This is a genomic window from Nocardia sp. NPDC046763, assembly GCF_040645495.1.
Classification (GTDB): Bacteria; Actinomycetota; Actinomycetes; order Mycobacteriales; family Mycobacteriaceae; genus Nocardia.
In genome coordinates, this window is record NZ_JBEYYI010000012.1 from 170,358 (window position 1) to 254,473 (window position 84,116).

An 84,116-nucleotide genomic window follows, 5' to 3' on the forward strand; every position below is an offset into this window, starting at 1 on the left:
CTGCGCGGACGACCTGTGCCAGATGGTCGCCGACGGCACCTGGCCCGCGCTCGAGGACCGCACCGGCGCGCACTCCAGCCCCCGCGCGGGCGACGGTTTCATCCGCCTCGACACCGAGGGCACGGTCGTCTACGCCAGCCCCAATGCCCTGTCGGCCTATCACCGCATGGGTTTGCAGAACGACCTGGTCGGCCAGGATCTGGCGCTGACCACCCGCTCGCTGATCACCGATCCGTTCGACGCGCAGGAAGTGGTCGGCGACATCCAGGCGGCCCTGGCCGGAAAGGCCGGGCGCCGAATGGAAGTCGAGGCGCGCGGCGCGACCGTGCTGCTGCGCACCCTGGTGCTGCGCCCGCACGGGGAGCTCGCCGGGGCCGCGGTGCTGGTCCGTGATGTCACCGAGGTGAAGCGGCGCGACCGCGCGCTGCTGTCCAAGGACGCGACGATTCGCGAGATCCACCATCGGGTGAAGAACAACCTCCAGACGGTGGCGGCGCTGTTGCGACTGCAGGCCCGACGCACCGAGAACGAGGAGGCCCGCTTGGCGCTGACCGAATCGGTCCGCCGGGTCACCTCGATCGCCTCGGTGCACGAAATGCTGTCCATGTCGGTTGACGAAGAGGTCGATCTGGACGAGGTGGTGGACCGACTGCTGCCGATAATGGCCGATGTGGCGACGGTCCACACCGCCCGCATCAAGGTGCGTCGCGCCGGATCGCTCGGCGTCTTCTCCGCCGAACGGGCGACGCCGCTGGTCATGGTGCTGACCGAGCTGGTGCAGAACGCCATCGAGCACGCCTTCGACGCCGGCGAGAACGGTACTGTCACAATCCGTTCCGAGCGTTCGGCCCGCTGGCTCGACGTCATCATCAGCGACGACGGCCGCGGCCTGCCCGACGGATTCAGCCTGGAAGCCTCCGACCGGCTGGGCCTGCAAATCGTCCGCACACTGGTGACGGCGGAATTGGGCGGGTCCATCGGACTTCATCCCGGCGCCGATGTCGGCACCGACGCGGTCCTGCGAGTTCCCCTCGGCCGTCGCTCCGCCCGCTGAAAGATATTGCGCGGCGGACAAGTTCGGGCGTAGTGAAAAATCTGCGCCCGAACTTTCGTTCGAAGAGGCAATCCCGTTGAACGGGAATTCCTCTCGTGATCAGAATTGGGCAGGGGCTTTGGGAGTGGAGCCCTCGAGGTGCTTCCGGGGGTTCGGGGCGGAGCCCCGAGAGTCGGGAGACTTGGCCGGCCCCTATACACACTGAAGCCCGGCACCTGAATTGGTGCCGGGCCGAATTGCGATGCGGCCGCGAGGCTGGGGTCGGCCGTAACGCCTGTCGCCTAGCTGGTTAGACGACGGTGCGGGTACGCGTCCGCGCGTTGCGGCGCTTCAGCGCGCGACGCTCGTCTTCGCTCATACCACCCCACACGCCGGCATCCTGGCCCGACTTCAGGGCCCAGGAAAGGCAGTCAGCGGTGACGGGGCAGCGAGCGCAGACCAGCTTGGCATCGGCAATCTGCGCGAGCGCCGGACCACTGTTTCCCACCGGGAAGAACAGCTCGGGGTCCTCGTCGCGACAGATGGCCTTGTGGCGCCAGTCCATTCCTCTGCTCCTTTGCTAGGGCGCGCACGGCGCTGCCCCTTGGGTTTGTGGTCCGTTCACTTGTGCGACTCGAATGTTTCCGCACGGTTGCTTGTGAATGCTTTCACGAACACCGTAGATGTCAATAGATACCCGGTGCACCGTGGGGAAGCTCACGCTGTAAGACCCCTACATGGGGATCCGCCGTGTCATTTGTACTCGGTTGGGCCAGCTTTCGCAGCGCAACCGCGATGTTTCTCACGCGTGTCGAACCGGCTAGGGCTTCGGCGCGACCACATCGAGGATATCCGGGACGGCTGTGAAATTCACCATGTTGCGGCGTCCGATGAAGTCGCCATCGATTTGCAAGCCGATCGGTTCGGTCGCGGTAACGGTCACGGCCGGAACGTCGTCATCGCGAAACAATGTGCGGCCCTTGGGATCTCCATGGGCTGCCAGCAACTGACGGGCGACCATCAGGGTGGGCAGAACACCCATAGTTCGCATGGCAAACACCCCGAGACCCGATTCGAATGCGGTTCCCGGGTTGGTGACCACGGGCGTGTTGTCGAGATAAGTCCAAGGACTGGCATTGGTCACGAATGCGTAATGCACGTCCGTGACCGGTTCGTGACCTGGAATGTCGAGACGCACTTGCGGGGCATGTCGTTTGGCGCGGAAGAACTGCCGGACCGTGGTGCGCAGATAGCGAGCGGGCGTGGCGGCTTTGCCATTCGCGCGCTTGGCGTCGATGGCCTCGCACACATCCGCGTCGAGTCCGACTCCCGCGCTGAAGAGGAACCAGCGATCGTCGGCGACGCCGAGCCCGATGCGGCGGTCCGCGTCGTCGGCCACCAGATCGATGAGCTGATTGGTGGCGGTCACCGGATCCTGTTCGATGCCGAGCGAGCGCGCGAACACATTCGCCGAGCCGCCCGGGATGACGCCGAGCCGCGGCACCCACTCCCGCTGCGGCTCACCCGGCAGCGGGAGGAATCCGTTGACGGTCTCGTTCACCGTGCCGTCCCCGCCGTGCACCACGATCAGGTCCATCCGGGTGTCGGCGGCCCAGCGCGCCAGCTCGGCGGCGTGCCCCCGGTGCTCGGTGTGGTGAACGGTCAGCTGGGTGCGGCTTTCGAGTGCGTGAGCAAGCAGATCGCGAGTAGACCGAGTGGTCGAAGTGGCATTCGGGTTCACGATAAGCAAGGTCCGCACGGTGCCTATTTTGCCTCCGCTCCGCTCCGGCGGGTTCGCGGCCCCGAAGTCTCGTTCTTCCCTCCTCCGCTCCTCCGCTTCGCGCCCCCGCCTCGAGGCGGAGATCTATCGAGCCGCAGCCGGGCCGCGAACCTTGAAGTGCCAGTTCCGAACTGGTTTCGGCCGTACGGGTGCACTGCGCAACGACGCTCGGTCGTAGGCTGGGCGGGTGGCTGAGCAGAACAACGGCGAGAACAAGCCCGCGGGCGAGAGCGACGCGGTGCCGGCGACGGTGCGCGTGGCGGGCGCGCTCGTAGCGCTCGAGGGCGCGCTGGGCCTGGTCGCGATGGTCGTCCTGATCATCGTCGGCGTGAACGGGTCGGCGCAGAGCCCCAAGAACAGCTATCTCACCGCCGGGTACGCGGCCATCCTGGGTGGCGCGGTGCTGGCCGCGGGGATCGGGCTGATGCGCGGGAAGCGGTGGGGGCGGGCCATCGCCACGCTGACCCAGCTGTTGCTGCTGGGTGTCGCGTACTACATGTTCACCTCGGACCGGCTCGAGTTCGGGGCGCCGCTGGGATTGCTGGCGCTGGGTGCGCTGGGTGCGCTGTTCGCTCCGGCCTCGAATCGGTGGATGGCCGCGGGCTACGGCTCCGTCGAGGAGTAGTCGTAGTCCCTTGCGCAGAGTCGCCGTATTAGTTGCTCAGTGGCCCGTGAGCGAGTTTTCGGACGCTCGCCCACCTCTCGGGTGAGCGAGCGCTTTCCAGCGATCCTGCGGCGAATTCGGACGCCGCGGCGAATTCAGTCGTCGGCGTGCGTCGCCAGGCGGGCCAGGGCCGCGCCGCGCAGACGGTAGCCGGTCCACTCGTGCTGGTGCTCGGCCCCGATGGATTCGTAGAAGTCGATGCTCGGGGTGTTCCAGGTGAGCACCGACCAGTCGACGCGGGCGTACCCCTGCTCGACGGCCTCGCGGGCCAGTGTCGCGAGCAGGCTCTTGCCCAGCCCGCGGCCGCGGACCTCCGGCTTGACGTAGAGATCCTCCAGATAGACCCCGTGCACGCCCTTCCAGGTGGAGTAGTTCAGGAACCAGATGGCACAGCCCACCACGCCCTGATCACTCTCGGCCACATGGGCGTACAGCGCGGGCTGTGGCCCGAACAGGGCGATCTCGAGCTGGGCCGCGGTGAGGGTGCACTCGTCGGCGGCCTTCTCGTACTCGGCCAGATCGTGAACGAGTTGCACGAGCGCCGGGATGTCGGCGGGGGTGGCGCGGCGAATCATTCGGCGGCCCCTTCCTACGGGTTGAGCGGCGGAACCAGATTGTGCGCGAGCACGGTTCGAGCCTGGTGATCGTGTCCCAGCACCGTAACCGCGGCGGTGGACAGGAAGAACCGGCGGCCTTCGATCACCTCGAACTCGGCCCAGCGGGCGATGAGCGCGCGGGAGAAGTGACCGTGGCCGACCAGCACCACATCGCGGGTGGCGAGCTCGGGGATGATGGTGGCAAGCACGTGGTCGGCGCGCTTGCGGACGTGCTCGGCGGTCTCGCCCTCGGGGGGCTCGCCGGTCCAGATGGTCCAGCCGGGGGACATCCGCTGGATCTCGGGCGTGGTGAGGCCCTCGTATTCGCCGTAGTCCCACTCCACCAGGTCGTCGTCGACGATGACGCCGGGGAGCCCGGCCAGCGCCGCGGTGCGCAGCGCGCGCTGCCGGGGGCTGCACAGCACCAGCGGATTCCGCAATTCCATGTCGTACAGCAGTTTTCCGGCGGCCCGGGCCTGGGCCTCGCCGATCTCGGTGAGGGGCACATCGGTGCGTCCGGTGTGGCGGCGCGCGGCCGACCAGGCCGTCTCCCCGTGTCGCAGCACTACCAACCGGAATTCGTCACCACTCATGAATTCGATCATGCTCCACCGCCTCCCCGAATACATAGCGGGCGGCAGAGAGCCGTCGGAATCGGGCACCCGGCGGTTGGGAGCCGAGCCGATTCCGGATGTACCCGGAGAGTTACCCGGAGCCTTGCGAAATCAGTTGTCGCGACGGCACGCCGAGGGCGGCCGGGGTCAAGATGCCGCGCCGACGCCGTACACCTGGGTGCCCCGGCGCTCCAGGAAGACGCTGCCCGAGACGCTCAGCGTGATGGGCTCGTTGTGGTAGTCGCTGCGCTGCAACGGGATTCGCGAGACCTGCGCGCCGGTGGCGGGATCCAGGATGGCCAGGCCGTCCGGGACCGGGGCCACCAGCTGGCCGGCCATCAGCGCCGGGGTGCCGAGCACGTGCTGGGCGCCCCACTGGGGGTCGAGGGTGGTGGGGTTGAGGGCGATCAGGCTGTCGCCGGTGAAGACGAAGAAACCGGTGGACAGGCGCGCCACCATGGCGGTGTCCGTGAAGGCCGGAACCTGGTGGGTGGCAAGCAGATTGCCGCTGACGTCATAGATGGTCAGCACCGGCGGGGTGGTCGGGGTGGCGGGGAGGTAGAGCGCGGTCCGGGTGTCGGACACCGCGATCACGCGCGCCCCGTCCACCGCGCCGCCGGGCTCGTTGAGCACGTGCGTGCTGTACTCCTCCGGCACCGTGCCGTCCTTGGGCGCGGGATTGAGGATGGACAGCCGGTCGGCGGAATCCTTGGGGCAGCGTTCCAGCACCGCCACCCGGCTGGGCGCCGAGCCCGCCGAGAGCAGGCGGCAGTCGGTGCGCGGCTGGGTGTGCGGATTCACCGGGGCGTCCACATAGCCGTACTCGAGGGTGCGGACCAGATCCGAGCGCCACATCTCCAGGCGGTCGTCGCCCAGCGCGAGTACATAGGTGCCGTCCGGGGCCAGGGTGATCTGCTTGTCCATGTAGCTGGACCGCGCCGCCACCCGGGTCCCGGTCTCGGAGTTGAGCAGGGTGGTCTGACTGCAGCCGCGCTGATCCCGGTAGGTGGCGATGACCGTCCCGAACTGGACCTCCACCGCGCACAACGGCATGTCCCGCTGGTACTTCCAGACCTCGTCGCCGGTGCGGGCATCCCGCCCGGTGACGGTGCCGTCGTCGGCGGTGACGGCCACCGCGCCCACCGTCAGCGAGCGCATGGCCGCGCCGTCCGGTGCGTGCCACAGCTCCTTGACCTGCGCGGGCACCGAGTCGGCCGCCGGTGGTGGGGTGAGGGTGTGGTTCGCGGACTGCGCGTGGGTGCCGCGCACATCGCTGGTCAGCACCACGACCGCTGCCGCGATCGCCACCAGAGCGGCGATCGCGACAGCGGTGAGAATATCGGCGCGCGTCCGCCGCTCGGGTGCGAGCACGACAGCGAGAGTAGCCGATCCGCGAGGCTAGGCCGAGGCCGCGACCGCGGTGTCGGTCACCACCACGGTGGCCTCGGCCTCCACGTCGGCCTTCTTCCGCCGGGTCCGCCGCACCGGAGCCGACGCCGCGGCCTCATCGGAACCGCTGGCCGCAGCACCCGACTCGACCGCCTCGACCTCCGCCTTGACGGCCTTGCGGACCCGCTTGCGCGGCGCGGCCTTCGGCGCCTCGGTACCGTCCGCCGCCTCCGCGACCACCTCGGCCGCACCGTTGGCGTCCACGGTCGCCGCGGCCGCCTTGCGAGTCCGCTTGCGCGGCGCGGCCTTCGGCGCGTCCGCAGCGTCCGCCGCTTCGACCGTGGCCTCCGCGGCGCCATTGGCGTCCACGGTCGCGGCCGCGGCCTTGCGAGTCCGCTTGCGCGGCGCCCGCAGCGCGGGCTCGGCCGAGTCACCGTCGGTGGCAGCCGATTCCACCACGACGGCGGAACCGTCTGCGCCGGCGTCGGATTCGGCCACGGCGACCTTGGTGCGGCGGGTGCGCTTGCGGGGCGCGTCCGCTTCGGCGGTCACGGGAGCCGCCGCCTCGGTCTCGGCGACGACGGCCGACTCCGTGGCGACCGGGACCTCGACGGCAGTGACCGTGGCCTCGGCGGCTGCTTTGGTCCGGCGGGTGCGCTTGCGGGGCGCGTCGGCCACGACCGCGTCGGTGACCGGCTCGACCGTCGTGGTGGCCACGCTCGCCTCGACCGGCGCGGGCGTCTCGGCGACCGCGGCTACCGGGACGATGTCGGCGGCGGCCTCGGTGACGATGTCGGCGGCGGCCTCCGGGACGATGTCCGCGGCGGCCTCGGTCGCGCCGGTGCTCTCGGCGGAATCCTTGCCGCGGCGGGTGCGCTTGCGTCCCCGTCGGGCGCCGTCTCCGGCATCCTCGGCGACGACGTCGGCAACCTCGGCGGGGCCGTCGGTGTCGACTTCGGTCTCGACCGTGGTCGCGACGATGGCGTCGGCCGGGGTGTTGCCGCCCTTGCCGCGACGGCGACGGCGACGACGGCGGCCGGTCTTCTCCGGATCACCGGCGGCCGAATCGGCCTCGGCGGCAGGGGCTTCGGTGGTCACCACGGCCGCCTCGCCCTCGACGGGCCGGCCGCCGCGGGTACGACGGCGGTTGCGGTCGCGGGTGCCTCGGCGTTCGCGCTCCACCACGACGGCGTCCTCGTCGCGCTCGGGCTTGCGCTTGCGGACGACGCCGGTGACGCCCTCCGGGATGCCGAGCTCCGCGTAGAGGTGGGGGGAGCGGGAGTAGGTCTCCGCCGGTTCCGGGATGCCGAGGTCGAGGGCCTTGTCGATGAGGGCCCAGCGGTTCAGCTCGTCCCAGTCGACCAGGGTGACCGCGACGCCGGTGCGGCCCGCGCGGCCGGTGCGGCCGATGCGGTGCACGTAGGTCTTCTCGTCCTCCGGGCACTGGTAGTTGACGACGTGGGTGACGTCGTCGATGTCGATGCCGCGGGCGGCCACATCGGTGGCGACCAGCACGTCGATCTTGCCCTCGCGGAACCTCTTGAGCGCCTTCTCGCGCGCGATCTGCCCCAGATCGCCGTGCACCGCGCCGACGGCGAAGCCGCGCTCCGCCAGATCGTCGGCGACCTTCTGTGCGGTCCGCTTGGTGCGTGCGAAAATCATTGTCGCGCCACGGGTTTCGGCCTGCAGAATGCGGGCGACCAGCTCGCTCTTGTCCAGCGCGTGGGCCCGGTAGACCAGCTGCGTGATCCGGTCGTGCACCGCGGAATCGTGTGGCTCCTCGGCGCGGATGTGGGTGGGCCGGTTCAGGAAGGCGCGGGCCAGGGTGATGATCGGGCCGGGCATGGTGGCCGAGAACAGCATGGTCTGCCGCTGCTCGGGGACCATGTTCAGGATCCGCTCGATATCGGGCAGGAAGCCCAGGTCCAGCATTTCGTCGGCCTCGTCGAGGACCAGCACCTGCACCTTGCCCAGGATCAGATGCTGCTGCTCGGCCAGATCCAGCAGGCGGCCCGGGGTGCCGACGACGACGTCGACGCCGGCGCGCAGCGCCTCGATCTGCGACTCGTACGGGCGGCCGCCGTAGATGGAGGTGACCCGGACGGCCTTGCCGTTGCCGTCCTTCAGATACTTGCTCGCGTTCTCCAGGTCCTCGGTGACCTGGATGCACAGCTCGCGGGTCGGCACGATGATGAGGGCGCGCGGGGTGCCGTCGAGTTCCTTGGTGCCGGAGTCGCCGGTGGCGATGCGGTGCAGCAGCGGCACACCGAAGCCGAAGGTCTTACCCATACCGGTGCGGGCCTGGCCGATGAGATCCTCACCGGCCAGCGCTAGCGGCAGGGTGAGTTCCTGAATGGCGAAAGTTCGTTCGATGCCGATGTCGGCGAGGGCCCGGACGATTTCCGGGTGCACGCCCAATTCGGCGAAAGAGGGAGCGAGGTGGGTGTCGTCGAGTTCCGCGGTCAGCAGCGTGTCCGCCACACCCGGTTCCTGCTCTACGGTGATCTTGCTCAGGTTCTTGCCTTTCCTCGTTTATCGCGTCTCGCGCGCACGAGGCGTGGGGCGGACCCGGTCGGTCCGCGACGACCACTTGATCCGTTCTCGCCGCTGCGGGATGCCTCTCCGGTGGATGGGCGTCGACCTGGCGCGGCGGTGCAGTGCTGCGGATCGGAGTGCGCGCACATTTTCCATGGACTACGGGTATGAATTCCGCGTCCGCGGAGATTGTAGCGTGATACGGCCTTCACCCTGATTTCCGCCACCGCTAATGTGTGGCGCTATTGCGCTGGTTGGCGTGCTTATCGGTAGTGAGAGGCGGCCTGATCCGGGGTTTCGCATTGCCGTTAATGATTGTGGCGCACCATAATTCGTCCGGGGACAATCGTGTCGGCCACCGCCTGGGCAGTTGAGTTGCTCACATAGGTGATACACCGTGTACCACTATCTGCGAAGGTGGTGGCGTGAGCTTGGTAGACACCGTGAGCACCGCCGCCCGCAACATGTGGTCGCTGACCTTCGGCGACGGCATCGAGGCCCCCGAACCCACCCCGTCGACGGTGCTGTCCGACGCGCCGCACCGCGAACTGCGCCGCTACGACGGCGCGGGCCCCGACGATCCGGCCGTGCTGCTGGTCCCGCCGCTGGCCGCCCCCGCCTTCTGCTTCGACCTGCGCCCCGATCAGAGCCTGGCCCGGTTCCTGCTGGAATCCGGCCGCGCGCCCTACCTGGTCGACTACGGCGACATCACCTTCGAGGACCGGCGCATGGGCTTCGAGACCTGGATCGACGACATCCTGCCCGAGGCCATCCGCGAGGTGTCCGCCGATCGCGGCGGACGTCCGGTGGATCTGGTGGGCTGGTCCATCGGCGGCGTCCTGGCCCTGCTGACCGCCGCGGCCGATCAGGCGCTGCCCATCCGGTCCATCACGGCCGTCGGCGCGCCGCTGAGCTACGACCACATGATCGGTGCGCGCGAACTGCGCACCCTGGCACGCATCGACGGCGGCCGCACCGCGACCGCGGCCATTCGCGTCGCCGGTGGGGTCTCGGCGCAGCTGACCCGGATCGCCTATCGCGCCACCGCCTGGGATCGGGAACTCAAGCGGCCGTTCTTCATTGCGAGCAATCTCGCGGACACCGCGACCCTGGCCCGGATGGAGACCATCGATCGGTTCCAGAATTCGCTGCCCGGCTATCCGGGGCGTTTCTACAACCAGTTGTGGGGCCGTTTCATCCTCAACAACGACATCGGCAAGGGCGTGGTGCACCTGGGCGAGCGGCGGATCGCGCTGGCCGACATCACCCAGCCGGTGCTGCTCGTCGGCGGACCGAGCGACGTGATCACGGCGGCCGCCGCCGTGGAGCACGGGACGACGACGCTGACCGGCTCGCCGGAGGTGCGGTACGAGACCGCACCCGGCTCTCATCTCGGCATTCTCATCGCCCGTGACACCACGTGGACGTATCTGGACAAGTTCCTGCGCGACCAGCCCTGACGGGCCGCTGCCTCGGACGGATGGGCCGACGGTAGCCCCGAATCGCCGGTTCGATCATGAATTGCGTTGTGTTGCAAGGCATTACGAGCATGTCGGGGGTGCGCCCCGGGTGTCGTCGCCGATGGGTGAATGCGCGTCGTTTTCGGCCGCTAGGGTGGGGTCCCATGGGAGCAAACTCGTCCACTGCGCTCGGCGCTACCTCGGAGTCTTCCGACGGCCGTATTTCTTCGTCTTCCGACGGCCGCATCTCCGCCGAACATCCTGGAGCCACCGACCTCTTCGCGGTCCTCGCCTACGGTGAGATCTCCGCCTTCTACCGACTGGCCGAAGAGGCCAAGCTGTCGCCCACGCTGCGCGGCCGGGTGGCCGTCGCCAAGATGGCCGGCAACGAGATGGAACACTTCAAGACCCTGGAGCGGGCGCTGGCCGACCGCGGCGTCGACATCTTCGACGCCATGGCCCCGTTCGTGCGCGCCCTGGACGCCTATCACGCCTCCACCGACCCCTCCACCTGGCTGGAGTCGATGGTCAAGTTCTACGTCGGCGACGGCATCGCCGCCGACTTCTACACCGAGATCGCCGGCGCCCTGGCTCCCGAGGTCGCCGACGTGGTGCGCGATGTGCTGGCCGAGACCAGCCACTCCGAGTTCGTCATCGAGGAGGTGCGCACCGCGGTCGCCCAGAACCGGTCCGAGCGGGACCGGCTGGCGCTGTGGGGCCGCCGCCTGCTGGGCGAGGCCATCACCCAGGCGCAGTACGTGATGGCGCAGCGCGACGGGCTCACCGACCTGGTGCTCACCGCCACGGGCGATCTGAACGGCATCGCAACGCTGTTCGAGCACATGCAGAACAGTCACGCCGAGCGCATGCGCGTACTCGGCCTGAGCTGACGCTCCCGTTTCTCCCCGCCGTCTGCGCTGTTCCCTGGCAGTGCCGTGGGTGCTGTTCGCTGACAGCGCAGGCGGTCGCGGCCGGACGCTGTCCCGGCTGCGCTAGCGTGATCAGGACAGCACAGGACTCTAGGTTCGGAGGTTGGCCGTGGAGGTCAAGATCGGCATTTCGGATAGCCCGCGTGAGCTCGTCATCATCAGCTCGCAGACCCCCGCCGAAGTCGAGGCGGCCGTCACCGGCGCGCTCCAGGGTGAGGGTGGCGTCGTCACGCTGACCGACGAGAAGGGCCGCAAGTTCCTGATCCAGGCCTCGAAGGTCGCCTATGTCGAGATCGGCACCCCCTCTTCGGGTCGCGTCGGCTTCGCGGCCGTCTAGCCGAACTCTCGGGGACTTCCTGAAACCCCTAGTGACGTAAAAGAATTGCCCCGCCGAGCAGCTCGGCGGGGCAATTCTTTTGTTGTCGTCGGGGATTCAGGGGATTGCTCCCGAATCCTTTGAGAGATGAGAGAACTTTTCTCTCAATCCATCGGGTGCAGGGGCACGTGCTTCAGGCCGCCCCAGCACAATGCGACGGTGGTGTCGACCGCGTCGTCCTTGCTGATCGGCCGGTCCGCCTCGAGCCAGTAGCGCGCGCTCAGCTGGCTGGCGCCGACCAGGCCGACGGCGAGCACACGGGCGCGGTAGGGCTCCAGGCCGGAGTCGTGGGCGACCAGGTCGAAGACCGCGTCCACGCACGCCTCGGTGGCCTGCTCGACGCGGCGCTGCACCTGCGGCTCATTGGTCAGATCGGATTCGAAAACCAGTCGGAAGCCCTGGGTTTCGTGATCGACGAAGTCGAAGTAGGCCTGCACGGCGGCGCGCACGCGCTGCTTGTTGTCGGTGGTGGAGCGCAGCGCCTGGCGCACGCTCGACACCAGGGCGTCGACGTAGTTCTGCAGGACGGCCAGATACAGTTCGAGCTTGCTCGAGAAGTGCTGGTAGAGCACCGGTTTGCTGACGCCGGCGCACTGCGAGATCTCATCCATGCCCGAGGCGTGATAGCCGCGTAGCACGAAGACCTCGCTGGCGGCCGCGAGTAGCTGCGCCCGGCGCGCCTCGCGGGGCAGGCGGGTGCCGCGCTTGCTTGCCGCCATGGCCTCAGATGACGTGCGGTGCGACGTCATCCGGTCCACGAGGTCAGTCATTGCCTTTTCTCCCAGTTGATTCCCGGTGGGAAGGATGTCACCGGTATCCCACGAACGATACTCGCTCATGGGGCCCGTGCCGATCCAGGTTCCGAATTTTGGTGTGCTGGTTGTTGCCGATCAGCACCGGTGATGGTCGAGTGGGACTCGCATCGATTATGCGAGGCCGATCACAACTGTGTAGCACATGTTCCGATTTGTGAGCTCTGCCGCATTAGCGTGAGATATCTCGCAGCAATAGCACCGCCCGGCCACGGCCCTTCCGTGCGTGGGGGCGGGCTGTGAGAGTCTGTCAGTCGTGACCGACCATGGGGGCAGCAGTTCCGGCGGGCCTGATTCGCGCCGCCCCGTGGGGGCCGGTGTGCCGAAGGCCGCCGGAAACAAGCGCCGAAGAAGACCCAGCGGGCCCATCTACGATCCGCTCGGTTTGTACACCGGCTCCAGCGCATCGCAGACCGGCCCCTCGATATCTTCCGGGCTCATCACACGGCCCGATCCCGTACCCGATCCGAGTCAGCCCGCCGGTGATCGCCTGCCGCTGCCGCACCAGCCGCTGCGCGCCCGCTGGGATCCCACCGCCCCGCCCGCCGACGCCCGCAACCGGCAGCGCCCCGACCGCGAGACCAAGAAGCAGAGTCCGCTGGGCCGCTTCGTGAGCACCTACGGCTGGCGTGCCTACGCCCTGCCCGTACTGCTCGTCATCACCGTCCTGGTCGCGGTGGACGCCCTGCGCCACACCGGCGACGCCAGCACCGGACTCCCCGGCTTCGGCCGCCTCAGCGAGCACACCGACAAGCCCAGCGGCATCATCGGCGGCGCACCCAAGGGCGACGGCAGGTACGCCGCCGATCTGCCCACCGGCGCAGTCCCGCCCGGCGGGCCCTACACCGACACCGGTACCGGCAACTGGCACCTGGTGCCCGGCAATACCGCGCAGGTCGGCACCGGTTCCCAGCACGTGTTCACCTACACCGTGGAGATCGAGGACGGCGTGGACACCGCCAGCCTCGGCGGTGATCCGGCCATCGGCCAGATGGTCGACGCCACCCTCGCGAATCCCAAGTCCTGGACCCATGATCCGCGTTTCGGCTTCCGGCGCGTGGACACCGGCACTCCGGATTTCCGCATCTCGCTGACCTCCCGCGACACCACCCGCAAGTCCTGCGGTTTCGAGATCCCGGTCGACTCCTCCTGCTACAACGCAGATCTGGGCCGCGTGGTGCTCTCGGAGGTGCGCTGGGTGCGCGGGGCGCTGGCCTTCGAGGGCGATGTCGGCTCCTACCGGCAGTACCAGATCAATCATGAAGTGGGACATGCCATCGGCTACCACGAGCACCAGCCGTGCGAGGTCGACGGCGGGCTGGCGCCGGTCATGATGCAGCAGACCTTCGGGACCAGGAACAACGACATCGCGAAGCTCGATCCCGCAGGTGTGGTGCCGATGGACGGCAAGACCTGCCGCTTCAACCCGTGGCCCTACCCGCGGGCCTGAGCGCCCTCCACCGCGGCGGCGGGCACGGATTCCGTTGCGGCCGAAGGCTGGTGCCTGGCGACGCCCAGGCCCGCCAGGGCGCCCAGGGCCGCCGCGGCGGCCGCGGTGAGCAGTGCCGCGCGGAAGCCGTGCTGGACGGCCGTCGTCGAGGTGTAGCCGCCGGCGACGGTGAAAACCGCTGAGGTGACCGCGATTCCGAAGCTGCCGCCGAGCTGGCGCAGGGCGTTGTAGATCCCCGACGCGGTGCCGATGGACTCCGGTCCGACCGAGCTGATCGCCGCGTTCTGCACGGCGGGCATGGCGGCCGAGATGCCGATACCGGTCAGCAGCATCGGCCCGATCAGCGCCGGATATCCGGCCCCGGCCCCGGCGGCCAGGGCTATCCAGAGCAGGCCGATCCCCGCGAGCAGCAGTCCGGCCACGATCAACCGGCGTTCGCCGATCCGGCTCATGCGCGCGCCCGCCAGCGGGGCGACCACGAAAAGCGTTGCGGTCCAGGGCAGCAGGCGCAGCCCGGAGCCGAGCGGGCTGTTGTGCAGCCCGGCCTGCAGGTACTGGGCGAAGAAGAACGCGGTGCCGAAGAGCGCGGCGGTCATCAGGAGCCCCGCCAGGTTGGGGGCGCCGAAGCCGGGGCGGGTGAACAGCCGCATGGGCACCATGGGCTGTGGGGTGCGCAGCTCCCAGCCGACGAAGGCCGCCAGCAGGGCACCGCCGCCGAGCAGTGCGCCCAGGATCTCGGCGCTGGTCCAGCCGACCGCATTGCCGCGAACCAGTCCGAGCACCAGCCCGAGTACGCCGAGCCCGGACAGCAGGACGCCGACGGTGTCGACCTGTGCGGCGGGCCCGGTGCTTTCCGCGACCCAGCGGCGGACGGCCGGAATCAGCGCCGCGCCGATGGGCACATTGAGCCAGAAGATCCACTGCCAGGTCAGGCCCTGCACCACGGCCCCGCCGACGACGGGTCCGCCCAGGATGGCCAGCCCGGTGATCCCGGCGAAGATGCCCATGGCCCGTCCGCGCTGGGCGGGCGGGAAGGCCACCCCGAGCAGGGCGAAGGCGGCCGGCATGATCATGGCCGCGCCGACGCCCTGCACCGTGCGGGCGGCGATCAGCGCGCTGATGCCGGTGGCCAGTGCGCAGGCGGCCGAGGAGAGGGTGAACAGCGTGAGCCCCGCGATGAGCAGGCGGCGGCGGCCGATGCGGTCGCCGATCACCGCGGCGGTCAGCAGGAACACCGCGAGTGCGAGCGTGTACGAGTTGAAGGTCCAGCCGAGCGCCTCGAGGGACGCGCCGAGCTGGACCCGGATGGTGTTGAGCGCGGTGGTGACGACGAGTGCGTCGAGCCCCACCATGAGTGACGCCACCGAGGTGAGGGCGAGCGTCCAGCGCTGGTGAGTGGTCATGGGGGAGTGACCTTTCGGGTCGGTTCGAATGTCACCGGTACGTACTCACCGGCTCGCGAAAACTCATCGGCCGCTGGTCGGCGGCCGATGGCTCGACGGCTCGGCGACGCCGTGCTAGCAATGTGGGATGACCGCCACCGTCGACGACGTGGTCGCCGTCGCCGATTCGCACCGCTCCGAACTGCTCGCCTACTGCTACCGGATGACCGGCTCGCTGCACGATGCCGAGGATCTGGTGCAGGAGATCCTGGTGCGCGCCTGGCGGTCGGCGGATTCCTATGACCCGCAACGGGCTTCGCTGCGCACCTGGCTGTACCGGATCGCCACCAATGTCTGCCTCACCGCGTTGAAGAGCGCGCAGCGGCGGGCGCTGCCGGTCGATCTGGCGCAGCCGAATCCGATGGTGGGGGCGGAGCGTCTCGATCCTTCGCCCGAACTGCCCTGGCTGGAGCCGTTCCCGGACGCGCTGCTCGGGGATGGCGATCCGGCCGCGGTGGTGGCGGCCCGGGAGAGCGTGCGGCTGGCGTTCGTGGCCGCGCTGCAACACCTTCCGCCATTGCAGCGCGCGGTGCTGATCCTGCGGGACGTGCTGGCGCTGCGGGCGGCCGAGGTGGCCGGGCTGCTCGACACCAGCACCGCCGCAGTCAACAGCGCCCTGCAGCGGGCGCATGCGCAGCTGTCCGGCGTCCAGGCCGGTCCCGCCGAGCTCGGCGACGACGAGCAGCGCGAGCTGCTGAAGCGCTATGTGCAGGCGTTCGAGGCCATGGACATCGACGCCCTCAAGCGCATCCTGCGCGACGACGCCATGCTCCAGATGCCGCCGTTCCTGGCTTGGTTCCAGGGCCGCGACGCCGTCACCGCCTTTCTGGGCCGGGTCTTCGCCCGCGGCGAGGCCTTCCGCCTGCTACCCACTCGCGCCAACAACCGCCCTGCCCTGGCCGCCTATGTCGAGCGCGGCGGCGTGTTCGAGGCCGCCAACCTCCACGTCCTCACCCTCGATCGCGACGGCATCGCCCGCCTGGACCTGTTCCACTCCCCGGACCTCTTCCGCCTGTTCGACCTCCCCGCCCGGCTGTGACGTGACATCCGTAGGCTTGGGAAGAACGCCCCGCCCCGCGGTGTTGCAGCAAGGGCCGCGAGTTTCCGGCGAATTCGATTGAGGAGTCCGAAGACGTGTCATCGCATCCCTCCCTGCCGCCCCTGGTGGAGCCGGCGGCGGAGCTGACCCGGGACGAGGTCGCCCGCTACAGCCGCCACCTGATCATCCCGGACCTCGGGGTGGACGGTCAGAAACGCTTGAAGAACGCCAAGGTGCTGGTGATCGGCGCGGGCGGGCTGGGCTCCCCGGCGCTGCTGTACCTGGCTGCCGCCGGTGTCGGCACGCTCGGCATCGTGGAGTTCGACGAGGTCGATGCCTCCAACCTGCAGCGTCAGATCATCCACGGCGAGTCCGATATCGGCCGTTCCAAGGCGGACAGCGCCCGCGATTCGATTCTGGAGATCAACTCCGGAATCACCGTGGAGCTGCACAAGATTCGCCTCGAACCCGACAATGCGGTCGAGCTGTTCAGCCGCTACGACCTGATCGTCGACGGCACCGACAACTTCGCCACCCGCTACCTCGTCAACGACGCCGCGGTCCTGGCCGGCAAGCCCTACGTGTGGGGCTCGATCTACCGGTTCGAGGGCCAGGTCTCGGTGTTCTGGGAGGACGCCCCCGACGCGCCGGATGGCGAAAAGAGGGGCATCAACTACCGCGACCTCTATCCGGAGGCTCCGCCGCCGGGCATGGTCCCGTCCTGCGCCGAGGGCGGCGTGCTGGGCGTGCTGTGCGCCTCCATCGGCTCGATCATGGTGACCGAGGCGATCAAACTGATCACCGGTATCGGCGACCCGCTGCTGGGCCGGCTCATGGTGTACGACGCACTGGACATGAGCTACCGCACCATCAAGCTGCGCCGCGATCCGGAGCGTCAGCCCATTATCGAGCTCATCGACTACGACGCGTTCTGCGGCGTGGTGTCCGAGGAGGGCCAGGCCGCGGCCATCGGCTCCACCATCACCGCCCGTGAGCTCAAGGAGATGCTCGACGCCGGCAAGGATGTCGCCATCGTCGACGTGCGCGAGCCCGTCGAGTGGGACATCGTCCGCATCGAGGGCGCGACCCTGATCCCCAAGGACCGCATCCTCTCCGGCGAGGCCCTGGCCGAGCTGCCCCAGAACACCCCGATCGTCCTGCATTGCAAGACCGGAATCCGCTCCGCCGAGGCGCTCGCGGCGCTCAAGAACGCCGGATTCTCGGACGCCACCCACCTTCAGGGCGGAATCATCGCCTGGGCCAACCAGGTCGACCCGTCGCTGCCGGTCTACTGACCGAAAGCGTCGATTCATCGGGACGCGGCAACTGATTTCGGAAGGATCCGGGTAACTCCCCGGGTACGTCCGAAATCGGTGACGCGCCCGACCGCCGCTCGCCGACGACACTCCGACGGCTCTCTGTCTGACCTTGAGTCGCGGGGAGGCGGTACAGCGGTACCGTACGCGCGTGACCATGACTGCTGTGGAACCTCCCGAGCACGTCCGCTCGACCTTCGGGTTGCGCGAGGAAGTGCCGGTTCCACTGGGGAACTGGGACGGTGGCTGGCGTTGTGGCGATGTGGTCCTGAGCCCGGTCACTGATCATGCGCGAGCGGCGTGGTCGGCGAAAGTACGCGAGACCTTGCGGGTGGACGGGCTGCGCCTGGCACGGCCGGTGCGGGCCACCGATGGACGATATGTCGTATCCGGTTGGCGCGCCGACATCTTCCTCGAAGGGGCGCCGGAGCCGCGGCACGACGAAGTGGTGTCGCTGTCATTGCGCCTGCACCAGGTGACCGCGCGTCTGGAGCGTCCGCGTTTCCTGGCCGCGCAGCCGGTCGCGCCGTGGGTGGATGTGGATGTCTTCGCGGCCGCGGATCGCGCTGCGTGGGAAGCGGTTCCGCTGCGCAGTCTCAAGCTGGGCGGCATGCTGCCGACCACCTCCCCGGACGGCGACCGCAGTCAGATCCTGATCACCCAGCTGTCAACCCTGCGCAAGCCGGTGACCACTCCGGCGCAGCTGGTGCACGGCGATCTGTTCGGAACCGTCCTGTTCTCGGGCTCTTTCGCGCCCGGCCTCACGGACATCACCCCGTACTGGCGGCCGGCCCCCTGGGCGGCGGCGGTCATCGTGGTCGATGCCCTGTCCTGGGGCGGGGCCGACGACGGCCTGCTGGAACGCTGGGGCGATCTGCCCGAATGGCCGCAGATGCTGGTGCGCGCGGTCATGTTCCGTCTCGCCGTGCATGCCCTGCACCCGCGGTCCACCCCCGAGGCATTCCCGGGCCTGGCCCGCACCGCCGACATGATCCGCCTGCTGCTCTAGGGGCCTGGACAGACGGAAAGGCCGCGCCGGGCGACGAATCCGGCGCGGCCTTTCTGTTCCCCTGAGGATGGGGATCTCTGGAAGGGCGCGCTTCCAAAGTCATTGCCTGAGCCCACGGGCTTTCCGGGGTGACTACCCCTGAGAGTCCCCGAGAGTTGGGCGGGCTCAGACGTTGGCGTGGGCCAGGGAGGGTACGCGTCCGACCGCGAAGGAGGAGCGCAGGTAGAACCACCAGCAGATCGCGCCCATGGCGAGGTAGGCCACCACGTAGCCCCAGAAGGCCGGATTCATGCTGTGGTAGTGGGTGTTCGACAGTCGCAGGGCCTGCTGCAGGATCCAGCCGCCCGCTGCGCCGATCGCGCCGATGACGCCGATGGCCGCACCCGCCTGCCGTTTCGCGGAGATCAGGGCCGCCCCGATGTCCTGACCGGTCTCCGAGGCGTGCCGCCGCGCTTCCGCGGTGAAGATCATCGGGATCATCCGGTAGGTCGACCCGTTGCCGATGCCGCTGAACACGAACAGCAGCAGGAACGAGATCAGGTATAGCGGGAAGTTCTTGGCCGACAGCGACGCCACGATGAGCGCGGCGGCGACCGCCATGCCACCGAAGACGTAGAGCGTGATCTTCGCGCCGCTGAGCTTGTCGGCGACCCAGCCGCCGAAGGGCCGGCTCATGGAACCCACGAGCGCGCCGAGGAAGGCCAGGTTGCCCAGGGTGCCCATCCAGCCGATCTTGGCCAGGCTCGGGAAGTTGGCCTTGAGCAGGGTGGGGAAGGCGAAGGAGAAGCCGATGAAGGAGCCGAAGGTGCCGATGTAGAGGATCGCCATCACCCAGGTGTGCCGGTTCTTCAGTGCCAGTTTGTAGGACTTACCATCGGATTTCGCGCCGGACAGCGAGTCCATGTAGCGCAGCGCGCCGAACAGGGCGACGAGGATGAACGGAATCCACACCAGCACAGCCAGAGTGATGCCGAACCGGTAGCCGCCCGGGTTCTTGGCCATGATGTGGGTGCCCAGCGTGATGATGAGCGGCACGAACAATTGTGTCTGTGCCACACCGAGATTGCCCCCCGCGGCATTGATGCCCAGCGCCGCGCCCTTCTTGCCCTCGGGGAAGAAGAAGTTGATATTGGCCATCGACGACGAGAAGTTGCCGCCGCCGATACCCGCGAGTGCGGCCAGCACCATGAACACCCACATGGGTGTGCTCGGCTGGTTGATGAAATACGCCAGGCCCAGCGTGGGGATCAACAGCATGGCGGCGCTGAAGGCGGTGAACGCGCGGCCGCCGAAGCGCGGGATGGCGAAGGTGTAGGGCACGCGCAGGGCCGCGCCGACCAGGGTTGGGGTGGAGGTGAGCAGCAGCGCGTTGTTGACCGAGTCGGGATTCTTCGCACTCAGGAAGGCGAATCCGGCCGAGCCCATGGCGGTCACCACACTGGCCCACAGCACCCAGACGCTGAATCCGAGGTTCTCGGCGAAAACGGAGAAGATCAGATTTTTCCGGGCGGTTTGTTTACCCCCGTTTTCCCAGAATTCACCGTTATCCGGTTCCCAGCGGTCGATCCACCGTCCGCGTCTTTGGAAGGCGAAGGTCGTTTCGGGCACCTCTACTACGGTTGCCATGAGCAGCTGTCCTCTCGGCTGTCGCGACCGCCCTCATCGTGGGTTCCCGGTCGTCGGGGGAACCGCTGCGGTCGCGTCCAACCGTAGGAAGCGCTTTTTACGTCCGAGTTTTTTTCCGTGACGGAGACGGTAATTCGGCCTCACCCGGCGGTGTGTCGCGTGGTGACCTTTCGGTTACTCGAATTTCGTATCAAGCGTCCGGTATTCGGCCATGAGCGAGTCGAGGAAGCAGTTGGCGGTGCGGGCCGCCCGTTCCGGATCGCCGTCGATGACCGCCTGCACCAGTTCGGCGTGCTCGTCGTGGTACGTCTCGCCCTCACGCTCGGACCGGAAGCGGATCCCGGCCGCGATGACGGGCAGCAGCGAGTCGTAGAACTCCAGGTATACCGCATTGTGGCTGGCGACCACTATGGCGCGGTGCAGTTGCACGTCGGCCTCGATCGCGGCGTCGAAGTCGGTGTCCCAGTTGCGGGTTCGTTCTTCGAGCACGCGTCGCAGGGTCGCGATGTCGGTGTCGTCGCGGCGCTCGGCGGCCAGCCGGGCGGCGGTGGTGTCGAGGGCCCGCCGCAGTTCCAGGACGTCGCGCTGCTGGGCGTCGGCCAGGTACTCGGTGAGGGTGCCGCCGAGGGTGGAGGTGGAGATGACGTAGGTGCCCGAGCCCTGTCTGCGCTCGAGCATGCCGGCGTGCACCAGGGCCTGGACGGCCTCGCGCACGGTATTGCGGCCGGTGCCGGTGAGCTCGGTGAGCTCGGGTTCGGTGGGGATACGCGAGCCGACGGCCCAACGGCCGGAACGGATTTCGGCACGAAGCTGCTCGGTCACCTGGGCGATGAGGCTCGTGCGCCGGACTGGTTGCACGGGTGACAGCGTACCTTGCCTCACATTCGTTGCATCACATCATCGGGTCATCCTATGATTTGCGGGTGACTGCGACGATGGATGAGACGATGGCCCCGGTGCGGGGCCTTTCCAATGCCCCGGGCGAGACGATCGGATTCCGCCCCGAAATCTCGAAGCGCGCCCTGTTCGAGGGCCGCCTGCTCGTGCTCGTCGCCATCGTCATGTCCGCTCTCACCCTTCGCGTCGCCGTCACCGCGTTCACTCCGCTCGCCGCCCGGATCGGTCAGGACATCGGCTACTCCACCGCGGTGGTCGGCGTGTTCGGCATGCTGCCGACCGCCATGTTCGCCCTCGGCGGGCTGCTGACCCCGGTGCTGTCGCGTCGCCTGGGCCTGGAGACGACCGCCCTGGTGGCCATGCTCATGACCGGTGTCGGCTCGGTGATCCGCGCCCTGGTGCCCGCCACCTGGGAGCTGCTGGCCTTCTCCGCGCTGGCCCTGGCCGGCATGGGCATCGGCAATGTGGTGATCCCGCCCCTGGTCAAGCGGTACTTCTCGGATCGGCTGGCCGCACTCAGCTCGGTCTACATCGTGATGGTGCAGCTGGGCACCGTCTTCCCGGCCCTGATCGCGGTGCCGGTCGCGGACGCGCACGGCTGGCGGCTGTCGCTGGGCATGTGGGCCGCGCTGGCCTTCGCCGCCGCGTTGCCGTGGATCGCGGTGCTGCGGGTGCGGCGTGACCACGCCCGGGTCGACACCACCGAATTGCCTTCGGACGCGGTCGAATCCACCGGCAGGGTGTGGCGTTCGCCGGTGGCCTGGGGCATGGCCTTCATGTTCGGCATGACCTCGCTGATCACCTATTCGCTGTTCACCTGGATGCCGACGATCTTCAGCGGCGCCGGCGCCAGCGCCTCCTTCGGCGGCAGCATGGTCGGCATCTTCGCCCTCATCGGCCTGGTGGCGGCGCTGAGCGCGCCGATCGTGGTTGGCCGCATGGCCAATCCGTTCCCGGTCGTCATCGGCTGCGCGGTGTTCTTCTTCATCGGGTTCGCCGGTCTGCTGGTCGCGCCGATGAGCGCCCCGCTGCTGTGGGTGCTGGCGGTGGGCCTGGGCCCGTCGACCTTCCCGATGGCGCTGACCCTGATCAATCTGCGGACCCGCACCGGCGCCGGTTCGGCCGCGCTGTCCGGATTCACCCAGGGTGTCGGCTACACGGTGGCATGCGTGGGCCCGCTGCTGTTCGGCGCGCTGCACACGATGACCGGGGGTTGGCTGGCCCCGTTCGGCTTCCTGGCGGTGGCGGTCCTGATTCTGATGGCGGGCGCCTGGGTGGCGTGCAAGCCGCAGCTGCTGGAAGACACCTGGAAATAAATTCACCGTTCGAGTTGCCGAGCCGTGAGGTTGGGGCCATGCTTTGTGGCAAGGCTCTCAACTTCCGGCTCGGTTACGCGTTTTATCGCGTTTCCTGGCGATTTGTGGCCGCCGGAAACCCTTGTGTCACATAGCTGAAACATAAGGTCACTTCTCACGTTGGTTGCCCGGTATTCGTGAGCAACCGTTGATTTGCCGGTCATTTCGCGCAGCATCGACGCAATACCGATTTCCTACCTTGGGGCCATCCAGATTTCAGGAGGGCCTCTTGTTGACGACGCTGACCCGCAAGCGCGACATCGAGCATTGGGATGCCGAGGATGTCGTGGCTTGGGAAGCCGGTGGTAAGGACATCGCTCGCCGCAACCTGATCTGGTCGGTGTTCGCCGAGCACGTCGGGTTCTCGGTGTGGTCGATCTGGTCGGTCATGGTGCTGTTCATGCCGACCGACAAGTTCGGCATCGACCCGGCCGGCAAATTCTTCCTGGGCGCGATGCCGACGCTGGTCGGCGGCTTCATGCGGATCCCGTACACCGTCGCCACCGCGAAGTTCGGCGGTCGCAACTGGACCATCGTGAGCGCGCTGCTGCTGCTGATCCCGACGCTGCTGACGCTGTACTTCATCAACCAGCCGGGCACCTCCTACACGACCTTCCTGGTTGTGGCGGCCTTCGCGGGCTTCGGCGGCGGCAACTTCTCCTCGTCGATGTCCAACATCAACGTCTTCTTCCCGCAGCGGCTCAAGGGCTGGGCGCTGGGCGTCAATGCGGGCGGCGGCAATATCGGCGTGCCGGTGGTGCAGCTGGTCGGCCTGGCGGTCATCGCCACCCTGGGCAACCACTACGGCAATGCCTCGGTGGTGTGCGCGGTCTACCTGGTCCTGATCGTGGTGGCGGCGGTGGGCGCGGCCCTCTACATGGACAACGTCAAGAACCAGAAGGCCGACCTGTCCTACATGCTCAAGGCGCTGCGGGTGCCGCAGTCCTGGGCCATCGCCTTCCTCTACATCGGAACCTTCGGTTCCTTCATCGGCTACAGCTTCGCCTTCGGCCAGGTGCTGCAGATCAGCTTCAAGGCCGGCGGCGCGAGCGTCGCCGCGGCCACCCTGCACGCCGCGCAGATCGCCTTCATCGGCCCGCTGCTGGGTTCGCTGGCCCGTCCCTACGGCGGCAAGTGGGCCGACCGCATCGGCGGCAGCAAGGTCACGCTGCTCAGCTTCGGCGCCATGACCGTGGCGGCCCTGGTGGTCACGGTGGCCTCGACCCTGGGTGATCGCGCCGGGCACCCGCAGGGCGGCGTGCTGGTGGCCATGATCGTCGCCTTCACCGCGCTGTTCGTCATCTCGGGCTTCGGCAACGGGGCCGTCACCAAGATCATCCCGTCGGTGTTCGAGGCCAAATCCCGCTCCCTGGACGGTGATTCGGCCGCCCGGGCGGCCTGGGCCCGCAATACCTCGGGTGCGCTCATCGGCTTCGTCGGCGCCATCGGTGCGCTGGGCGGCGTCGGCATCAACCTGGTGCTGCGCTCCTCCTACGCCTCCACCAAGTCCGCGACCACCGCGTTCTGGGTCTTCATGGCCTTCTACGTGGTCTGCGCCGTGGTCTGCTGGGCTGTCTTCATGCGCCGTCCGAGCCTGCGCTCGCTGACCTCCGAAACCACCGACGCCGATGTCGTCGTCGAGGCCGAATCCCTGGTCTTGCAAGCCGAATCAGCACTGGTCCTCGATGCCGAAACCGGCTCCGCCGCAACCGATTCCTCGTCCACCTCGTCGGCTCGCGCCTGACGTCCATTCGCGAAAGGGACTGTCATGACCCACAGCATCGAACGCAAAACCGTTGTGGTGGTCGGCCACGGCATGGTCGGACACCGCTTCGTGGAGGCGCTGCGCTCCCGCGACGAGGCCGGAACCTGGCAGGTCATCGTCCTCAGCGAGGAGAAGCTGGCCGCCTACGACCGCGTCGGCCTGTCCTCCTACGTCGGCATCTGGGAGGCGTCCGCGCTGGCGCTGCCCGGCAACGACTACGAGGGCGACACCCTGGTCGACGTCCGGCTCGGCGTGAAGGCCGACGCCATCGACCGCACCGCCCGCAAGGTCACCACCTCCACCGGTGAGGTGATCGGTTACGACGCACTGGTTCTCGCGACCGGCTCCTACGCCTTCGTGCCGCCGGTGCCGGGCCACGACGCCGAGGGCTGCTTCGTCTACCGCACCCTCGAGGACCTGGACGGCATCCGGACCGCGGCCGAGGCGGCCGGTCCGGGCGCGGTCGGCATCGTGGTCGGCGGCGGTCTGCTCGGCCTGGAGGCGGCCAACGCGCTGCGCCTGCTGGGCATGACCCCGCACGTGGTCGAGTTCAACAAGTGGCTGATGCCGGCCCAGATCGACGAGGGCGGCGGCGCCATCCTCGAGAAGCTGGTGACCGAACTGGGTCTGGCCGTGCACACCGGTGTCGGCACCTCCTCGATCGAGACCGTCGAGGGCGCGCCGGTCGCCGAGCGGCTCTCGGTCAAGTTCTCCGATGAGAGCGAATTGCGCGCCGCGGTGGTGGTTTTCGCGGCCGGTGTGCGTCCCCGTGACGAAATCGCCCGTACCTCCGGGCTGGACGTCGGCGAGCGCGGCGGTGTCCTCACCGACCTGGCCCTGCGCACCTCGGACCCGAACATCTACGCGATCGGTGAGGTCGCCGCGGTGGAGGGCGTCTGCTACGGCCTGGTCGCCCCCGGCTACAACACCGCCGAGGTGGTCGCCGACCGCCTGCTCGGCGGAGCGGGCGAGTTCCCGGGCGCGGACCTGTCCACCAAGCTGAAGCTGCTGGGTGTGGACGTGGCCTCCTTCGGTGACGCGCACGCCCGCACCGAGGGCGCGCTGTCGGTGGTGCTGCACGACGCGGCCAAGGGCACCTACGCCAAGCTGGTCGTCTCCGATGACGCCCAGACCCTGCTCGGTGGTGTGCTGGTCGGTGACGCCACCCAGTACTCGGCGCTGCGCCCGCTGGTCGGCCGCCCGCTGCCGGCCGATCCGGCCGCGCTGATCTCCCCGGCGGGCGCGGAACTGGGCGCGGACGCGCTGCCCGACGACGCCCAGATCTGTTCCTGCAACAACGTGTCCAAGGGCTCGATCTGCGGTGCCATCGCCGACGGCGCCTGCGACGTGCCGGCCATCAAGAGCTGCACCAATGCCGGAACCTCCTGCGGCGGTTGCGTTCCCATGCTCAAGAAGCTGCTGGAGCAGTCGGGTGTGGAGGTCTCCAAGTCGCTGTGCGAGCACTTCTCGCAGTCGCGCGCGGAGCTGTTCCACATCATCCAGTCGACCGGCATCCGCACCTTCTCGGGCCTGATCGCCAAGTACGGCACCGGAACCGGTTGCGACATCTGCAAGCCGACCGTCGCCTCCATCCTGGCGTCCACCTCGAGCGATCACATCCTCGACGGCGAGCAGGCCTCGCTGCAGGACACCAACGACCACTTCCTGGCCAACCTGCAGAAGAACGGCACCTACTCGGTGGTGCCGCGCATGCCCGGCGGTGAGGTCACCGCCGAGCAGCTCATCACCATCGGTGAGGTGGCCAAGGAGTTCGACCTGTACGTGAAGGTCACCGGTGGTCAGCGCATCGACCTGTTCGGTGCACGCGTGGAGCAGCTGCCGCTGATCTGGAAGCGCCTGGTGGACGTGGGCATGGAATCCGGTCACGCGTACGGGAAGTCGCTGCGCACGGTGAAGTCCTGCGTGGGTTCGACCTGGTGCCGCTACGGCCAGCAGGACTCGGTCGGCATGGCCGTGCTGCTCGAAAAGCGTTACCGCGGTTTGCGTTCCCCGCACAAGCTCAAGCTGGCGGTGTCGGGTTGCGCCCGTGAGTGCGCGGAGGCGCGCGGCAAGGACGTCGGCGTCATCGCCACCGAGCACGGCTGGAACCTGTACGTGGGCGGCAACGGCGGTCTGACCCCGAAGCATGCGGTGCTCCTGGCCGGCGAGCTCGACGACGAGACGCTGATCAAGTACATCGACCGCTACCTGATGTTCTACATCCGCACCGCCGACCGGCTGCAGCGCACCGCGCCGTGGCAGGAGGCCCTGGAGGGCGGCATCGACTACCTCAAGCAGGTCGTCTGCGAGGACAGCCTGGGCATCGCCGCGGATCTGGAAGCGGCCATGGCCAAGCACGTCGAGGGCTACAAGGACGAATGGGCCGCGGTGCTCGAGGACGAGGGCAAGCTGTCGCGCTTCGTGTCCTTCGTGAACGCGCCGGAGGAGTCGGACCCGACCATCGGTTTCGACGAGACCGGCGAGCGCAAGGTGCCCGTCCTGCTCGGAATCCCGGACATCCCGGTCGATGCGACCCACGCCACAGAGACCGCCACGCACGGGAAATGACTGCTTAACCGCGAGGAAACAGGGCGCCGGTACCAATAGGTAGGGCGTTCGGAGGAGAGTACCGATGACCGTGATCGACACACCCGGCACCGCAGTCACGACCGTTTCAGGTTGGACGCTGGCCTGCCGGCAGGACTATCTGATTCCCGGCCGCGGCGTGGCGGTCCTGCTGAAGGGCGGCCGCCAGGCGGCGCTGTTCCTCACCGCCGACGGGACACTGTTCGCCGTCGGCAATATCGATCCCTTCGGGCGCGCGGCGGTCATGTCGCGGGGTCTGGTGGGCGACCGCGGTGGCGTGCCGGTGGTGGCGTCACCCCTGCTCAAGCAGGCCTTCTCGCTGATCGACGGGCGCTGCCTGGACGACGACTCCATTTCCCTGCCGGTCTATGCGGTCCGCGTCGCGGACGGTGTGGTCTCGGTGTCCAACGACCCCGTCCAATTCGTCGGCGGTACGGCATGACCGAGATTGACAGCGGTACCCCGCTGGCCGGCTTCACGGTCGGCATCACGGCCGCCCGGCGCGCCGAGGAACTCGGCACCCTGCTGGCCCGCCGGGGCGCGAATGTTGTTTCCGCCCCGGCCATCCGGATCATTCCGCTGGCCGACGACACCGAGCTGGAGCGGGTGACGCGGCAGCTGGTCGCGGCCCCGCCGCAGATCACAGTGGCCACCACCGGCATCGGCTTCCGCGGCTGGATGGAGGCCGCGGAGGGCTGGGGTCTGGCCGAGGAGCTGCGCGCCACGCTGGCCTCGACCCGCATGCTGGCCCGCGGCCCCAAGGCCAAGGGCGCCATCCGCGCTGCCGAACTGCGCGAAGAATGGTCTCCCGCTTCGGAATCCAGCGCCGAGGTGCTGGATCACCTGCTGGCCCAGGGGGTCGAGGGGGTCCGGATCGCGGTGCAGCTGCACGGTGCCACCACCGAGTGGGAGCCGGTGCCGGACTTCTGCGAGGTATTGCGCTGTGCCGGAGCCGATGTGGTTCCGGTCCCGGTCTACCGGTGGATTCCTCCGGAGGACCGCACTCCCATGGACCGCCTCATCGAGGGCATCGTCACCGCCGGACTGGATTGTGTGACCTTCACCAGCGCTCCGGCCGTGGCGTCACTTCTCATGCGCGCCAAGGAGACCGGGCTGCTCGAGGCCGTCCTCCACGCCTTCCGCACCCGGGTGCTGCCGGCCTGCGTCGGCCCCATCACGGCCGCGCCGCTGGAGGAGCTGGGCGTCACCACGTCCATGCCGGGCCGTGCCCGTCTGGGCGCGCTGGCCCGCCACGTCGCCGAGGAACTTCCCCGCCGCGCCAACCGGATTCAGGCCGCCGGGCACCTGCTCAGCGTCCGCGGCGGCTGCGTCGTCGTGGACGGTCAGGTGCGCCAGCTGGCCCCCGCGCCCATGGCGCTCATGCGTTCCCTGGCCCGCCAGCCGGGCCGGGTCGTCTCCCGTGAGGACCTGCTCGCCGCCCTGCCCGGTGGTGGCGACGACACCCACGCCGTGGAGACCGCCATCGCCCGTCTCCGCGCGGGCCTCGGCACCCCCAAGGCCATCCAGACCGTCGTCAAGCGCGGCTACCGGCTGGCCCTCGACCCCGCCGAGTGCACCGACAACCCGCACCCGGAGGGTCCGAATCAGGCTGCGCGCCAGCCGGTTCCGGCACACACCCAAGGTCTGGGCGCGCGCCGCGACCTGCCGCCGCGCATCCCCGGCACCCGGGCGCCGCACGCGGAGGTCCCGCCGCCCGCGGCGGCCCGCCGCCCGATCGCCCCGGTGAACGGGACGGCCCGCCCGGTGGGCTTCCCGGCGCAGTCCGTTTCCGCCGCCCGCCCCGCGATGGCCGCCCGCCCCGGTCGTCCGCCCGGGAGTGCGTGGTGAGCGCGCCGGCGCTGGTACTGGTGGCGCACGGCACCAGGAGCACGCGCGGCGTGGAGATGATCGCCGAACTGGCGGGAGCTGTTGCGCGGGAGCTGGGTGCGTCGGCGCTCGCACACGGGGTCCGCGGCGATATCGCCGAGACAGGTGCCGGTGCCGATTTCGGGGCCGCATCGGCATCATTGCGTGAGATCGCGGCGGTGTCCGATGGCGGCACCGCCGCGGTGTTCGATGGCGGCACCGCCGCCGTGTTCGATGGCGGCACCGCCGCGGTGTTCGATGGCGGCACCGCCGCCGTGGGCGCGCCGCGGGTGCGCACCGCGTTCGTGGATGTGCTGGGGCCTTCCCCGGCCGAGGTGTTGCGGGATCTGGATCCGGTTCCCGCCGTGGTGGTTCCGGCCTTCCTGGCCTCGGGGTACCACGTGTATCAGGACGTGCCGCGAGAGGTGGCCGCGAGTGCTCATAGTGCGGTCGCGGTCACCCAAGCGATGGGTCCGGACCCGGCGCTGGCCGAGGTGATGCACCTGCGGCTGCGTGCCGCGGGCTGGCGGCCGGGGGACGCGGTGGTGTTCGCCGCCGCGGGATCCTCGGATGCGCGGGCGCGCCGGGATGTGCAGCGCGCGGCGAGCCTGCTCTCGGAGCGCGTCGGCACGACCGCCCACCTGGCCTATATCGCGACCGGCGAGCCCAAGGTGCCGGAAGTGGTTGCGGCGGTGCGGGCTTCGGGCGCGCACCGGGTCTTCGTGGCCTCCTACCTGCTCGCCCACGGGCTTTTCCACCAGCGCCTGCACGAGGCGGGTGCGGACGGTGTCGCCGAGCCGATCGGTGTGCACCCGGCCGTGGTGCGCTTGCTGACCGATCGCTACTTCGCGGCGATCGATTCGCTGACGGCCGTCCGGGTCGCCTGATCGGCGCGGTCCGGGCCAGTTTCGGATTAGGGGCTCGCCCCGACCCGTTAGGGGCCCGGCCCGAACCGAATCGCTCAATTCCCCTATCACTTGGTGATTTTCGATTCGCGTGGCAACCTTTACCGCAATTCGGTAAAGACTCTGGAGGACCCCACGTGAAGAAGTTTGTCGTCGCCGCTGTGATCGCAGGCGGTATCGCCGGCCCGGCCGCCACCGCCGCCGCCGATTTCCCCACGATCTACGACCCGTGGACGGCGTGCATCCAGTCGGGCCAGACATACGACCAGTGCCAGGCGCTGGTCAACAACACCCAGCCGACCGATCAGGGCGCGGGTTTCGGCTGGACCGGTTCCGCCGCCTCCCATTCCTAAACAATTAAATTTCACATTCCGGGCCGACGCCGAATTGGCGTCGGCCCGAGTTTGTCTCCATGGTGAGATGTCGGCCCCGGCGACCTGTCTACGCTGCGTGTCCCCGCCGCCGTGATCGGCGCTTCGACCGGTCGCCTGACCTGTCCCGCTCACCGGTATTCGCCGGTTCCCTTCAATCCGGCGACGATCAGGATGGCGGGATGTCGCTCGAACATCCTGCTCGCCGTGCCGGACTCGCCTCGCAGGCCGCGGTGCGCGCCAAGCGCAAGGACGAGTGGCTCGACCTCTTCGCGTCGGACGCGCGGGTCGAGGATCCGGTCGGCATCTCCCCGTATGACCCGGTGGGCGAGGGGCATTCGGGCCACGAAGCCATCGCGGCATTCTGGGACAAGGCAATCGAGCCCAGCCGCATCGAATTCACCTGGGCGGATTCCTTCGCCTGCGGTCGTGAGGCGGCGTTCACCGGAACCATTCGCAGCACCCGCGCCGGCATGGTCGTCGAGGTCGATCTGGTGGCTGTCTACCGCGTGAATGCGGATGGGAAAATCGTTGCCCTGCGCGCATTCTGGGAACTGGATCGCGCCCGCATCACACCGAGTCGCCAGGACACTACGTGGCCGCCGGTCCTGCCGGTCTGAAAGCTGATCATGAACGCGGCGGCGTATCCACGGTCGCATCATCTGAACGGCATTGATTCAAATTGGCGGGTCTCTAGTTTCCGGGAGTCTGCAGGGCCGGGAACCAGATGTCGGTGAGCACATTCGCGGCTTCCTCGGCGGAGACGTCGATGGTGCCCTGCATGGCCCAGCGGGTGAAGAACCGTTCCAGTTGGGCGACAAGGAGTTCCACGCGCAGGTGGGCTTCGTCCTGACGGTCGGCGGGCCAGCGTGACAGGTAGGAGCTCATGACATTGGGGAGGGCCATGATGCCCTCTCGTGCCACCTCGCGGAATTCGGGTTCGAGGGTGGTGGCCTCGTCCCAGGCGGGCAGTAGGTCCTTGTACTCCTGGAACCACTCGATGGCGCGTCGCATCCAGGCCGCGAATTCCTCCCGTGAGCCGGTGTCGAGCACGTGGTCGAGGTCCTCGTAGAAGTGCTGGACGCTGGGCAGCGTGCCCTGTTCGGCGATCGCGCGCAGCACATCCGGTTTACCGGTGAAGTGCAGGTAGAAGGTGGCGCGGCTGCAGCCGACCGCGGCGGCGATGTCGTCGACGCGGACCGGCGCGTACCCCTGCGTGGTGAACAGCTGTTTGGCCGCGTCGATGAGCCGGCTGCGGGTCAGGCGTTTCTGTTCGTCGCGCAGCGATGTGCGCCGGGGCGTGCCGCTCTGGCCGGGTGTCTCGGGGTGGTCTACGTCGGATCGGGTCACGATTGAATGATAGACGCAAGTTCACTCACTAGACACGCTGTCTAGCGAGTGTTAGCGTGTGTGGCACATCACGTCCGGCAGGGCTCTGTGACCCGTCGCCGAACCAGGAGAGTGAATTGGCTGCGCTATCTGCACACAATCGTGAATTGCCCAGGGTCTGCGTCATCGGCGCGGGCCCGTCGGGCATCACCGCCGCGAAGCGGCTCGCCGAATACGGCATCCCGTTCGACTGCTACGAAGCCTCCGATGAGGTGGGCGGCAACTGGTACTACAAGAACCCGAACGGCATGTCGGCCTGCTACCAGAGCCTGCACATCGACACCTCGAAGTTCCGTCTGCAGTTCGAGGACTTCCCGGCGCCCGAGGAATGGCCGGACTTCCCGCACCACAGCCAGTTGCACCAGTACTTCAAGGATTACGTCGACCATTTCGACATCCGCGATCGAATCATCTTCGGCAACAAGGTGATTTCCGCCGAGCGCGACAGCGACGGCCTGTGGACGGTGACCACCGATCAGGGCCGCGTCGAGACCTACGACGCGCTGATCGTGGCCAATGGCCACCACTGGGATCCGCGCACGCCCGACTACCCGGGTGAATTCGACGGCACGCTGATCCATTCGCACGCCTACAACGACCCGTTCGACCCGATCGATATGCGCGGCAAGCGCGTCGTGGTGGTGGGCATGGGCAATTCGGGCCTGGACATCGCCTCGGAGCTGTCGCAGAAGTTCATCGCCTCGAAGCTGTGGGTCTCGGCCCGCCGCGGCGTGTGGGTGCTGCCCAAATACGTCAACGGCAAGGTCGGCGACACCCAGGTGGTGCCGGCGTGGATGCCGCCGAAGGTGGCGCTCAAGCTCAAGCAGCGTTTCGTGGTCAAGAACCGCGGCCGCATGGAGGATTACGGCCTGCCCAAGCCGGATCACCTGCCGTTCGAGGCGCATCCGTCGGCGAGCGAGGAGTTCTTGCACCGGGTCGGCTGCGGCGATATCGATTTCAAGCCGGCGATCACCAAGCTGGACGGCAGGACCGTGCATTTCGCGGACGGCTCGTCCGAAGAGGTGGATGTGGTGGTGTGCGCCACCGGCTATCACATCAGCTTCCCGTTCTTCACCGATCCGGCGCTGCGGCCCGACGACAACAACAAGCTGCCGCTGTACCGCCAGATGATGAAGCCGGAGATCGACAATCTCTTCTATCTCGGCCTGGCCCAGCCGATGCCGACGCTGGTGAACTTCGCCGAGCAGCAGTCCAAGCTGGTCGCGGCGTACCTGTCGGGCAACTACCGGTTCCCGTCGCAGGCGGACATGACGGCGGCGATGGCGAAGGCGGAGGCCGAACGCGCCGAGCGCTACTACAACTCGCCACGGCACACCATTCAGATCGACTTCGACGTCTATGTCCGCGAGCTGAAGAAGGAACTCACCGACGGCGCGCGCCGCGCCGCCGCCGCGGGAAACACGCTGCCGGTGCGCGGTCGCGCGCTGGTGCGGGCGTAAGGGGAGAAATGAAGACAGCATCGCAAAGCGATTCCCATCGGGGTGGCGGGGCGACGGGTGGGCGCAACGTGGCTGGATTCTGTGCCGACGAATTCGAGGCTGTTCGTGCGGCTTTCGCCGAGCAGGTGGAGTCGGGCGCGGAGCTGGGCGCCTCGGTGTGCGTGACCGTGGACGGTGAAACGGTGGTGGATCTCTGGGGCGGCTGGGCCGATCCCGAGCAGACCAGGCCGTGGACCGCGGACACCCTGGTGAACACCTTCTCCATCACCAAGACCATGGTCGCGCTGAGCGTGCTGCTGCTGGTCGATCGCGGTGAGCTGGACGTACACCAGAAGGTGGCCCACTACTGGCCGGAGTTTGCGGCCAACGGCAAGGCCGATATCGAAGTGCGGCACCTGCTTTCGCACACCTCGGGCGTTTCCGGCTGGGAGGCCCCGATCGTGTTGTCGGACATCTACGACATCGACGCGGCCTCGGATCGCCTTGCGGCGCAGGCACCCTGGTGGGAGCCCGGCACCGTGTCGGGTTATCACGCCATGAACTACGGCCACCTGCTGGGCGCGGTGATCAAGCGCGTCACCGGCCGCCCGCTGGGCAGCTTCTTCGCGGAGGAGCTGGCGCAGCCGCTGGGCGCGGACTTCCACATCGGCACGCCCGCAGCCGATTTCGACCGCATCGCCACCCTGGTGCCGCCGGATCTCCCCGAGTTCGATCAGTCGCTGCTGCCGCAGGACAGCGTTATGTTCAAGACGCTTTTCCAGCCCCTGCTCGACTTCGCCGAGTGCGCGACCCCGGGCTGGCGGCAGGCGGAGCTGGGCGGCATGGGCGGCCACGGCAATGCCCGCTCCATCGCCCGGCTGCAGTCGGTGATCAGCAATGGCGGCGAGCTGGCCGGCCGGAAGTTCCTGTCGGACAAGACCATCGACCTTATCTTCGAGCAGCAGTCCGATGGCGTGGACCTGGCCATCCTGCTGCCGGTGCGCTTCGGCATCGGCTACGGCCTGCCGCACGCGCAGACCGCCCCGCAGGTGCCGGACGGCCGCGTCTGCTGGTGGAACGGACTGGGTGGCGCGCATGTCGTCAACGACCTGGACCATCGCGTCACGTTCGCCTACGCCATGAACCGCATGGCCCCCGGCCTGATCGGCTCCGAGCGGGCCGACGCCTATATGAAGGCGACCTTCGACACAGTGAGGGGACGTGCGTGATGGGCCTCACTCGGGCAAGCTGCGAAGGTTCGCGCAATCGGATTCGAGGACTTGATTCATGACCAACGCTGTTGATCTCCAGGCTCTGGCCGCGCAGGTGGCCGGGAAGCTGACCGGGCCGGGCGGGCCGTTCGAGATGACGGTCGAGCCGGTGCTCGGAGTGCCGTTGCCGGTGTTCAAGAACCGGCACCGATCGCTGCTGGAGCTGCTGGAAGCGTCCCGTGAGCTGGGTGATCGCGAGTATCTGGTGTCCGCGCGGACCCGCTACACCTTCGCCGAGCACTACGCGGCCGCGAGCGCGCTCGCTGCCGCACTGGCCGAGCGCTATGGCGTCGGCAAGGGCGACCGCGTCGGCATCCTGGCCGCCAATAACCCCGAGTGGGTGCTGACCTTCTGGGCCGCGCAGCGGCTGGGTGCGATCCCGGTCGGCTACAACGCCTGGTGGGTGCCGCGCGAGATCGCCTACGGCCTCGATCACTCCGCCCCGAAAGTCGTGATCGCCGATGCAAAGCGCGCTGCGCTGGCCGCGGAGACCGGTACGGACATTCCGGTGCTGACCATGGAAACCGACCTGCCCGCGCTGATCGCGGAATTCGCCGGCGGCAATCCGAGCGCGGAAGTGGGCGAGGACGATCCAGCGATCATCCTCTACACCTCGGGGACCACGGGCCGCCCGAAGGGTGTGGTGCACACCCAGCAGAACATGGTGGCCGTGGCCGACTACCACCGGTTCATGGACGCCCTCGCGGCCGGATTCCGCGGGCAGGCGTGGGATGGTTCCCCGGCGGGGCGCCGCTACCTGGCGACCATGCCGCTGTTCCACATTGCGAGCCTGCACAATCTGTCGATCCCGCGGCTCGCCACCGGCGACGCGGTCGTCTTCCCGACCTCGGGCGAGTTCGACGCCGAATCACTGCTGAAGCTGGTCGAGACCGAGAAGGTCACCAACTGGGCGGCGGTGCCGACGCTGGCGAGTCGCATTCTCGGCGTGGACATCTCGAAGTACGACCTGTCCTCGCTGACCGCGTTCTCGCTCAACTCCGCCCCGTCGTCTCCGGCACTGGTGCAGCGGCTGCGGGAGCGGTTCCCGGTCGCATTGCAGGGCCTCACCACCAGTTACGGGTGCACCGAGTCCGGCACCGCCGCGACCGTGGCAACCCCGCCGGAGCTGGCCGCCGACAACGAGACCGTCGGCCGCGCGGTGGTCGGTGTCTCCCTCGAGGTTCGCGACCCCGATGGCAAGCCCGTGCCCGACGGTGAAGAGGGCGAGATCTGCATCCGCAGCCCGTACGTCATGCTCGGCTACTGGAACAACGAGGACGCGACCAAGGCATCCATCGACGAGAACCGCTGGCTGCGCACCGGCGATTACGGCACCCTGCGTGACGGCAAGCTCTACATATCCGGTCGCCGTTCGGATCTCATCCTGCGTGGTGGCGAGAACGTCTACCCGCAGGAGATCGAGAACGCCCTCGACGAGCACCCGCTGGTGCGGGAGTCGGCCGTGATCGGTGTCCCGCACGAGGATCTCGGCCAGGAGGTCGCAGCCATCGTGGTGGTCGACGATCCGGAGTCGTTGTCCGAGGACGAGTTGCGTGATCACGTGGCCAAGCAGCTGGCCTATTTCAAGGTACCCGCTCGCTGGCTGGTCACCGCGGATCCGTTGCCGCGCAATGCCACCGGCAAAGTACTGCGCCGCGACCTCTCCCTGGGAAAGTGAATTCCTGTGTACGACACCATTATCAAGAACGGACGCTGGTTCGACGGCACCGGCGCACCCTCGGCCATCCGCAATCTCGGCATCCGGGACGGCCGGGTGGCGACCGTGTCGGCCGCGCCGCTGGACGAGACCGGCTGTGCGCGAGTGATCGACGCGACCGGTCGCTGGGTCATGCCCGGCATGATCGACATCCACACCCACTACGACGTGGAGGTGCTGCTGGATCCGACGCTGTCGGAGTCGCTGCGGCACGGCGTCACCACGCTGCTGCTCGGGTCGTGCTCGCTGTCCACCGTGCATGTCGGCGGTTCGGACGCGGGTGACCTGTTCGGCCGGGTGGAGGCGATTCCGCGCAAGCATGTGGTCGAGGCGGTGGACGCGCTGAAGACCTGGAACAGCGCGCACGGCTATGTGACGGCGCTGGAGTCGCTGCCGCTGGGCCCGAATGTCGCTGCCTTCATCGGTCATTCGGATATCCGGGCGTCCCAGCTGGGCTTGCGGCGGGCCACCGATCCGGATGTGCAGCCGACCGAGTCCGAGCTGACGGCCATGGAGCACAAGCTGACCGAGGCGCTGGACGCCGGATTCGTCGGCATGTCCTCGCAGCAGCTGCTGTTCGACAAGCTGGACGGCGAGGTGTGCAGGTCGCGGACGCTGCCGTCGACCTATGCCACCGCCAAGGAACGGCGGCGGCTGAATCGCATTCTGCGCGACCGCAAGCGGGCATTGCAGGGCGGTCCCGACGTCGCCAAGCCGCAGAGCATGCTCGGCATGGCGGCCAGCAGCCTGGGCTTCTTCCGGCCCAAGCTGAAGGTGAGCCTGCTGTCGGCGGCCGACATCAAGGCGATTCCCGGTGTGGTGAAAGTCTTTCCGCTGCTGGGCCGGATCATCAACGGGCTCGGCGGCGACTTCCGCTGGCAGCATCTGCCGGTGCCGTTCGAGGTGTACTCCGACGGCATCGATCTGCCGGTGTTCGAGGAATTCGGCTCCGGCGCAGCGGCTCTGCACCTGTCGAACCAGCTGGAGGAGCGCCGGGAACTGCTGGCCGATGAGAACTACCGCCGCTGGTTCCGCAAGGACTACGACAAGAAGTGGGGTCCGCGGGTCTGGCATCGGGACTTTTTCGACGCCGAGATCACCGAGTGCCCGGATGCGAGCGTGATCGGCAAGACCTTCGGTCAGGTCGGCGTGGATCGCGGCGGCGTGCATCCGGTGGACGCCTTCCTGGATCTGGTGGTGGAGTACGGGCCCAAGGTGCGCTGGCGCACCACCATCTCCAATCACCGGCCCGAGGTGCTGGATGTGCTGGCCGCGGATCCCAGCGTGCAGCTGGGCTTCTCGGACGCCGGCGCGCATCTGCGGAACATGGCCTTCTACAACTTCGGCCTGCGGCTGCTGAAGCGTGTGCACAAGGCGCAACAGGCGGGGCGGCCGTTCATGACGGTCGAGCACGCCGTGCACCGGGTGTCCGGCGAGCTGGCCGACTGGTACGACCTGGATGCCGGGCACCTGCGCGAGGGCGATCGGGCCGATGTGCTGATCATCGATCCGGCGAGGCTGGACGACAGCCTGGAAGCCTATGCCGAGAACCCGATTCCGGAGTTCGACAATCTCTCCCGCATGGTCAACCGCAATGACGACACCGTCACCGCGGTGCTGGTGAACGGCGAGTTCGTCTTCGGGCTGGGGGAGAAGGCCGACACCCTGGGCAAGGAACGCACCGGCGAATTCCTGCGGGCAGGTGGCCGATGAACGTCCGTAGATTCGACGGCCGCGCCGCGGTCGTCACCGGGGCGGCCTCCGGCATCGGTGCGGCCATCGCCGCCGCGCTGATCGCCGAGGGCGCGAACGTCGTCGGCCTCGACATCGACGAGGCCGGCCTCGGGAAGAAGGCCGCCGAACTCGGCGACGCCTTCGTTCCCGTGGTCACCGACGTCACCGACGAAGCCCAGGTGGAGGCTGGGATCGCCATCGCCGCAACCCGTTTCGGCCGTCTCGACGCGGCCTTCAATGTGGCGGGCGCGTCCCGAATCGGCGCGGTCACCGACCTGACCGAGGCCGACTGGGACTTCACCATCGACCTGATTCAGAAGAGCGTCTTCCTGTGCACCAAACATGAAGCGCGCCTGATGAAGTCGACCGGCGGCGGCGCGATCGTCAACATCTCCTCGCTCGACGCCCGCGTCCCCATGCCCGGTGGCAGCCCCTACTCCACCGGCAAGGCCGGCGTGGTCATGTTCACCAAGAACGCGGCCCTGGAGCTGGCCCAGTTCCGCATCCGGGTGAACGCCATCCTCCCCGGCCTGGTCGACACCCCGCTGGTCGCGGCGGTCATGGGCTACGAGCCCGCCAAACAGATGTTCCTGGACCGCATCCCGATGGGCGCGCCCGCCACCCCGGAACAGATCGCCGCCCCCAGTCTCTTCCTCGCCTCCGACGACGCCTCCTACATCACCGGCATCGACATGGTGGTGGACGGCGGCTGGGAGCTGAGCAACTTCCCGAACTTGGCGAAGCTCGCGGGCTGAGCCGAGAACCCGCCCTGGGCCCCGAAACACGTTCCAGCCCAGGGCGGGTCGGTCATATTCCGGTGGGCGTGGGCAGGACCGAGAGCCCGGGACGATCACGTTGCCCCACCCGCGCGGCAACCCTGACCTGCTGCGGTGTGGTTCCGCACCACCGGGGGACCAACCCGATCGAGACGCCGCCGTGGTGGACGGACAGGAACCGGGAGGCGCACACGATCGAGTCGTGCACGGTCGCGGCATCGTGATCGCGACGGCCAGCTGGCCGGGGACACCTATGTCCCGGCGGGCCGCCATTCGCAACCCCAGATCGGGGCAATCCAGTTCGGCCGCTGCGACTTCCAGTACCCAGCCCAGGGGTTCCGCGAAAACCATAGATGCTCAGCTGGTTCGGTCAGAAACAGTTGTTCGCGTCCGACTGACAACTCCGCATTGTCAATGGAGCCGCCCGGGCGGTGCGGAGGAATCGGCCGGAAGCCGCGATGCACAGATCCCCGTGCCCTGCGCACGCCAGCAGGACACGAGCAGCCGGGAATCACGCTGCCCGTGAACCCCACCTCCGGCAACTGGATTCGATCGCAGCCGCGACCCACTGCCCCACGTGATGTCGGTCGTTCACCCGCGGAATACCGGTGGGGTCGAGACGTTTCGGAGCAACCCACCCGGCACGCCCCCGACAGAGGGAATCCTTGCCCATGACAACGGTTTTCCAACCCTCGGCACTGTCATTCACCAGCGCATGGCAGCGATCGCACACCAACGTCAGGTTGCTCAGATCCGTCGGGCCGCCCTTGGCCCAGTCGGTGATGTGGTGCACCGCGCACATCGAGGCGGGTGCGTCACATCCCGGGCGGGTGCAACCCTTGTCGCGGGCGATCAACGCCAACCGCTGAGCCGGGGTCGCCAGCCGCTGGCAGCGACCCAGAAACAGCGGCAACCCGTCCGCGTCGAGGACCGCCAGCACCGGGCGGGTGCCCTCGGCCAGCTTCAACGCCTCGCTGATGCTCACGTGGCCACCCGAAGCGGTCGTCACGACCCCAACCCCACGCTCGAGGTCGGCGACGGACATGGTCAGGATCGCCTGCACCGGCAAACCACGATGCGACCCCAGCTTGGCCGGGTCGACACCGGGCTGCAACAACGCGAACAGTGCGTCGTGGGTGCGCTGCCCGGCATCACGACGGTCACGACGCGCCGCCGCCTCCAACACCGCCGAGTCGACGACCTTGACCGTGGCGGCAACACTGTCGGCATCGTCGATGTTGCACATGCCCGGACGTGCCAGCTTCGCGAACATCGCATCCAACAGCGCCCGCAACTCGGGCGTGAGCCAGCCTTCGATCCACGACATCCCGTCCACCCCGGGACGACTCAGAATCAGGCCGCGGCGGCGACGGCGGTCGGCGTCGGAGACGACCGTGCCGTCGGGGTCGACACGAGCGAGGATCTCGCGGCCGATCTTGGGCAAATCATCGGGCCACCCGATGCGGGAATGGCCGACGAGGAGATGCTCAGCTTCGGTGCGGGACTCGGCCGGGATGTCGGCGGGCAGGTGGTTCATGACGTCGATGATGTTGCGAACATGATCACGTGAGATAGCGCCTGCCTCATAGGCTTCGGCGGTCTTCTCCAATGTGGCCGGACGCAGATGACCAGTGGGCTCGAAGAACTCACCGCACTGCATGGCGATCTTCACCCGCACCGACGCGTCGTGCTTCGACAGGCCCAACGTCTGACGCAGGAACGGCACCACATCCTTGGCTCCACCACCTTCGGGCAGCGAACGATTGCAGGCCTCGATGATCAGGCGTGAATCCAGCGCGGACAGTTGGCGTTTGCAGGTTTCGAGCCGCTGCATCAACTCCACGACGTCACGGTCGGAGAACGAGTTCAGGTTGCCGTCGAGGATGGTGTTCGAGAGGGTTTCGACGGCGGCTGCCAGCTCGGCGATGCCGCACGTGTCGAGTGTTTCCCCCTTCGAATCCATGTGCTAATTCCATCGCCGATCACAACGCGGGAGAACCCGAATTGTCCTGTACGCCTGGTTATTTAGAGTGCCAGGCCCACTTCGTGAAAGGGTCGTGCACTGCTGGTTTCACTGTGGCTGCGGGGCGGGATCATGGAGTCTCGGCGGAGGTTATCGCAGTCGGGTAGCCGGAGGCAGCGCCGCCAGCATCCAGAAGGCGACCACGAAGACGACGTAGGCGTAGAGCGGGAAGTCCGGTCGGTCGTCCGTGCCGAAGGCCCTCGAAGAACCCGCACAGCGCAATCCCGCCGAACAGCATGGCGAGAATCGCCGCGGCGACCCCCTTCCCGCTCCCTGTCCACCGGCCCTCCCGCGACCCCGGATCCCACTGATCCCGCGGCAGCGAAATCGGGCTCCTACCCACTCTGCGGCTGCTCCACCGCGCCCCCTCACTGGCATTGATCGTGACGGGGGCTTTCTGCCAGACGATCAGGAGAGATCGAACCGTCCGCCCCGCACCGCCCGAGTGAATACATCCCACTCATCCGGCCCGAAAACCAGTGCGGGGCCAGGATTCTTGGAGTCCCGGACAGCGACCCGACCTTCGTCGAGGTGGGCCGCCTCCACGCATTCGCCCTGTGAAGTGCTGCGGGTCGATTTGAACCACTGGGCGCGGGACAGGTCGATGCTCACTCGCCGTACTCCTTCGCTATCGACAGGATGAACTGCCGAGACGTGTCGTGATTCAACGCTACCCGGCTGATCTCGGCAAAGGCGTCGCGGTAGGGCTTCACTTCGGCCTCTCGCTCCAGATAGAGGTCTCCCGCGTATTCTTCCACGAACACCACGGGCGGTTCGATCAATCCGGTCGCCGACATCTTCGGAAACTCCAGCAGCACAAACGATCCCGTCACCGAACCGAGATGCCCCGAGGTGTCGAAGGGAACCACCCGAATCGAGACGTTCGAGAACTCCGCTACCTCGGCGAGGTGCCGGAGTTGCGCGGCCATGACTCCGGCCCCGCCGATCCGATCGCGGAGCGTCATTTCCGACAGCACGACATCGACGACGAAGTCGGGGTCGTCGAGCCGTGCCTGTCGGCGGACGACCATTGCGACACGCTTCTCGACCGGTTCCGTTTGGACTCCCGGCGTTTCGGTCCATGCGAGCGCGCGCCGATACTCGGGTGTCTGGAGCAGTCCGGGGATGATGGTGACCTTCCAGACGGAAATCCTGCGCGCCGCCTCCTCGAGCCCCATGTAGTGGTCGAAACCTTCCCGCATCTCATCGGCATACGCACGCCACCACCCGCCGCCCGACTTGTGCGTGGTTCGCACCTCGAGTGCGAGCTCCAGGAGCATCGCGCGTTGTTCGGCGGTCGCCCTGTAGGTATCGCACAGGACGTTGATATAGAGATCGGACACCTTGGTGGGCAGCCCGTCCTCCATGCGTCCGATGGTCTGCGGCGACACCCCTATGGCCCGCGCGGCCTCGGACTGCCGCATCCGCTTCGCTTCCCGCAAGCGCTTGAGTTCCCGGCCAAGTGCCCGCCGCGCCATCGTCGATCCGGTCACCATCTCGTTACCCTCACTATCGGACGCACCGAAATATGGAAGGCTCCGCCACGGGCGTCTCCGCCACGGGCATCCCCGTATCTGAATTCCTTTATATTTCAGCCACATTCGAGCGTTTCGCCATTCCGAATTCCGCTCACCAAGAGTCTACTCGAGGCGGGCCATCGAATTTTGGCCTTTTCTGCCCCATTCGGCCAATGTCTGGAGCCGTAATGTCCTGGGAAACTTGGGTTTTGTCTCTTATGACCGTATTCAGCGTAGTGGCCACGGTCGTCAGCATGCTGGACGAGCTCAGCACTGCCCGCCAGCATGCGCGGTCGATCCGGCTACGACGGATCGGCGGCGGCTACGTCGAGGTGCAGGTGCCCTGCGATCACCAACCCGGTCGTCATCGTCGGAACAGGAGATGAGCAGTGTCTCAACCAATCTCACATGAGGTCCCCGATTACCCCGTCCAGAATCTGGAGGTCGCCCGGCGCGGGCTGGAATCGCACGAGTCGTGCGACGGGCGGTGCGAGGCGAAACGCTATTTCGCCGCACTCGTTCCGCATCTGGACATGCTCGCTCGCCGCCGGGCGGCCTCGTCGGGGTGGAATCTGTGGACCTCGAGGCAGTAGCGGGCGGGCGGCGAATTCGCGAGGCGTGCTGGTTGTTCCGGGTCAGTCGCGGCGCGGCGGGATGCCGTCCCGGAGGAGATCCTCGACGGTGGCGAAGGTGTGTGCGGTGAGCCAGAGGCGCAGCAGGTGCCGCCGCCGTTCGAGGTCCTCGTGGTCGGTGTACGCCTCCCGGCAGTGCAGGATCTTGGCGTTGTTGAGGATTTGCACGTCGCCGGGGGCGAACTCCATCGGGAGGTAGAAGCGCGGGTCGTTGGCGGTGTCCTCGAGCATCCGCATGGCTTCGAGCTGCAGGTCGGTCAGGGGCGGGACGTCCGGGTGACGCTGGGCGTCGCGGATATACCAGCCGATGTAGAAGATCCGCGGCGTGCCGTTGATGTCGTGGATCGCGGGCAGCGTGAAATACGGTGTCTCGCCGGGTGATTGCTCGTCGTTGCGGTCCCAGTGAAAGGGCTGCCGCAGGACGTCGATGAGGTCCGGTCGCTCGGCGAGGATGTGGTTGTAGACCGCCGGGGAGCTGGCGATGCGGCTCTCCCCACCGGATTTCGCGGCATTCAGGCAGAGCAGCCCGACCAGGTCGGAGCCGTCGGTGTGGAAGTCCTGACGCTGGTTGGTGGTGTAGAGCCGCACCGCGGGGCTGTCACGGGCAATCCGCTCGTCCCGCACATGGCCGAGCAGATCGCCGGCGGCGTTCTGGCTGACCGGGGTGCCCAGATGCAGCCCGAGGCCCACATAGGCGAGCTCGGTTTCGGCCGGTGTGAGCAGATCCTGCGGGAAGCTTCGGATGAGCACGAACGCGCGCCCGTGGGCGAGGATGGCACTCCATTCCCGCAGCGGCTCGGTCAGCCCCGGGAGCGGAAAGTCCTCGCGTCGCACCGTCGCGGCGGTCAGGCCCGCGGCAATGGCGGCACGGGCGGTATCGGCGATCTCCCGGCGCTGGGCAGCGGTGAGCACTGTCGCCCACTCGGCGGGATCGCCGAAATCCGCGCCGTGCCACACGGCCGGTGATTCCACAGGTTGGTAGGGGGCGGCCGTCATGCGGGTGCTCCTGGTCGAGAGGTGGTCGTCGGGGCCGGTTCAGGGCCGGACAGTGGTGTCCGTCCGGCCGGCAGCAGTTCGCCGATGAGTTGTTCTACACGCGTGCGGATTTCATCGCGAATGGGCCGCACAGCGGCAACGCTCTTGCCCGCGGGATCGTCGAGCTGCCAGTCACGGTAGTCGACGCCGGGGAAGTACGGGCAGGTGTCGCCGCAGCCCATGGTGATGACGACGGTGGAGGTCTGCACGGTGTCGGGTGTGAGGATCTTCGGTGTCCGAGTGGTGATGTCGATGCCGAGTTCGGCCATCGCCTCGACCGCGGCGGGGTTGATGGTCTCGGCGGGCGCGGTCCCGGCCGACCGGACCTCGATCGCGTCGCCGGCGAGGTGGGTGAGGAAGCCCTGGGCCATCTGGGAGCGTCCGGCATTGTGGACGCAGACGAACAGCACGCTGGGTGTGGCGGTCATCGGCGGGGACGGCCTTTCAGGAGGTCTGGACGTTGTGGGGTGTGACGATGTCGTCCGCCGGTACGGGATCGGGGTAGAGCAGCCCGATCAGGACGAAACCGAGCGCGGCCCCGAGAATTTGGGCGGCGATGAATGCGGGCACCGACGCGGGGGCGATCCCGGCGAAGGTGTCGGAGAAGACACGCCCGACGGTGACGGCCGGGTTGGCGAAGCTGGTGGAGCTGGTGAACCAGTAGGCCGAGCCGATGTAGGCGGCAACGGCCGCGGCCGAGAGCGCCGCGCGGCCGGTGCGCGCGAGCGCGAAGATGACCGCGATCAGTCCGGCCGTAGCGACCATCTCACCGACCAGATGGCCGGTGGTGACGCGGTGATGTGTGGAGATCTGGGCGGCGGGCTGGTCGAACATGATGTTGGCCAGCACCGCCCCCACCATCCCGCCGAGGATCTGCGCACCGATATAGGCCACCAGATCGGTGGCGCTCAGCCCGGTGCCGCGGCGGCGTCCGGCCCACCAATCCGCTGCCGAGACAACGGGATTGAAGTGCGCGCCGGAAACCGGGCCGAGCATCAGGATCAGGATGCCCAGCCCGAATACCGTGGCGGTCGAGTTCTCCAGCAGCTGGAGACCGACATCGTGTGCCGACAGTTGCTGGGCCGCGATGCCGGAGCCGACCACCACGCACACCAGCAGGCCGGTGCCGATGAACTCGGCCAGCAAACGTCGTTTGAGCGTGTTCATCGGAGCACCGCCTCGGGGAGCGCGATGTCCAGCAGTGCCGAAAGCCGGCGCAGCGCGGCGGCTTCGACCCCGTAGTACACCCACGACCCGCGCCGCTCGCTCGACAGCAGCCCCGCTTCGCGCAATACCCGAAGGTGATGGGAGATGGTCGGCTGGGAGACGTCGAAACCGTCGGAGATATCGCACACGCAGGCTTCCTGTCCGGTGTGGCTGGCGATCACCGACAGCAGGCGCAAACGGATCGGGTCCGACAGCGCCTTGAACACCGCGGCCAGCTCCGTCGCGGCCTGCGCTGTCAACGGTTCGCGGACCAGGGGGGTGACCTCACACGCGGGTGAGGTCACGGCCAGCGGAAGCACTCGATTCGACACTCGTCGATATTGATGGATATCGAATCCGCAGGCAAGCGAACACCTAGTGAACGACCTGGTGCGGGCTCAGCCGCAGCAGGATGACCCGGAGGCCACGGCATCCGCCTTTGCCGCGCTGCCGCAGCAAGCCCCGTCGGCGGCGGCTTCTTCGGTGGTGCCGCAGCAGATTGCCATCGCTTGTGCGTCGTCGGCGATTGCGCCGGATTCCAATACCGGTGCGGTGCCGAAGGTTTCGCTGTCCGCCAGGACGGTGTAGACCTCCCAGCGCTCGGTGTCGGGCGCGGCGACCCACACCTTGTCCTGGGTGGCGAAGCAACAGGTGGTCGCGATCTGCTCCTCGGTGAACATCCCGGCCTGGGAGAGTCGCGCGATCTCGGCATGCACCTGGTCACTGGACTCGACCTCGACCCCGAGGTGGTTGAGGCTGCCGCCGTGCCCCGGGTTCTCGATCAGCACCAGCTTGAGCGGCGGCTCGGCGATCGCGAAATTCGCGTAACCGGGCTTGCGCTTGGCGGGCTCGGCCTGGAACAGGGTCGAATAGAACGCCACTGCCTGGTCGATGTTGTCGACATTGAGAGCGAGCTGAACACGGGACATGAGACCGTACCTCCACTTGTGAGACATATGTCGAAAAGCTGGTGTGACCGAGTCTGCGCCACTATTTCGACATATGTCAAGAAGGTGGGTAATCTCGTTTGCATGCCCAAGGCACTGCCCGTGATCGACATGTCCGCCCCGGTCTGCTGCGCCCCCGTCGCCGCCGGCCCCGTCGACGACGCCGCCGCCCTGGAAATCGCTCTGCGCCTCAAGGCCATAGCCGACCCGGCCCGCGTGAAACTTCTGTCCCTGCTGCTCGCCAGCCCCCTCGGCGAGGAGAACACCGGCGACTTGGCCGCAGCCGTCACCCTCGCCGAATCCACCGTCAGTCACCACCTCGGCCAACTGAAGAAGGCCGGCCTGGTCGAGTCCGAACGCCGTGGCATGAACACCTACCACCGCGCCCAGCGCGCGTCCCTCGCGGCGCTGTGCGTCGTCCTCGACCCGAACTGCTGCCGCTAGCCCCGACGGTCAGGATCCGCGAACGGACCTGGTGGTCAACTGCTTTCGGTGCTGGTCGTAGTGCTGTCCCGGATGCCGGTAGATGTCGGCGAGGGTCATGTAGCCGTTGAAATCCTGGCCCTTACCGCGATAGTCGCGCACTGCCGTTGGCCGGGCGGGAAGTCGTCGCCGGTGAGAATGCGTTGGCAGGTGGGGTTGCGCGGGTGGTGTCGGGTGCCCGGCCGGGGAAGCCGATAGCGGCCCCTCCGTCCGGAATCTGTGCTTGGATACGCGAACCCGGGCGGCCTGGCGAGGTGGTCCGATGTGACCTTCCGTTGGAACCTGTTCCACTGGGTGGGATGGGCTTGACCAGGGGTTATCGGGTTCGATGCCCCCGAACTTGGGGGCAGTTTCCCGAATCGGGGTGGGTGGGGTGAACGCGTTTTGTACACTCCCCGCTGAAGTGAATAGACGTCACTTCAGATCCTGAATTCGAGGTACTCATGAAGTCTTCAACACCGGTGGGGGTGTTTGCCGTCCGTGTCGCCGCGGCCGTGATCGGCGCAGGGCTGCTGATCGCGGGCGTTGCCGGGTGCGGCAGCGACAAGTCGTCCGACAGTTCGCCGGGCGGTGCCACCAGTACCGCCGCCACATCCGTGAGCTCCACGGCCGCCCCCGCGCCGACGACCGTCGCGCCCGCGCCGACCACCGAGGCACCCGCGCCGCAGCCGGCCGCCACGGAACCGGCCGCGCCGCAGCCCGTCGCGCCGGAGGCCGTCGCGCCGCAACCGGTCGCTCCGCAGCCGGCCGCGCCCAAGCCTGCGCCGCAGACGCAGCAGCAGAAGCCCGCGCCGCCGACCCTGGACGCGCCCGGATTCGAGCCGCGTGCGGGTTACTGAGAAGGCTGGACAGTTCGTGCTCGGTAATGGTGGGCGGTGGCTGTGTGTCGCCGCGGTAGCGCTAGCGGCCTCGGTGTCGACCGTGGCCGCTGCGAACGCGGATCCGGCCTCGCCGGATGCCGCCCCCACGGGCAAAGAGCTGGTGGTCCTGGGTGATTCGTTCTCCGCGAACGCCTGGGACTTCTTCGACGAGAGCAACAGCTGTCTGCGCCACGGCCGGACGGCTTGGCCGGTGCAGCTGGGCAGGCTCATGGGCGTGTACGGGACCGACGAGATGGCCGATCCTTCCTGCCCTGGCGCGTCGATCGACAGCGGCCCGGGGTGGAGCCTGGCTCAGGAGGCTCAGAAAGCGGACAAGGCAGGCGCTTTCGGGCCGAATACCAAAGTGGTCACGCTGCAGTTCGGGCTCAACGACAAGTGGGGCAAGAACGACCAGACGCTCTGGAAGTCGTTGCAGGGCTGTGTGTTCAACCTTGTCGACGGCTGCGATCCGGAGTCGGTCGATCAGGGCCGGATGCCCGACTACAACGGTGTGTCCGGGGCATTGATGGCCGAGCGCATGAGCAATGCGGTCACCTACATCAAGTACTACGCGCCGAACGCCCGCGTCGTGTTCGTCGGCTATCCGGAGTTGTTCAGCCCGGGCAGCAGCACGGTCTGTCTCAGCCTCGGCGGCGTCGCGCCGTTCATCCAGTCGCGCGGTCGCGCGGTGGTGGAGTACTTCGACCGCATCGACCGGGCGCAGCGGGAAGCCGCTCAGCTGTTGGGTATCGAGTTCCTGGATTCCCGCGCGCTCACCACCGGTCATGGGCTCTGCTCGTCGCAGCCCTGGCTGAATGGCGTGTTCGATCCGCGAGCCGATCTCGACGGCCTGTTCTTCCACCCGTCGAGTCAGGGCGACGCCGTGGTCGCCAACGCCATCTACGACCGATACGGACACTGATGCCATCGAGATTTCGTCGATCGGTCCGTTGATCATTGATAGCCTCCTCGTCGAGTTTCCCGATCGTCCAGGGGTTTTGTGGTTTGCTGAATCCCGCACTCCGGCCCTCGGGGCCTCTTGTACACTCCGCGCAAAAGTGAAAGTTCACCATTCAATTTGCGATTCGAGGGTTCCATGAAGTTCCGTATCCCAGGCGCGCGCACCGCGGTGGCCGCCATCGGCGGGGTCGTGCTGATCGGCGCGCTGGCGGCGTGCGGAAGCGACAAGGCCGCCGACACGCCCACCACCCAGGCGAGCACCACCGCTGCCGTCGTGAGCAGTTCGGCCGCCCCCGCGAGCAGCGCCGCCCCGGCGCCGAGCGCGGCCCCCGCGCCCGCCGCGGCCCCGGAAGCTACCACCGAAGCACCCGCCCCGCAGCCGGTGGCCCCCGCAGCGCCCGAAGCGCCTGCGGCACAACCGGTTGCGCCCAAGCCCGCGCCGCAGACCCAGCAGGCGCCCAAGCCCGCGCCGCCGACCCTGGATGCCCCCGGGTTCGAGCCCCGCGCAGGCTACTGACGAAACCGGAGAACATACGTGTCGGGAAACAACGGTCGGTGGCTGTGTGCCGCGATGGTCGCGTTCGCCGCGGTCATGACGGGAACATCGGGGGCGCAAGCGGATTCGGTTCCGCAGGGGAAGGAACTCGTCATCCTGGGCGACTCGTTCACGGCCAACGGCTGGAACCCGCTGTCCCAGGAGAAGAAGTGCGACCACGGCGACACCGCGTGGCCGGTGCAGCTGAGCGCGCTGATGGGCGTGCAGGGCACCGATCGGATGTGGAACCAGTCGTGTCCGGGCGCGTCGCTCGACACCGGGGACGGGTACACCCTGAAGGTCCAGGCCAGCAACGCCGACAAGGCGGGCTCGTTCGGACCGAACACCAAACTGGTGACGGTGCAGTTCGGCCTCAATGACGTCTGGGGCGGCGCGGCGCAATCCCCGTGGACCTCGATCGAGCACTGCTTCTACGACGTCGTCGGCGGCTGCGGTCCCGACGCGGTGGCCGCCGGCCGAATGGTCGACCCGCAGAACGTGACCGGCGCCGAATACGCCTCCCGCATCAGCAAGGTCATCACGTACATCCGGTACTACGCCCCGAACGCACACATCGTGATCGTCGGCTACCCGGAGCTGTTCCGGCCCGACCAGGACGCCATCTGCTTCGATATCGCCGGCGTCCCGGCCACCCAGCCGCGCGGCCGCACCGTCGTCGAGTACCTCAATCGCTTCGACCAGGCCGAGCGGGAAGCCGCCGCGCAGCTGAACCTGGAATATCTCGACGCCCGCGCGCTCACCGCCGGGCACGGGCTGTGTACGCCGCAGCAGTGGGTCAACGGAGTGTTCGACCCGAAAGTCAATATCGCCGGTCTGCCGTTCCACCCCGCTCCGCAGGGCGACGCCGTGGTAGCAAACGCACTGTACGAGAGGTACGCACGATGACCCGCCCACCCGAAGTCGCCCCGCGCGAGGCCTCCGCCGCGCTCGGGGTGGAGCAGTACGCCACGCAGCTTCTCCAGCCCGTCCCGTCCACCCGGGCCGCCGAACCGGTCCGGGCCGCCGAGCCCGCCCGGACCGAGGGCCTCACCGAGTCCGTCGCCGAGCGCGCCCGGCGGGAGCGGCCCGCGCTGCCCTCGCTGACCGGCGCGCGGTGGTGGGCGGCGTTCGCGGTATTCGTACTGCACGCCTTGGTGTTCCTGCCGGTCTACCCGTTCCAGAAGTCGGCGCTGTTCCGCCACATCCACGAGTGGATCCCGATGCAGCTCGGGGCCGCGGGCGTCACCTTCTTCTTCGTGCTGTCCGGCTTCATCATCTACTGGTCGTTCCGGCCCGGCATGTCGGTGAGTGGCTTCTACCGGCGGCGGGTACTGAAGATCTACCCGACACACCTGCTGGCGGCCGCCGCGTTCATCGTGGTGGCGAGTGTGCCGCTGCACCGCGCCGTGGTGTGGGTGCCGAACCTGCTGCTGGTGCACACCTGGGTGCCGAAGTGGACCACGGTCGGCGGCTTGAATGTGCCGTCCTGGTCGCTGGCCGCGGAAATGCTGTTCTACCTGAGCTTTCCGTTGCTGCTGCCGCTCATCATGCGGATCCCGACCCGCCGGCTGCTGCTGGCCATGGGCCTGCTGATGCTGGGCATCGTCGCGCTGCACACCTCGTACTTCCTCTGGGTGGACGGCCCGAAGGGCATCGCGAATGCCTTTGCGCCGCGCCTGGTTCCGGGCAACACGTCGCCGTACTACGAACTGCACGCCTCCCCGGCGTGGTTCCAGCAGCCCGACATCCCGGTGTCTCCGTCGTACTGGCTCAGCTACACCTTCCCGCTGTCCCGCCTCCCGGAGTTCTTCCTGGGCGTGCTGGCGGCCCGCATGGTGCTCGAAGGTCGTTGGCGCAATACGAATCTCGCCTGGCCGCTGCTGGCGCTGACCGTCGCCTACGCGGCGACCTGGGTGGTGCCGGTGAACTACAAGATGTCCGTGCTGCTGCTCCCCCCGATGACCGCGGTGGTCGCCACCATGGCGGCGCGAGACCTGGCCGGCATCCGCGGCCTCAACGCCCACCCGCGCATGGTGTGGCTGGGCAATGTGTCCTTCGCCTTCTACCTCATCCAGTTCCCGGTCATGGTCCTGGTCACCCGATACCTGATCGGCGGCAAGGAGTTCGGCATTCTCGGCTGGGCGGGCTTCTCCCTGCTGTGCCTGGTCCTCTCCACCGCCATCGCCGCGGTGCTCTACCACTGGGTCGACCTGCCGATCATGCGCAACTTCGCCCGCTCGAAGCGGGACGCCCGGGCGAAGGGTTAGCATCCACTGCGCGAACTGCTTGCGGCAGTAGCGTTTCCATGCGGTGAACGCGTGTCCATTCGGTGGGCGGTGTTCACCGCCTGGCCATGGGTAACAGGGCGAGTCGACATCTGAAACACGTTTCATTCGGGGCGCATTTCGGTGTCGACTCGCAAAGGAACATGTATGCGCCACAACGGCGTTGGAAACTACTACAGCAAACTATTCGCTATCGCAGCGGCGGCCGCACTGGCCGTGCTCGGGGGCTCGGCTGTCACGCCGACCGTGGCACACGCCGCGGTCACGAGCCCGAACCTGATCGTGGATGGCGATGCCGAGGCGGTGGCACAGTGCTCGCCGAAGGGGCTGGACGGCATGACCCTGCCGGGCTGGAATATCGGCTACGGCGAGCCGAATGCGGTGTGCTACGGACAGCCCGGATGGCCGGACGCGTCCTCGCCGGGTCCGTCGAACCGGGGTTCGAAGTTCTTCGCCGGCGGTGGCACCGGCAATGCCGAGATGGAGCAGACCATCAACGTCTCGGCCGCGGGTGCGGCCATCGACCAGGGCGGCGTGAGCTTCGATCTCAATGGCTGGCTGGGCGGATACGGTGCCCAGGACGATCGGGTCAACATGACGGCGACGTTCCTCAGCGCATCGGGGTCCCAGCTCGGTTCCGCCGAGTGCGACGACGTGAGCAGCATCGATCGCGGCCTGAAAACAGGTCTGCTGCAGCGTGATACGAAGGGCGCCCTGCCGAAGGGCACGCGCGCGGTGAAGATCCAGCTGAACTTCACCTGGACCGACGGCGACACCAACGACGGCTACGCCGACAACCTGTCGTTCACCATCGGCGCCGCACTGCCCGCGCCGAAGCTGGCCGCACCCGCCTCGACGGTGCCTGGTTACGACCACGTCTTCGTGGTCTACCTGGAGAACCAGGATTACGACGGGCTCACCGGAATCATCGGTAATCCACTGGCCCCCTACATCAACGGCCTGCGGCCGCAGGGCGCGACGCTGAGCCAGTCCTACGCCACGACGCATCCGAGCGATCCGAACTATGTCGCGCTGGCGGCGGGCGGACTGTACGGGCTGGTCGACAACAGCGTGGGTACGACCACCCTCGACGCGCGCCACATCGGCAACAGCGTGGACGCGGCGGGCAAGAGCTGGAAGGGCTACGCCGAAGAGGCCAACGGGAATTGCGACCAGGCCTCCCACGGCCAGTACTACCCGGATGACCTGCCGTTCTTGTACTTCCAGAACATGAAGTCCAACCAGGGCTATTGCGCGGCGCACCTGCAGCCGCTCACGCAGATGACGACCGACCTGCAATCCGCCGCCACCACCCCGAACTTCGTGTGGTTCGCCGGCAACGAATGCCACAACATGGAGGGCTGCGGCGTCGCCTCGGGTGACAGCTGGCTGAGCACCACCCTGCCCACCATCCTGAACTCCCCGGCCTGGAAGCAGCAGCGCTCGCTGCTCATCCTGACCTGGGACGAGGGTGCCACCAAGGCGTTCGGCCCGCTGTTCCCCAACCGGGTCCCGACCATCGTGCTCGGCTCGCAGAACACCGTGAAGCCCGGCTACACCAGCTCCCAGCGCACCGATCAGTACGGCTTGCTCCGGACGATCGACACCGCCCTGGGCCTACAGCCCCTGACCAACAACGACGGTTACGCGGCCACGGTGAACGACATCTGGTCCGGCCACTGACGGTGCCCTTGTCCGTCCGGATGACCTGATCGCGCAGGCACACCCGGTGTGCCTGCGCGGCGTGTTCCGCGCGACGCGCGGAATCCTGGGCGGATGGGGAGGTACGGGATCCTGTCGGTTCACGCGGCTGGTCTGCGGGGATGGCCGAACCGGAGTCGGCGCTGCGCCGCCCGGTGCGTAATACAGGAAAACTGCTGCAGCCGTGCGGGTTCGAGGGGCCGAGCCGACCTGGGTGCGGGTGATGCCCGGCGGTACGGCCACCGTTGCGCGGACGCGAACTTTCCGGCGCTCGAAGCGGGACACCCGCGCGAAGGTCTAGCGAGACAAACTCCGACACGCGAAGCGCCCAGACAGTCCCGCACACCCCCGGCCCCGGTTCCGGGGGGCAGGGGGTGTGGTGGCAATGGATTTGCCGGGTACGCCCCGGCTGTTCGCCGACCTAACGTTCAACGCCGCAAGGTAATCGGTTGCGGTAGCTGTCGAAGGGATCGGCGTGGTTGTGCGATTGGCCGTCGAAGCGGGGGCCACGACGGCGGTTGAGCTGGCGGAGCCGAGCTGGAGTCCGTGGCGGCGGATGATGTTCCGGTACGCGTTCGTGGTGTTGGGTGTGGGCATGGCCGGGGTGTGGGTGCTGCACATGCTGCTCCGGTCGGTGGGAGTCTCGCAGCAGGCCGTGATGGGCGTGGCGAAATGGACGGCACTGCATCCACTCACGGATCAGGTGGGCGAGCATGTGTTCGGCGTCCACGTCGATTGGTCGTTGACGGGAAGCGGTGATACCGCCGCGAACTGGGCGTCGATGTTCACTCTGCTCGTCGTCGCGGTGCCGATCGCGGTGATGTGGTCGGTGCTGGATCGGCGGCGGCCGCACTACGCGCGCCTGTATGCGTGGTTCCGTTTGGTGCTGCGCCTGGCTCTGATGAGCGCCCTCCTGCTGTACGGCGTTACGAAACTGCTGCCCTCGCAGATGGCGTTCGCGCTGGACCGACTGGTGGAGCCGTTCGGCGATCTGAGCCCGATGGCGGTGCTGTGGTCGCAGACCGCCAGCTCGGAGCCGTATGAAATCGCCTTGGGCGCAGCGGAAGTCACCGCAGGCGTGCTGCTCATCCTGCCGTTCACCGCTGGTCTGGGCGCGGTCCTGGCGGTCGTGGTGACGCTCCAGGTGTTCCTGCTGAATCTCACCTTCGACGTGCCGGTGAAGATTCTCTCGGGCCAGCTGCTCGTGTACGCGACGGTGCTGGCGGCCCCGGAGATCGTGCGCGTCGTCCGCGCCCTGACCGGTCACGCGGTGCCCATGCGCGGGCCCGAGGCACTGGTCCCGTCTCCGCGCGGGCGGCGAATCCTGGTGGCAGCGCAGGTGATGATGGGGATGTGGGTGCTGTTCACCACCCTCACCGAAGGCCATGACGCCTGGCGGACGTACGGGAACGGCCGGCCGCACTCGGCGCTCTACGGCATCTGGGATGTCACCGAGTACACGGTCGCGGGCCAGGAGGTCCCCGCGCTGGTCGACTTCCGGCCCACACCCCCGCAAGGGCAGCTCATCGGCCCGGCGGACCGGTTTCGTCGCCTCATCTTCGACGTTCCGCAGGGGGTGACCGCGCAGCGTATGGACGACTCGCTGGTGTCCTTCCCGGTGGAGATCGATGCCGATCTGCACACGGTGACCATCACGAAGGACCTGTCGCATCAGTGGAAGCTCGCCGTTCTGAACTACGACCAGCCTCAGGCCGATCAGCTGGTTCTGGATGGTCAGCTGGCCGGTCGTCCGGTCCGCTTGCGCCTGACGCGTGTCGATCTCGACCGCTTCCGCGGGATCTCTCGCGGATTCCACTGGGTCCAGCCTGTTCCGTACCTCCGTTAGTGGCGGCGTGTTCGTCGCGACGCGCTGCATGCTGGGCGGATGGCGGGCTACGTCGTCCTGTCGGCTCGCACCGCTACTCTGCGGGGATGGTCAAACCGGAGTCGGCGCTGCGCCGCTTGATGCGCGATACGGGAAAACTGCTGCAGCCGTATGGGTTTGAGGGGGCGGAGCCCACCTGGGTGCGGGTGCTGCCGGGTGGGGTGGCCACGGTGGCGCGGACGCGGACCTTCCGCATCTTCTCCGGTGGGCAGCAGATGCTCCGATTCGGGCTGGGGGCCTGGGCGACCCCGACGGCGTGGTGGGAATTCCGCAACTGGCGCAATGAGCGCCTGGGCCGTGCGCCGCTCGCGATCGAGGCCGCGGCGGGGCCGGGTCTGCTCACCGGCGAGGGACTGCCCGAGGACCCGAACCTGATGTGGTCGGTGCGCCTCGATCCCGACCAGCCCGGTCACGTCCAGCCCGGCGACATCGACATCATCCGTGAAGAGCTGCCCCGGCGCGTGCACGCCCACGCCCGCCGCGCCCTACGCCTGCTGGACTCCGACAGCTATCTCGAAGAGCTACTGGCGCAACCGAATCCGACTGCCGCCACCTGGGAGGCCATCGCCGTCCTGCTCGCCGAGCACGGCCCGAGCTCCCGCCTCGACGACGCGCTGGATCGCCTGACGCTCGCGACGCGGGAACAGCCCGGCAGCGCTCAGGACGTCGTCGACTTCATCGCGGCCCGCACCTTGTCGAGCCGCTCGGCGTAGAAGAACACCCGTCCGCATCCGAGACAGAGCAGGGCGGGCAGGTCCGTCAGGACCCGCCCGCCATCGATAAATCGATGCCTGCCCGGTGTCTCAACGACGCGGAATGGCGGGGGTATCCCAGGCGCGCGCGTAGCGGGTCTTGTCCGCGGACTTCGTGGGCTTGGCGCGGTACACCACGTACGGGCGGACCAGATAGCCGATCGGCGCGGAGAACATGTGCACCAGTCGGGTATACGGCCAGAAGGCGATGAGGGACAACACGATCAGGCCGTGCGCCTGGAAGGTCCAGGGGGTGCCGACCATGAGATCGGGGTGCGGATGCAGGGTGAAAAGACTGCGGAACCAGGGGGAGACGGTCTGGCGGTAGTTGTAGGTGCCCCAGAGCAGGTTGCTGCCGACGGTGTTGAGTAGACCGGTGATCAGGGCGGCGGCCAGCAGGATGTACATCACCTTGTCATTGGTGGTGGTGGCCTGACGGACGGCGGAGACGGTGACGCGGCGGTAGAGCAGGATGCCGATCCCGGCGATGACAGCCACGCCCGCAACGGATCCCGCGGAGACGGCGACCACGTGATAAGTCTCCTCGGAGATGCCGACGGCGTCGGTCCAGGACTGCGGGATGAGCACGCCGAGCACGTGCCCGCCGATCACCCCGAGCATGCCGAAGTGGAACAGCGGGCTGCCCAGACGCAGCAGCCGCGACTCGTACACCTGTGAAGACCGTGTGGTCCAACCGAATTGGTCGGTGCGATAGCGCCACAGGTGCCCGAGCACGAACGACGTGAACGCGATATAGGGCAGCATCAGCCAGAGCGCGGAGCTCATCGGCGGGCCTCCGATCCGGTGAAGGCGAGCGGGTCCATGGCGAAGGGCTCCAATCCGACTTCTTCCTCGGGCGGGCCCTGGGCGGCGAGTTCGGCGATGCGCCGGCGGTCGGCGGTGGTGACCGGTGGCAGGGTCGCCACCACCGACGCCAGCACCCCGGCGTAAGGAGATCCGCTGTCGGAAAGCGACAACCGCAGCAGTTCCAGCACCGGGACGTGTTCGCCCAGCAGTCGTTCGCCGCCGACGGGATCGACGGTGGCGGCGAATTCGAGGAGCACGGGCAGGTGGTCGGGCAGTTCCTCGTCGCCGAGCTCGACCCCGGCATGCCGGTAGGCGTGCTTGAAACGCAGCAGCGCCATCCCGCGCTTGCGGGTGTCCCCGTAGGCGTAGAAGGTCAGGTGCAGGCTGGCCCGGCGACGCATGTCGAAGGTCTCGACATACTCCTGGGCAAGCGCGATCGCATCGCCGGTGCGCAGGTGTGCGAGGAACCCGCCCAGCAGCGGACGCACGGTGTCCGGCAATTCCGCTGCGGCGGCGTCGAGTTCGTCGAGCATGGCCAGGGTCTGCGCGCTCGGATAGTCGAGCAGCAGCGCGCCCAGCCGCCACACCAGCCGCCGATCACGTTCGCTCATGGCGACGGCGGGTTCGGGCCGCCGTCGCAGTTTCAGCAGGCTCATGACGTGACTCCGGTGGATTCCGGTGCGGCGGCGTCGAGTTCGTCGATCCTGGCGCGGGTTCGCGGGTGCGGGTAGTCGAGCGACAGCGCATTCAGCCGCCACGTGTGCCGCCGATCGTCCTCGTGCGCGGTGACGGCGGGTTCGGTGCGCCGGCGCAGTTTCAGCAGGTTCATCGTGTGGCTCCGGTGGGTTCCGGCTCGCCGGCGGTAGCGCCGTTGCTGACGCCGTCGATGCCGGAACCATGGTGGCCATTGCCGTTTCCGTTGCCGTTGCCGGACGTGGTGGTGGATGCGACGGCGCCGCTGCCGTTCGCTCCGTTTCCGCCATGGCCATTGGCACCGGAGCCATTGGTGCCGTTTTCGGTGGGCACCAAGCCTTTCGTGCTCTTGCCGTCCCAGTTCAACAGGTTGATGCGGTTGGATTTCTGGTCGGGGGAGGCATCGTTGCTGTCGGTGAGGTGGAATTTGTCGGCCATGTAGTCGAAGGCCGTCATGCCCGGGCCGCCGTCGGTGTCGAGCGAACAGCCGGTGGCGAGGGAATCCAGTTCGTGGGCACGGGAAGTCGCGCCCGAGGGGATCACGTACCGGTGTTCGTACTTCGCGATGGCCAGCAGCCGGTACATCGCTTCGATCTCTTCGGGCTCGAGGCCGACCGCATCCGGGATGGACAGATCGGGTTCCTGGCCGAGGTTGATCGAGCGCATGAACGACCGCATCCCGGCGAGCCGCTGCAACGAGGCTCGGACAGGGCCGATCTCACCGGCGGTGAACAGTTCGGCCAAGTACTCCAACGGAATACGCAGGGCGTCGATGGCGCCGAAGAGGTTGTTGTGGTTCTCCCCGTCGTGCCCGGTCTGGGTGAGGGTGTCCACCACCGGCGACAGCGGCGGTACGTACCAGACCATGGGCATGGTGCGGTATTCCGGATGCAGCGGCAACGCGATCTGGTAGTCCACGATCAGCTTGTAGACCGGTGAATCCTGTGCGGCTTGAATCCATTCCGGGGAGATACCGGCGGCTTCGGCTTCGGCGATCACACGCGGGTCGTGCGGGTTGAGGAACACACCCAGCTGGGAGGGGTAGAGGTCGTGGTCGTTTTCGACCGAGGCGGCCTCGAGGACTTTGTCGGCGTCGTAGAGCATGACGCCGATGTAGCGCAGTCGTCCGACGCAGGTTTCGGAGCAGACGGTGGGGATGCCGACTTCCACACGCGGGTAGCAGAACGTGCATTTCTCTGCCTTGCCGGTCTTGTGGTTGAAGTAGATCTTCTTGTACGGGCATCCGGTGACGCATTGGCGCCAGCCGCGGCACTTGTCCTGGTCGACGAGCACGATGCCGTCCTCGGCGCGCTTGTAGATCGCACCCGAGGGGCACGACGCGGCACAGGACGGGTTGAGGCAGTGCTCGCAGATACGCGGCAGGTAGAACATGAACGTTTCTTCGAACTCCAGCTTGACCTGCTCGGAGAGCTTGGCCAGCAATGGGTCCTTACCCACCTGCTCGGGGCCCGACCCCAGCGAGTCGTCCCAGTTCGCGCCCCAGGTGACGTTGGTGTCCTCACCGGTGATCAGCGACTTGGGCCGCGCCACCGGCGTGGTGTCCATCTGCGGCGCCGACAGCAGATTGTCGTAGTCGTAGCTCCACGGGTCGTAGTAGTCCGACACCGTGGGCAGGTCCGGGTTGGCGAAGATATTGAGCAGCCGCTTCATGCGCGACCCGGACTTGAGGGTCAGCCGGCCCTTCTTGTCGAGGGTCCAGCCGCCCTTCCACTTCTCCTGGTCCTCGTAGCGACGCGGATAGCCCTGTCCCGGACGGGTTTCCACATTGTTGAACCACACGTACTCGGTGCCGGAACGGTTGGTCCAGGCCTGCTTGCAGGTGACACTGCAGGTGTGGCAGCCGATGCACTTGTCCAGGTTCATGACCATGGCCAGTTGCGCCATCACGCGCATATCAGTACTCCACCTCTTGGTTGCGTTTGCGAATCGTGGTGACCTCGTCGCGCTGATTTCCGGTGGGGCCGTGGTAGTTCAGCGCGAACGACTGCTGCGCATAGCCACCGATGAGGTGCGAGGGCTTGATCATGATCCGGGTCAGCGCATTGTGGATACCACCGCGTTTACCCTTGCCCTGCTTGACATCCGCGGTGCCTTCGATGCGCGGCACGTTCACCGCGCGGTCCTGGGCGTGATACATGAACACCGTGCCCTCCGGCATGCGGTGCGACACGATCGCGCGCGCCACCACGATGCCGTTGCGGTTGATGGCCTCGATCCAATCATTGTCGGCGACACCGATTTTCGCGGCGTCCCTGTCCGACATCCAGATGGCCTGACCGCCCCGCGAGAGCGTCAGCATGTGCAGGTTGTCCTGGTAGGCGGAGTGGATCGACCACTTCGAGTGCGGCGTCAGATACCGCACGGTCACACCGTTCTCGCTCACCTTGCCGATACCTGGCTCGGCACGGTGTCCAATTTTCGGCTCGCCACGGTGCCCAATTTTCGGCTCGCCACGGTGTCCAATTTTCGGCTCGCCGAAGAGCGCGGTCATGTCCAGCGGCGGCCGGTAGATCGGCAGCTGCTCGCCCAGCTCCATCATCCAGTCGTGATCGAGATAGAAGTGCTGCCGCCCGGTCAGCGTGTGCCAGGGCTTGGACCGCTCCACATTGATGGTGAACGGCGAATAGCGACGCCCGCCCGTCTCGCTCCCGGACCATTCCGGTGAGGTGATCACCGGAACGGGCCGGGCCTGCGTGTCGGCGAAGGTGATTCGCTTCCCCTCGTGTTCGGCAGCCAGATCGGCCAGCTCGGTTCCGGTGCGCTGTTCGAGCGCATGGAACCCTTCCACCGCGAGCCGGCCGTTGGTGGTGCCGGACAGTGCCAGGATCGCCTCGGCCGCGTGGGTGTCCTTGGCCAGGGACGGACGGCCCTGCGCGACACCGGAAACCACAGTGCCGTTGACGCCGCGCAGGTAATCTACCTCGACATCGGGCAGAGTGGTGACACCCTTGGTGGTGAGTCCCAGCGTTTCGACCAACGGACCCAACGCGGCCATCTTGTCCGCGACGTTCGGGTAGTCACGTTCGACGACAACGAGTTTCGGCATGGTGACACCCGGAATGGGTTCGCATTCGCCGTGTTTCCAGTCCAGCACCCGCCCGCCGGCCTGTGCCAGCGCGTCGGCGGTGTCGTGCTGCAGCGGCACCGCGACCAGGTCCTGGCGCACGCCCAGGTGCTTCTCCGCCAGCCAGGAGAACCCGCGGGCAATGCGGTGGAAGGCCTCGAAATCGGTCTTGGCCTCCCACGGCGGGGAGATGGCCGGGGAGAAGGCGTGCACGAACGGGTGCATGTCGGTGGAGGACAGGTCGTGCTTCTCGTACCAGGTGGCGGCCGGGAACACGATGTCGGAGAACAGGGTCGTGGACGTCATGCGGAAGTCCATCGACATCAGCAGATCCAGCTTGCCGGTGGCGGCCTCGTCGCGCCATTCCAGTTCCTGCGGTCGCACCCCGGTGGCCTCGGTGGTCTGCAGGTTGGAGTCCGCGCCGAGCAGGTGCTTGTGGAAGTACTCGTTGCCCTTGCCGGAGGAACCCAGCAGGTTGGCGCGCCACACCGTCAGCACGCGCGGGAAGTTCTCGGGCGCGTCGGGATCCTCGCAGGCGAAGCGGAGATCGCCCGACTTCAGGCCGTCCACCACGTAATCCGCGGGCGTCTTGCCCGCCTGCTCGGCCTCGTCGACGAGATCGAGCGGGTTGCGGTTGAGCGTCGGATACGAGGGCATCCAGCCCAGACGTGTTGCGAGCGCGATGTTGTCGGCCGCCGTGCGCCCGGAGAAGGTGCCCTTGCTCAGCGGCGAGGCGAACGATTCGGAGGTGAACGGGTCGTAGCGCCACTGGTTGTTGGCCAGGTACCAGAACACGGTGCCCTGCATCTGCCGCGGCGGCCGCTGCCAGTCCGACGCGAAAGCCAGTGTGGCCCAACCAGTCACCGGGCGGCACTTCTCCTGGCCCACGTAATGCGCCCAGCCGCCGCCGTTCACGCCCTGGCAGCCGGTGAGCAGGGTCAGGGTGAAGAAGGAGCGGTAGATCTGGTCGGAGTGGAACCAGTGGTTGGTCCCCGCGCCCATGAGGATCATGGACCGGCCCTTGGAACGCTCGGCATTGTCGGCGAATTCGCGTCCGAGGCGTTCGGCCTGTTGGGCGGGGACGCCGGTGATCGACTCCTGCCAGGCGGGAGTGTACGGCTGGGTCGCATCGTCATAGCCGGTCGGCCAGCTGCCGGGCAGGCCGGACCGGGCTACGCCGTACTGCGCCAGCAGCAGGTCGAACACCGTCGTCACCCGTCGTCCCGCGACGACGGTGGTCGGCACGCCACGGGTGAGGACATCCGAAGCGAGCCCATCGAAGCAGGGGAACTGCACAGCCGCAACATCATCGGTGCGCCCGTGCAGGGTCAGCAGGGGATCGGTGTCCCCCAGGTCCAGATTCCAGCGCCCCTTGCCCGCCTCATTGAAGCGGTGGCCGAGCGAGCCATTGGGCACCTGCGGACTGCCGTCCGCATCCAGCAGCACCGTCTGGTGCTCGACGCCCTCACCGGTGCGGCCGAGGTCGGCGGCGGTGAGGAACTTGCCGGGCGTGAAGGTTTGACCGCTGTAGTCGCCGTCGGTGGACCAGCCGCCCTCGTGCTCGTCCAACACCACCAGGTACGGCAGATCGGTGTAGCGCTTGATGTAGTCGTTGAAGTATGGGGTCTGCTTGTCCACGAAGAACTCTCGCAGCACCACGTGACCCATGGCCATGGCCAGGGCGGCGTCCGTACCCGGGCGCGCGGGTACCCATTCGTCGGCGAACTTGGTGTTGTCGGCGTAGTCGGGGGAGACCACAACGACCTTCTGGCCGCGGTAGCGGGCCTCGGTCATGTAGTGCGCGTCCGGGGTTCGGGTGACCGGGACGTTCGAGCCCCACATGATCAGGTAGCCGGCGTCGAACCAGTCGGCGGACTCGGGCACGTCGGTCTGGTCGCCGAACACCTGTGGCGAGGCGACGGGTAGGTCGGCGTACCAGTCGTAGAACGACAGCATCGAGCCGCCGATCAGCGAGATGAACCGGGCGCCCACGGCGTGCGAGACCATGGACATGGCCGGGATCGGCGAGAAGCCCGCGACGCGGTCGGGGCCGTACTTCTTGATCGTGTAAACGTGTGCGGCGGCAGCGATTTCGGCGGCTTCCCACCATTCGGCGCGCACGAACCCGCCCTTGCCGCGGGCGGACTTGTAGGCCTTGGCCCGGTCCGCGTCCTCGACAATGGACTCCCACGCCAGCACCGGGTCCTTGAGCCGCGTCTTGGCGTCGCGGTACAGCTCCAGCAGCGTGCCACGCACGTACGGGTAGCGGATACGCGCGGGCGAGTAGGTGTACCAGGAGAACGACGCGCCACGGGGACAGCCGCGCGGCTCGTACTCCGGCTTGTCGGCGCCGACGCTCGGGTAGTCGGTCTGCTGCGACTCCCAGGTGATCACGCCGTCGGAGACGTAGATCTTCCACGAGCACGAACCGGTGCAGTTCACGCCGTGCGTGGACCGCACCACTTTGTCGTGCGACCACCGATCCCGGTAGAACTCGTCGGCCTCGCGCCCGCCCACCTTGTGCAGGGTGCGCAGGTCGCCGGACACCTCGCCGCGGTTGAAGTACTTCCCCAGTCGAAGCAGCGCATCGGCGGACGAGTGTCCGTTCTGCGTAATAGCCATAACGCCCCCTTCGAGCTGGAAAACCGGGCTGCTGGCTCGACTGTAGGGACGCCGAGGGAGGCATCAAAACGGTTTGCTCACAATGCTCGAAGCGCATTTGTGAGCTGTGAGATCGCCGCAATGTTCCGGTCACTGCGGGGTAGCGGCCAAGGTCACACCTTGCGTTCGCGACCTGGGAAAACTCCTTCGCAGGCAGTGAAACAAGTTCTCGGAAGGGGCTTCCGGGGCAGTAGCGGTGAAGCTTCCGAAACGGTTGGTTCTCGGTTACTTAATATTTGTTAACACACCCTTTGATTGCTGAGTGGTCGCTATATCGTGCACCCATGCAACGATTCGACGGTGTGATCGAGACCGCGGCCAACAGCGGTGCATACATCCCGGTTCCCCCGACGTCATCGCCGCCCTCGGCGGCGGAGGCCGCATCCCTGTCCAGGCCACCTTCGACGGCATCCTCTACCGCGGCTCCATCGCCAACATGGGCGCCGGGCCGTGCCTCAGCCTGCTGAGGCGATCCGCACCGAACTCGGTAGGGGGCCGGCGACCAGGTCGCGGTCACCGTGGAACGTGACACCGCCGAACGTGCCATAGACGTCCCCGACGATCTCGCCGACGCGCTGAGGGTGGCGGGTGTGCGGGCCGCGGCTCGAGGTTTCGCTATGGTCGATGAAATCCATTGAGAGAGTGGCGGTTCAAAGTGATGATTGTCGAATTACCTTGTCATAAAGGACATTTCGGGTTCTGTGGTATTGAGTTCAGCGATAGAATTGGTGTATGAATTCGATGGAGGTGACACTCGACACGAGCGGTATTGCCGAACTGGCCACCGCCGTCGACACCCTGTCGAACTCCGTCTTCAATGCAAACCTCAACGCGCTCGCCGACGGCGATGTGGTGGAGTTGATGCAACGCTTGGAAACCTGCAAACGCAAACTGTCCGCACTGGATTCACGCCTGATCATCGAAGCCTGCAACCGCTCCCTGCCGAAGGGTAGTGCGGCGAAGGATGTGGTGCCGTTCCTGCGCCAGACCCTGGGTTTGTCGAAGTACGACGCCTCGGTGCGGGTGAAGATCACCATGCAGTGCGGAGAATTCTTCGAGCCGACCGGGCACCTGCGTCCGGCCACCCTCGCCAAGACCGCCGAAGCCTATGAGGCGGGCGATATCTCCCGCGATCATGTCCGCAACATCATCGACGTGATGAACCACCTGCCCACCGACATCCCCGCCGAAACCCGCACCGAGGCCGAGGAGATCCTGGTCGGCCACTCGCGTGTCGGGTGGCCCGATGATCTGCCGAAGATCGGGCGCGACATCCTCGCCCGCATCGACCCCGACGGCAAAGTCGTGTCGGATGTCGACCGTCGTCGCCGTCGTGGCTTGATCCTGGGTCGTCCCGGGGTGGACGGGATGAGCTGGATCGAAGGCTGGCTCACCCCCGAACTCCGCGCACTGCTCGACGCTGTCTTTGCCAAGCTGGCGCGTCCGGGCATGTGCAATATCGACGACGTCGACAGCATCGCTGCCACCGCCAAGGCCGTCGACTCGAAGGTGTTGGACGCTGCCGCCCGGCGTGACCGTCGTGATGCGGGTCAGCGCACCCACGATGCCCTGTACGCGCTGCTGCAGCCCGGCGTCGACCCCGCCAAGCTGGGTTCGCACCGTGGTCTGCCGGTGCAGGCCATCGTGACCATGTCGCTCAACGATCTCGAGCGTGGGACCGGTGTCGCGACCACCGCGTCCGGCGGCCACGTGTCCATCAACGAGGCCCTCGAAATGGCCGCGGGGACAAGGCCGGTCCTGGCGGTCCTCGATGCCGATGCGCTGCCGCTCTACCTCGGCCGCTGCGATCGATTGGCTTCTCCGGCTCAGCGGTTGGCGTTGATCGCCCGCGACAAGGGCTGCACCCGCCCGGGATGCGAGACACCGGCGAGTATGTGCGCGGTGCATCACATCGCCGACTGGGGCAAGGGTGGGCCCACCGACCTGAACAACCTGACCTTGGCGTGCGATCACTGCCATGCGCTGGTCAATGACAGTGCCGAGGGTTGGAAAACCGTTGTGATGGGCAAGGATTCCCCCGATCGGGGACGCACCGGGTGGATTGCCCCGAAAAGTCTTGACCCCACCGGCATCCCGCGTGTGAACGATCGACATCACGTCGGCGAGCGGGTCGCTGCTGCGATCGAATCGAGTTGTCTGAAGTGGGGTTCACGGGCCGCATGACCGCCCGGCTGCCTGCAGCGACATCTACATGCAGGTTCAAAGGTGAGGGGGCTGGTAGCCGAAGGCGCGTCGGCGAGCCTGGCCCCTCCCTTCTCTGCGTCTTTTCGTTCTTTGGGTCTTGGCTCTTTTGAGTTCTCTCTGTTCGGGTTTTCGCCCGCGATCAACTCGGCCCCGGAATCCAACGCTTGCCGAGCCTCCTCCGGCATCCCGACAGCCTCCGGCCGATAGGTGACCGATCGGAGCGCACCGCCGTACCCGAAAACTCTCCGGCGGCCAAAAGCAACGCGTAATAATCGCCCTGGCCCTTTCCGGCGACCCAGACCTCCTCATCGCCGACGAGCCCACCACCGCCCTCGACGTCACCGTCCAGGCCGAAATCCTCCACCTCCTCCTGGAAGCTCCAGCGCCGCAACAACACCGCCATCCTCTTCATCACCCACAACCTGGGCGTAGTAGCCGCCATCGCCGACCGCGTGGTGGTCATGCGCGCCGGCGAAGTGGTCGAAATCCAGCCGGGCCGTACTGCGCTGGGTTTGGTGCCCGCGGCTTCGGGAGAGGTGGTGTTGCAAAGCGTCTCGCTCACCGGGTTGTCGCAGCGGGGGCTGCGGAAGAACGTCGCGCTGGTGCATCAGGACGTGGCAGCCTCGCTGGATCCGCGGCGCAGCCTCGAGGACTCGATCGGCGAACCACTGCGGGTGCATCGGGCGGCCTCGGGGGCACTGTTGCGGGCCAGGGTGGGGGATCTGCTCGCATCCGTGCGCCTGCCACGCGAGTACGCGAGCCGGCGTCCGGGCGAGTTGTCCGGCGGGCAACGGCAGCGGATGGCGCTGGCCCTCGCGCCACGACTGCTGGTGGCGGACGAGCCGACCAGTGCGCTGGATGCGTCGGTGCAGGCGCAGTGGCTCGAACTGTTCGCCGATCTGCGCGCCGAATACGGATTCGCCTGCCTGTTCATCAGTCACGATCTCGCCGTCGTGCATCAGGTGGCCGACCGTGCGGTGGTGCTGCGGGAGGGTCGTATAGTCGAATCAGGCCCGGTCACGGCCATTTTCCAGCATCCGCGGGAGGAGTACACGCGGCGCCTGCTGGACGCGGTTCCCGCCCCGGATCCGGCCCCCGCGCGCCGAGACGAAATCGTGTCCACGCAAGTGCCGCTCGCATTGGGGGCCTGAGAGTAATTTGGGGAGCACCATTCCGCGCTGACAGCCACGGACACACCGGAACTTATACCAATAGGAGTATCCGGTGATATTGACTGGATTTGCCGCGCAGAACGGGTCGTATCCGAATCTGTGTAAGTATCCGTCTCGAAGGAGATCTCGGCGGTGCCTCCGCAGGGAGGCTGAGTGGGCTGCCGGGATTCCGCACAGGAGGGAACCAGGTGGGCGCGAAAGCGGTATATGGACAGGATTCTCCGGAACTCGAAGCACCCACCTTGGGAAACCTGCTCCGCCGCCTGCGTGACAATCGCGGTGTTTCCCGCGAACGCCTGGCATTCAACGCCGGTGTGAGCGCGAGTTACATAACGCATTTGGAGAAAGGTGACCGCGGCAACCCGACCCGGGAAGTGGTCGAGGCGCTCACCCGCTATCTGCACCGGCTGGACCCGCTCTCCACCGAGGACCGCCGCCAGCTCGGCGACCTCGCGGGCTTGGGATCGGGCGAGCTTCCCTCCCCGAAGGAATTGCGCGCGGCGATCACGCCCGAGATGCTGCGGGCCCTGGAACTGCACAGTCCGAATATGGCCGCCCTGATCGACGTTCGCGCCAACCTGCTGGCCAGCAATGACAGCTGGGACGCCGCCTTCCCGGGCCTGACCGAGGGCGGCAATATGCTGCGCTGGTTCTTCGGCAATGAGCTGGCGACCCGGGTCATAGTGAACTGGGAGGCCGATGCCCGCCGGGTGACCCGCTGGATGCGCGGATTGATCGGGCGATCGGGCAATGCCGACGGATTCGCCGATCTCATTCGTGATCTCGGAGAGTTCCCGAAATTCCGGCAGGCCTGGTCCGAGGGCGGCGGGGAGTTCGCACCGCATGTGTGGGCCGTGCAGCTGCGCAATCCGGTGACCGGGCTGCGGCGCAAGGTCTACGCCCAGCACGGCAGGCTTGACAGCACCGCCTACCCCGGGCAGTTGCTGACAGTTCTCTGGCTACCCGGCTGAACCCGCTTCACCCGGTACGGGTGATGTGCACCACTGCAAATCCGTTGGAGTGCAGTGCTTCTGATCGCCCACCGGGGTGGGGGATCTTGGATGCCGTTGGAGTACTGGTCGCTTGTCGCCGGGGACTGCGAGATCGCGGTGGCCACCGGCGTGGAATCGGTCAGCCGCATCCCCATGGGCACCGGCCTGCTCGACGTGGACAACCTCACCGGCGCGGCCTTCCTGGAGCACTATCCGCAGGGCGTGCCGTGGCAGGGCATCAGCGCCGAACTCATCACCGCCCGATGGGATCTCGGCCACGCCGAGCTCGACGACTGGTGATCGAGACGGGGTACCAGCGGACCGGATCACCCACGCAGCGGGATGAATTCGGCCGGCGCGCCGTCCGCGGCGTCGGCCGGGACGACCACGACGCCGTCGCGGTGCAGCAGATCGGCCAGATGCGCGGTGCGCAGCTGGAGATCGCCCCGGAAGCCGCCTCCGGGCAGCGCCTGGGCCGGGACGATGCGCGCGACCGGCGCGGTCAGCTCGGCGGCGTTCACCAGCGGGCCCACGATCGGGCGAGCCGGGGTCGCGCCCGTCAGGCCCTCGACCGTGGCGCCGATCAGCGTGAGCAGGGTGGCGATCGCCGCGAACGGATTACCGGGCAGCCCCAGAACGACTGTGCCGGAGGCCAATTGCGCCGCCACCGTGGAACCCCCGGGGCGCAGGCGCAGGCGGCGCAGCAGCATCGTGGCATCGGAGCGGTCCAGCGCCGAGCGCAGCTGATCGGCCGCGCCGCCGCCGGTCGCGCCCACGATGACGAGCAGATCGCAGTCCGCGGCCGCGACCAGCACCTCGTCGAAGGCATTCGCGGTGTCGCGCAGGTGAACCCGATCGATGGTGGCCACGCCGTACCAGCCCAGGACATCGGGCAGAATGGGCCCGATCGAGTCCCGGGTCTGACCGGTGCGCAGCGGCCCCTCGCCGCGAATCTCATCGCCGGTCATGACGATTCGCGCCCGCACCGGGCCGCGCACGTCCGCCGCCGCGACCTCCGCGCTGGCCGCCACCGAGATCAGCGCCGCCGTCACCGGGGTGCCCGCGGCGGCGACTTCCGCACCGGGGAGCCAGTATTCGCCGCGCCGGCGCACATCCTCGCGAATCGGAGTGTCCGGCAGCCGGTACAGCGTCCCGTCGGCCTCGAGGCGGACGAACTCGTCGCGCACCACCGAACCGGTACCGTCGGGCACGTGCGCGCCGGTGGCGATCCGCACCGCCTCGCCGTCCAGGAGGCCCACCGGCCGCTGGCCGCCCGCGAAACCGATATCGCGGCGCAACTGCCAGGGCCCGTCGCCGCTCACCGCGTAACCGTCCATGGCCGAGACATCGAAGCGCGGCAGGGCGTCCGCCGCGAGCAGGGGCGCGGCCAGTGTCGCCCCACGCGCGGAGCGCAGCACCGCGCGGCGCACCGGCAGCGGGGAGATGCTCCCGCGCAGCACATCCCGCGCCTCGTCGAGCCACAGCGGCGCGGCGGTGCGCGCCGCCCCGGTCCGGGCCCGTCGCACGTCCTCGGGGGTGTCGCAGTCGTCCACGCCGGGCAGCGCCACCATGGCGGTCTCCACCGGCACCAGCGCCTTCATCGGCTGATTCACCAGGGAATCCAGGTTTTTCAGCGCCGCGACCAGGGCGGCGCGCCGCCACACCCCGACCAGATACTGCGGGCGGCCCGAGGCATCCGCGGCGAAGACCGCGTCGCTGCCGGATTCCCGTGCGTGGGAGAGCAGTTCGTCCACCGCAGCGGCGGTGAGGAAGGGCATGTCGGCGGCCAGTACCACGATCAGCGCGGCCGGGAACTCACAGCCGGCGAGGGCGCCCAGCCCCGCGGCAATGGCCGCCACCGGGCCCGCTCCGGCCGGTATCTCCTGTGCCTGAAGGATTTCCGGCGACAATTCGGGCCGATGTGGGCCCACCACCACGGTGCGTGCGCAGCCGGCGACCGCCGTCAGCGCTGCGTCCAGCATGGACTGCCCGCCGACCACGATGGCCGGCTTGTCCACCCCGCCCATCCGGCTGGCCTTTCCACCGGCCAGCACGATGGCGTCGACGGGTGTCACGAGCCCGATCCGGGGTAGGGGCGTGTCCTTCGTTCACAGCGCATGGTTGAAGATCGTAGTGGCAGGCTGTTCAGAGCTTGTTGGGCGCGCCCGGAAACCCGCGCTTGCTAAGCAATTGCCGATAGTCGTTACGTTATGAGATGTGGCACGACACATAGTAGAAATGGTCTTGTTTTAACGTTGAGAACAATCTCATATGGCAGTATCCGACCTGAGAACTGGCGGAGTACGCGGCGTTCGTCACAGTTCACACCGGGCGCCACACCGGGTCCCACTGTCCGGTACTGCGAGGACCCAGAGCGATGAGGGTTAGTTTGCTAAATGTTTGCGGAGAGGGAACGGCGTGGTGCTGGGCGTGAAACCCGATAGGGACTCGGACGATCTGAAGCCGCCGACATTCGGACTGCTGCTGCGCCGCCTGCGTGATGCGCGAGGCGTATCACGAGAAAGGCTGGCGTTCAATGCCGGCGTGAGCGCCAGCTACATCAGCCATTTGGAGAAGGGCGATCGCGGCCACCCCACCCGCGAAGTGGTGGATGCGCTGCTGCGATATCTGGACCGAATAACCCCGCTGTCGGCCGTCGAGCGTCGGCATCTGCTCGATCTGGCCGGACTCGGCGTGAGCGAATTCCCCACCGTGGAACAACTACGCGGTGAAATCACCGACGATATGCGCCGTGCCCTCGAGCTGCACGAACCAAATCTCGCCGCCTACGTCGACACCCGCTGGAATGTGCTCGCCTGCAACGAAAGCTACTCCCGCGCCTTCCCCGGGCTGGAGCGGGACATCAATATCCTGCGCTGGTTTCTGGGTAACGAGGCCGCCCGCGAGGTCATGGTCGAGTGGGAGGAGGAGGTCCGGCTCACCGTGCACTGGTTGCGCGGTCTGATCGCGAGCTCTGGAGATACCGATTGGTCTATTGAATTTCTCGCAGAACTCGGACGTTTCGGACTTTTTCGGGAAATGTGGGACGAGGGCGTCGCGGCCTACGGTCGGCCCCGCGCCACCATGCGCCTGCGCGACCGCGAGAGCAACCGGCGCTTCGATATCGCGGTGCAGCTGTTCAGCGTCTTCAATGCGGCCTACCCCAGCCAGATTCAGATCTTCCTCGGCATCCCGAGCTGGCGCGAGGCCGGGTGAGTATCCGCCGGCCGTGACCGCCATGGGCACGGCCTGCTCCCTCGAACACTCGGGGCAGAAGGCTCCCCGTCACTGCGCGGCTTGGATCTCGCGTCCCCCGCGCATCCGCGGCCATGGTGTCGACAGCGCCCGCGCCAGCCGGTTCTCCCGCCGGGCGTTGGACCGCTCGACCAGCCGGATCAGCAGCGGCGCAACCACTTCCGGATGAGTCCAGGCCGCGCCGTGTCCCGCGCCCGGAATGGTGACCACACCGTCGGCCCCGGCCAGCCCGGTGGCCAACGCCTCGGACTTCTGGGCGGTGCTGTTGGCATCGTGACTACCGCGCACCACCAGTGCCGGCGCGGAGATCTCCGGTAGTCGATGCAGTACCGAGCGCCGGTCCATCAGGCACCGGGCGGCGAGCATGATGCTCTGGCGATCGGAGCTGTACCAGCGGCTGGTCCAGGTGCGCCACAGCCGCGGATCGGTGCCGCCGATGAGCTGCGGGGCCAATTCGGCGACCAGCGGGGCCAGTGGCTCCGGACCGGTCCAGCATTCGAAGAACTCACGGTAGTAGGCCAATTCGGCCGGATTGCACGCGGTGGCCTCGGTGTCGATCAGGGCCAGGCCCTGCACCCGCTCCGGCGCCAGCAATGCCATGCGCAATGCGGCGTAGCCGCCCTGGCTCATTCCGCCGATGACCGCCTTCTCGATTCCGAGTTCATCGAGGACCGCCAATCCGTCCGCCGCCAGATCCCAATAGCTGAACGGTTCGCCATCAGGTGACTGGGTGCGACCATGGCATCGCGCATCGACCGTTACGAGATTGACACCGGCGGCTGCCAGAGGTTCGCGCATTGGCTCGAACATCGACTCGTCCAGGAAGAACCCGTGGGCGAGCAGCAAGGTCGGGCCGTCGATCTGGCTGGTGACGTAATGAATTGTCGCTGAACCTGATTGAACATAAGGCATGGTCAGACCCTAAGCGGCGGAAGTGGCCGCTCCCCAGATGTTTGCCCGCGTGGTGCCGGGCACTGTTCGGTGAGGTTCCCGACGGGTACCCACACTGGCCAGTGTCAGTACTGCTAGGGGTTTGCCCTAGATTGCCTCAAAACTGGACAACAAGATCACGAGGCACTTTTAATCAGGCCGTGACGCTTTTGGGACAAGCGCAATATCAAGGGAGGAAACAAATGCTCGACGCCACCACCGCAGCTCGACGCAACGACTTCCGGATCGATCGCGGCGCGGGATTGCGGGAGTCGCTCGAAGGTCTGCTGCTGCACGACGGGGTCGGCCTGGATGCGCGGATGCGCCACGCGATTTCCGCCGTGGTTCACCTCGCGGTAGATGCTCCGCTCGGCCTTCCGGAAGACGCCGAAGAATTCCTGGGCCGGCTGGACGCCTCCTGGCTTTTCGCCGCCTGGAATGACAGCGATCAGGAACTGTCTCTGCTGAATACCCTAGCGTGCGGTGAGGTCCCGGCATTGAGCTGGTGCGAACTCATGTTCACCACCGCTCTCGCGCCGTGGTCGGATGCGCCGGCGGCCGTGCACGCCCGTCGTATCTTCGTCAATGGTGAGCAGGCCCGCCTCGCCGCTGTCAGTGGTGACTGCGGTATGGGCCGCGCATAAAACATACCGCTCGTTTTTCTTTCCGATACATATCGAAGGGATAGAGGAAGTGAAGCTGCTTTTCACCAATTTCGACGCAATGTTCGAATCCCTCACCCGCCGCGATGGAGGCGAGAACGAGACCTGGCACCGGCAGGCGCTGTGCACCCAAACCGATCCCGAGGCATTCTTTCCCGACAAGGGCGGCTCCACCCGGGAGGCCAAGCGCATTTGCTTCTCCTGCGAGGTACGCAAGGAATGCCTCGACTACGCACTCACCCACGATCAGCGTTTCGGCATCTGGGGCGGTCTTTCGCCGCGCGAGCGCCGTCGTCACGAGCGCGGCGCGGCCTGACGGGTGATCGGAACCTCTGGGTGATCCGGCTCAGCGCGGAGCACGGAATTGTCTGATCCTCGCGCGGGGAAGCGGTCGGGATCAGCAGCGTCAATCGACAGTTGCTCGTAAAAGACAGAATTCATTGGTCTCCGGATCGGCCAGGACCAGGACCGACTCGACAGCCGGTGATTCACCGCCGAACGGCGGTGCGTCGGGGCCGACCGGAACCGCGCCCGCGGCCCGCAACCGGGCCGCCTCCTCGACGGGATCGTCGGTGGGGAAGGCGACGAGATCCAGATGGAGACGGCTGCGCTCGCCCGGCGCCGCCGGCTCGAGCAGGAATTCCAGCCACGGGCCCTGCCCGGTGGCGGCCCGGATACCCGCGTAGCGGGCGGTCCGGTGCGTGAGCGGCCAGCCGCACGCGGCGGACCAGAACTCGGCCAGCCGCAACGGGTCCCGGGTATCCATCACGATGGCCGCCACCGCGCCGGTGTCCACGTACTGCTCACGCGGCTCCAGCACACAGAACTCATTGCCCTCGGGATCGGCCAGCACCGTCCACGGCACCGAGCCCTGGCCGATGTCCAGCCGGCGGGCGCCCAGGGCCAGCGCCCGGTCCACCTGCAGCCGCTGATGATCCAGCGAGCGGCTGCACAGATCCAGGTGGATGCGGTTCTTGGCGGTCTTGGGCCGCCGCGACGGGAGGAAGGTGAGCGCCACGTCCGGAGCGTCCGGGTCCGGTGCGGCGACATCGACCTCGCCGGGCCGGTCCATCGTCACCTCCCAGCCCAGCAGCTCGGCCCAGAACCGGGCCGCCGCCCTGGGCTCGACCGCATCGAACACCACGCAGGCCAGACGGGTGGACATCCTTTCACGGTAACCGGCGGGCGGGTGACGCGTATCAGGTTCCGGCGAACCGGAAACGGGCACGCCGCAGGTCCACCCGGCCGTCCGCGATCGGACAGCCCTCGGCCGTCAGCTCGGCCAGCTGCCGATGCGCCAAATGTGGTGCGGGCGTGCCGTTTGCGCGCAGCACCCGATGCCACGGCAGATCCGCGGAATCGGTGCGCATGATCCAGCCGACCGTGCGAGGCGTGGACAGACCCGCCGCGGCCGCGATATCTCCGTAGGTGGCGACCCGGCCGGGCGGAATGGCCGCGACCAATTCGCGTACTCGCTCGACTTCGGCTTCGGTGGTTGGCATTTCGCGCCTCCTGGGTCAGAGCAGGGCACGGACCAGCGCGGCGGTCTGCAGCGGCCGCGCTTGCGCGACCATGTGGTCGCAATCGAATTCGTGGACGGTGAGCCGGTCACCCAGATGAGCGGTGAGCGCCGCGCGGAAGCCGGGAGACACCAGTGGCGGATTCACCTTCATCGCCTGCACCATGACCGTCGGCAGCTCGCGTGGCGGCAGCACGAAGTCCCGGGCGATCTCACCCCAGAAGGCGATGATCGCCGGCAGGGTCATCCGCCAGCCCACGCGGCCGTTCGCGGTGGGCACCAGGTGCTCCGTCAGCTCGGCGTCCAGGACCGCCGGGTCCACCTCGGCCCAGGAGGTCTCCAGCTTGTCGAACCGGGCCTGTTCGATGCTCTCGTAATCCGGTGCCGCCAGCATGGAATTCGCGATGGTCAGCATGCGCTCGGGTTCCAGGCCGATGGCCGGATCCAGCAGTACCAGCCCGCGCACCAGCTCCGGGCGGCGATGCGCCAGGTGCACCGCGGTGGCCGCGCCGAACGAATGCCCGAGCACTACCACGGGTTCGCTCGTCTCGTGCTCCAGCAGCGCCGCGAGATCATCGACGAGAGTTTCGAAATCCCACGGCGGCACGCCGGGCGACCTCCCGTGCCCTCGCAGATCCGGTGCAATGATCCGGACATCGGGGAGATGCTCGTCGGCCAGCGCCTGCCAGCGCCGGCCGTGGCCCGTCAACCCGTGCAACGCCAGCACGACCGGACCGGTCGGGGGACCGAAACGATGACTATGAAGCTCCACCACGCTGCCCATTCTGCTGCCTGCGTCCGATATGAACAGCTTCCGGACTGTGATCGGCGGCACGGCCAACTCATGGCAAACGAAATCTGTCGGGACGGTCTGTTGAAATAGCCCACGTGATGCGATCGGATAGCTCGGTGCGATTGGTGCGCCGGGCCGAGGCGGAGACCCCTTTACGGGAGTGGGACGCCGCCCTCCGGCCGCTGTTCGACGACTTCGGCGCCGACCCCGGCTGGCAGCCCTGGCAGGTGCTCGGCGGACCCGGGACCGGCAAGACCGCACTGCTGGTCGATGTGGCCGCCGCGCGCGTCCTGGCCGGGGCAGCACCCGAATCGGTGCTGGTGCTCACCTACACCAAGCGTGCCGCCACCGCCGTGCGCGCCGCCATCACCGCCCGCATCGCCGCGGCCGATCCGGAACTGGGCGGGGTGCCCGGCGCCAGCCGCGGGCCGCTGGTGCGAACCATCCACTCCTACGCCTTCGGGCTGCTGCGCTCCGTCGCGGCGGCACACGGCAATCCGCCGCCGCGCCTGCTCACCGGATCCGAGCAGGACATCGTGGTGCGCGAACTGCTGCGCGGCGACCTCGCCGACGGCGCCGCCGCATGGCCCGAGCGACTGCATCCCGCGCTGTCCGCCACCGGATTCGCCGAACAATTGCGGGACCTCATGCTGCGGGCCACCGAACGCGGTCTGGGGCCCGAGGATCTCATCGAACTCGGGCGCGCCCACGGCCATCCGGAATGGGCCGCTGCCGGGCGCTTCGCCGAACGCTACGAGCAGATCATGATGCTGCGCTGGTCGGTCGGCATGGACGTGCCCGAGGCCAGCGCTCCCGCCCTCGATGCCGCCGAACTCGTCACCGCCGCCCTCGACGCCTTCTACACCGACCCCGAACTCCTTGCCGCCGAACGCAATCGGCTGCACTGCATCCTCGCCGACGACGCCCAGCACCTCGATCCCCACGCCGCCCAGCTCATTCGTGCCCTGGGCAGCGGCGCCGCCACCACCGTCATCGCCGCCGACCCTGACCAGGCCGTCTACACCTTCCGCGGCGCCGACTCCCGCTTCGCCGCCGACCCCGGCGCACCCGCCGACCGCCGAATCGTCCTGCGCCACAACCACCGCTCCGCTCCCGCTGTCCAGGAAATAGCCGACCGCATAGCCGCCCGCCTCCCCGGCGCCGCGCCCCACCGCACTCCACCGCCCGATCCGCGCCCCACTGCGGCCACCGTCGATTTCCTCCACGCGATCGCCGCCGGCCTCGTGGACGGCGACGAATCTCGCGGTGCCACAACCCCGCCGCACGTCGACGGCCCAGCCGGCACATCGGGACCGGGCGACGCAACGTCCACCACCGTCGACGGCGGCACGCGCCGTTCGAACGGCGTCCGGCACGCCGCGGCGGTCCGGCCGGACACGACCGGCGATTCGGTGCGGGTGCAGGTGCTGACGACACCGGCCAAAGAGGCGGCGCTGATCGCCGATCACCTGCGGCGTGCGCATCTGACGCACGGGGTGCCCTGGTCTCGGATGGCGGTGATCGTGCGGTCGGTGCCATTGTCGCTGGCGCCGCTGCGGCGGGCGCTGCTGGCCGCCGGTGTGCCGGTGAGGCAGCCGCCGGCGGACGTTCCGCTCGCGCGCCGGCGGGGCGCGGTGTGGATGTTGCTGGCGCTGCGGGCCGTTACCGCAGGCGATCCGACCTCGGTGCGGCATCCGCGGCCGATTGCATTCACCGCCGACGATGCGCTCGACCTGCTGGCCGGCCCGCTGGGCGGTGCGGACCAGATCAGCCTGCGGCGGCTGCGGCGCGGTATCCGGCGCACGGTGATGGAGCTCGGATATCCGGAGCGCGCGGCCGAGGACGACGCCGAGCGCGATTCGATCGACGCGGCCGAATCCGATGTGACGGAATCGGATCCGACAGGCAGCGGGCGGCCCTCCGAGTCGCCCGCTGCGGATGCGGGCCCGTCGTCCGCTGCCGCACAGCCGCGCGGCGACAGACCGGTCCGGCCGCGACCGGAGGCCGAATTCGACGGGGACGCGGAGCGATTCGCCGACTTGGATCGGTCGTCGGCGGAGATTCTGCGGGATCTGCTGGTGGGGGCCGGGAATCGGTTGGTGCTGGAGAAGCTCACGCCGGTGGAGTCCGCGCCGCTGCGCCGGGTGCTGAAGGCGCTGGGGCGGGCGCGGAAGGTACGGCGGGACGGGGGCGGGCTGGAAGACGTGATGTGGGGGGTGTGGACGGGCTCCACGCTGGAGCGGCGGTGGGTCGGGCAGTCCGAGCGCGGGGGAGCGGTCGGGATGCAGGCCGATCGGGATCTCGACGCGGTGGTCGGGTTGTTCGAGGCGGCCGCGGCGTATGTGGACCGGCTGCCGCGCGCCACGATCGAAGGGTTCGTGGAATACCTGGAGCAGCAGGAGATTCCGCAGGACAACGCACCGGTCACCGATCCGGGCGAGGCGGTGACCATCTGCAGCGCGCACGCGGCCGCGGGGCGGGAGTGGGACACCGTGGCGGTGGCGGCCGTGCAGGAAGGCATCTGGCCCAATCTGCGGCCGCGCGGCACCCTGCTCGGCGTCGAGGATCTGGTGGATCTGCTTGCGGGCGTGGGCGGTTCGGGGGAGAAGATGAGCCGGGCCGCGCCGCTGCTGGCCGAGGAGCGGCGGCTGCTGCTGGTGGCGTGCAGCCGGGCGCGCCGGTCGCTACTGGTGACCGCGGTCGAATCCGTCACGGGGGACCAGGATCTGGTGCCGTCGCGGTTCCTGGCCGACATGGACGGTGAGGCCGCCGACGGGCAGCCGGGCCGGATCCCGCCGCCGGTGGACCCGGGCCGCGCCCTGGCCATGCACGCCCTCATCGCCGAATTGCGTGCCGCCGCCTGCGATCCCGAGACCGCGCCGGAGCGTCGCCTGCGCGCGGCCCGGCAGCTGGCGCGGCTGGCGGAGGCCGGGGTGCGGGGCGCGCACCCGGACGACTGGTACGGCACCGCGGAGCTCTCCTCCACGAATCCGCTGTGGGACAGCGAAGACGGCGCGATCTCGCTGTCGCCGTCCACCGTCGATCAGCTCGAGACCTGCCCGCTGCGCTGGGCACTGGAACGTCACGGCGGCGGGGATGGCGAAAACCCGCACGCGCTCAAGGGCAACCTGGTTCACACCCTGGTGCAGGCGCTGGCCGGGCAGGTCAGCGAGGACCAGGTCAAACAGGCCCTGGCGAAGGCGTGGAAGAAGGTCGACCCCACCGCCCGCGACGGCGAGAACTGGCACTCCCGGGCGGAACTGCGCCGCACCGAGACCATGGTCGACACCTTCCTGGCCTGGCTGCGCAATACCCGCGAAGAGCTCACGGCCATCGGCGTCGAGGTGCCGGTGGACTGGGTGCTGCCCGCCCGCGGCCCCGGCGAACAGCCGGTGCGGATCAGCGGCCGGGTGGACCGGGTGGAGCGAGATGCCCTGGGCCGCTTCGTCATCGTCGACGTGAAGACCGGCAAGACCCCCATCTCCAAGCAGGCCGCCGAGGAACACGCACAGCTGGCCACCTATCAGGTCGCCGCCGCCGAGGGCGCGCTCGGCGAGGGCGAGCCCGGCGGCGCGCGCCTGGTGTACGTGGCCAAGCCCAGCAGCAAGGAGGGCGCGACCCAGCGCACCCAGCCGCCGCTGGACGCGGACGGAATCGAGACCTGGCGCACCGTCATCCACCACGCCGCCGATGCCTCCAAGGGCCCCAGCTACCTCGCCATGCGCAATGACGGCTGCCGTCACTGCAAGGTCGCCGGCAGCTGCCCAGTGCAGGACACCGGCCGGCAGGTGACGGACCAGTGAATGCGGCATCGCGTAGCGATTCCGTGGGGGGTGGTGGCCGGGTGACGGGTGGGCTCACCCCGCGTCAGCTCGCCGACGCGCTGGGCCTGCCGCCGCCCACCGACGAACAAGCCGCCGTCATCGCCGCCCCGCCGGGACCCACCCTGGTGGTGGCGGGCGCGGGCGCGGGCAAGACCGAGACCATGGCCGCCCGCGTGGTCTGGATGGTGGCCAACGGCCTGGTCGAACCCGAACAGGTGCTGGGACTGACCTTCACCCGCAAGGCCGCCCAGCAGCTTACCCAGCGCATCCGCACCCGCCTGGCCCGGCTGGCCGGCGCCCCGGTGGTGCGCGACATCGACCCCACCGGCCACCTCCGCGCTCAGCTCACCCAGTCCGAACCGGAAATCAGCACCTACCACTCCTACGCGGGCCGCCTGCTCACCGAATACGGCCTGCTGCTGCCGGTCGAACCCACCGCCACCCTGCTCACCCAGACCCAGCTGTGGCAGCTCGCCTACCGGGTCGTCTCCAGCTGGGACGGCGACCTCGACACCGAACGCAGTCCCGTCGGTGTCACCGAGGCCGTGCTCGCCCTCTCCGGCCAGCTCGCCGAACACCTGGTGGAACCGCACCAATTGGCCACGGCCCACCTGGAATTGGAGCACCTGGTCCACACCCTCCCCGCCGGACCCCGGCAGAAGGGCGGCCCCAAGAAGGCCCTTCTCGACCTCCTCGAAGCGCAGCACGAGCGCGTCGCCCTGCTGCCCCTGGTGGAACGCCTCACCGAGGAACTCCGCCGCCGCGGCGCCCTGGACTTCGGCGCGCAGATGTCGCTGTCCGCCCGCCTGGCCGCCACCCACGTGGAAGTCGGTACGGCCGAACGCGATCGCTTCCGCCTGGTCCTCCTGGACGAATACCAGGACACCGGCCACTCCCAGCGCATCCTGCTCTCCGCCCTCTTCGGTGCGACGGCTCCGGCCGACCCGGCCGCCGGGCGGACCCGGCGGCAACCGCCGGCCGTGACCGCGGTCGGCGACCCCATGCAGTCGATCTACGGCTGGCGTGGCGCGTCGGCGGCCAATCTGCCGCGCTTCGCCACCGACTTCCCCAGTGCCCCAGGGATTCCCGCGCCGATCCTGCCGCTGCTCACCAGCTGGCGGAATCCACCGGAGGCCCTGGATCTGGCCAACCTGGTATCGGATCCCCTGCGCGAGCGGGCTGCGCGCGGCGGGGGAGTGACGGTGGACGCGCTGCGGCCCCGTCCGGACGCCACGGCCGGACTGGTCGCCTTGGCACTCGCGGAAACCGTTGCGGTGGAACGGGAGTGGGTCGCCGAACGGATCGCCGCCGAATGGGGGGCCGCGAGCGAAGACGGCGACCCGCCGCCCACCTCCGCGGTACTGGTGCGGCGCAATGCCGATGCCGCCCCGCTCGCGGAAGCCCTGCGGGAGCGCGGATTACCCGTGGAGATCGTCGGCCTGGGCGGGCTGCTGCACACGCCGGAGGTCGCCGATATCGTCGCCACCCTGCGCCTGGTCGCCGATCCGTCGGCCGGCAGCGCGGCGGTGCGCATCCTGACCGGTGCCCGCTGGCGGATCGGCGTCGCGGACATCGCGGCTCTGTCCCGCCGTGCGCGGGAGCTGTCCATCCGCCGCCCCGCCGGGCAGACCGACGCCATCACCGATACTGCCACCCTGGACGAGGCGCTGCGCGAGGTCGCGCCCGAACCCGCCGAGAAGGCCGGACTCGGCGACGCCATCGCCGATCCCGGTGAGCCGGACCAGTATTCGGCCCAGGGCTTCGCCCGTATCACGGCCCTCGGCCGCGAGCTCTCCGCGCTGCGCGAGCGGGCCGGGCAGCCGCTGGCCGAACTGGTCGCCGATGTGGAGCGCACGATCGGCGTCGGCGTGGAGACTCAGGCCCGCCGCACTTACGCCGCCGCCGGGCGTGAGCACCTCGATGCCTTCGCCGAGGTGGTGGCCGGATACTCGGCCGATCACCGCTCCTCCCTGTCCGGCCTGCTCGACTTCCTCGCCGCCGCCGAAGAGGTCGAAAACGGTTTGGAGCCGGGCGAAGTCGAGGTCGCCCACGATCGCGTCCAGGTGCTCACCGTGCACGCCGCCAAGGGCCTGGAATGGGAGGTGGTCGCGGTCCCGCACGTGGTGGACGGCACCTTCCCGTCCGGCACCGGCACCGCCACCTGGATGGGTGCTCTCGCCGAACTCCCGACCGCGCTGCGCGGCGACCGCGAGCAGGAGGACGCCACCGACGGCGTCCCCGTCCTCGACCTGGCCGGCCTCTACGACCGCGCCGATCTGGAACGCGCCCTCGACGAGCACAAGAAGGCCCTCGCGGCCCGCCGCCTCGACGAGGAACGCCGGCTGTTCTACGTGGCCCTCACTCGCACCGAGCGCGCCCTGTTCGTCTCCGCCCATCACTGGTCGGAGACCGGCTCGAAACCCAAGGGCCCTTCCGCTTTTCTGCTCGAACTCAAACACGAGACCGAGGCTCCGGGCTCGCAGCTGGCGCACGGTGTGCACATCGACCGCTGGGACGATCCGCCCCTGCCCGACACCTCCAACCCCTTCACCGACAACCCGCAGACCGCCACCTGGCCGCGGGACCCGCTCGGCTCCCGCCGCGAATTCGTGGAGGAGGGCGTGACCCTGGTCAGGGCCGCACTCGAAACCCTGCGCGCCGAATCCCGCCCGCAGCAGACCGAACTCGACTTCGGGCCCGAATTCGGCGGCGCCGCAGCGGATCCCGAGCCAAATCTCGAGCATGAGGACGCGGACGAGGATCCCGAAGGCTGGGCCGAGGATGTCAGCGCCCTCATCGCGGAACACCGCGCCGCCGAACAGGCTATGCGCGAGGTCGAACTGCCCGGCCAGCTCGCCGCCACAGCCCTGGTCGATCTGAGCGCCGACCCCGCGAAACTCGCCGCCCGCCTGCGCCGTCCGCTGCCGTACCCGCCCAGCCCTTACACCCGACGCGGCACCGCCTTCCATGCCTGGCTGCAGCGCTGGTTCGGCGGCGCACGCCTGCTCGGCTTCGAGGAAATGCCCGGCGCGGCCGACATCACCGACACCGACGCCGACCTCATGCGCCTGCAGGAGGCCTTCCTCGCCTCCCCGTGGGCAGACCGCAATCCCGTCGAGGTGGAGATCTCCTTCGAAACCACCATCGCGGGCACCGTGATTCGCGGCCGCATGGATGCCGTCTTCCGCCGCCCCGACGGCACCTGGGTCATCGTCGACTGGAAGACCGGCGCGGAACCGCAACGCGCCGACGAGGATTCGGTCGCCGTCCAGCTCGCCGTCTACCGGCTGGCCTGGGCCCGTCTGGAGGCCGCCCGCAGCGGCCGCACCGAATCCGACCTGCTGGCCGAGACGGTCGCCGCCTTCCACTATGTCCGCACCGGCCGCACCATCGCCCCCGAACACCTGCCCGGCCCAGCCGAACTCGCCGCCATCATCACCGACGCGGCCCCGCGCCGGATTCCGCCGACCCCGCCCGAACCCCCGCTCCCGCCCGAGCCGGACGACGACGATCCGGGTCCTGCCGAGCCCACCGATGTCGAAATGCTGCGTCTCCCCGCCACTTCGGGGCGACCCGGACCCGCCGGATACGACGACGGACCCGCGCCCGAGTTCGAGCCGCCGCCCGACCCGGAAGCGCCGCCCGACCCGGAAGCGCCGCCCGACCCGGAAGCGCCACCCGGCCCCGATGCGCCGCCGCCCTCCGCGCCGATGCCCGCCGAGCGCGCCGCTGCCCGTTCGGGCCCACACTGGGATCCCGTGCCGGGCTTCGATTTCCCGCCCGATTTCGAGCCGCCACCCGATCCGGAGTCGGTGCCGCCGGACCGGCTGCACTGAGCGCCGGACCGCCGCGCGACTTCGCGACGCGCGCCCGCCGAAACCGCCGCACGCCGTTTCGCCCGGTACGCTCCGGACCTGTGCCGCAGCCAGAAGTGACCGGAACGACCGGTGATTCGCGTGTCCGGTGACTCCTCGCGCGGACTGGCCGGTCTCACCGAGCGGCCCGACTTCGCGCTGGTCGGCGTCCTGCGGGTCCCCTCCGCCCAGTCCAGCCCGTGGTATTCGCTCATGCGCCGGCTGGGGCTGGCGGTGCTGCTGCTGGTGGGGGCCACCCTGGTGGTGTACATCGGACGTGACGGCTACCACGACAACGCCCGCGACCGGATGGGCCTGCTGGACTGCGCCTACTACGCCACGGTGTCGCTGTCGACCACCGGCTACGGCGACATCACACCTGTCACCCCCACCGCGCGGCTGATCAATATTTTCGTGGTCACGCCGTTGCGGATCCTGTTCCTCATCGTCCTGGTCGGCACCACCCTGTCGGTGCTCACCGAACGGTCCAGGCAGGCGTTCAAGATTCAGCGATGGAGGCGCACCGTGCGTAATCACACCGTGGTAGTCGGCTACGGCACCAAGGGCCGCACCGCCGTGGACGCCATGCTGGCCGACGGCGCGCAGGCCGGCGACATCGTGGTGGTCGACACCGACCCGCAGGTGCTCGAATTCGCCGCCAATGCCGGACTGGTGACGGTGCACGGCTCGGCCACCAAGTCGGATGTGTTGCGGCTGGCCGGAGTTCAGCACGCCGCGGCCGTCGTGGTGGCCGCCAATCGCGACGACACCGCCGTCCTGGTCACCCTCACCGCCCGCGAAATCAATCCCAGGGCAAAGATTTCCGCGGCCGTGCGCGAGGCCGAGAACACCCACCTGCTGCGTCAGTCCGGCGCCGACTCCGTGGTGGTGTCCTCCGAGACCGCCGGCCGCCTGCTCGGCATCGCCACCACCACTCCGGCCGTGGTCGACATGATCGAGGACCTGCTCACCCCCGAGGCCGGCTTCGCCATCGCCGAACGCGACGCGGAGACCGAAGAGATCGGCGGCTCCCCGCGTCACCTGCGCGACATCGTGCTGGGTGTGGTCCGCGACGGCCGCCTGATCCGCGTCGGCGATCCCGAGACCGACGCCCTCGAAACCGGGGACAGGCTCCTCTATCTGCGCCGCGTCCACGCCTGACGATCACGCCCGTCTAGTCTCGGGGTGTGTCAGGTTTCCAGCTGAATGCCGTTCCGGTGTTGTCCCGTACCTCACTCGACCGGGCCGAAGACCTCCGCTCCGACGAACAGGCCCTCAAAGCGGGCTGGGCCCAGGCCAAACTCCTGCGAATGAACAAGCGCGGCCAGGTCCGCGTCGACAACGGGACCGTGGTGCTCGAGGCCGCACTCACCCTCGCCCCCGAACGTGCGCCCGAGGCCGTCTTCCTCGGTGTGGACGACGGCACCCACCTGTGGGCCGTGCGCGACAACACCATCGAGGGCACGCTGGCCGACCTGCGCGCCTACGGCTCCACCCTGGACCTCGACGATTTCGGCACCGGCCTGCTCTCCACCGCCATCGCCCTGCTGAACTGGCACGACAAGGCGGCCTTCAGCGCCGTCGACGGCACCCCGACCACCTCCGCCAATGGCGGCTGGTCGCGCATCAGCGAAACCGGGCACGAGGACTTCCCGCGCACCGACCCGGCCGTCATCTGCCTCATCCACGACGGCGGCGACCGCGTGCTGCTGGCCCGCCAGCACACCTGGCCGCAGGGATTGTTCTCGCTGCTGGCCGGCTTCGTGGAGGCGGGGGAGTCCCTGGAACGCTGCGTCGAACGCGAGATCAAGGAGGAGGTCGGCGTCGACGTCCGCGAGATCCGCTATCTGGGCAGCCAGCCCTGGCCCTTCCCGCGCTCGCTCATGCTCGGCTTCGCCGGTGTCGCCGACCCGGACCAGCCGCTGGCCTTCCACGACGGCGAGATCGCCGAGGCCTACTGGTTCACCCGCGACGAGGTGCGGGCCGCGCTGGCCGCGGGCGCGTGGGGATCGCCCACCGGGGCCACCGACGGCGAAGCGAAACTCCTACTGCCGGGGTCGATTTCGATCGCCCGGACCATCGTCGAATCCTGGGCCGCCGAAAGCTGATCGGGCACAACAAGAAGCCGCACACCTGGTGGTGTGCGGCTTCTTTCTTCATCCCCGGGGCTAGCCGATGGTGGCCAGGGCCTCTTTCACCTGTACCAGGGTGGGGTTGGTGGCCGTCGAGCCGTCGCGGTACTTCACGGTCGGCACAACGTGATTGCCGTTGTTCACACTGCCCACGAATTCGGCGGCATCGGGGTGGTCTTCGATGTCGATCACCTCGTAGGTAATGCCGGCCTCGTCGAGCTGCTTCTTGAGGCGACGGCAGTAGCCGCACCAGGTCGTCGAGTACATGGTCAGATCGGTAGCAGTCACGGTCGGTGCAACATACTCGCCGCTGGTCGTGTTCCCCGCAGCGGGTCGTTTGTGAGCCGATCGACCCCGTTCCGAACCGATCGAAGATCGGGGGTTGACGAAGAAGTAGTAAGCGCGCATACTATCTTCATGACGCAGATCGCTGAAGCCTCCGCCACCTCGACCGCCACTCCCGCCGCCTTCTTCGCCAAGTGGGCCGACATGGCCACCTGGCCCGAGTGGAACCAGGACACCGAGTGGGTCACCCTCGACGGCCCCTTCCAGCAGGGCGCCACCGGCACC

General features: G+C 68.0%; 73 protein-coding genes and 2 pseudogenes (1 of these 75 only partly in view). 43 read left to right on the forward strand and 32 right to left on the reverse strand.

Annotated elements, in window-relative coordinates; all coding sequences use genetic code 11:
- Window positions 1-1,054: the 3' portion of a histidine kinase N-terminal domain-containing protein gene (locus tag ABZ909_RS21150; RefSeq protein ID WP_357002128.1), read on the forward strand. 461 nt of this gene lie to the left of the window's left edge; only the last 1,054 of its 1,515 coding nucleotides appear in the window; its start codon lies off the left edge, out of view; the stop codon is at window positions 1,052-1,054.
- A gap of 289 nt (window positions 1,055-1,343) precedes the next feature.
- On the opposite strand, the gene ABZ909_RS21155 is transcribed toward ABZ909_RS21150, so the two are convergent.
- Together ABZ909_RS21155 and ABZ909_RS21160 are read right to left on the reverse strand one after the other, a co-directional pair.
- On the reverse strand, window positions 1,344-1,598 hold the full coding sequence (locus ABZ909_RS21155; protein WP_011211115.1) for a WhiB family transcriptional regulator: 255 nt from the start codon (window positions 1,596-1,598) through the stop codon (window positions 1,344-1,346).
- 255 nt (window positions 1,599-1,853) lie between these two features.
- Complete coding sequence (locus ABZ909_RS21160) at window positions 1,854-2,792, reverse strand: diacylglycerol kinase family protein (protein WP_357002131.1); 939 nt, start codon at window positions 2,790-2,792, stop codon at window positions 1,854-1,856.
- Window positions 2,793-3,000: 208 nt separating this feature from the next.
- Between ABZ909_RS21160 and ABZ909_RS21165 the strand changes: the two genes are divergently transcribed.
- Window positions 3,001-3,438, forward strand: coding sequence for a hypothetical protein (locus ABZ909_RS21165; protein WP_357002133.1), 438 nt, complete (start codon window positions 3,001-3,003; stop codon window positions 3,436-3,438).
- 134 nt (window positions 3,439-3,572) lie between these two features.
- Here ABZ909_RS21165 and ABZ909_RS21170 read toward each other — a convergent pair whose 3' ends face one another.
- From ABZ909_RS21170 to ABZ909_RS21185, 4 genes and pseudogenes are all read right to left on the reverse strand, one after another.
- On the reverse strand, window positions 3,573-4,052 hold the full coding sequence (locus ABZ909_RS21170) for a GNAT family N-acetyltransferase (RefSeq protein ID WP_357002136.1): 480 nt from the start codon (window positions 4,050-4,052) through the stop codon (window positions 3,573-3,575).
- Window positions 4,053-4,066: 14 nt separating this feature from the next.
- Window positions 4,067-4,666 carry an acid phosphatase gene (locus ABZ909_RS21175; protein WP_357002139.1) on the reverse strand — a complete coding sequence of 200 codons (600 nt, stop codon included), beginning with the start codon at window positions 4,664-4,666 and terminating at the stop codon, window positions 4,067-4,069.
- Between the two features lie 168 nt (window positions 4,667-4,834).
- Complete coding sequence (locus ABZ909_RS21180; RefSeq protein ID WP_357002141.1) at window positions 4,835-6,058, reverse strand: hypothetical protein; 1,224 nt, start codon at window positions 6,056-6,058, stop codon at window positions 4,835-4,837.
- 1,233 nt (window positions 6,059-7,291) lie between these two features.
- A pseudogene (locus ABZ909_RS21185) lies at window positions 7,292-8,557 on the reverse strand (DEAD/DEAH box helicase); the annotation flags it as partial.
- A 479-nt stretch (window positions 8,558-9,036) separates the two neighbouring features.
- Between ABZ909_RS21185 and ABZ909_RS21190 the strand changes: the two are divergent.
- From ABZ909_RS21190 to ABZ909_RS21200, 3 genes are all read left to right on the forward strand, one after another.
- The gene (locus ABZ909_RS21190; protein ID WP_357002144.1) at window positions 9,037-10,071 is read left to right on the forward strand and encodes an alpha/beta fold hydrolase; all 1,035 of its coding nucleotides are present in this window, start codon (window positions 9,037-9,039) and stop codon (window positions 10,069-10,071) included.
- Between the two features lie 164 nt (window positions 10,072-10,235).
- On the forward strand, window positions 10,236-10,961 hold the full coding sequence (locus tag ABZ909_RS21195; RefSeq protein WP_357002147.1) for a ferritin-like fold-containing protein: 726 nt from the start codon (window positions 10,236-10,238) through the stop codon (window positions 10,959-10,961).
- Window positions 10,962-11,109: 148 nt separating this feature from the next.
- On the forward strand, window positions 11,110-11,337 hold the full coding sequence (locus ABZ909_RS21200) for a DUF3107 domain-containing protein (protein ID WP_357002150.1): 228 nt from the start codon (window positions 11,110-11,112) through the stop codon (window positions 11,335-11,337).
- Window positions 11,338-11,480: 143 nt separating this feature from the next.
- Here ABZ909_RS21200 and ABZ909_RS21205 read toward each other — a convergent pair whose 3' ends face one another.
- Window positions 11,481-12,146: a TetR/AcrR family transcriptional regulator gene (locus tag ABZ909_RS21205; RefSeq protein ID WP_357002153.1), complete on the reverse strand. Its 666-nt coding sequence runs from the start codon at window positions 12,144-12,146 to the stop codon at window positions 11,481-11,483.
- A 532-nt stretch (window positions 12,147-12,678) separates the two neighbouring features.
- On the opposite strand from ABZ909_RS21205, the gene ABZ909_RS21210 reads away from it, so the two are divergent.
- Window positions 12,679-13,638 (forward strand): DUF3152 domain-containing protein, encoded by a 960-nt coding sequence (locus ABZ909_RS21210; RefSeq protein ID WP_357002314.1) that lies wholly within the window; start codon window positions 12,679-12,681, stop codon window positions 13,636-13,638.
- Here the strand turns inward: ABZ909_RS21210 and ABZ909_RS21215 are convergent.
- Complete coding sequence (locus tag ABZ909_RS21215; RefSeq protein ID WP_357002156.1) at window positions 13,623-15,041, reverse strand: DHA2 family efflux MFS transporter permease subunit; 1,419 nt, start codon at window positions 15,039-15,041, stop codon at window positions 13,623-13,625. The genes ABZ909_RS21210 and ABZ909_RS21215 overlap by 16 nt on opposite strands.
- Window positions 15,042-15,168: 127 nt before the next feature.
- On the opposite strand from ABZ909_RS21215, the gene ABZ909_RS21220 reads away from it, so the two are divergent.
- The 3 genes from ABZ909_RS21220 to ABZ909_RS21230 all read left to right on the forward strand — a co-directional run bounded on the left by ABZ909_RS21220 (window position 15,169) and on the right by ABZ909_RS21230 (window position 18,444).
- Entirely contained in the window at window positions 15,169-16,119 is a 951-nt protein-coding gene (locus ABZ909_RS21220; protein ID WP_357002158.1) for a sigma-70 family RNA polymerase sigma factor, read from the forward strand.
- Between the two features lie 95 nt (window positions 16,120-16,214).
- Complete coding sequence (gene moeZ / locus ABZ909_RS21225) at window positions 16,215-17,414, forward strand: adenylyltransferase/sulfurtransferase MoeZ (RefSeq protein ID WP_357002160.1); 1,200 nt, start codon at window positions 16,215-16,217, stop codon at window positions 17,412-17,414.
- Between the two features lie 178 nt (window positions 17,415-17,592).
- Complete coding sequence (locus ABZ909_RS21230) at window positions 17,593-18,444, forward strand: TIGR02569 family protein (RefSeq protein WP_357002316.1); 852 nt, start codon at window positions 17,593-17,595, stop codon at window positions 18,442-18,444.
- A 165-nt stretch (window positions 18,445-18,609) separates the two neighbouring features.
- Here the strand turns inward: ABZ909_RS21230 and ABZ909_RS21235 are convergent, their stop codons facing one another.
- Together ABZ909_RS21235 and ABZ909_RS21240 are read right to left on the reverse strand one after the other, a co-directional pair.
- Window positions 18,610-20,070: a nitrate/nitrite transporter gene (locus tag ABZ909_RS21235; protein WP_357002162.1), complete on the reverse strand. Its 1,461-nt coding sequence runs from the start codon at window positions 20,068-20,070 to the stop codon at window positions 18,610-18,612.
- 174 nt (window positions 20,071-20,244) lie between these two features.
- On the reverse strand, window positions 20,245-20,928 hold the full coding sequence (locus ABZ909_RS21240) for a FadR/GntR family transcriptional regulator (RefSeq protein WP_357002164.1): 684 nt from the start codon (window positions 20,926-20,928) through the stop codon (window positions 20,245-20,247).
- 203 nt (window positions 20,929-21,131) lie between these two features.
- Here ABZ909_RS21240 and ABZ909_RS21245 point away from each other — a divergent pair, with 203 nt between their 5' ends.
- From ABZ909_RS21245 to ABZ909_RS21280, 8 genes are all read left to right on the forward strand, one after another.
- A complete protein-coding gene (locus ABZ909_RS21245) occupies window positions 21,132-22,283 on the forward strand; it encodes an MFS transporter (protein WP_357002318.1) in 1,152 nt (383 codons plus the stop codon).
- 271 nt (window positions 22,284-22,554) lie between these two features.
- Entirely contained in the window at window positions 22,555-24,066 is a 1,512-nt protein-coding gene (locus ABZ909_RS21250; RefSeq protein WP_357002320.1) for a nitrate/nitrite transporter, read from the forward strand.
- Window positions 24,067-24,090: 24 nt separating this feature from the next.
- A complete protein-coding gene (nirB, locus tag ABZ909_RS21255) occupies window positions 24,091-26,655 on the forward strand; it encodes a nitrite reductase large subunit NirB (protein ID WP_357002167.1) in 2,565 nt (854 codons plus the stop codon).
- 64 nt (window positions 26,656-26,719) lie between these two features.
- Window positions 26,720-27,115, forward strand: coding sequence for a nitrite reductase small subunit NirD (nirD, locus tag ABZ909_RS21260; RefSeq protein WP_357002170.1), 396 nt, complete (start codon window positions 26,720-26,722; stop codon window positions 27,113-27,115).
- Complete coding sequence (locus ABZ909_RS21265; RefSeq protein ID WP_357002173.1) at window positions 27,112-28,521, forward strand: uroporphyrinogen-III synthase; 1,410 nt, start codon at window positions 27,112-27,114, stop codon at window positions 28,519-28,521. Before nirD ends, ABZ909_RS21265 begins: the two co-directional genes overlap by 4 nt.
- A complete protein-coding gene (locus ABZ909_RS21270; protein WP_357002176.1) occupies window positions 28,518-29,426 on the forward strand; it encodes a CbiX/SirB N-terminal domain-containing protein in 909 nt (302 codons plus the stop codon). Before ABZ909_RS21265 ends, ABZ909_RS21270 begins: the two co-directional genes overlap by 4 nt.
- 155 nt (window positions 29,427-29,581) lie before the next feature.
- Entirely contained in the window at window positions 29,582-29,797 is a 216-nt protein-coding gene (locus ABZ909_RS21275; RefSeq protein ID WP_357002179.1) for a hypothetical protein, read from the forward strand.
- A 200-nt stretch (window positions 29,798-29,997) separates the two neighbouring features.
- Window positions 29,998-30,435 carry a nuclear transport factor 2 family protein gene (locus tag ABZ909_RS21280; protein WP_357002182.1) on the forward strand — a complete coding sequence of 146 codons (438 nt, stop codon included), beginning with the start codon at window positions 29,998-30,000 and terminating at the stop codon, window positions 30,433-30,435.
- A gap of 73 nt (window positions 30,436-30,508) precedes the next feature.
- On the opposite strand, the gene ABZ909_RS21285 is transcribed toward ABZ909_RS21280, so the two are convergent.
- Window positions 30,509-31,165, reverse strand: coding sequence for a TetR/AcrR family transcriptional regulator (locus ABZ909_RS21285; protein ID WP_357002184.1), 657 nt, complete (start codon window positions 31,163-31,165; stop codon window positions 30,509-30,511).
- A 146-nt stretch (window positions 31,166-31,311) separates the two neighbouring features.
- On the opposite strand from ABZ909_RS21285, the gene ABZ909_RS21290 reads away from it, so the two are divergent.
- Genes ABZ909_RS21290 through ABZ909_RS21310 form a run of 5 tightly spaced genes read left to right on the forward strand, consistent with a single transcriptional unit; the run spans window position 31,312 to window position 38,120 of the window.
- Window positions 31,312-32,664: an NAD(P)-binding domain-containing protein gene (locus tag ABZ909_RS21290; RefSeq protein ID WP_357002187.1), complete on the forward strand. Its 1,353-nt coding sequence runs from the start codon at window positions 31,312-31,314 to the stop codon at window positions 32,662-32,664.
- A gap of 8 nt (window positions 32,665-32,672) precedes the next feature.
- Window positions 32,673-33,872 carry a serine hydrolase domain-containing protein gene (locus ABZ909_RS21295; RefSeq protein WP_357002190.1) on the forward strand — a complete coding sequence of 400 codons (1,200 nt, stop codon included), beginning with the start codon at window positions 32,673-32,675 and terminating at the stop codon, window positions 33,870-33,872.
- 58 nt (window positions 33,873-33,930) lie between these two features.
- Complete coding sequence (locus tag ABZ909_RS21300) at window positions 33,931-35,592, forward strand: class I adenylate-forming enzyme family protein (RefSeq protein ID WP_357002193.1); 1,662 nt, start codon at window positions 33,931-33,933, stop codon at window positions 35,590-35,592.
- 6 nt (window positions 35,593-35,598) lie between these two features.
- Entirely contained in the window at window positions 35,599-37,344 is a 1,746-nt protein-coding gene (locus tag ABZ909_RS21305) for an amidohydrolase family protein (RefSeq protein WP_357002195.1), read from the forward strand.
- Complete coding sequence (locus ABZ909_RS21310; RefSeq protein ID WP_357002197.1) at window positions 37,341-38,120, forward strand: SDR family NAD(P)-dependent oxidoreductase; 780 nt, start codon at window positions 37,341-37,343, stop codon at window positions 38,118-38,120. Before ABZ909_RS21305 ends, ABZ909_RS21310 begins: the two co-directional genes overlap by 4 nt.
- Before the next feature lie 532 nt (window positions 38,121-38,652).
- On the opposite strand, the gene ABZ909_RS21315 is transcribed toward ABZ909_RS21310, so the two are convergent.
- From ABZ909_RS21315 to ABZ909_RS21350, 8 genes are all read right to left on the reverse strand, one after another.
- Window positions 38,653-40,104, reverse strand: a complete 1,452-nt coding sequence (locus ABZ909_RS21315) for a DUF222 domain-containing protein (RefSeq protein WP_357002200.1) — start codon at window positions 40,102-40,104, stop codon at window positions 38,653-38,655.
- Window positions 40,105-40,572: 468 nt separating this feature from the next.
- Window positions 40,573-40,776 carry a DUF397 domain-containing protein gene (locus ABZ909_RS21320; protein ID WP_357002203.1) on the reverse strand — a complete coding sequence of 68 codons (204 nt, stop codon included), beginning with the start codon at window positions 40,774-40,776 and terminating at the stop codon, window positions 40,573-40,575.
- The gene (locus tag ABZ909_RS21325) at window positions 40,773-41,660 is read right to left on the reverse strand and encodes a helix-turn-helix transcriptional regulator (RefSeq protein ID WP_357002205.1); all 888 of its coding nucleotides are present in this window, start codon (window positions 41,658-41,660) and stop codon (window positions 40,773-40,775) included. Before ABZ909_RS21325 ends, ABZ909_RS21320 begins: the two co-directional genes overlap by 4 nt.
- A gap of 656 nt (window positions 41,661-42,316) precedes the next feature.
- Window positions 42,317-43,309, reverse strand: a complete 993-nt coding sequence (locus ABZ909_RS21330; RefSeq protein ID WP_357002207.1) for a TauD/TfdA family dioxygenase — start codon at window positions 43,307-43,309, stop codon at window positions 42,317-42,319.
- On the reverse strand, window positions 43,306-43,776 hold the full coding sequence (locus tag ABZ909_RS21335; protein ID WP_357002209.1) for an arsenate reductase ArsC: 471 nt from the start codon (window positions 43,774-43,776) through the stop codon (window positions 43,306-43,308). Before ABZ909_RS21335 ends, ABZ909_RS21330 begins: the two co-directional genes overlap by 4 nt.
- Window positions 43,777-43,792: 16 nt before the next feature.
- Window positions 43,793-44,515, reverse strand: a complete 723-nt coding sequence (locus tag ABZ909_RS21340) for an MIP/aquaporin family protein (protein ID WP_357002210.1) — start codon at window positions 44,513-44,515, stop codon at window positions 43,793-43,795.
- Complete coding sequence (locus ABZ909_RS21345) at window positions 44,512-44,886, reverse strand: metalloregulator ArsR/SmtB family transcription factor (RefSeq protein ID WP_357002212.1); 375 nt, start codon at window positions 44,884-44,886, stop codon at window positions 44,512-44,514. Before ABZ909_RS21345 ends, ABZ909_RS21340 begins: the two co-directional genes overlap by 4 nt.
- A gap of 66 nt (window positions 44,887-44,952) precedes the next feature.
- Window positions 44,953-45,483 carry an ArsI/CadI family heavy metal resistance metalloenzyme gene (locus ABZ909_RS21350; RefSeq protein ID WP_357002214.1) on the reverse strand — a complete coding sequence of 177 codons (531 nt, stop codon included), beginning with the start codon at window positions 45,481-45,483 and terminating at the stop codon, window positions 44,953-44,955.
- Window positions 45,484-45,585: 102 nt separating this feature from the next.
- Here ABZ909_RS21350 and ABZ909_RS21355 point away from each other — a divergent pair, with 102 nt between their 5' ends.
- Window positions 45,586-45,945, forward strand: coding sequence for an Rv2640c family ArsR-like transcriptional regulator (locus ABZ909_RS21355; protein WP_357002217.1), 360 nt, complete (start codon window positions 45,586-45,588; stop codon window positions 45,943-45,945).
- Between the two features lie 9 nt (window positions 45,946-45,954).
- Here the strand turns inward: ABZ909_RS21355 and ABZ909_RS21360 are convergent, their stop codons facing one another.
- Window positions 45,955-46,086 carry a hypothetical protein gene (locus ABZ909_RS21360; RefSeq protein ID WP_357002220.1) on the reverse strand — a complete coding sequence of 44 codons (132 nt, stop codon included), beginning with the start codon at window positions 46,084-46,086 and terminating at the stop codon, window positions 45,955-45,957.
- 341 nt (window positions 46,087-46,427) lie between these two features.
- Between ABZ909_RS21360 and ABZ909_RS21365 the strand changes: the two genes are divergently transcribed.
- The 8 genes from ABZ909_RS21365 to ABZ909_RS21400 all read left to right on the forward strand — a co-directional run bounded on the left by ABZ909_RS21365 (window position 46,428) and on the right by ABZ909_RS21400 (window position 54,923).
- On the forward strand, window positions 46,428-46,823 hold the full coding sequence (locus tag ABZ909_RS21365; protein ID WP_357002222.1) for a hypothetical protein: 396 nt from the start codon (window positions 46,428-46,430) through the stop codon (window positions 46,821-46,823).
- Between the two features lie 82 nt (window positions 46,824-46,905).
- Window positions 46,906-47,766: an SGNH/GDSL hydrolase family protein gene (locus ABZ909_RS21370; RefSeq protein WP_357002225.1), complete on the forward strand. Its 861-nt coding sequence runs from the start codon at window positions 46,906-46,908 to the stop codon at window positions 47,764-47,766.
- Between the two features lie 174 nt (window positions 47,767-47,940).
- Complete coding sequence (locus ABZ909_RS21375; protein WP_357002228.1) at window positions 47,941-48,321, forward strand: hypothetical protein; 381 nt, start codon at window positions 47,941-47,943, stop codon at window positions 48,319-48,321.
- Between the two features lie 18 nt (window positions 48,322-48,339).
- Window positions 48,340-49,245, forward strand: coding sequence for an SGNH/GDSL hydrolase family protein (locus tag ABZ909_RS21380; protein ID WP_357002231.1), 906 nt, complete (start codon window positions 48,340-48,342; stop codon window positions 49,243-49,245).
- The gene (locus ABZ909_RS21385; RefSeq protein ID WP_357002234.1) at window positions 49,242-50,606 is read left to right on the forward strand and encodes an acyltransferase; all 1,365 of its coding nucleotides are present in this window, start codon (window positions 49,242-49,244) and stop codon (window positions 50,604-50,606) included. Before ABZ909_RS21380 ends, ABZ909_RS21385 begins: the two co-directional genes overlap by 4 nt.
- 165 nt (window positions 50,607-50,771) lie before the next feature.
- Entirely contained in the window at window positions 50,772-52,307 is a 1,536-nt protein-coding gene (locus tag ABZ909_RS21390) for an alkaline phosphatase family protein (RefSeq protein ID WP_357002236.1), read from the forward strand.
- Between the two features lie 493 nt (window positions 52,308-52,800).
- Window positions 52,801-54,171, forward strand: a complete 1,371-nt coding sequence (locus tag ABZ909_RS21395; RefSeq protein WP_357002238.1) for a DoxX family protein — start codon at window positions 52,801-52,803, stop codon at window positions 54,169-54,171.
- A gap of 86 nt (window positions 54,172-54,257) precedes the next feature.
- Window positions 54,258-54,923: a hypothetical protein gene (locus ABZ909_RS21400; protein ID WP_357002240.1), complete on the forward strand. Its 666-nt coding sequence runs from the start codon at window positions 54,258-54,260 to the stop codon at window positions 54,921-54,923.
- Window positions 54,924-55,013: 90 nt separating this feature from the next.
- Here the strand turns inward: ABZ909_RS21400 and narI are convergent, their stop codons facing one another.
- The 5 genes from narI to ABZ909_RS21425 are packed head-to-tail and all read right to left on the reverse strand — an operon-like array spanning window position 55,014 to window position 62,169.
- Window positions 55,014-55,748 carry a respiratory nitrate reductase subunit gamma gene (gene narI, locus ABZ909_RS21405; protein WP_357002242.1) on the reverse strand — a complete coding sequence of 245 codons (735 nt, stop codon included), beginning with the start codon at window positions 55,746-55,748 and terminating at the stop codon, window positions 55,014-55,016.
- A complete protein-coding gene (gene narJ, locus ABZ909_RS21410) occupies window positions 55,745-56,425 on the reverse strand; it encodes a nitrate reductase molybdenum cofactor assembly chaperone (protein ID WP_357002244.1) in 681 nt (226 codons plus the stop codon). The genes narI and narJ overlap by 4 nt, the downstream gene beginning before the upstream one ends.
- On the reverse strand, window positions 56,422-56,598 hold the full coding sequence (locus tag ABZ909_RS21415) for a hypothetical protein (protein WP_357002246.1): 177 nt from the start codon (window positions 56,596-56,598) through the stop codon (window positions 56,422-56,424). The genes narJ and ABZ909_RS21415 overlap by 4 nt, the downstream gene beginning before the upstream one ends.
- Window positions 56,595-58,367, reverse strand: coding sequence for a nitrate reductase subunit beta (gene narH / locus ABZ909_RS21420; RefSeq protein ID WP_357002322.1), 1,773 nt, complete (start codon window positions 58,365-58,367; stop codon window positions 56,595-56,597). Before narH ends, ABZ909_RS21415 begins: the two co-directional genes overlap by 4 nt.
- A 10-nt stretch (window positions 58,368-58,377) precedes the next feature.
- Window positions 58,378-62,169, reverse strand: coding sequence for a nitrate reductase subunit alpha (locus ABZ909_RS21425; RefSeq protein WP_357002248.1), 3,792 nt, complete (start codon window positions 62,167-62,169; stop codon window positions 58,378-58,380).
- Between the two features lie 301 nt (window positions 62,170-62,470).
- Between ABZ909_RS21425 and ABZ909_RS21430 the strand changes: the two genes are divergently transcribed.
- Entirely contained in the window at window positions 62,471-62,737 is a 267-nt protein-coding gene (locus ABZ909_RS21430; protein WP_357002250.1) for a DUF1905 domain-containing protein, read from the forward strand.
- Here ABZ909_RS21430 and ABZ909_RS21435 read toward each other — a convergent pair.
- Window positions 62,664-62,843 carry a hypothetical protein gene (locus tag ABZ909_RS21435; protein WP_357002326.1) on the reverse strand — a complete coding sequence of 60 codons (180 nt, stop codon included), beginning with the start codon at window positions 62,841-62,843 and terminating at the stop codon, window positions 62,664-62,666. The genes ABZ909_RS21430 and ABZ909_RS21435 overlap by 74 nt on opposite strands.
- A 97-nt stretch (window positions 62,844-62,940) precedes the next feature.
- On the opposite strand from ABZ909_RS21435, the gene ABZ909_RS21440 reads away from it, so the two are divergent.
- The 4 genes and pseudogenes from ABZ909_RS21440 to ABZ909_RS21455 all read left to right on the forward strand — a co-directional run bounded on the left by ABZ909_RS21440 (window position 62,941) and on the right by ABZ909_RS21455 (window position 66,877).
- A complete protein-coding gene (locus ABZ909_RS21440; protein WP_357002252.1) occupies window positions 62,941-64,392 on the forward strand; it encodes a DUF222 domain-containing protein in 1,452 nt (483 codons plus the stop codon).
- 259 nt (window positions 64,393-64,651) lie between these two features.
- Window positions 64,652-65,564 (forward strand): annotated as a pseudogene (locus ABZ909_RS21445) (ATP-binding cassette domain-containing protein); the annotation flags it as partial.
- A gap of 263 nt (window positions 65,565-65,827) precedes the next feature.
- Window positions 65,828-66,556 (forward strand): helix-turn-helix domain-containing protein, encoded by a 729-nt coding sequence (locus tag ABZ909_RS21450; RefSeq protein WP_357002254.1) that lies wholly within the window; start codon window positions 65,828-65,830, stop codon window positions 66,554-66,556.
- A 90-nt stretch (window positions 66,557-66,646) separates the two neighbouring features.
- The gene (locus ABZ909_RS21455; RefSeq protein WP_357002256.1) at window positions 66,647-66,877 is read left to right on the forward strand and encodes a hypothetical protein; all 231 of its coding nucleotides are present in this window, start codon (window positions 66,647-66,649) and stop codon (window positions 66,875-66,877) included.
- 26 nt (window positions 66,878-66,903) lie between these two features.
- On the opposite strand, the gene ABZ909_RS21460 is transcribed toward ABZ909_RS21455, so the two are convergent.
- Entirely contained in the window at window positions 66,904-68,652 is a 1,749-nt protein-coding gene (locus ABZ909_RS21460) for an NTP transferase domain-containing protein (RefSeq protein ID WP_357002258.1), read from the reverse strand.
- Between the two features lie 355 nt (window positions 68,653-69,007).
- Here ABZ909_RS21460 and ABZ909_RS21465 point away from each other — a divergent pair, with 355 nt between their 5' ends.
- A complete protein-coding gene (locus tag ABZ909_RS21465; RefSeq protein WP_357002260.1) occupies window positions 69,008-69,793 on the forward strand; it encodes a helix-turn-helix domain-containing protein in 786 nt (261 codons plus the stop codon).
- A gap of 69 nt (window positions 69,794-69,862) precedes the next feature.
- On the opposite strand, the gene ABZ909_RS21470 is transcribed toward ABZ909_RS21465, so the two are convergent.
- Window positions 69,863-70,744 carry an alpha/beta hydrolase gene (locus ABZ909_RS21470; protein ID WP_357002262.1) on the reverse strand — a complete coding sequence of 294 codons (882 nt, stop codon included), beginning with the start codon at window positions 70,742-70,744 and terminating at the stop codon, window positions 69,863-69,865.
- A 221-nt stretch (window positions 70,745-70,965) separates the two neighbouring features.
- Here ABZ909_RS21470 and ABZ909_RS21475 point away from each other — a divergent pair, with 221 nt between their 5' ends.
- Together ABZ909_RS21475 and ABZ909_RS21480 are read left to right on the forward strand one after the other, a co-directional pair.
- Entirely contained in the window at window positions 70,966-71,406 is a 441-nt protein-coding gene (locus ABZ909_RS21475; RefSeq protein WP_357002264.1) for a hypothetical protein, read from the forward strand.
- 49 nt (window positions 71,407-71,455) lie between these two features.
- The gene (locus ABZ909_RS21480; protein WP_357002266.1) at window positions 71,456-71,740 is read left to right on the forward strand and encodes a WhiB family transcriptional regulator; all 285 of its coding nucleotides are present in this window, start codon (window positions 71,456-71,458) and stop codon (window positions 71,738-71,740) included.
- Window positions 71,741-71,830: 90 nt separating this feature from the next.
- Here the strand turns inward: ABZ909_RS21480 and ABZ909_RS21485 are convergent, their stop codons facing one another.
- The 3 genes from ABZ909_RS21485 to ABZ909_RS21495 are packed head-to-tail and all read right to left on the reverse strand — an operon-like array spanning window position 71,831 to window position 73,727.
- The gene (locus ABZ909_RS21485) at window positions 71,831-72,589 is read right to left on the reverse strand and encodes a VOC family protein (RefSeq protein WP_357002268.1); all 759 of its coding nucleotides are present in this window, start codon (window positions 72,587-72,589) and stop codon (window positions 71,831-71,833) included.
- Between the two features lie 34 nt (window positions 72,590-72,623).
- A complete protein-coding gene (locus tag ABZ909_RS21490; protein ID WP_357002270.1) occupies window positions 72,624-72,926 on the reverse strand; it encodes an MGMT family protein in 303 nt (100 codons plus the stop codon).
- 15 nt (window positions 72,927-72,941) lie between these two features.
- Window positions 72,942-73,727 carry an alpha/beta fold hydrolase gene (locus ABZ909_RS21495; protein ID WP_357002272.1) on the reverse strand — a complete coding sequence of 262 codons (786 nt, stop codon included), beginning with the start codon at window positions 73,725-73,727 and terminating at the stop codon, window positions 72,942-72,944.
- A gap of 107 nt (window positions 73,728-73,834) precedes the next feature.
- On the opposite strand from ABZ909_RS21495, the gene ABZ909_RS21500 reads away from it, so the two are divergent.
- The 4 genes from ABZ909_RS21500 (at window position 73,835) to nudC (ending at window position 83,522) form a co-directional block, all read left to right on the forward strand.
- On the forward strand, window positions 73,835-77,539 hold the full coding sequence (locus tag ABZ909_RS21500) for an ATP-dependent DNA helicase (RefSeq protein WP_357002324.1): 3,705 nt from the start codon (window positions 73,835-73,837) through the stop codon (window positions 77,537-77,539).
- A 41-nt stretch (window positions 77,540-77,580) separates the two neighbouring features.
- Complete coding sequence (locus ABZ909_RS21505) at window positions 77,581-81,396, forward strand: UvrD-helicase domain-containing protein (protein WP_357002274.1); 3,816 nt, start codon at window positions 77,581-77,583, stop codon at window positions 81,394-81,396.
- Window positions 81,397-81,507: 111 nt separating this feature from the next.
- Entirely contained in the window at window positions 81,508-82,575 is a 1,068-nt protein-coding gene (locus tag ABZ909_RS21510) for a potassium channel family protein (RefSeq protein ID WP_357002276.1), read from the forward strand.
- Window positions 82,576-82,601: 26 nt separating this feature from the next.
- Window positions 82,602-83,522, forward strand: coding sequence for an NAD(+) diphosphatase (nudC, locus tag ABZ909_RS21515; protein WP_357002278.1), 921 nt, complete (start codon window positions 82,602-82,604; stop codon window positions 83,520-83,522).
- A 60-nt stretch (window positions 83,523-83,582) separates the two neighbouring features.
- Here nudC and ABZ909_RS21520 read toward each other — a convergent pair whose 3' ends face one another.
- The gene (locus ABZ909_RS21520) at window positions 83,583-83,834 is read right to left on the reverse strand and encodes a mycoredoxin (protein WP_357002280.1); all 252 of its coding nucleotides are present in this window, start codon (window positions 83,832-83,834) and stop codon (window positions 83,583-83,585) included.
- Between the last annotated feature and the right edge of the window lie 282 nt (window positions 83,835-84,116).

Coding starts and splice junctions, on each gene's coding strand:
- ABZ909_RS21475 (WP_357002264.1), top strand. CDS start 70,966: ATGCTCGACGCCACCACCGCAGCTCGACGCAACGACTTCCGGATCGAT.
- ABZ909_RS21385 (WP_357002234.1), top strand. CDS start 49,242: ATGACCCGCCCACCCGAAGTCGCCCCGCGCGAGGCCTCCGCCGCGCTC.
- ABZ909_RS21295 (WP_357002190.1), top strand. CDS start 32,673: ATGAAGACAGCATCGCAAAGCGATTCCCATCGGGGTGGCGGGGCGACG.
- ABZ909_RS21440 (WP_357002252.1), top strand. CDS start 62,941: ATGAATTCGATGGAGGTGACACTCGACACGAGCGGTATTGCCGAACTG.
- narH (WP_357002322.1), bottom strand. CDS start 58,367: ATGGCGCAACTGGCCATGGTCATGAACCTGGACAAGTGCATCGGCTGC.
- ABZ909_RS21170 (WP_357002136.1), bottom strand. CDS start 4,052: ATGATTCGCCGCGCCACCCCCGCCGACATCCCGGCGCTCGTGCAACTC.
- ABZ909_RS21155 (WP_011211115.1), bottom strand. CDS start 1,598: ATGGACTGGCGCCACAAGGCCATCTGTCGCGACGAGGACCCCGAGCTG.
- ABZ909_RS21455 (WP_357002256.1), top strand. CDS start 66,647: ATGCCGTTGGAGTACTGGTCGCTTGTCGCCGGGGACTGCGAGATCGCG.
- ABZ909_RS21500 (WP_357002324.1), top strand. CDS start 73,835: ATGCGATCGGATAGCTCGGTGCGATTGGTGCGCCGGGCCGAGGCGGAG.
- ABZ909_RS21245 (WP_357002318.1), top strand. CDS start 21,132: ATGTCCGCTCTCACCCTTCGCGTCGCCGTCACCGCGTTCACTCCGCTC.
- ABZ909_RS21195 (WP_357002147.1), top strand. CDS start 10,236: ATGGGAGCAAACTCGTCCACTGCGCTCGGCGCTACCTCGGAGTCTTCC.
- ABZ909_RS21435 (WP_357002326.1), bottom strand. CDS start 62,843: ATGGATTTCATCGACCATAGCGAAACCTCGAGCCGCGGCCCGCACACC.
- ABZ909_RS21415 (WP_357002246.1), bottom strand. CDS start 56,598: ATGAACCTGCTGAAACTGCGCCGGCGCACCGAACCCGCCGTCACCGCG.
- ABZ909_RS21175 (WP_357002139.1), bottom strand. CDS start 4,666: ATGAGTGGTGACGAATTCCGGTTGGTAGTGCTGCGACACGGGGAGACG.
- ABZ909_RS21390 (WP_357002236.1), top strand. CDS start 50,772: ATGCGCCACAACGGCGTTGGAAACTACTACAGCAAACTATTCGCTATC.
- ABZ909_RS21330 (WP_357002207.1), bottom strand. CDS start 43,309: ATGACGGCCGCCCCCTACCAACCTGTGGAATCACCGGCCGTGTGGCAC.
- ABZ909_RS21220 (WP_357002158.1), top strand. CDS start 15,169: ATGACCGCCACCGTCGACGACGTGGTCGCCGTCGCCGATTCGCACCGC.
- ABZ909_RS21300 (WP_357002193.1), top strand. CDS start 33,931: ATGACCAACGCTGTTGATCTCCAGGCTCTGGCCGCGCAGGTGGCCGGG.
- ABZ909_RS21205 (WP_357002153.1), bottom strand. CDS start 12,146: ATGACTGACCTCGTGGACCGGATGACGTCGCACCGCACGTCATCTGAG.
- ABZ909_RS21495 (WP_357002272.1), bottom strand. CDS start 73,727: ATGGGCAGCGTGGTGGAGCTTCATAGTCATCGTTTCGGTCCCCCGACC.
- ABZ909_RS21350 (WP_357002214.1), bottom strand. CDS start 45,483: ATGTCCCGTGTTCAGCTCGCTCTCAATGTCGACAACATCGACCAGGCA.
- ABZ909_RS21335 (WP_357002209.1), bottom strand. CDS start 43,776: ATGACCGCCACACCCAGCGTGCTGTTCGTCTGCGTCCACAATGCCGGA.
- ABZ909_RS21470 (WP_357002262.1), bottom strand. CDS start 70,744: ATGCCTTATGTTCAATCAGGTTCAGCGACAATTCATTACGTCACCAGC.
- ABZ909_RS21365 (WP_357002222.1), top strand. CDS start 46,428: ATGAAGTCTTCAACACCGGTGGGGGTGTTTGCCGTCCGTGTCGCCGCG.
- ABZ909_RS21355 (WP_357002217.1), top strand. CDS start 45,586: ATGCCCAAGGCACTGCCCGTGATCGACATGTCCGCCCCGGTCTGCTGC.
- narJ (WP_357002244.1), bottom strand. CDS start 56,425: ATGAGCCTGCTGAAACTGCGACGGCGGCCCGAACCCGCCGTCGCCATG.
- ABZ909_RS21400 (WP_357002240.1), top strand. CDS start 54,258: ATGGTCAAACCGGAGTCGGCGCTGCGCCGCTTGATGCGCGATACGGGA.
- ABZ909_RS21375 (WP_357002228.1), top strand. CDS start 47,941: ATGAAGTTCCGTATCCCAGGCGCGCGCACCGCGGTGGCCGCCATCGGC.
- narI (WP_357002242.1), bottom strand. CDS start 55,748: ATGAGCTCCGCGCTCTGGCTGATGCTGCCCTATATCGCGTTCACGTCG.
- ABZ909_RS21485 (WP_357002268.1), bottom strand. CDS start 72,589: ATGTCCACCCGTCTGGCCTGCGTGGTGTTCGATGCGGTCGAGCCCAGG.
- ABZ909_RS21215 (WP_357002156.1), bottom strand. CDS start 15,041: ATGACCACTCACCAGCGCTGGACGCTCGCCCTCACCTCGGTGGCGTCA.
- ABZ909_RS21315 (WP_357002200.1), bottom strand. CDS start 40,104: ATGGATTCGAAGGGGGAAACACTCGACACGTGCGGCATCGCCGAGCTG.
- ABZ909_RS21425 (WP_357002248.1), bottom strand. CDS start 62,169: ATGGCTATTACGCAGAACGGACACTCGTCCGCCGATGCGCTGCTTCGA.
- ABZ909_RS21230 (WP_357002316.1), top strand. CDS start 17,593: ATGACTGCTGTGGAACCTCCCGAGCACGTCCGCTCGACCTTCGGGTTG.
- ABZ909_RS21235 (WP_357002162.1), bottom strand. CDS start 20,070: ATGGCAACCGTAGTAGAGGTGCCCGAAACGACCTTCGCCTTCCAAAGA.
- ABZ909_RS21265 (WP_357002173.1), top strand. CDS start 27,112: ATGACCGAGATTGACAGCGGTACCCCGCTGGCCGGCTTCACGGTCGGC.
- ABZ909_RS21340 (WP_357002210.1), bottom strand. CDS start 44,515: ATGAACACGCTCAAACGACGTTTGCTGGCCGAGTTCATCGGCACCGGC.
- ABZ909_RS21325 (WP_357002205.1), bottom strand. CDS start 41,660: ATGGTGACCGGATCGACGATGGCGCGGCGGGCACTTGGCCGGGAACTC.
- nirB (WP_357002167.1), top strand. CDS start 24,091: ATGACCCACAGCATCGAACGCAAAACCGTTGTGGTGGTCGGCCACGGC.
- ABZ909_RS21490 (WP_357002270.1), bottom strand. CDS start 72,926: ATGCCAACCACCGAAGCCGAAGTCGAGCGAGTACGCGAATTGGTCGCG.
- ABZ909_RS21310 (WP_357002197.1), top strand. CDS start 37,341: ATGAACGTCCGTAGATTCGACGGCCGCGCCGCGGTCGTCACCGGGGCG.
- nirD (WP_357002170.1), top strand. CDS start 26,720: ATGACCGTGATCGACACACCCGGCACCGCAGTCACGACCGTTTCAGGT.
- ABZ909_RS21280 (WP_357002182.1), top strand. CDS start 29,998: ATGTCGCTCGAACATCCTGCTCGCCGTGCCGGACTCGCCTCGCAGGCC.